The organism is Mixta tenebrionis (assembly GCF_006517625.1).
GTDB classification, from domain to species: domain Bacteria; phylum Pseudomonadota; class Gammaproteobacteria; order Enterobacterales; family Enterobacteriaceae; genus Mixta; species Mixta tenebrionis.
Genome location: NZ_VHQI01000006.1, coordinates 114,726 through 230,068 on the forward strand (window position 1 = coordinate 114,726; position 115,343 = coordinate 230,068).

Below are 115,343 nucleotides of genomic sequence, written 5' to 3' on the forward strand. Positions count from 1 at the left end.
TGGCGGCGGTGGCGCTGGTGCTGCGCCCGCTGTTTATCGGCCTGCACGATCTGCTGGTTCACCAGAGTATTGGACCGAGCCTCGGCAGCCTGATCCTCTGGCAGAACCACAGCTACGTACTGCGCCAGAGCCTGAAGTTTTTCCAGAACGATTTTTCCGGGCGTATCGCGCAGCGCATTATGCAAACCGGCAACGCGCTGCGTGATTCGGCGGTGCAGATTGTTGACGCCATCTGGCACGTGTCGATTTATGCCATCACTTCGCTGGTGCTGTTCGCCGGCGCGGACTGGCGGCTGATGCTGCCGCTGATTATCTGGATTATCGCCTATGCCGGCGCGCTGCGCTATTTTGTGCCGCGCATCAAGGCGCGTTCGGTCGTCTCCTCGGAAGCGCGCTCAAAGCTGATGGGCTGTATCGTTGACGGCTATAGCAATATCACCACGCTGAAGCTGTTCGCCCATACCGATCTGGAGCAGCGCTATGCGCAGCAGGCGATTGGCGAGCAGACCGAGAAAACCCAGCACGCCAGCCGGATGCTGACCAGTATGGACTTCGCGCTCTCCACCCTTAACGGCCTGCTGATCGGCGGCACCTGCGGGCTGGCGCTCTGGCTGTGGAGCGAATCGCTGATTACCGTCGGAGCGATCGCGCTGGTCACCGGCCTGGTGATCCGCATTGTGAATATGTCCGGCTGGATTATGTGGGTGGTAAACGGCATCTTCGACAATATCGGTACGGTGCAGGATGGGCTGAGCACCATCTCTCAGCCGCTGAGCGTGACCGATGCGCCGGAAGCCAGGCCGCTGCGCGTTCAGCAGGGCGCGATCCATTTCGATAATCTGCGTTTTGACTATGGCGGCGGGCGTCATGTAATTAACCGCCTTAACCTTACTATTCAGCCGGGAGAGAAAATCGGTCTGATCGGCCCTTCGGGCGCCGGGAAATCGACGCTGGTGAACCTGCTGCTGCGGCTGTATGACCTTAATGACGGACGCATCGCTATCGACGGCCAGGATATTACCCAGGTTACCCAAACCAGCCTGCGCGCGCAGATCGGCATGATTACTCAGGATACCTCGCTGCTGCATCGTTCGATTCGCGATAATTTACTTTACGGGCGGCCTGATGCCAGCGAAGGGCAGCTGTGGACGGCGATCCGCCGGGCGCGGGCGGATGAGTTTATTCCGCAGCTCTGCGATAATCAGGGGCGCAGCGGGCTGGATGCGCACCTCGGCGAGCGCGGCGTGCAGCTTTCCGGCGGTCAGCGCCAGCGTATCGCTATTGCCCGCGTGCTGCTGAAGGATGCGCCGATTCTGATTATGGACGAGGCGACTTCGGCGCTCGATTCCGAGGTGGAAGCGGCGATTCAGGAGAGCCTGGATACGCTGATGGCGGGAAAAACGGTGATCGCCATCGCTCACCGCCTCTCAACTATCGCCCGCCTGGATCGGCTGGTGGTGCTGCAGCACGGCAGGATTGTCGAAATGGGCAATCATCACCAGCTGCTGGCGCAGAACGGCCTTTATGCCCGGCTGTGGCGTCATCAAACCGGCAACTTCGTCGGCGATGATTAAGAGGCGTCGCGGCGGTAAGGCAGCGCCTGCCGCGCCTCTGCTGCCCAGGCGCGCACCGCTTCGCGCTCCTGCGGTAAAAAGTCGGCCACCGCCTGCTGCAATCCCTCATGGCGCAGCAGATGCCATGAGCGGGTCAACGCCGGCGCAAAGCCGCGCGTCAGCTTATGTTCGCCCTGTGCGCCTGCGTCGAAACGCCGCAGTCCGTGGGCGATGGCGTACTCAATGCCCTGCCAGAAGCAGGTTTCGAAGTGCAGCCGGTCAAACTCCGCCAGACAGCCCCAGTAGCGGCCATAGAAGGTGTTATCGTCGAGCAGGCTGAAGGCCATCGCCGCCGGCTGCGCGTCGCGCAGAGCGAACACTACGCGAATCGTCTGCGGCATCCGTTCAGCCAGCAGACTAAAAAAATCACGCGTCAGATAGGGCTGTTGGCCGCGCAGCGCATAGGTATTGGCGTAGCAGTCATAGACGAAATCCCACTGCGCTTCGCTCAGTTCGCCGCCGCTCTGCCAGCGAAAGGTGATGCCGCTGGCGGCGACCTGCTCGCGCTCTTTGCGGATCTGCTTGCGTTTGCGCGACATCAGCGTATCCAGAAAATCCTGAAAATCGCGGTAGCCGGGGTTATGCCAGTGATACTGGCAGCCGAGGCGCTCCAGCCAGCCGGGCTGTGCGGCCAGCAGCGCATCGCCGCGCGCGTCGGTAAAATTAATATGCGCGCCGGAGAAGCCGTGGCGGGCCAGCATCTCAGGCAGTTCCGCCAGCAGCGTTGTCAGGGCGGAGGTTGCTCCCAGCAGGCGCGGCCCGCTTACCGGGCTGAAGGGCACGGCGCCGAGCCACTTGGGATAGTAGCGGATACCGGCGCGCTGGCAGGCATCGGCCCAGCTGTGATCGAAAACATACTCTCCCCAGGAATGGCTTTTGCCGTAGCCGGACAGGGCGGCGCGCAGGCGTCCCTGTTCCGTCCAGACCAGATGCGCCGGCCGCCAGCCGCTGCGCGCGTTTACGCTGCCGCTCTCTTCCAGCGTGCTGAGAAAGGCGTGGCGTAAAAACGGGTTGTTATCCGGCAGCAGCGCATCCCACTCGGCGGGAGAGACGGCGGTAAGGGAAGCAAGGAAGGAGAGCGACATCAACAGACTCCGGCAAAGAGCGGGCGTCGGCCCGCCCGAAAGGACGTTTCACCTTAGCATAGTTGCCTATTGGCTATCTTCGCGCATATTCAGCGCCAGCGCGCTGGCGGGATCGAACAGCGACAGGCTTTCAATCTGATCCAGCAGAATGACCTTGCGGAACGCCAGCGCCGACTGCGGCTCTGAAGTCAGAGTGATGTCATGGCTGGCGTACCAGGCGCTGTAGTTATGCTCGACGATTAGATCGAGCGTTTTGCTGTCGCGGTAGCCGCTCAGCATCGGGATCAGCACCACGTTATTGGCATCGGCGCTGTCAAAGGAAGAGGTATGGATCATGCCGATATAGATGCGGTGCGAGGTCAGGGTAATCCACGCCAGCTCGCCCTGTTCCATGCACTGATAAAGCAGGTGTTCCACGCCGTTGGAGCGCGACAGCACATTATAAAGTTCGCGCCGCCCGCGCCCGTCAAGGCGCGCGCTGCCCGCCCAGTTGGAGCGATAGAGGCAAAACAGCACGGCGAAGGTGAGCATAATCACCACCGGCGCCTGGATGCCGAGAAAGCTCCAGTTCATAAACTCGATATGATAGTAGTGATATTCGCTGCCAAAATATTGCGGCAGCGCGTTCATGGTGGCGGAGGTGACCAGCAGCAGCAGCCAGATTATCGCGGTGGCGATAACGCCCTGAATAACGAAAATGCAGCCGTAGAGCGCCACCAGGAAGTAGACGTCCCAGCCGAAGGTGCGCTTAAATTTGAAGCGGGTAGAGAGATCGCGGCTGCTGTACCAGTAACCGCAGACCATCAGTACCATAAATATCGCCGTTCCCATGCTATGCCCTCTTTAACGCTGCAACGTGGCGGGCAAAATCGTTCTGCACCTCCTTGCTGTGAATATTGACCATCGCACTGCCGTTTTCGTCGATGATGATGCGATCGCCATCTTCAATCGAGTCCTGTACATCATCCTGGGACATTACCTGAAGCAGTTTTTCCGGGCTGGTAAATAATGAACGAATCAGCTTAAGCATCACTTTTCCTCCTTTAACATCAAGTGTAGGAAGGGATAGCGGCTTTGGTGTCTGAAACTGCAGCGAAGCGGTAAAAAACAAGTCAGCGGGATGATAAGTCGGTCAACGTTCTCTGAAAAAGGCGATCAGGCCCAGCGCTCAGACGTAATTGATGCAAAAAAATATAATGGGTACTGGCATCGCCAGGATGGATAATAGGTATATTTCCCTTCGGAAGAGCGATATTAATAAATTTAAAAATACCGGGAAATAATTAAGTATATAGACACGACTGAACAACTAAATGGAACCTGTTTTTATGGTGGATTGCACAATATCACGGCAGGAGAACTATTTTTCTGGCTTTTCATTGATGTTGTTAAGGAACATTTTAACGGTATACAGGATGTTGCTGCCGTTGCCTGTATATTGCCTGGGCAGCCGGTGATTGACACGAGGCGTAAACCGGGAAGAACGACACCGGGAACGTCGCTTGCCTCATTATATTCTCGCCGTTGGCTTGACGTTTAATTACCGTTCAGGCTGCCTGGATGGACTAATGCAAGCGCCAGCACCTTAAAGCCGATGATGGTTAATAATCCTGGTGCTTTCGTTGGGCGCACGGTGCCGGTTGTAGAATGGTTGCATCTCGCCAGTGATGTTTCCAGTATCGCTTATAAAGCGATGACCAGCTACAGCTACATTGTCAGAAAAGAGGATAAAATATGGTGACGGATAGCGATGTAGTAGAGTTTTTTCGCGATAATTTACCCGCTGTTGGTAGCTGGACATTAAAGGTTATTCCTTTTGAACTGGACGATATATTACAGGCGGTGATAGAACCGGATGATATGATTATGGCGATTGATAAGTTCGGGGAGTTCTTTAAAACAGATACTTCCAGATTGAAAATTCATCATTACTATCCATGAAAAAGATCCTGCTTTTTTAGAAAATGGTTAACTAAACAGCCGGTCAGGCAAGCGAAAAAAACACTTACTATCAGAATGTTTGTCGAGTCCGCCAGAGCAGGGAAATGGTGGTATGACTAAAGCGTAGCGCGCTGATAACGGAAGCTGCTGCCTTTAACGCAGAACGCCCGCGCCTTCAATTTTTATACTTTTTTTACGCTTCGCCGCCCTAATTTAACGCCAATTTTATACGCCAGTTTTTATCCTCTGCGCTAACTGTAATGCGCCCTGGAGGTGACTGTGAGTATCGGAATCGCGGCGGGCATCGTGCTGCTGTTTTTACTGCTGGGCTATCTGGTTTACGCCCTGATTAACGCGGAGGCCTTTTAATGGTCGCCTCTGCGTTTTTACTGCTGGCCAGCTATCTGGGGATCTTGTTGGCGCTGGCGCATCCGCTGGGACGGGCGTTGGCGGGTATCGTGCGCGACAGGCCGCTGCTGCCCCGGCTGGAAAATATGCTGTGGCGGCTGTGCGGCGCGCAGCAACAGAGCATGAGCTGGCGACACTACCTGCTGGCGCTGCTGCTGTTTAACGGCCTCGGCCTGCTGCTGCTGTTCGCGATGCTGATGACGCAGCAGGCGCTGCCGCTTAACCCATTACGGCTGCCGAATCTGAGCTGGCACCTTGCGCTGAACACCGCCGTCAGCTTTGTTACTAATACCAACTGGCAATCCTATGCCGGTGAGAGCACTCTCAGCCCGCTAAGCCAGATGGCAGGTCTGGCGGTGCAAAACTTTCTGTCGGCAGCAACCGGCATCGCCGTCGCCTTTGCCCTGATACGCGGCTTCGCCAATAAATCGCTGGCAACGCTCGGCAACGCCTGGCGCGATATAACGCGTATTACCCTCTACGTTCTGCTGCCCATCAGCCTGATAATCGCGCTGCTGCTGGTCAGCCAGGGCGTGGTGCAGACGCTGAGCGCCAGCATTGATGTGCAGACGCTGGAGGGGGCGAAGCAGACGCTGTCGCTGGGGCCGGTAGCCTCGCAGGAAGCGATTAAAATGCTGGGCACCAACGGCGGCGGTTTCTTCAACGCCAACTCGGCCCATCCGTTTGAGAATCCTACCGCGCTCAGCAACTTTATTGAAATGCTGGCGGTTTTTCTGATCCCAGCCGCGCTCTGCTTCACCTTCGGCGAAGCGGTCAGCGATCGTCGCCAGGGCCATGCGCTGCTCTGGGCGATGAGCATTCTGTTTATTGCGGCGGTAGCGGTGGTGATGTGGGCCGAGCTGCGCGGTAATCCGCACTTCCTGACGCTCGGCGCCGATAGCGCGATCAATATGGAAGGAAAAGAGACGCGCTTCGGCATCCTTAACTCCAGCCTGCTCGCGGTGATCACCACCGCAGCCTCCTGCGGGGCGGTAAACGCCATGCACGACTCCTTTACCGCGCTGGGCGGCATGATCCCGATGTGGCTGATGCAGCTGGGCGAAGTGGTGTTCGGCGGCGTCGGCGCGGGCCTGTACGGCATGCTGCTGTTCGTGGTGCTGGCGGTGTTTATCGCCGGGCTGATGATCGGACGGACGCCGGAATATCTCGGTAAAAAAATCGACGTAGGCGAAATGAAGCTGACGGCGCTGGCGATTCTGGTAACGCCGACGCTGGTGCTGCTCGGCAGCGCGCTGGCGATGATGACCGACGCGGGGCGCGCCGGGATGGCGAACCCTGGCGCTCACGGCTTCAGCGAAGTGCTGTACGCCGTCTCGTCGGCGGCCAACAACAACGGCAGCGCCTTTGCCGGGCTGAGCGCCAATACGCCGTTCTGGAACCTGCTGCTGGCGTTCTGCATGCTGGTTGGGCGCTTCGGCATCATCGTTCCGGTGCTGGCGATTGCCGGTTCGCTGGCGGTGAAAAAGGCGCAGCCGGTGAGTAGCGGCACGCTGCCTGGCCACGGCGCGCTGTTTGTTTGCCTGCTGATCGGCACCGTGCTGCTGGTTGGCGCGCTGACCTTTATTCCTGCGCTGGCGCTGGGGCCGGTGGCAGAACATCTCCAACTGATTTCGCGTTAACGGACGGGCAAGCTCATGAGTCGTCAACAACAGGCGCTGTTTGATGGAGCGCTGGTGCGTACCGCCATTATCGAGGCGTTTAAAAAGCTGGATGCGCGCGTGCAGTTCCGCAATCCGGTGATGTTCCTGGTTTATCTCGGCAGCGTGTTGACCACGCTGCTGGCGCTGGCGATGGCGGCCGGTCAGGCGGCGGGGGAGGCGAGTTTTACCGGCGCGATTGCGCTGTGGCTCTGGTTTACCGTGCTGTTCGCCAACTTTGCCGAAGCGCTGGCGGAAGGGCGCAGCAAGGCGCAGGCCAGCACTCTGAAGGGCGTGAAGAAAACCAGCTTCGCGAAAAAACTCAGCGCGCCGCGTTACGATGCCGGCTGGCGGCAGACGGCGGCAGAGACGCTGCGCAAAGGGGACTGGGTGCTGGTCGAGGCGGGCGATATTATTCCCTGCGACGGCGAAGTGATAGAGGGCGGCGCGTCGGTGGATGAGAGCGCCATTACCGGCGAATCCGCGCCGGTGATCCGTGAATCGGGCGGCGATTTCGCCTCGGTGACCGGCGGTACGCGCATTCTCTCCGACTGGCTGGTGATTCAGTGCGGCGTGAATCCGGGCGAAACCTTCCTTGACCGCATGATCGCGATGGTGGAAGGGGCGAAGCGGCGCAAAACGCCCAACGAGATCGCCCTGAGCATTCTGCTGATTGCGCTGACTATCGTCTTTCTGCTGGCGACCGCCACGCTCTGGCCTTTCTCCGCCTGGGGCGGCCACGCGGTAAGCGTTACCGTGCTGGTGGCGCTGCTGGTCTGCCTGATCCCGACCACCATTGGCGGTTTGCTCTCCGCGATTGGCGTGGCGGGCATGAGCCGCATGCTGGAAGCCAATGTGATCGCCACCAGCGGACGGGCGGTAGAGGCGGCGGGCGATGTGGACGTGCTGCTGCTGGATAAAACCGGCACCATTACCCTCGGCAACCGTCAGGCGACGCGCTTTATGCCCGCGCCGGGCGTCAGCGAGCAGCAGCTGGCCGATGCGGCGCAGCTTGCCTCGCTGGCGGATGAAACCCCGGAAGGACGCAGCATCGTGGTGCTGGCGAAGCAGAAATTCAATCTGCGCGAGCGCGATCTGCAAAGCATCGGCGCCACCTTCATCCCTTTTTCGGCGCAGACGCGCATGAGCGGGGTTAACGTGCAGCAGCGCAGTATCCGCAAGGGCGCGGTAGACGCGGTGCGTAAACATATCGCCGCCAACCACGGCGCTTTCCCCGCCGAGGTGGATGCGCTGGTGGAAGAGGTGGCGCGCGCTGGCGGTACGCCGCTGGTGGTGGCGGAAAACGAACGGGTGCTGGGCGTGGTGGCGCTGAAAGATATCGTGAAGGGCGGTATTCGCGAGCGCTTTGCCGAACTGCGCAAAATGGGCATCAAAACGGTAATGATCACCGGCGATAATCCGCTGACCGCCGCCGCGATTGCCGCCGAAGCGGGCGTCGACGATTTTCTCTCCGAGGCGACGCCGGAAGCCAAGCTGGCGCTGATCCGTCAGTATCAGGCGGAGGGACGGCTGGTGGCGATGACCGGCGACGGCACCAACGACGCTCCGGCGCTGGCGCAGGCCGACGTGGCGGTAGCGATGAACTCCGGCACCCAGGCGGCGAAAGAGGCGGGCAATATGGTCGATCTCGATTCCAATCCGACCAAGCTGCTGGAAGTGGTGCATATCGGCAAGCAGATGCTGATGACGCGCGGCTCGCTGACCACCTTCAGCATCGCTAACGACGTGGCGAAATATTTCGCCATCATCCCCGCCGCCTTTGCGGCGACTTATCCGCAGCTTAATTTGCTGAACGTGATGCAGCTGCATTCGCCCGGCTCGGCGATTTTATCGGCGGTGATCTTCAACGCGCTGATAATTGTGTTTCTTATTCCGCTGGCGCTGAAGGGCATCAGCTATCGCCCGCTTGCGGCGGCGGCCCTGCTGCGCCGTAACCTCTGTCTGTACGGTATTGGCGGCCTGCTGGCGCCTTTCGCCGGCATCAAGCTGATTGATATTGCGCTCACCCTGTTGGGCTGGGCCTGAGGAGAAGATGATGTACGCACTACGCCCCGCCCTGACGCTGTTGATTATTCTGACGCTGCTGACCGGCGGCCTCTATCCGCTGCTGACCACTCAGCTGGCGCAGCGGCTGTTTCCAACGCAGGCCAACGGCTCGCTGCTGCGGGTGAACGAGGCGACGCGCGGCTCGGCGCTGATCGGTCAGGCGTTCAGCCGCATGGATTATTTTTGGGGCCGCCCCTCCGCGACGGCGGAAACGCCCTATAACGGCGCCGCCTCATCGGGCAGCAACCTCGCCGCCAGCAACCCGGCGCTGGATCAGGCGGTGAGCGAACGCGTCGCGCGGCTGCGCGCCGCTAACCCGCAGGCCAGCCGCCAGGTGCCGGTCGATCTGGTTACCGCCTCCGGCAGCGGCCTCGATCCGCATATCTCTCCGGCGGCGGCGCAGTGGCAGGCGCCGCGGGTTGCGGCAGCGCGTCGGCTGCCGCTGGAAGCCGTGCAGCGGCTGATTGAAGAAAATAGCGATCGTCCGCTGCTGAAATTTCTTGGCGAGCCGGGGGTGAATGTGGTGAAACTGAATATGGCGCTGGATGCGCTGACGGCAGCGCGCTGACGGCCTGCCCCCGCCGGTTGGAAAAACCGCTTCACCTTCAGGAACCGCGATGAACGATGAGATAGCCCGCCCCGATCCTGACGCGCTGCTGCAGCACGACAGCCATCGCGGCAAGCTGAAAATCTACTTTGGCGCCTGTGCGGGCGTCGGGAAAACTTACGCCATGCTGCAGGAGGCGCGACGGCTGCGCGCGCAGGGGCTGGACGTGCTGGTTGGCGTGGTGGAAACCCACGGCCGCCAGGAGACGGCGAGCCTGCTGGAAGGGCTAAGCCTGCTGCCGCGGCGCGCCGGCAGGCGGGCGAGCTATGAGGAGTTCGATCTGGATGCGGCGCTGGCGCGGCGTCCGGCGGCGATCCTGATTGACGAGCTGGCGCACAGCAACGCGCCCGGCTCGCGCCATCCAAAGCGCTGGCAGGATATCGATGAGCTGCTGGAGGCGGGCATCGATGTGATGACCACCGTCAACGTGCAGCATCTGGAAAGCCTGAACGATGTGGTGGGCGGCATCACCGGCATCCGGGTGCGCGAGACGGTGCCCGATCCCTTTTTTGATCGCGCCGATGAGGTGGTGCTGGTGGATCTGCCGCCGGACGATCTGCGTCAGCGGCTGAAGGAGGGCAAGGTTTACGTGGGCGATCGCGCCGAGCGGGCGATTGAAAATTTCTTTCGCAAAGGCAACCTGTTTGCCCTGCGCGAGCTGGCGCTGCGGCGTACCGCCGATCGGGTGGACGATCAGATGCGCGCCTGGCGCGACGTGCAGGGCAGGGAGAAAGTCTGGCATACCCGCGATGCCATCCTGCTCTGCATCGGCGATAACACCGGCAGCGAAAAGCTGGTGCGTACCGCCGCCCGGCTGGCTTCGCGCCTCGGCAGCGTCTGGCATGCGGTATATGTAGAAACGCCCCGGCTCTACCGGCTGTCGGAGGCGCGGAGGCGCGCCGTGTTACGCACGCTGCGGCTGGCGCAGGAGCTGGGCGCGGAAACCGCCACCCTGGCGGAGGCGGATGAGGCGCAGGCGGTATTGCGCTACGCGCGCCAGCATAATCTGGGCAAAATCGTTATCGGCCGTCGTCCGACGCGGCGCTGGCGACGCGACAGCTTTGCCGCCCGTCTCGGCCAGCTGGGGCCGGATCTCGATCTGGTGGTGGTGGCGCTGGAGGAGGCGGCGCGGGAAACGCCCACGACGCTGCACGATACGCGCAGTTTCAGCGAAAAGTGGGCAACTCAGCTGCGCGGCATGGCGGCGGCGCTGCTGCTGTGCGCGCTGATTACCTTTGCCGGACAGTACTGGCTGCCCGGTTTCGATCCCGCCAACGGCGTGATGATTTATCTGCTCGGCGTGGTAGTTATCGCGCTGCGCTACGGGCGCTGGCCGTCGGTGGCGGCGACGGTAATGAATATCATCGCCTTCGATCTCTTTTTTATCGCGCCTACCGGCACGGTGGCGGTTTCCGATCTGCAATATCTGGTCACCTTCGGCGTTATGCTGGCGGTGGGGGTGATTGTCGGCAACCTGACGGCGGGCGTGCGCTATCAGGCGCGGGTAGCGCGCTATCGCGAGCAGCGGGCGCGCTACCTCTATGATATGGCCCGCTCGCTCAGCAGCGCGTTACGCTATGAGGATATCGCCGCCGCCAGCCAGCGCAGCCTTTTCGCCACCTTGCAGGCGCGCAGCGCGCTGCTGCTGCCCGATGAGCGCGGCGAACTGCGCGTAACCGGCGACAGCAGCCTGACGCTGCCGCCCGATGGCGCTATCGCCCGCTGGAGCTTCGGCAAAGGGCAGCCTGCCGGAGCCGGAACCGATACGCTGCCGGCAATGCCCTGGCAGATGCTGGCGCTGAAAACCCAGCAGCAGATCCGGGGCCTGCTGGTGGTGGAGCCGGAGAACCTGCGCCAGCTGATGATCCCGGAGCAGCAGCGGCTGCTGGAAACCTACTGCGTGCTGCTGGCGAACGCGCTGGAGCGTATCGCGCTGGCGCGCAGCGAGGCGGCATCGCGTCTGGCGGCGGAGCGCGAGCAGCTGCGCAATGCGCTGCTCTCGGCCCTGTCGCACGATCTGCGTACGCCGCTGACGGTGCTGTTCGGCCAGGCGGAGATGCTGATGCTCGATCTCGCCGGGGAAAATTCGGCGTTCGCGGCGCAGGCGGGGCAGATCCGCGAACAGACCCTCAGCACTATTCGGCTGGTAAGCAATATGCTGGATATGGCGCGCATCGAGTCTGGCGGACTGAACCTGCGCCAGGAGTGGCTGCTGCTGGAAGAGCTGATCGGCAGCGCGCTAACGCAGCTGGCGGCGATTTTGCCCGGTGAAAGCGTGCAGCTGGCGTTGCCCGATCGGCTGATCTGGCTGCACGGCGACAGCACGCTGCTGGAGCGCGTTTTTATCAACCTGCTGGAAAACAGCGTGAAATATGCCGGCGCGCAGACGCCGCGCGGCATCCGCGCCGCAGAGCATAACGGCAAGCTGCAAATTGAGGTATGGGATAGCGGGCCGGGCATTCCCGCCGGGCAGGAGGAGAAGATGTTCGATAAGTTTTCCCGCGGCGATAAGGAATCTACCGTGCCGGGCGTCGGGCTGGGGCTGGCGATCTGTAAGGCGATTATCGAAACCCACGGCGGCCAAATCGAGGCGCGTTCGCCTTCAGCGGGCGGCGTAAGCTTTATTATTACGCTGCCGCAGGCGGAGCCGCCCGCGCTGCCGGAAAGCGAGCAGATGTCATAAATTGTTAACGCATCGGTTATACTAACGCGCTTTATTGGTAAACAAACTGGATCTTATGGAACGTTTCACCGAAAACCTGATGTATGCGTCACGCTGGCTGCTGGCGCCGGTTTATATCGGGCTGTCGCTGGGATTGCTGGCGCTGGCCATTAAGTTTTTTCAGGAAATCCTGCATCTGTTGCCGCATATCCTGGAGATTGCCGAAAACGATCTGATCCTGATCCTGCTGTCGCTGGTGGATATGACGCTGGTCGGCGGCCTGCTGGTGATGGTGATGCTCTCCGGCTATGAGAATTTTGTCTCGCGGCTCGATATTGATGACCACAAAGAGAAGCTGAACTGGCTCGGCAAGATGGACTCCGGCTCGCTGAAAAACAAAGTAGCGGCCTCGATTGTAGCCATCTCCTCGATCCACCTGCTGCGGGTGTTTATGGATGCGCGCAGCATCGCCAACGATAAGCTGATGTGGTACGTCATTATTCACCTGACTTTCGTGCTGTCGGCGTTTGTTATGGGTTATCTGGACGCGATGTCGCGCCGGGATAAAAAAGTTAGCTAGCGGCGCAAAAGGCGCCGGTTATCTGCCGCCGCTCGCCTGAGGGCGGGCGCCGTGAACCACGCCCTGCGGCGTGGTTTTCTTTTCCCCGCTTGTAACTACTCATTTCTCCGCGCCAGCCAGGGATATATGCCAGGCTTAATTTATTCAGTTGGCGACTATCACGGGAGTAGTATGGATTTCCTTGGCTGGACCGCCGCCAGCGGCGGGCTATTGCTGGTTATGTCACTGGCGTCGAGCTGGATTCGTCGCGGCCCGGTGACCTCCTTTGGACTGTTTTTACTGATTGGCATCCTGTTCGGCCCCTGGGCGCTGGATCTGGTCAGGCTTAACGTACTGACCCACCCGGACATTACCGCACATATCACCGAAATCACTATGGCCGCCTCGCTGTTTATTACCGGGCTGAAGCTGCGTCTGCCGCTAAAGTTCAGCAACTGGCGTATCGGTACGCTGCTGGCCTTTCCCGCCATGCTGCTGACGGTGCTGGGAACGATGGCGGTAGTGCACTTTATTACCGGCTTTCCCTGGCCGCTGTCGCTGGCGTTTGCGGCGATCGTCGCGCCAACCGATCCGGTGCTGGCGAGCCTGATCTCGGTGAACCATGCGGGCGACGATGATGCGCTGCGCGTGGCGCTCTCCAGCGAGGCGGGGCTGAATGACGGCTCGGCGCTGCCGCTGTTAATGCTGGCGCTGCTGCTGGCGCAGGGAAACGAACCTGTCTCCGCCGGGATGTTCGGCCACTGGCTGATAAAAGATGTGCTGTGGGCATTCATCGTCGGCACGCTGATTGGCTACTTTCCGGGACGGCTGATCGGCATCCTGGCGACCCGACTGCGCAGCGCGCACAGCGATACGGCGCCGAACGATTTCCTGGCGCTGGCGCTGATCGCGCTCAGCTATGCGCTGGCGCAGTATGTGGAGGCCTCCGGCTTTCTCGCCGCCTTTGCCGCCGGTATTGGGCTGCGACGCGCCGAGGTTTACGTGGTGCGCAAACATCCGCCGCAACAGCTGCCGGAAGAGGCGCGCATGAAGCCCGCGGAGCTGCTGGTGAATCCCAATCAGCGGCATATGCAGGAAGATTACGGCCCGGCGCACTCGGTGGGGCTGGTGGTGGGCGACGCGCTGTCGTTTGGCGATACGGTAGAACGGCTGCTGGCGGCGCTGATGGTGGTGGCGCTTGGCGCTACCCTGGCGCTGCACTGGAATAGCACCGGCCTGCTGTTGGCGGCAATATTGTTTTTTGTGATTCGCCCGCTGGCGGTCTGGGTTGCGACTATTGGCACCGGCACGCCGGCGCGGCGGCGCTGGCTGCTTGGCTGGCTGGGCATTCGCGGCATCGGCAGTATTAACTATATCGCCTATGCCTGGATGCACGGCATGGACGGGCCGCAGGCTAACGCGATGGCAGATATGGCGCTGACGCTGGTCGCCGCCAGCGTGGTGATTCATGGCATGACCGTGACGCCGCTGCTGGCCCGACGCCAAAACCGACTGGCGGCGCGGCGTGAGGCGGAGCGACAGCGTAACGACGCGGCTACGCCGGCCGATGCCGGACGCGACGAGGAAAAGAGGTAGGAACAAGGGCGGCCCGTACGGGCCGCCCGCGCTTATGACTTCATGGCGAAATCGATCACCATGCGGCCACGGATTTTACCGTTTTCCATCTCGTGGAAAATATCGTTGATGTCGCCAATCGCGCGACGCGTAACGTGCGGCACCACCTTGCCTTCGGCGGCGAACTGGAACGCTTCCGCCAGATCTTCACGGGTGCCGACCAGCGAGCCGACCACTTCGATGCCGTCCAGCACCAGACGTGGAATATTCAGACTCATTGATTCCGGCGGCAGGCCGACCGCGACGATGCGGCCGCCGGCGCGCATGGCGTCAACCGCCGAATTAAAGGCCGCTTTTGCTACGGCGGTAACCACCGCGGCATGGACGCCGCCGACGCGCTCCTGAATGATTTTCGCCGCGTCCTCGTTGCGCGAGTTGATCACCATATCGGCGCCCATTTCGCTGGCGAAGGCGAGCTGATCGTCATTGATATCGATGGCGATCACCTTCGCGTTGAAAACGTTCTTCGCATACTGCAACGCCAGGTTGCCCAGCCCGCCGAGACCGTAGATGGCGATCCATTTACCGGGACGGATGCCGGAAACCTTAACCGCCTTGTAGGTGGTCACGCCCGCGCAGGTGACGCTGCTGGCCGCTGCCGGATCCAGGCCGTCCGGCACCTTAACCGCATAGTCGGCAACCACGATGCACTCCTCCGCCATGCCGCCGTCAACGCTGTAGCCGGCGTTTTTGACGTTACGGCAGAGCGTTTCGTTGCCGCTGTTGCAATATTCACAGTGGCCGCAGCCCTGATAAAACCAGGCGACGCTGGCGCGATCGCCTGGCTTGAGTGAGGTCACGCCGGGGCCGATCTCTTCGACAATTCCAATCCCCTCATGACCAAGAATAATCCCGGTGGTATCGCCAAAATCGCCGTTCTTTACGTGCAGGTCGGTATGGCATACGCCGCAACACTCCATTTTCAGGCGGGCTTCACCATACTCCAGCGCGCGCAGCGTTTTTTCCACAACCTCAACACGATGATCTTTGGTTACAACTGCTGCTTTCATGACATGTCTCTCCCTTGATGAGATAACAACGTATCCTGGGTTCAAACGAACAGGCGGAACGTGGCGCGCCGCTAGCGCGCCTCTCTGCATGCTACCTGGTTTGAGGTAGACGCAGCGCGTTGATTGTTCAGAGTGTGACAACGATCACCGGTGTACTACGCTTTAAATAACCCTGCCAGCGTAACGCGACGCAGCAACTTTGCCGCGCGCGCTGCGTCGCCGTTCAGCTAAAGGACCCCGTTAACTGTGAAAAATATGACCTACGAAGCGCCCGCGCGCGATCAAGGCTATGCCGGACTGGGCGACTACGCCGCCATTGGCGAAGGCCGTTCCGTGGCGCTGATCGCGCCTGATGGCGCTATCGACTGGTGGTGCGCGCCTAATCTCGATTCGCCGCCGCTGTTCGATCGCATTCTGGATGGTGACTACGGCGGCTATTTTCAGGTAGTGCCCGCTGCGCCGTGGCGCATGCAGCGCAGCTATCGTGAAAACAGCAACGTGCTGGAAACGCGCTATCAAACCGACGGCGGCGAGGTGCTGATAACGGAGTCGCTTAACAGTACGCTGGCGGGACGTCTGCCGTGGAACGAGCTGGCGCGTCGCGTTGAGGGAGTGCGCGGCGAGGTGGCGATGAAGGTAATTTTTCAGCCCGGCACGCGGGCGGAAACCTGCTCGCCCTGGCTGAACAGGGTTAACGGTCATCCGGTGTATCACGTCGGCGAGCTGATGGCGATGCTGCGCCTGAGCGATGATGTGCAGATCGAGACGTGCGATGATGTGCGTCTGACCGCCGCCTTTACCGCCACCTCCGGCTCGCGTAGCCTGGTAGCGCTGGTCACCACCGAGCGAGAGCCGCTGGCGATTCCGGCGCCGGAGAAGATCGATGAGCGTATCGAAACCAGCCATACCGCCTGGCGTGACTGGGCCGACGGGCTTTACTGGCACGGGCCTTACGATAGCCACGTCAGGCGCTCGGCGCTGGCGCTGAAGTTTCTCTGGTATTCGCCGACCGGCGCGCTGGCCGCGGCGGCTACTACCTCGCTGCCGGAAAAGTTGGGCAACGATAAAAATTACGATTACCGCTACGCCTGGATACGCGACGCCTGTCTGATAATTAAAGCCTTCGTCTATCTGGGTTCGCTGGAGGACTGTAAGGCGGCCTTCTCCTGGCTGTCGCATACTATCCGGCGCCACGACGGCGGCCTGCGCGCCTGCTATACGCTGGAAGGCGGCCAGGTGCCGGAAGAACGCAACCCGCCGCTGGCAGGCTATCGTAAAACGCAGCCGGTGCGGGTGGGCAACAACGCGCGCGATCAGATTCAGCTCAGCATGTATGGCGATATGCTGGCGACCGCGCGGCTGTTTATCGCTGCGGGTCACGTGCTGGATCTCTCCACCTCGCGCCTGCTCGGCAAGCTGGCGAATCACTGCGCCGACAGCTGGCGGCAGAAGGATTCCGGCATCTGGGAGCTGCCGGAGGAGCAGCACTACACCCATTCGAAAATGGCCTGCTGGCTGGCGCTCGATCAGGCGGTGGCGCTGGCGCGCGACAGCCATATCGAACCGACCTGGGTGCAGCGCTGGGAGCGCGAACGCGATCGCATTCGCGACTGGGTGGAAACCCACTGCTGGTCGGAACGTCGTCAGGCTTACACCTTTTACGCCGGGACGGAGCGGCTGGATGCGGCGGTGGCTCTGACGCACTATTACGGCAGCAAAGTAAATCCGCAGCGCATGCTGTCAACGCTGACGCAGATCCGCGAGGAGCTGGGAGAGGGCGGCGTGATGCTCTACCGCTATTCTGACGTAGAGAAAGAAGAAGCGACCTTTGTCGCCTGCGCCTTCTGGCTGGTAGAGGCGCTGGCGGAACTGGGCGAGCGCGACGAGGCGCGGCGCGCCATGGATGAAATTCTGCAGCAGCTCTGCCAGCACGGCAACGTTGAGATCTTTAACGAGATGTTTGATACCCGCACGCAGAGCTGGCTGGGCAATATGCCGCAGGGACTAAGCCACCTGTCGCTGGTCTGCGCGGCGAAGGCGCTGTCGGAGGATAATCCGGGCCATCAGGTGTAGCGCCACGCGACAAAGGCAGGCTGAACGCTCAGCCTGCCTGTCGGTTAGTCTACGGCGTAGATCTCCGGCATCAGCTCTTCCAGCAGCGCCGGGAAGTAGCGCGGCTGAGGCGCCTTTTTACTTTCGGAATCTTCATACTTCCAGAATTGAAATTTTCCTTCGCTGTAGTAAAGGTAGCGGACCTGCTCTTTGTCCAGCGTTAACTCAAGCCAGGGTTCGTCATCGCCATAAGTCCATCGGTGTTCTGCAGCCTTAATCGGGACGGGGAGATCGCCGTTTTCCAGCCGTTGCTGAAGACGCTCCGCCAGCACGTAGCCGTGCAGCTCAAAGAAATAAGCACGCCGCGTGGATTTGCTTAACAGATAGATCTTTTCATCCTCTTTATCCAGCAGCCGCTCTTTAGCGTAGCTGATTACCTGCGGATATTTCACAATCAGCTCGCGCCAGCCGCCGCAGTCGACCTGGTCGATCAGGTTTTGCAGCGTTTTAAGTACCTCTTTTTTGCCGATATGTGTCAGCAGCTCACCGAATATCGGCTTTTCCACTACCCTCATCCAGCCTCTACTACGCTCGCGCCAGCTGTGGTTAGCGGAGCGGCAGAAGGTGAAACGGTTATAGCCGACGGGCACCAGATAGTCGCCCAGCGTCAGCAGCGCGCGCTCCAGCAGATGCTCTTCATGTTCGATAATCGCTTTATCCAGTACGCGGAGGGTTTTATCCGTCAGCGCGATAAATTCTTTCAGGCTGTAGCGGCCATGCTTCGACGAACAGGCCAGATTCAGCAGGCCGCGAATACGCCCCTGCAGGCAGGGGTGGCGCTCTGCGCGGATAAGCGCCGCCTCCCAGGCCGGATCCTGCTGAATCAGTTCTACCTTGAGACGCTCTTCCTGCCACTGATCTTTAAAGATGGCAGGGACCGGCGCGTGCTCCAGCCAGACGTACAGCTCATGCGCATGGGGCGCCATCGCCTTTAATGCGGCCAGCGCGCGAATAAAGTTTTTCGCGTTCAGTTCCAGCGTATTCAGCAGATTACCGGTAAAGCGCAGCCAGCGCTGCTGGTGCAGAGCTGCATCGTCGCCCGGTTTCGCCTGCGCGAGAATAAACAAGACCAACGCACAAAAGCGCGCCTGTACCAGATAATCGCTGCTGGTCACAAAGTCGATCAGCAGCGCCCTGGCGGCGGAAGCGGCGCCTTCAGCATCGGGAGCGGTCTGCGCAACGTAAATATAATCAAGCACCCGCCTTATCTTCTCCAGATCTTCCACGGCGAAGGCATGGCGCTGTTCGAACTCCAGCGGAGAAAAGGCGCCCTGCGCGTCGCGCAGCAGGCTAAACCATGCGGTATCGCCTTCTTCCAGCGTACTGGCTGATTTATCGCCGCGTCCGCACTCCAGCAGAAAGGCCATACGCATAAAGAACCGCAGGTAAAGCGTATCGAAAGAAAGCTCTTTGACTTTGAGCTGCCAGAAAAGATCGGTCCACCGTCCATCAAGCTTTTGGCTAAAGGTTTCCGCTTCAGACCAGCCGCCGATGCGCCCGCAAAGCCAGGCTTTAAAGTTCTCAAACTCGGTGAGCGCTTTGCCGCGGGCGTTCATTTTAATGTAGAGATCGTCAGATAAACCGAAAGAGCGCAGGTTGAGATAGTGAAAAACGATGCGCTTATCATCCTCGCTGCACAGGCGTTGGAACAGGTTATCCGTCGCGGCAGTAAAGCGCTGCTGAATGGCGCGCAGCATGGTTAGGCAGGAGGCGACGGTAGGATCCTGACGCCAGGAGAGATAAAACCAGTGGCTGTCGATCAGCTGCTTATCGATGGGCGCGGCGTCCGGCGCAAACTGATAATGTTCCGGGCTGGCGCTGACCAGCGCATCGAAGAATTCCGTGGCGCTGGTGCGGGTTTTATAGCTGAAACGCGATTTCCCGTTAAGCGTAAAACGCTGGCAAAAGGCCTGATGTTCTCCTTCCTTCGCAGCAAGAAACCAGTGCAGCAGAAAAAGCGTGGTCAGGCGCTGCTGTCCATCCAGTACGGAAAGCCGGGCAGGGTTTTCCTCCACAATGCTGCCATAGATGAAGTCAAGCACCAGCGGTTCGCTGCGCGCATCCTGATGCAGCGCCTGCTCCAGCGTATGCAGAAACTGCTGGCGGATCTCTTGCGCTGACTGACGGCCCTGAGCGTAGTCCCGCTGGATCACCGGAATTTCAATAAAATCAACCAGTGAAAAGATTCCGGCGAAGGTGATGATTTCTTGCTGGCTCATGACAGGGCTCCACAAAAGAAGGTGGTAAGCGTTTCAATAATGGCGGTTTGATAGTGGCGATGGTCTTCCGGGTGCCAGAAGGTCATATCGTGAACCTGACGGCTGTAATATTTAAGAAAGACGTTGCGGGTAGCGACCGGCACAAAGGTGGCATTTTTATCGGCAGCGATAATCCGCTGGCGCTTGATGGGGAAAATGGCGTTTTTATAGCTGCGGTTGGTCTCAGCATCCAGCAGCGTCAGGTTGCCGATGCTGTTCTCCAGATCTTTGTTGCGGTTTTTATTGAAAGCTTTTTGTACATCGTTAAATAGCTTTTCAAACTCGTCATTGTTAAAAATTTCGTTATCCAGCAAGGTACTGGCGCGCTGGTAAAATTTCGTTTGCAGGCTGTTATCCCGCTCATCTTTAACCGCGAGCGTTTCATCGGGGCTGAAATGCTCAACAATATTTTTCGTCCAGCTTTTCTGCCCGGCAGTGCTTTCCGGCATCTGCGAACTAACGGAGCTGATATGCTCAATATCCCATGTATCCAGCTTGTAGTGCCGGAACTGAAAACGCATGCTGGAACAGTCGTTGCCTAAAATAGTAGCGATATTAAATAACAGCAGCAGCGCGCGTAAGTTTTTATCGCCGTAGCCGGCGCCAGCAATCGCCGCGGCAATATTCTTCCGCAGGTTTTGACCGGGGGCTTTCGCCGCTTCCGGCAGCGCAATCGCCAGAATCTCCTGGCGGAGCTGCGCCAGGAAGGCGCTTTTACTGCCGCTGCTTTGCTGCAGATTAAGCAGCTTTTGTATAGTGACTTTCTGGCCGATCAGATAGCCAACCAGATGATAAAGCTGCTGATTCTCAAACCATTCGTTAAGCGTCATAAACAGCCGTTTAACGCGCGCCCAGAGATGCTCCGTCGCCTGCGCATCGCTTTTGTTGCTCTGCAGATAGTGCGAAAACTTAAGGAAAACGTAGTAAGGATCGTGCACGGAAACCGATAGCGGTAGCGTATCGGCAATCACCTTAAGCAGCAGTTCAATACGGTTATCTGGCTGGTCGGCATCGTTGGCATTGCTGATGAAATACCAGAAATCCGGCTGCCGTAACCGTCGTTCAATATCGTCCCATTCATGCGCCATCCTCAGCTGCTGGAAAGAGAGTTCGGTGCCGGTTCCGGTAAAATTATTCGCGTGCAGAAACAACGCCTTCACCAGCTCGGCGTTGGTTAACGGAATTTTACCGCGGTTAAGCCGGGAGAATACGCTGGTGGCTTCCGCAGATTCATGCAGCTGATACCAGATAAACTTAACGTTTCTGCCGGCCTTTGCGTCATTAAGCAGAGTGGTTAGAAAAGTAAACTTATAGACTCCCTGTTTCTCTTCAAACCAGGCTTTTACCGTCTCCCAGGCCTGGGAAATATAGTAAAAATCGATATTCTCATCTGCTCTGGCGGGATCGATATTCGTCAGAAACTTTTCGCTGTCAGGGCGGGTTGCAAAACGCAGGCTGTAACGCGGTTGCCCCATCATCGCGGCGATATCCGCCAGGTAGAGCAGAATAATATACAGGGTGGTCAGCCGCTGCTGCCCGTCAACCAGCTCCCACTCGTCGCCGTGCCTCTTAACCACTATCGGCTGTAAACAGTAGAACTGCTCTTTCGGATTCTCTTCGGCGCTTTGCTGAAACTCGGCGATATCTTCTAACAGCTCCCGTACCTGGCGCGGAGTCCAGCGGTAGCCACGCTGATAGGCGGGAATAAAAAATTTCTCCGTAAGCAGATCGCAGACGGGCTTAAGCATCAGTTGATTGGTGTTTTGCATATGTGTCCCTGAGAGGCGGGAAGGCGCCGACGGTTGGCAAACCGTACAGTTCCCCTGTTTTGCGCATTACAGCAGCTGCTGCGGCTATAATGTTGATGTTGAATAACATTTCTTATCGGCGCGAATAGGCAAAACTAAAATTAACGTGCGAAATATGTGAGCGATGCCGCGCCAATAAAAAAGGCCGGGGAAAGCTCCCGGCCTTAACTTAACCATCAGATATTTGGGCCGGCCCGTTAGCCAGCATGCCGGGCGCTTTAGCGCATAGTTACGAACTCTTCCGCCGCCGTGGGGTGAATCGCCACGGTATTGTCGAAGTCCTGCTTGGTGGCGCCCATTTTCAGCGCGACCGCGAAGCCCTGCAGCATTTCGTCCATACCGAAACCGATGCCGTGAATGCCGACGATTTTTTCCTCTTTCCCGACGCAGACCAGCTTCATGCGGCACGGCTGACGATGCTGGGTTACCGCGGTATACATCGCGGTAAAGGACGATTTATACACCTTCACCGCCTCGTCGCCGTAGCGCGCGCGCGCTTCCGGCTCGGTCAGGCCAACGGTGCCGATCGGCGGGTGGCTGAAAACCACGGTTGGAATATTGCTGTAATCCAGATGCTCATCCGGCTTGTTGTTGAACAGGCGCTCGGAAAGGCGACGGCCCGCCGCCACCGCGACCGGCGTCAGCTCTACCGCGCCGGTGTTGTCGCCAACGGCATAAATCCCGGCGACGCTGGTATTCTGGAACTTATCAACCTGAATATAGCCTTTCTCATTCAGCTCCACGCCGGTTACGGCGAGGTTCAGGTTGTCGGTTGCCGGTTCGCGCCCGATCGCCCAAATCAGGCAGTCGACGGTTTGCGTCTGGCCATTTTCCAGCTGCAGCGTCAGGCTGCCGTCAGCATTTTTCACTACCGCTTTCGGCACCGAATGGGTATGCAGCGTCGGGCCTTCGCTGTTCATCACTTCTACCAGCGTTTCGCTGAGCAGCGGATCGAACTGGCGCAGCGGCGCCTCTTTGCGTACAAACAGATGGGTTTCTGAGCCCAGCGCGTTCAGCACGCCGGCAAGCTCTACCGCGATATAGCCCGCGCCCACGACGGCGGTACGCTTCGGCATCGCCTGTAGCTCAAAGAAGCCATCAGAATCGATGCCATATTCCGCGCCGGGAATCGACGGTTGTACCGGACGTCCGCCGGTAGCGATCAGAATATGATCGGCAGTGATCTTCTCGCCGTTAACCTCAACGGTATGCGCATCGACAAAGCGGGCGAAGCCTTTAATCACCTCCACGTTGTTTTTACCCAGCACGGTTTCATAGGAAGTGTGGATGCGATCGATATAGGCGCTGCGGTTTTTCAACAGCGTCTGCCAGCTAAACTGGTTCACCGTGGTATCGAAACCATAGTCCGGGCCGTAGTTATGAATGGCTTCAGCCACCTGCGCCGCGTGCCACATGACTTTTTTCGGAACGCAGCCGACGTTAACGCAGGTACCGCCCAGCTCTTTCGCTTCAATCAGGGCACATTTCTGGCCATACATCGCCGCACGATTGATGGAGGCGATACCGCCGCTGCCGCCGCCGATGGCGAGATAATCATAATGTCGGGTCATTGCGCGAGCTCCAAAAATAAGAAAAGAAAACTGGCGTAAGTGTACCGTCACTCTGCGATTTATCGCAAAGTCTGCACCTATAATTGCAACAGGTGACAACTTTTGCTGCACCTGTGCCGCAAAATTGATCTCTTCGATCGTCAACTACGGGCCGCACTATTGACGATCGGCCGGCGATCCGCCAGCCTGTCGGGTGCGGCGAATGGAGGCTTTGCCGTATCGTGCCAGCAGCAGAGAGGCGAACGCCGAATAACGCCGGGCGAGGACGCCATTGTTGCCCGCTTCGTAGCGCGCTGGGAGGCCATCAAACCTCAAACAGAGGAAATCTATGCATCTTACTTTTCTGGGGACCAGCGCCGGTACTCCCAGCCTGCAACGTAACGTTACCGCTATCGGCCTGACGCTTTCCCACCGTGGCGATTGCTGGCTGTTCGACTGCGGCGAAGCGACTCAGCATCAGTTTATGCGCAGCATGTTAAAACCGGGCAGGCTGCAACGCATTTTTATTACCCACCTGCACGGCGATCATATTTTTGGGCTGCCGGGGCTGTTGACCAGTCGTTCAATGGGCAGCATTAGCGAGCCGCTGACGCTTTACGGACCGCCCGGCCTGCGCGCATTCGTTGAAACCACGCTTAGCCTGAGCGGCTCTTTCGTTACCTATCCGCTGGAGGTGATTGAAATTGAGGCGGGAGTGATTTTCGACGACGGCGTGATGAAGGTAACCGCATATCCGCTTAATCATGTAATGCCCTGCTTTGGCTTTCGTATTGAGCAGTACGACCGGCTGGGCTATCTGAACTCTGAAAAGCTGAAAGCGGATAATGTGCCGCGCGGCCCCTGGCTTCAGCAGCTAAAGCAGGGAAAAAGCGTCACGCTGGAAGATGGACGCACCATTCACGGGCGTGACTATCTTGGCCCTTCGACGCCGGGAAAAAAACTGGCGATTTTCGGCGATACCGCACCGGCGGAATGCGGGCTGGCGCTGGCGGCGGAGGTGGATGTTATGGTGCATGAAGCCACGCTGGAATCGGCGCTGGAGGAAAAGGCCAACATGCGCGGCCACTCCACCACCGTACAGACGGCCACGCTTGCCAGAGACGCGCGCGCCAGGCGTCTGATCGCCACGCACTTTAGCTCACGCTACCGTTTCGAGGATATGCCGCGCCTGCTGGCGGAGTGCCAGGCCATTTTCCCCGCCACCGAACTGGCGCGCGATCTGGCGGTATTTGAAATATAAGGGAAGGATAGCGCCGGACTTAAAGCATAAGCTGGTTTGTCGTTATAAATGCTGAACTGATGAATTCACAACTTAAGTAAGCTTTCGTTATAAACGCTGTGCAGATGAAGTTAAAACATAAACGGTTTTGTTGTCATAAATGCTGTGCTGATGAAGTTAAAGCATAAGCGGTTTTTTGTCACAAACGCTGTGCTGGCGAAATTAAAGCATAAGCCAGTTTTTTGTCACAAACGCTGTGCTGACGAAGTTAAAACATAAGCGGTTTTTTGTCACAAACGCTGTGCTGACGAAGTTAAAGCATAAGCCAGTTTTTTGTCACAAACGCTGTGCTGACGAAATTAAAGCATAAGCCAGTTTTTTGTCACAAAGGCTGTGCTGACGGAGTTAAAACATAAGCGGTTTTTTGTCACAAACGCTGTGCTGACGAAGTTAAAGCATAAGCCAGTTTTTTGTCACAAACGCTGTGCTGACGAAATTAAAGCATAAGCCAGTTTTTTGTCACAAAGGCTGTGCTGACGGAGTTAAAACATAAGCGGTTTTTTGTCACAAACGCTGTGCTGACGCGGTGAAGGCGCGGGAAGCCCTGGCAGAGGAGTAAAGCGTCCCGCGCCATGGAGGGCGCGGGCCGAGCCGTCATGGATGACGAACTGGCGTCTTTACGATCGGCCAGGGCTTCCTGCGCAGAAGCCGAATCAGACCGAAGCCGAATCAGACCGAAGCCGAATCAGACAGAAGCCGAACCAGACAGAAGCCGAATCAGACAGAAGCCGAACCAGACAGAAGTCGAATCAGACAGAAGCCGAACCAGACAGAAGCCGAACCAGACAGAAGCCGAACCAGACAGAAGCCGAATCAGACCGAATCAGACCGAAGCCGAATCAGACCGAAGCCGAATCAGACCGAAGCCGAACCAGACCGAAGCTGAACCAGACAGACCCGAACTAAACAGCCACCAAACGAAGCCGCCACGGTACATGAGCGCGATTCATATACGTTAGTACAAACATCGCGCCCGATATCTTCCTTACTCTGGAACAATCCAGCTAACGCTGGTATGCCCGGTTCCCGCTGGCACCAGCACGCGATGCAGCCACGGCAACACATTATTCATCTGCTGCTCCAGCTTCCACGGCGGATTAATCACAATCATACCGGAAGCCGTCATACCAAAACGATCGCTATCCGGACGCACCGCCAGCTCAATTTGCAGAATACGACGAATGCCGGTCGCTTCCAAATCGTGCACCATCCGCTTAATCTGCTGACGCAACACCACCGGATACCACAGCGCGAACACCCCGGTACTAAAACGACGATAGCCTTCCTGAATCCCCTTCACCACCGCCTGATAATCACTCTTCATCTCATAAGGCGGATCGATCAAAATCAGACCGCGCCGTGACGGCGGCGGCAGCTTAGCCTTCAGCTGTTGAAAACCATCGGCACGCGCTAAACGGGCGCGGCTATCCTTCTGAAACTCGCTGCGCAACAGTGGAAAATCGCTGGGATGCAGCTCCGTCAACTCCAGCTTATCTTCCTCGCGCAACAGCTGACGGGCAATCAGCGGCGAACCAGGATAATAACGCAGCGTCGGGCCATGATTCAGCGCCTTCACGCAGCTAATATAGGGCGCCAGCTCCTCCGGCAAATCGCTCTGCTGCCAGACGCGAGCGATGCCTTCCAGATACTCACCGGTGCGCTCCGCATGCTCGCCGCTCAGCTGATAACGCCCCGCGCCGGCGTGCGTATCCAGATACAGGAAAGGCTTCTCCTTCTCTTTCAGCGCGGTAATGATCAGGCTCTGCACGGTGTGCTTCAGCACATCGGCATGGTTGCCAGCGTGAAAACTGTGACGGTAACTAAGCATATCTACAATATATCCGGTGATGCCTGATGAAAGGAGACCGAAGCGAAATCGCTCCGGCGTAAACGGCGGCCAGTATAACCGGACGCCGGTTAAAATACCTCGATCCTTGCGCTAGCGTTGCAGAACCGGCCAGGTAAACAACAGCAGATGGGTCAAATTAAAGGCGAAATGCACCAGCGTCGCCACCCACAGCCTGCCGCTCCACAGCCAGGCCAGACCATACAGCAGCCCCGCCAGCGTGGCGAAAAAAATCAGCATAGGGCCGCCGGCAAAGTGCGCCAGGCCAAACAGCGCTGCGGCAATCAACAACGCCGGAATCGGACCGAGCCACTGGCTCAAACGCTGCTGCAGCCAGGCGCGAAACAGCGCCTCTTCCGCCAGCGAAACAAAAAACAGATTAGCCAGTATAAAGGCGCCCAGCCAGGCGGGAAAATGCGGCTCAAACCGCAATCCGCCAGCCAACGTCGCCAACAGCAACAGCCCCGGAATGGCGGCCAGCAGCGCGGGCCAGGCGAAACGCCAGCGCGGCGGCGAAGCGGGTACGGCAGCCAGCCCCGGCAAACAGGCCAACAACACGAAAGGCACCAGCGCCTTATCCAGATTATAATAGAAGGTCGCCGGCGCGCTGAGCGGCCCTGCCTGCGTATTGACCACTACCGGCGGGTTGTGAAAGCCCGGCGCGACGTGAAGCGTTAGCGCCGCCGCGCCCGCTACCAGTACCGCCTCCAGCAGCGGCATCCATCGCTGATGATGCGCGTAATGTTTACGCATCTGCGCAACCAGCGCCAGCCCCGCCAGCAGCAGTAAACCCGGCCACGACAGCACCTGTTGCCAAAGCGCCAGCGCCAGCGTCGCCAGCAGCAGCGGTTTCATTGCCGGACGGAAAAAAAACAGCGCCAGTAACGCCGCCGCCAGTAAATACCACATGATATAACCTACCTTAAATCCCTGGAAATCAGCAGGGTAAGGACTATAACAAACCGCCAGGGCTAAATCAGTACGAGGAAAGCGATGCATGCCGCAGTTCCCCCATTGATTTTCGCTCGTCTTAACCGCATGTTAGAAGGATTGCGCCTCTGCGCGCCCACATCAAACTTAAAGGACTGCGCGATGACCAATCCATTATTGACCTCGTTTACCCTTCCCCCCTTCTCCGCCATTCAGCCGGAACACGTAGTGCCCGCCGTCGAGCAGGCGCTGGAGGCGTGCCGCGCCGCGGTAGAAAAAGTGGTGGCTCAGGGCGCGCCCTACACCTGGGACAACCTCTGCCAGCCGCTGGCGGAAGCTGACGATCGTCTGGGCCGAATCTTTTCACCGGTCAGCCATCTTAACTCGGTGAAAAACAGCCCGGAGCTGCGCCAGGCCTATGAGCAAACGCTGCCGCTGCTGTCGGAGTACAGCACCTGGGTGGGCCAGCATGAGGGGCTGTATCAGGCTTACCGCAGCCTGAAAGAGAGTGAACACTACGCCCAGCTGAGCCAGGCGCAGAAAAAAGCGGTGGATAACTCACTGCGCGATTTCGAACTGTCGGGTATCGGCCTGCCGAAAGAGAAACAGCAGCGCTATGGCGAAATCGCCGCGCGCCTCTCTGAACTTGGTTCGACCTACAGCAACAACGTGCTCGACGCCACCATGGGCTGGAGCAAACTGATTACCGACGAAAGCGAGCTGGCGGGCATGCCGGAAAGCGCGCTGGCGGCGGCGAAAGCCCAGGCGGAAGCGAAAGGGCAACAGGGCTGGCTGCTGACGCTGGACATCCCCAGCTACCTGCCGGTCATGACCTACTGCGATAATCAGGCGCTGCGTGAAGAACTCTACCGCGCCTACTCAACCCGCGCCTCCGATCAGGGGCCGAACGCCGGTAAGTGGGACAATGGTCCGATTATGGCGGAAGAGCTGGCGCTGCGTCATGAACTGGCGCAGCTGCTGGGCTTCGATTCCTATGCTCATAAATCGCTGGCGACCAAAATGGCGCAAAGCCCGACGCAGGTGCTCGACTTCCTGACCGATCTGGCGCAGCGCGCCCGTCCGCAGGCGGAGAAAGAGCTGGAGCGCCTGCGCGCCTTTGCGAAAAAAGAGCACGGCGTTGAAGAGCTACAGCCGTGGGATCTTACTTACTACGGTGAAAAACAGAAACAGCATCTCTATTCCATCAGCGATGAGCAGCTGCGCCCGTACTTCCCGGAAGAGCGAGCGGTTAACGGCCTGTTTGAAGTGGTAAAACGCATTTACGGCATCAGCGCTCAGGAGCGTAAAGACGTTGACGTCTGGCATCCCGACGTGCGTTTCTTCGATCTGTTTGACGAAAGCGGCGAGCTGCGCGGCAGCTTCTATCTGGACCTCTACGCGCGTGAAAATAAACGCGGCGGGGCCTGGATGGATGACTGCGTCGGCATGATGCGTAAAGCGGACGGCAGCCTGCAAAAACCGGTCGCCTACCTGACCTGCAACTTTAATCGCCCGGTGAACGGCAAACCGGCGCTGTTTACCCATGATGAAGTCACCACGCTGTTCCACGAATTCGGACACGGCCTGCACCATATGCTGACGCGCGTGGATGTTCCCGGCGTATCCGGCATCAGCGGGGTGCCGTGGGATGCGGTCGAGCTGCCGAGCCAGTTTATGGAAAACTGGTGCTGGGAGCCGGAAGCGCTGGCGTTTATCTCCGGTCATTACGAAACCGGCGAACCGCTGCCGCAGGAGCTGCTGGATAAAATGCTGGCGGCGAAAAACTATCAGGCGGCGCTGTTTATCCTGCGTCAGCTGGAGTTCGGTCTGTTCGATTTCCGCCTGCATACCGAGTTCGATCCGGCTAAGGGCGCCCGGATTCTGGAAACGCTGGCCGAAGTTAAAAAGCTGGTGGCGGTAGTGCCGAGCCCGTCATGGGGCCGTTTCCCGCACGCGTTCAGCCATATTTTCGCTGGCGGCTACGCGGCAGGCTACTACAGCTATCTGTGGGCGGACGTGTTGGCGGCGGATGCCTATTCGCGCTTTGAAGAGGAAGGTATCTTCAACCGCGAAACCGGGCAGTCTTTCCTCGATAACATTCTGACCCGCGGCGGTTCAGAAGAGCCGATGGAACTGTTCAAACGCTTCCGCGGGCGCGAGCCGCAGCTGGATGCAATGCTGGAACATTACGGCATTAAAGGATAACGCCTGGCGTGAAAATTGGCTTAGTTGATGAATCAGGCACCGGCGACGGTGCCTTATCTGTTTTGGCCGCCCGCTGGGGGCTGGAGCAGGACGAGCAGGCGGTAATGGCGCTGGTGATGACGCCGGACCATCTGGAATTGCGCAAGCGTGATGAAGCGAAACTTGGCGGTATCTGGGTAGATTTCGTCGGCGGGGCGATGGCGCATCGGCGGCGGTTTGGCGGCGGGCGCGGCGAAGCAGTGGCGAAAGCGGTCGGCATCAAAGGCGACTATCTGCCGGAGGTGGTGGATGCTACCGCCGGGCTGGGGCGAGACGCCTTCGTGCTGGCGGCGATCGGCTGTCGCGTACGAATGCTGGAGCGTCATCCGGTGGTCGCGGCGCTGCTGGAGGATGGCCTACAGCGCGGCTATCAGGATGCGGAAATTGGCGGCTGGCTGCGCGATCGCCTGACGCTGCTGCATGCCTCCAGCCTGACGGCGCTGGAGGATATCGCACCGGCGCCTGATGTGGTTTATCTCGATCCGATGTATCCGCACCGGCAAAAAAGCGCATTGGTGAAAAAGGAAATGCGGGTATTTCAGTCGCTGGTCGGCGCCGATATGGACGCCGATGGCCTGCTGCTGCCGGCGCGCCGGCTGGCTAAGAAGCGGGTGGTGGTAAAGCGCCCCGATTATGCGCCGCCGCTGGCGGGTATTACGACGCAATCGGCGGTAACCACTAAAAGCCATCGCTTTGATATCTATCCGCCGCTGGTATCTGATTAGCAACAGGCGTAACTTTTTGGATGGCGGTAATCGCTTATCAAGCTGCGTTGTTTACGTTTTTCCCCCATCAACGACGCAGCAGCCAGCAGCACTAACAGCCCGGACGGAAGAGTAAAGCGTCCCGCGCCAGGGAGGGCGCGGGCCGAGCCGTCATGGATGACGCAGTGGCGTTTTTACGACCTGACCGGGCTGTTGGTGCAGTCGCCGGAGCAGTTTTAACCTGGCCCGCCATCGGCGTGGGTGCTGCCGCCACAGCGGCTTTAACGTAACCACACCAACGCGGCTGCCTGCGATCGCAAAAGGGGCGATCTACGCCCCTCTTCATCTAAACCTCACCGGGTCAGAAATTACTCTTCATCCTCATCGCGCAACGGCACAATCATCATATCGATATGCACCGTATTAATCAGCTGGCGCGCTGACGACATCAGCTTGCTCCAGAAATCCTGATGGTGCCCGCAGACCACTAAATCTACATCGTACTTCTTAATTGCTTCCACCAGCACCTGCGCCAGATCGCCGCTGCCGCTCAGCGTCTCGCTAACCGGATAACCGGCGCCTTCAGACAGCTCGGTCAGCGCATGGTGCGTCTCCTCGGAAATACGCTTCTGCATATCGCCGAGATTGACATCAATCAGGCCGGTATAAAGATCGGAATAGTTAACATCGACATGAATCAGGGAAATTTTGGCATTGTAAGGACGCGCCAGGGAAACCGCTTTTTCCACCAGCACTTTACTTTCCGGTGAGAGATCAACAGCAATCAAAATGTGTTTATAAGCCATGACGGTTCTCCTTCCATGTGTCACATAGCGTCAGTATAGCGCCGGCAGTTAACAAATGTAGCTTCGGCCCATCCGCTTTGCGACTCGGATCATGATGTCTTTTATCTGCTTTTCAGGCGCAATGGCAAAGGCGGCTGGAAAAATTTTCATTACATCTCCTAAACTGAATAATAACCACCATACTCCGGTATGGTGCCGCGCTTCGCTTTATGAGTTTATAAACCGTACAGGCCGGTTCAATGGTACCAGGCAAATTACTGTGGGACGTATTCAGCGTTTACCCGCTCTATCCGTTTCTGCGTTCTTAAGCCGGGAGGGGAACATGATTAGCACCGTCGCACTTTTCTGGGCTTTATGCGTCGTCTGTTTGGTTAACATGGCGCGCTATTTTTCTTCGCTGCGTGCGCTGCTGGTAGTGCTGCGCGGATGCGATCCACTGCTCTATCAGTATGTCGATGGCGGAGGATTCTTCACCGCGCGCGGTCAGCCAGGCAAACAGGTACGGCTGGTCAGGTACATCTGGAAACGCTATTACCTTGACCATCATGATGAAGAGTTTATTCGACGTTGCGAACGGGTTCGCGGGCAGTTCGTATTAACCAGCGCTCTGTGCGGCATGGTCGTCATCAGCCTGATCGGGCTGGCGATTTGGCACTAGGGTGGGGGAAGCAAAAAACAGAACGGGCCGGTAAACCGGCCCGCTGAATAACTAGATAAGCTGTAGCGCTACCCAGTAAAGGCAGCCGGAAAGCAGAATGGAAATCGGCAGCGTAAAGACCCACGCCAGCGCGATACTCTTAATCGTGCGGCTCTGCACGCCTCCGCCGTCTACCAGCATCGTACCGGCTACGGATGAAGAAAGGATATGGGTGGTGGAAACCGGCATCCCGGTATAGCTGGCAACGCCAATCGAAACCGCCGCCGTAACCTGAGCCGCCATACCCTGACCATAAGTCATGCCTTTCTTACCAATTTTCTCGCCGATTGTAGTCGCCACGCGACGCCAGCCAACCATGGTGCCGAGCGATAACGCCAGCGCTACCGCAACGATAATCCAGATCGGCGCATACTCAACGGTATTCAGCAGATCGCCTTTCAGCTTGCCGAGGAAGCGTTTATCTTCCGCGCTGGTATTCGGCATCTTCGCCGCTTTTTCCGCCGTATCGGAAATACACAACAGCAGACGACGCAGATGACCGCGCTCTTCCACGCTCAGCGCATCGTAACCGGAAAGATTATTCAGGATGCGCTGTGAACGGTTAATCGCTGTCAGCGCGCGTGAACTATCGCAGTGGAACTCATGCGGCTCGCCTGGCACCTCTTCCGGCGTCGGCAGCGCCGGCGGCGCCAGCTGGATAATATGCTGCAGCGTATCGCCATGCTGCTGGTAATACTGCTCCAGATGGTTCACCGCATCGCGGGTACGGGTAATATCGTAGCCGGAGGCGTTCATATTAATCACGAAGCCCGCCGGCGCCACGCCGATCAGCACCAGCATAATCAGGCCGATGCCTTTCTGTCCGTCATTGGCGCCGTGCGAATAGCTAACGCCAATCGCGGAAACGATCAGCGCGATACGCGTCCAGAACGGCGGCTTCTTCTTACCATCTTCTTTTTCACGATCGGCCGGCGTCATATGAATACGACGACGTTTTCTGGTGCCGCTCCAGTAGCGACGCAGCAGAAAAATCAATCCGCCCGCCACCACCAAACCGATAATCGGCGACAGAATCAGCGAAGCGAAAATATCGATCATTTTCGGGATATTGAGCGCGTCGACCACCGATGTACCGCTAACCAGAGCATTGGTCAGGCCGATACCGATAATAGCGCCGATCAGCGTATGGGAGCTGGAGGCAGGCAGGCCAAAATACCAGGTGCCCAGATTCCAGATAATGGCGGCAAGCAGCATGGAGAAAACCATAGCCAGCCCGTGCGCCGAACCGACATTAAGCAACAGATCGGTCGGAAGCAGATGAACAATGGCATAAGCGACGCTCAGGCCGCCTAACAGCACGCCAAAAAAGTTAAAAACACCGGCCATGACTACGGCCAGCTGCGCACGCATCGCACGCGTATAGATTACCGTAGCTACTGCGTTTGCCGTATCGTGAAACCCATTAATGGCTTCATAAAACAGTACAAACAACAGAGCAAGAACTAATAACAGGCCGGTATGAAAATCGAGACCAGCAAATAGATGTAGCATAAGCGTTACGCCATTTTCGGGGACATGAACGCGGCGCATTATCCGCGACAAACCGCGCCTGGGGAAAGCAAAATATAGACTTTTTTTGCCATAAAAGTGTAAAACGCCCGGCATCACGCAGGAAAAAGTCCAATAAATCCATTAGTTACATTATGTTTCTTACAGAAAAATCTTGTTACGCTGGTTTGCGCTTCGGCAAGCGATTACAATCGCGCTTTTGCCGTGCGGCGGGAGTGAGCAGTGGAAAAGTATGACGTTATCATTATCGGCGCGGGCGCCGCAGGGCTGTTTTGCGCAGCGCAGGCCGGGCAGCGCGGCCGTCGCGTGCTGCTGATTGATAACGGTAAAAAGCCGGGCCGTAAAATTCTGATGTCCGGCGGCGGGCGCTGCAACTTCACCAACCTCTATACCGAGCCGGGCGCCTACCTGTCGCATAATCCCCATTTCTGTAAATCGGCGCTGGCGCGCTATACGCAGTGGGATTTTATCGCCCTGGTCAATCAGTACGGCATTGCGTATCACGAAAAAACGCTGGGGCAGCTGTTTTGCGATGATTCGGCGCAACAGATTGTCGATCTGCTGCTGGCGGAGTGCGAAAAAGGCCGCGTGACGCTGCGGCTGCGCAGCGAAGTGACGGCGGTAAGCCGCGACGAAAACGGCTATAGGGTTGAGCTTAACGGCGCGCAGGCGCAGGCTGAAAAACTGGTGATCGCCAGCGGCGGCCTGTCGATGCCGGGGCTGGGCGCTTCCCCTTTCGGCTACCGCCTGGCGGAACAGTTTGGCCTGCGAGTCTACCCAACGCGCGCGGCGCTGGTGCCCTTTACGCTGCATAAGCCGCTGCTGGAACAGCTGCAAACCCTGTCGGGCGTTTCGCTGCCGACGGTGATTGAAGCCGCTGACGGCACGCGCTTTAAAGAGTCGATGCTGTTTACCCATCGCGGCCTGTCGGGGCCGTCGGTGCTGCAAATCTCCAGCTACTGGCAGCCAGGCGAGTTTATCACCGTCAATTTGTCGCCTGAGCAGGATCTGAACGCCTTTATAGATGAAGAGCGTCAGGCGCGCCCGAACCAGAGCCTGAAAAATACTCTGGCGAAACCGCTGCCGAAACGCCTGGTGGAGGTATTGCAGATGCTGGGCATCGTGCCTGAGCTAACGCTGAAGCAGCTGAACAGCAAACAGCAGCGCGCGCTGACGGACAGCCTGCACCGCTGGCGTATCCAGCCGAACGGCACCGAAGGTTACCGTACCGCCGAAGTTACGCTGGGCGGCGTCGATACCACGCAGCTCTCATCAAAAACGATGGAGGCGCGCGAGACGCCGGGACTTTACTTTATCGGCGAGGTGGTAGATGTCACCGGCTGGCTGGGCGGCTATAACTTCCAGTGGGCCTGGAGTTCCGCCTGGGCCTGCGCGCAGGCGCTGTAAAGCGCAGGCGCTATCCGCTGGTTGCCAGCGTTGCTGGCGCAGCCTGCGCCGCAGCGTAAAAAACAGGCCCCGCCGGGCGCAATAGCGGCGGAGCCTGAAAAAGGAGCCGTTGCCGCCCGCTAATATGGCGCCCAGGCGCGCATTGCTAAATGCGTGGAAAACGGCGTTGGTTCAGTTACTGGCGCATAAAAGGTAGGGCGCGTTATCGTTCATAAAAATATACCCTCCTTTGCCGTTGTAATGAATTTGGTAAACTGCGGGCCGCCTTTCTTGCGTATAGAAATTATCCAGCAGGCGGGGAATAGTATGTTCATCAATTTCATCAAACACGGAGGGGATAATCATTCGCGAATTTAACAGGTAATTTTTCTTATCGATAGTAAAGTCAAAAATTATTTTCCTGCTAATTATTTTGTGGTGTCCCTGCTCGTTAATAAACTCACCGTCTAAAGAAACCATCCCGGTATCGCCATTAAAGATAAAACGCATCAGCATGTTCGAGCGGACATTATTGTTGTGTACATGATGCTGCGCCAGACAGGAAAAATAGCGTTCGTTTCGGTAAGAGGAAAAAACGTAAAATATTGAGTAAGCGGCTATCAGTAGCGCAATCAGCGCGCAGATTTTGTATTTCACTGACTCTCTCTTAGCGACCATGATGCACAGGCAAATTCATTATTGGCCAGTGGCTTGCGACAGGAAAGTAGCGATAGCTTGTTGATCAACACGTTATGAATAATATAAACGTACGGATAGTGATCACAGTTAACCCGCTGATTAATCAGATTGATAATGTGTTTTTCCGGCATTCGGCTATTTTTGTGCAGGTAGAGCTGGCACTGCCCGCTGTTCTGAATGCGGTAATAGTTCGCAGCCAGCGTATGGAAATCGTTGTTTACCGGAAGAATTAGCGCAACCAGGGTAAAAATCAGGCAGATAACAATAATAATTAATACCGCTTTCAGCGATATCGGCCTGAGCTGGCGCAAACGCGCGTGCGCTCCTGTGCCAATAACTGAGGAAATTTTATTAACTTCTTCCGCCATGGCGCTGAGCGGCGAGAGGCTGCCAGCCCTTACCAGGGTAACAGGAACGCTGTGTTCGAATCGAAAACCCTGCCGGGGGACGGTGATAAGCCAAAGCTGGGCGTCCGGGTGCAGCCGCTTTAGCGCCCTGCGGATGATAGAGATATTCTGATACAGCGTATTAGGCGCAACGTTCTGGCTATTTTCTCCCCATGCGTAATCATAAAGCTCTTTCTGTGAAACCAGTCCATCTGTTTTTAGCAGTAATTCAAGGCATTTTGTCGCAGGCTGAGTAAGAATTATTTCCTTTTCTTCCTCGGCGACGCTGATCAGTTTGTTAACCTCAGGATAAAAGTAAATGACGTTGTTAATCAAATAGAGCGGTTGCATGGCTACATCCCATTAGCTTAATCACCTTCATATCTCTTAATTATTAAAACATTATCACGCTTTAGGCAGGGATTGCATGTCATTTAGCCTATATATGCCGTCAGCAATGCGGCTATAAGCGGTCATTTTTTATATTATTTCAGGCAACGACTGTTAACCTGTTTTTTAAGGTCAGAAAAGAGTGCGCAAAAGTCGTTATATCGGGTTCAATAAAAATAAAATTGTGTTTCCGCCTTCGTACAGAGCGAATTTGTTTATTAGCACGCAGCGCGCTTTATCTGTTTAGCGATGAGTAAGATAGCATGCCCTGGGTGTAAACAATAACCTTGAAAGGTTAAATTTTTTGTCGTTGTCATGGCGATTAAAAAAATCTTCGTTACATCTAAGCTGAAGTAAAATTTAATAGTTATTGCGCGAAAAATGATCATATAAGAACTTTTTCTATAGATATCAATGCGCTGTATTATCTGAAACTTCAGAATAAGTAAATCTTAAACTAAATTAAGAATCTTATATAAGTTGATTTCCATTGTCGGCGTTTCCGATTTGTTTAATATCGATGGTGTTACGAAGAGCAAACACAACTATTTAGCTAATGCGGTGGTGAGAGGAGTAGGCAAGGCAGCGTAACGGCTGAGGCTGATATTAAGATTTATAAGAGGCTTCCAGGGTGTGTGGTAATGTTTCTTATGAATTTTATTTTGCTGGCAGGAAAGACATATTTCGTACAGCACAAATAGTCAGCAGTTAGCAACGACAGGGAAAACTTTCGCTTTCTGTTTTATTACAAATAACGTAACAACACAAACAAGTATCACGATCATATAAATCTTTCAGAAAAGGACGTTGAAATAACATGAAAATCATCGTGTGTTCTGATAACTTCTTTTTCGCGCAGGGAATAACTTCATTACTGACAGCGGAAGGACACGACACCTGGGATTTCTTTTATCAACCTGAAAAGTCTTTACCTGATAATCAGCAGGAAGAACTGGTTATTATTGTTGATACCTGTGAAAGAAAACGGCTGCGGCAACTTTTTTCGAAACTTCATGGCAGAGCGCTGCGCATCTTTTTCATCAGCGATGAGCTTTTTGACGGTAACGAAATTCATCGCCCCTTCCAGGGAATTATCCCGCGCAAAATTAGCCTTAACGCGCTGCTGGAAAGCCTGGAGCAGTGCGAGGATGGCGCAAGGCCGCTGGAGTTTCTGCTGACGCTGCAGCAGCGCAAAGTATTGCAGTACCTGATTCGCGGCGTAACGCCAGGAGTTATCGCCCGCATCATGAATATTTCGGTCAAAACCGTCTCCGCGCACAAGCGTAAGGTAATGATGAACTTTGGTCTGAAAAAAATGAACGCGCGGGCGCTGAACTACCTTGCCGACTTTATCTATAAATCGCTGCTGATTTCCGATCACATTCGTCAGAAAAAAAGCCAGCATTTTATTAACCATGCAGTTTACTGATGCGCTGAAACGCAACGCCGGTATACAGGATAACAATATTTAGCCGCGTCTGCCGCCGCTACGACGGCAGGCAACGTTAGCCCTCTTCACCTTAACATTAATGTTTCTAACGAGGGCGGTGCATAGCCCCTTTTTTGGCACCGCCTTTTTTTTTACCTCTTCTTTATGCCTTAACCGCGCAGAAAGCCGATGATACCGGGCGTTATTGCCTGCGACATCCTGCCGCATCCAACTTGCCTGTAGCCTGTTCAGACGGTGTTTTGCCCCTGCTGGCTTGCGTAATCCTCAAGAGATACTAACTTTTAATAAACAGATTCCCTGGTGTTGGCGCAGATGCGCACCCCGCTTGACGCGGGTTTTTTTTAAACCTCCCTTAGCAGGAGATGGTCATCTCATTTATCCCCAACATGGAGAAAGGCAATGAAAGCACTGACTTATCATGGCCCCCATCGTGTCAAAGTCGATAACGTGTCCGATCCGGGGCTTGAAGCGCCGGATGATATTATCCTGCGCGTTACCGCGACGGCGATTTGCGGTTCGGATCTGCACCTGTATCGCGGCAAGATTCCCGGCACTTCTCACGGGGATATTTTCGGCCATGAATTTATGGGGGAGGTAGTGGAAGCCGGCGCTGCCGTAACGGCGGTGCAGAAAGGCGATCGGGTGGTAATTCCCTTCGTGATTGCCTGCGGCGACTGTTTCTTCTGTCGCCTGCAGCAGTATGCCGCCTGTGAAACCACTAACTCCGGCCGCGGCGCCATCCTGAATAAAAAGCAGATCACTTCGCCGGCGGCTCTGTTCGGCTTCAGCAGCCTCTACGGCGGCGTGCCGGGCGGGCAGGCGGAATATGTGCGCGTGCCGAAAGCGAATACCGGCCCCTTTAAGGTGCCGCCGGTGCTGGCGGACGATCAGGTGCTGTTCCTGTCCGATATCTTGCCTACCGCCTGGCAGGCGGTTAAAAATGCGCAGGTCACTAAGGGCAGCAGCCTGGCGATTTTCGGCGCCGGTCCGGTCGGTCTGTTGACTGCCGCCTGCGCGCGTATGCTGGGAGCGGAAAAGATCTTCATGGTAGATCACCACCCCTATCGTCTTGCCTTTGCGCAACAGCGCTACGACGTTATCCCCATCAACTTTGATGAAAATGACGATCCCGCCGCCTTTATCCTGGAAAATACCGCTAACCATCGCGGCGTCGATGCAGTAATTGATGCGGTAGGCTTTGAGGCGAAAGGCAGCCTGACGGAAACCGTAATGACTAACCTGAAGCTGGAAGGCAGCAGCGGCAAGGCGCTTCGTCAGTGTATCGCCGCCGTGCGGCGCGGCGGTATTGTCAGCGTGCCTGGCGTTTACGCCGGCTTTATTCACGGCTTCCTGTTCGGCGACGCCTTTGATAAAGGGCTAACCTTCAGAATGGGCCAGACCCACGTGCAGGCCTATCTGCCGGAGCTGCTGAATCTTATCGAACAGGGGCTGATCCGCCCGGAAGAGATCGTAACGCACCATATGCCGCTGGAGCAGGCGGAAGAAGCGTATAAGATTTTTGAGAAGCGCGAAGAGGAGTGCCGCAAGATAATTCTGGTGCCCGGCCTGAACGAGACGCAGCGCCACGCTTAGCGGAACAGACTGTTGGCGGGGTTCAGCCTGTCACTGAAACCCGCCGCCGTCTTAACGCTCTTCTTACGACAGCAGAGAGAGCAGACGCGTGAGCGCAAACAGCGCCGCCTGATTGATCACCGATTCGCTGTCGCCGCTAAAATGTTTGCGTTCTGCTTTTATCGTGCCGTCTGGCAGGCCCCAGCCAAACCAGATGGTGCCCGCCGGCGTACCGTCCGGGCCGTCATCCGGGCCGGCATAGCCGGTAACCGACAGGCTGACCGCCTCCCCCGATTGCGCTTTCGCCCCCGCCGCCATTTCCCGCGCCGTTTGCTGACTGACGGCGGTAAATTTTTCCAGCGTACGCAAATCAACCTTTAACAGACGCATCTTCGCCTCGTTGGTGTAGGTCACGAAGCCGCTGCTGAAGTAATCCGCGCTGCTGCTGGCTGAGCACATCGCCATACTGACCAGACCGCCGGTGCAGGATTCCGCCGTTGCCAGCTTCACGCCGACGGCGGTAAGCCGTTCTCCCAACTGGTTTGCCGCCTGTCTTAATTTTTCATTCATTATCGTTCTCCTTACTCTGTTGAGTCAGTTAAGTGTAGAAGAAGCGCTATAAAGCGCCGGGGATAAATAATTCAGACTTTTATCAGGCGCAATTAGCGCGCCAGACGTAACGGTTATCTATTGATAACAGAGATAACTTTTTCTGAAGTTCTTATTTCAGGAGAGCTAAATCTCTTATGTCATCAAAGTTAATTAAATCCTAATGCTCATTTAAAATATCTTTTTTCCTGCATGCTATTTTTCTTACTGAAGTTGTTAACGGTTGCGGCCTGCTTACCAGACAGAAACCGAATAAGTTTTATGTCCTGTTAAGTAATAGCGGCGGGGATTTTTTTCTGCTGTTTATACAGGCAAGGAATGAGTGCATTAAGGAGAAAAGCATGTCATGCAGCATATCTCTGTTCAAAATTAACCCGCTAAGTCTTTTTATTCGACAGCGTATGGCGCTGGTCAGCATGCTGTCGCTACCCCTGCTTATCGCGCCCGGCGCCGTTCAGGCTGATGATCCCGGCGCTGTCACAGTCGACAATGAGGCCATAGTTGTTGTGAATGAGGGGGAACGTATTACGGTGGCCGGCGATGAAAGACATCTTTGCGCCATCTGTAATCCTGTTACCGCCAATAATAGTATGCTGACGCTGGGGAATAACGTAAGCATCGATATAAAGGGGCCGCTTGCCAGCGGGATGATGCTCAGCGGAAATAATTTTTCCTTAGAGGCAAATCAATTACTGGTGGAAGTGGAAGGGCGCTACGGCATTAAATCAGAAGGTTTAAATAACAGGCTGAATCTGGGCAGCGGCAGTCAGGTCAATTTAAACGGAACCGTGCTGGCTTCCAACGGTATTTATCTGACGCGCGGCGCTTCACTGCAGGCAGATGCGCTGACGATTAATACCCAGGGCACGGCCAGCGGTTTATATATTACCGATGCCGGCACTTCTGCCAACATCGGCAATAACTCCGTTATTCGTACCCAGGATAACCAGGCGACGGGGATTTATATTTTCGGTCGTTCAACAAATGATGCCGATCCGGCTGCCAGGCTGCAGGCGAATCAGCTGACCATCGAGACCGCCGGCTCGGCGGCGTATGGCATAAATATTCAGGCCAACTCTGAAGTGGATCTGGGCAGCCAGAGCAGTATTACCACGCAGGGAGAGAGCTCGATCGGCATCTGGAATCTGGGCAACCTGACCGCGCAGGAGCTGCATATCAGAACCGAAGGCGGCATGCTCGCTAACGCGCTTAAGGTGCAGGGCGAGGGTAAAGCGGATATCGGCGCCGGCAGTACGCTCTACAGCGCCAACAGCGGCGCGCTGGTCGCCAGCGGTGACGCGGCCAGGATTAATTTCAACGGCAGCGAAACGCAGCGTAACACTATTTTCTCCGGCGGCACCTATGGTATCTCGGCGCAGACCAGCGGATCGCAGATCAATATTTCCTGGACCGATATTGACGTAACCAGCAATACCGAACAGGTTATCGGCATCTGGGCGTTAAACGGCGGGGAGATAAACGGCAGCAATCTGTCGGTTATGGGCAACAGCAATACTATCGGCGCCTATGCCATGACGGACAGTTCGATCGATTTAACCGGCGATACCCGTATCCATATGGCTTCGCCGTCAGAAAGAGCGATTGCCACGCAGCATGATGACGGCAGCCAGGCCAGCCGCATCAACCTTGACGGCAAGCTGGACATCATCGGCGGCGTGCAGGCCACAGGCGGTAAGATCACCATGAATATGGCCGCCGGTTCGCGGCTGGTGGGCGCTACCGCCAGCGATGGCGTCAACGGCGGCTATCTCCATATGACCATGAATCAGAGCCAGTGGGATATGCCCGCCAGCTCGGTGGTGGATCGCCTGACGTTAAACAACAGTACGATTAACTTCGCATCGGGTGAGATGGGCACGCTGCTGACGGTAGGCGATCTGGCAGGAAGCGGCACCTTCGCGCTGAAAACGGATATTGTCGCAGAGCGTAACGATAAGCTGGTGGTGACCGGCACCAGCGAGGGCGATCACTATCTGCGGGTACAAAACCGCGGCGATATGCAGACTACCGGGCGCGAAGTGCTGACGCTGGTAGAAACGCAGGATGGACAGGCGCATTTCTCGCTCTCGCCGGACACTACCAGAGTTGAACTGGGCGGCTATCTCTACGATCTGCGTCAGGCCGGCGGCGACTGGCAGCTCTACGCCAGCGGCAGCGCTCCGGTTGATCCGGAAGAGGAAGAGCCGGAACCGACTCCGGAGCCGCTGCCGATCCCCGATCCGGATCCAACGCCAGACCCAACGCCCGATCCGGCGCCTAATCCTGACCCGGCGCCCAATCCCGATCCCGCGCCAAACCCCGATCCGGGGCCGGATGCGGATATTTCCAGTCCGGCCGACGCCGGGGCTAACTTCCTCAATATCAGCTATCTGATCAACTATGCGGAAATGCAAACCATGCTGCAGCGCTTTGGTGATTTGCGGCAGACGGATCACGTAGGCGACGGCTGGATCAGAGGGATCGGCGGGCGCTTTGATGATTTCGCCAGCGGCAAGCTGAGCGATTTCAGCATGAGTTACTCCGGGCTACAGTTTGGCGTTGATAAGCAAATCAGCCCCGATCTGCCGATCGCGCTGGGCGTCTTTATGGGGGTAACCAACGGCAACGCTCACTACGCCACCGGCAGCGGCGATCAAAAATCGAGCCACGCCGGTTTCTACGCCAGCGGCATGGCGAATAACGGCATATGGCTGGATGGCGTGTTTAAGTATTCGCGCATGAAGAGCAGCTTCAACGTCAAAGATTCGCAGAGCAGGCAGGTAAGCGGCGAAGGCGCGGCGGATAACTACAGCGTCTCGCTGGAGGGCGGCAAACGCTTTGACTGGTCCCAGTCCGGTCAGGGCTTCTACCTTGAGCCGCAGCTGCAGGTGGCCTGGAGCCATCAGCAGTCGGATACCTTCCGCGCCTCTAACGGCCTGCGTATCGATCTGGAAAGCTATAACTCGCTGCTGGGCCGCGCCAGCGGGCTGGTAGGCTATCGCGTGCAGCAGTCGGATATGGATGTTAACGTCTATCTGAAAACCGGCATCGTACGTGAATTTAAAGGCGATACCGGCTATCGGTTGAATGGATCGCAGGAGCGGCACAGCTTCAAAGGCAACTGGTGGAACAACGGGCTTGGCGTCAGCGCGCAGATTGCTGACAAGCACGTAGTCTATCTGGAAGGCGATCTCTCTACCGGTAATAAGTTTGACCAGCGCCAGTTCAGCGGCGGTTATCGCTTTACCTTCTAACCGGCAGGCTTCTTTACCTGCTTTTACCATAACGGCTCCGCCGGGCCGTCTGACAGCGCCTATAGTTGTTTCTTTTATGGGCGCGCGTCAGGCGGCTCATTTCACAGGAGCATGACCATGAACAGGCTGACCTCCCTTGCCGGCGCGGCGGCGCTGATGCTGGCGGCGGGAAATACGGCTGCCGCCTCTTTCGGCGAGCAGCTGGAAGGCTTTCCCATGCCTTATCCGCTACAACACTTCACCTTTTCCTCGCAGCAGCAAAGGCTCAGCATGGGCTATATGGACGTCAGGCCGGCCGGAAAGGCTAACGGTCACGTGGTGGTATTGCTGCACGGCAAGAATTTCTGCGGCGCTACCTGGGAAAGCACGCTGCGCGCGCTGAGTCAGCAGGGCTATCGGGTTATCGCGCCCGATCAGATTGGCTTCTGTACTTCTACTAAACCCGCTTACTATCACTACAGTTTCCAGCAGCTTGCCGATAATACCCGCCGGCTGCTGCAAAGTCTGAACGTGGAAAAGGCAACGATCGTCGGCCACTCTACCGGCGGCATGTTAGCCACGCGCTATGCGCTGATGTATCCGCAGCAGACGGAAAAGCTGGTGATGGTTAACCCCATCGGTCTGGAGGACTGGAAAGCGAAGGGCGCGCCCTGGCGTTCGGTAGATGACTGGTATCAGCGTGAGCTGAAGCTAACGGCGGAGGGGATTAAAAAATATGAGCGGCAAGCCTACTACGCAGGCCGCTGGAAGCCGGAATATGACAGGTGGGTGGAGATGCTGGCCGGGCTGAACAGCGGGCCGGGCCAGCAGAAAGTAGCGTGGAACTCGGCGCTGATCTACGACATGATCTACAGTCAGCCGGTCTGGTATGAGCTGCCGGATCTGCGGGTTCCCACCACGCTGTTTATCGGCACCGCCGATACTACCGCCATCGGCAGCGATATCGCGCCGCCGCAGGTAAAAGCGCGCCTCGGCGATTATAAGGTACTGGGCAAAGCGGCGGCGAAGCGTATCCCCGACGCGCGTTTGGTAGAATTCGACGGTATGGGGCACGCGCCGCAAATGGAGGCGCCCGACAGGTTTAATCAGGCGCTGATTAAGGATTTAACCACGCTGAAATGATCGCAACACGCACTTTTTTTGATGGCCACAACGATCTGCTGCTGCGCCTGTGGGTCAGCCATGCCGACAATCCGGCGCAGCCCTTTTTTACCGGGCGCGAACAGGGCCACCTCGATTTCCCCCGCATGCGGCGCGGCGGTTTCGCGGGCGGACTGTTTGCGGTTTTCGTTCCGCCGGTCGCCTGGCTGGCGGGCGAACGACAACAGGAGCTTGCCAGTCTCGAAGCGCAGCATGACGCGCTGGCGATCGCCGAGGCGCAGATCGCCATCCTGCAACAGCTGGCCGATGCGTCTGAGGGGCGAGCGCGGCTGTGCCGCACGGCGGCGGAAATTGAACAGTGTTTGCAACAGGATGTGCTGGCGCTGGTGCTGCATATTGAAGGCGCTGAGATGCTCGACCCGGAACTGACGCTGCTGGATCGCTTTTATCAGCTGGGCTTGCGCAGCATCGGGCCGTTCTGGAACCTGCCCAACCGCTTCGGCGTCGGGGTTAACGGCGGCTTTCCCGGCTCGCCCGATACCGGCGCGGGGATGACGGCGGCAGGTAAAACGCTGATCCGCGCCTGCAACCAGAAGCGGCTGCTGATCGATCTTTCGCATATGAATGAGAAAACCTTCTGGCAAACGGCGGAGCTGAGCGATGCGCCGCTGGTGGCGACGCACTCTAACGCGCATGCGCTCTGCGCCCAGCCGCGCAATCTGACCGATGCGCAATTAGCGGCGATTGCCGCCAGCGACGGCCTGGTCGGCGTGAACTTCGGCAACGCCTTTTTACGCGCCGACGGGCAGCGTAACGGCGATACCGCGCTGGAAGAAATTGTTAAACATTTGTGCCGGCTGATCGATAAGCTGGGAGAGGATCGCGTCGGCTTCGGCTCTGATTTCGACGGCGTCAGCATCCCGGACGCGCTGGGCGACGTAAGCGGAATGCCAAAACTATTTAAGGCGTTAGAAACGGCGGGTTTTGATGCGCCATTGCTGGAAAAACTGGCGTGGCGCAACTGGCTGCGCGTGCTAAAGCGCACGTGGGGTCAATAGAAAAGTTGCGCACTCTGTCACATTGGAGCAACATCTGCGCTGCCAAATTTTCATATTTGACAAGTTGCGGGTTGCCTGCCGCAATTAATGGCGACAGTCCGTCATTTTTACCACCGCGAGGAGAAGCTTATGTCCGTATGGATCAAACCTGCATTTGAAGATTTACGTCTGGGTCTGGAAGTAACGCTGTACATTTCCAACCGTTAATCTCAGCGCCCGCGCCCGTCGCGGGCCTGTTCCATTCCTTTCCCGGTAAACACATGCAGATCAAAGTGCTTGGCTCCGCGGCTGGCGGAGGGTTCCCGCAATGGAACTGTAACTGTAAAAACTGCCAGGGCGTGCGTAACGGTACGATGAAAACCTCAAGGCGCACGCAATCCTCTATCGCCATCAGCGACAACGGCAAAGATTGGGTGCTTTGCAACGTCTCTCCCGATATTTGCCAACAGCTGCTTGCTTCGCCTGAATTGAATAACCCCGACGTGCTGCGCGGTACCGGTATCGGCGCGATTATCCTGACCGACAGCCAGATCGATCACAGCGCGGGCTTACTCAATTTGCGTGAAGGCTGTCCGCATCAGGTTTGGTGTACCGCAGAGGTGCATCAGGATCTCACCACCGGCTTTCCGCTCTTTACCATGCTTTCCCACTGGAACGGCGGCCTGATTCACCATGCCGTCGTGCCGGAGCAGCCGTTTAACGTCAGCGTCTGCCAAAGCCTGCGCTTTACCGCTATTCCCCTGCTGAGCAACGCGCCGCCTTACTCGCCGTATCGCGATCGTCCGCTGCCGGGCCACAACGTAGCGCTGTTTGTGGAGGATACCCGCAGCGGCAAAGGGCTGCTTTACGCGCCGGGCCTGGGCGAGCCGGACGAGGCGCTGATGCCCTGGCTGCAAAAGGCGCACTGCCTGCTGATCGACGGCACGCTGTGGCGTGACAACGAGCTGGCGGCGACCGGCGTGGGCAAGAGCAGCGGCAAAGATATGGGCCACCTGGCGCTGGCGGAAGAGCAGGGACTGGCCGCGCTGCTGGCGACCTTGCCGGCGCAGCGCAAAATTCTGATTCATATTAACAACACTAATCCCATCCTCGATGAAGAGTCCGCCGAGCGTCGTAGCCTGACGCAGCAGGGCATTGAAGTCAGCCGGGATGGCATGTTGATCGAGGTATAACCATGACGCAGGCACAGCCGCTTTCGCCGCAGGCTTTTGAGCAGGCGCTGCGCGCCAAAGGCGCTTACTACCATATTCATCATCCGTACCATATCGCGATGCACAACGGCAACGCGACGCGCGAGCAGATCCAGGGCTGGGTGGCGAACCGCTTCTACTATCAGACCAATATTCCACTGAAGGATGCGGCGATTATGGCGAACTGCCCGCACCCGGAGGTGCGCCGCAAATGGGTACAGCGCATTCTCGACCATGATGGCTACGGCGGCAGCGAAGGTGGGATTGAAGCCTGGCTGCGGCTGGGCGAGGCGGTCGGCCTGAAGCGCGAGGTAGTGGAATCTGAAGCGCTGGTGCTGCCCGGCGTACGCTTCGCCGTTGACGCCTATGTTAATTTCGCCCGCCGCGCCAACTGGCAGGAAGCGGCCTGTAGCTCGCTGACCGAGCTGTTCGCGCCGCAAATCCATCAGGCGCGTCTCGACAGCTGGCCGCAGCACTATCCCTGGATCGAGGCGGAAGGCTACGACTATTTCCGCAGCCGTCTCAGCCAGGCGAACCGCGACGTCGAGCATGGCTTACAGCTGGCGCTGGAGTATTGCGACACGGTGGAAAAACAGCAGCGCATGCTGGAAATCCTGCAATTCAAGCTGGATATCCTGTGGAGCATGCTGGATGCCATGACTATGGCCTACGATTTGAAACGTCCGCCGTATCACACGGTAACCGCGCAGCTCGCCTGGCATAAAACGAGGCTGGTGTAATGGATATTAACCCTTCACAGACGCCGCAGTTTCGCCGCGGCTTTCGCTTACAGTGGGAAGAGGCGCAGGACTGCCACGTGATTCTCTACCCGGAAGGCATGGCGCGGCTGAACGGCAGCGCCGCCGAAATTTTGCTGCTGGTGGACGGCAAGCGCACGCTGGGCGAGATTATCGCCGCGCTGAACGCCCGCTTCCCCGGCGTGCCCGATCTGGACGCTGACGTTATCGATTTTTTTGGCAAAGCCTATGAACAGAAGTGGATCATCTTCCGTGACTGAACGGAAACCGGCGGTTAAGCCGCCGCTGTGGCTGCTGGCGGAGCTGACCTATCGCTGTCCGCTACAGTGCCCCTATTGCTCTAACCCGCTCGATTTCGCTCAGCAGGAGAAAGAGCTGACCACGGAGCAGTGGATTGAGGTCTTTCGCCAGGCGCGGGCGCTGGGCAGCGTGCAGATCGGTTTTTCCGGCGGCGAGCCGCTGCTGCGCAAAGATCTGCCTGAGCTGATTGGCGCCGCGCGCGGCCTCGGTTTTTACACCAACCTGATTACTTCCGGCATCGGGCTGAACGAGAAAAAGCTGCAAACCTTTGCCGATGCCGGGCTGGATCATATTCAGATCAGCTTCCAGGCGAGCGATGAAACCCTGAACGCCGCGCTGGCGGGATCGGAAAAAGCGTTCCGGCAGAAGCTGGCGATGGCGCGGGCGGTGAAGGCGCACGGCTATCCGATGGTGCTTAACTTCGTGCTGCATCGCCACAATATCGATCAGATCGACCGCATTATCGAGCTCTGTATCGAGCTGGAGGCGGACGATGTCGAGCTGGCGACCTGTCAGTTTTACGGCTGGGCGCAGCTTAATCGCGAAGGGCTGCTGCCGACGCGTGAGCAGATCGCGCGCGCCGAGGCGGTCGTAAAGCAGTATCGCGAACGTATCGCCGCCAGCGGCAGCCTGACCAATCTGCTGTTCGTCACGCCCGACTATTACGAAGAGCGTCCGAAAGGCTGTATGGGCGGCTGGGGGGCGATTTTCCTCAGCGTGACGCCGGAGGGCACCGCGCTGCCGTGCCACAGCGCCCGTCAGCTGCCGGTGCAGTTTCCCTCGGTGCTGGAGCACAGCCTGCAGCATATCTGGTATGACTCTTTCGGCTTCAACCGCTATCGCGGCTTTGACTGGATGCCGGAACCCTGTCGCTCCTGCGATGAAAAACAGCAGGATTTCGGCGGCTGCCGCTGTCAGGCCTTTATGCTGACCGGCAACGCCGATAATGCCGATCCGGTCTGCGCCAAATCGCCGCACCATGACAAAATTCTTGCGGCGCGTGAGCAGGCCAACTGCACGCAGATGCAAATCAGCCAGCTGCAGTTCCGTAATCGCGTTAACTCACAGCTGATCTTCAAGGCCAACGCCTGATGTCGCAGGCGGCCTCGCTACGGCTGGAAAATGGCCTGCGGATAGAGCTGCGCTGTGATGTGCAGGCGAGCGAGGCCGCCGCGCTGATTCAGGTCGCCAGCGGCAGCGATGACGAACCGGCGCGCTGGCCCGGCCTGGCGCACCTGCTGGAACATATGCTGTTTACCGGCAGCCGCGGCTTTCGCGGCGCGCAGCGGCTGATGAGCTGGGTGCCGGCGCAGGGCGGGCGCCTTAACGCCACCACCCACGCCGATCGCACCGCCTTCTTTTTCACTCTGGCGCCCGCCGCGTCAGGCGCCGGTCTGGCGCGGCTGGTGGATATGCTGGCGTTTCCGCTGCTGACCGTCGGGGCGCTGGCGCAGGAGGCGGCGGTGATTGACGCAGAGTATCAGCTGCTGCGCACGGACGCGCTGACCCTTAGCGGCGCGGCGCAGCGCCATCTTTTCAGCGGCCCGCCCGCGCTGCATCGTTTTCACGTGGGCGATCGCGCCAGCTTCGGCGAGGATTTGCCCGCGCTACTGCGGGCGCTGCGCCAGTTCCATCAGCAACGCTATCACGCAGGCAACATGACGCTCTGGCTGCTGGGGCCGCAGCCGTTGAACGAACTGGAAACGCTGGCGCGACGCTATGGCGCGGCGCTGCCGATGGCGCAGCCGCAGCCGGATAATGAACCCGCCATGCTACAGCCGCGAGGCGACGCGGCGGTTAATATCAGCGGCGCGCCGCAGCTACGGCTGACCTTTGCATTAAACCGCTGGCAGGAGAACGCTACCGGTCACTGCGCGCTGCTGCGCACGCTGTTGCGCGATGAGGCGGAGGGCGGACTGCTGGCGCATCTGCGCGCGCATGCCGGCTGTGACGGCGCGCAGCTGGAGCTGTGCTGGCGCGGCGGCGGCGCGGCGCTGCTGAGCGTCAGCTTTGATATGTCGCAGGCAAACCCGCCGCCGACGGCGCTGGCGGAGACGGCGCTGCGCCAGTGGCTGCAACAGCTGCAGGCGCTCAGCGCGGCTCAACTGACGCACTATCTGCAGCTGGCGCGGCAGCATGTTGAGGCGCTCAGCCCGCTCGATCGGCTGCGTGAGGCGGCCTTCGGTTTCGCGCCGCCGCAGCGGGTTGATATCCACCGCTGGCAGGCGTTTCTGACGCAGCTGTGCCGCGCCGCCGTCAGCCGCCTGTGGCTGGCGGATAATGTAACCGGCGAACCGCAGACGTCGGCGGGCTTTTCCTTTATCTGCGCCCCTTTTCCATCTTCGCTACCCACCGCTCAGCCGCCGCTGGCGCTGCGCTTCTGGCCGTTTCCGGCGGCGTCGACGCCTGTCCCGCTGCCCGATACGGCGGCGCCGCTCAGCTATTTCGCTGACGCCGCGCCTGCGGTATTAACCCTGCGTCCGCGCCCGGAAACGCCTGTCAGCGATGCGCTGGGCGGGGCGATTCAGGCGGCGCTGCGCGCGCTGGCGGCAAGCCTGGCGCATCAGGGCGGCCAGCTGAGCGCTGAGCAACGGCAGGGCGTCTGGCAGCTACAGCTGAGCGGCGAGCCGGCGCTGATGCAGACGGCGCTGGCGGCGGTCTCTTCACGCCTGGCGGCGCTGCCGCAGCAAAAGATCGTGCCGCCGGAGCGGGGAGAGATTGCGATACGTCGCCTGTTGCGGCAGCTGCCGCGCTGGCTGACGGCAACGCAGCCGCTCTGCAACGACCTGCAACAAAGCGTCTGGCAGGCGGCGCTGACGGGCGGCGACCGGGCGCAGCAGCAAGCGCTGGCGCGTCTGCTGAGCCAGATGCCGATGCGCATCGCGCAGGGTGAAAGCTGGCTGCGCTTTGACGCGCTGGCCGGGTGCGAGTACCGGCTGACGTCGGTGCAGGGCGACAGCGCGCTGCTGCTGTTTTGCCCGCTCGCCCAACCGGATCTGGAGGCGCAGCTGGCCTGGCGCCTGCTGGCGCAGATCCTTCAGCCGCTGTTTTTCCAGCGTTTGCGCATGGAGCAACAGGTCGGCTATGTAGCGAGCTGTAGCTTTCATCAAACCGCCGACCGTACCGGCGTGCTGTTCGCGCTCCAGTCGCCGCAGCTGAAGGCGGCGGCGCTGCGTCAGCATATTGAACGCTTTCTGACGCAGAGTGAGAGGGATATCGCCGGGCTGAGCGCGCAAGAGCTGGCGCAGAGCCGTGAACGGCTCTGGCAGCAGCTTCAGCCGCAGGGCGATGTGCTGGCGCGTGCGCGTCAGCGGCTGGCTTTTTCACCGTTAACCACGCCGCTGGCGCAGCAGGCGCTGCGGCGGCTCGACAATGACGCGCTGCTCGCCTGGCATCGCAGGCTGAGCGATGCGACAGGCTGGCAGCTCTGCATTGCAGAAGCCGATTAACGACGCGCTTTTTTATGCTGGTACATAACGCCGTCGCTGTGGTTAAGCAGCGCGGCGAGCGGCTGCGGCTGCGTCGGATCGAACCCCACCGTGCCCACTGAAAAATCGAGGCGATAGCGGCGATCGAGCGGCTGCATATAGCGCTCCAGCTCGCTGCGAAACGCCGCCAGCCGCGCCTCCGCCAGCTGCTGATTCATATCAATAAACAGCACCACAAACTCATCGCCGCCGAGGCGAGCGAACAGCGCCGACTGGCGGAAGCTGATTTTCAGCGCGTCGGCAAAGTCCATCAGCGCCCGGTCGCCTTCGCGATGGCCGAAATCGTCGTTAATCTGCTTAAATCGATCGAGATCGAAAAAGGCCAGGCTGGCAAAGCAGTGGCGCAGGGCGCACTCCTGGAGCAGCATCTGGCCCAGCGTCATAAAGCCGCGCCGGTTAGAGATCTGCGTCAGTTCGTCAGAGGTGGCGGCCTGAAAGCTGACCAGCTCCGATTCCGCCATTGAGGCGAGATCGCGCAGGGCATGAATATCTTCTGCGCTAAAAGTGCGCGTTACGCTGTCGAGAATGCACAGCGTACCTACCTTGGCGCCGTTGGGCGCCCGCAGCGGGCAGCCGGCATAAAAGCGAATTTGCGGCTCGCCGGTCACCAGCGGGTTATCGTAAAACCGCTCATCCTGGCGCGCATCTTCAACGATCATGACGTCATCCTGCAAAATCGCATGGCCGCAAAAAGAGATATCGCGTGCGGTTTGCGTCGCGCTGACGCCGTCGCCCGACTTAAACCATTGGTGCCCGGCATCCAGTAGACTAACTACCGATGCCGGGACGTTAAACAGCCGCTTCGCCAGGCGCGTCAGTCGATCGAAGCGCTCTTCGGCAGGCGTATTGAGCAGCTTCAGCGCGTGAAGTTCGTTCAGGCGCTGCGGCTCGTTGGCGGGGATTTCTGGTGTTTTCATAAAAAGGCCTGTCAAACTTATAATTAGTATCGTGCCGTGACAGTATCGGTCAGAAAAGCCGCAACTTAAGGACAAAATATCGCGGCTTAGCGTCGATATCAGTTTTGATCCCCGGCGCGTAGCGGCAGGAAGCGTCGCACCTGCAGAGAAAACCGGGAAGGCAGCCCGCGGTTCGGGCATAGCGGAGAAAGCGGGGCGTCGCGCCTGCATCGCGCGACGCCCGCTATTAGCGCGGCCCGCAGGCCGCTGAAAAGATTACAGCAGGTTGCGTTCCGCCAGATCGAGCGCGAAGTAGCTGAAGATAACATCCGCGCCGGCGCGTTTAATCGCGCCGAGGCTTTCCAGAATCACCGCGTCTTCGTTGATCGCTCCCGCCTGGGCGGCAAATTTGATCATTGCGTATTCGCCGCTCACCTGATAGGCGGCCAGCGGCAGCTCGGTGCGCTCGCGAATATCACGCAGCACGTCCAGATAGGCGCCCGCCGGCTTCACCATCAGCGAATCGGCGCCTTCGGCGGCGTCGAGCAGCGATTCGCGGATCGCTTCGCGGCGGTTCATCGGGTTCATCTGATAGGTTTTACGATCGCCCTTCAGCGCGGTGCCGGCGGCTTCGCGGAACGGGCCGTAGAATGAGGAGGCGAACTTGGTGGAGTAGGACATGATGGCGGTATCGGTAAAGCCCGCTTCATCCAGCGCGCGGCGGATAGCGGCTACCTGGCCATCCATCGCGGCGGAAGGAGCGATAAAATCGGCGCCCGCCTGCGCGGCTACCACGGCCTGCCTGCCAAGGTTAATCAGCGTCGCATCGTTATCCACGCCGTGCTCGCACAGCACGCCGCAGTGGCCGTGCGAGGTATATTCGCAAAAGCAGGTATCGGACATGACGATCATTTCCGGCACCGCATCCTTACAGATGCGCGACATGCGCGCTACCAGGCCGTTTTCCTGCCAGGCGTCGCTGCCGGTGGCGTCAGTATGATGGGAAATACCGAAGGTCATCACCGAGCGAATGCCCGCCCTGGCGATACGTTCGATCTCCCAGGCCAGACGTTTTTCCGGAATGCGCATCACGCCCGGCATCGCGTCGATAGCTTTGTAATCATCCACGCCCTCTTCCACAAAGATCGGCAGGGCCAGGTCGCTGCGGCGCAGGGTGGTTTCCTGGAACATATCGCGCAGCGCGGCGCTTTTACGTAGCCTTCTGGGGCGATGAATTAAGGAGAATTCAGACATAATCTTTTGCTGTACAGGTGAAATAATTAGCCTAGTGTACGCGCTTTTCTCCTTACGGGTAAAACTTCCCGTGCTGGCCCCGCCGCCTGTTTCCGGCATGCTGGCCGTCCGGTTGCCTGATTTTAACATGAAGATAACATCTTCCGCGGTTAATATGCCAAAGCGTTAGCCAGGCCTGCTGTGCATATAAAAAATCATTATTTTTAACTTCGCTTGAAAACGCTAAACCGGAACATAAATAAGGTAACGGGAAGGCTGCTTCCCCTGCAAAATTAAACTTTTGATTGCTCAACGTTATCGAGATTTCAGGAGGTTAATTATGGCGTTCAAATCCCTCTCTTTGTTCCCTGACGTTGCCGACAGCCTGTTTTCCGATCGCTTCAACCGGATCGATCGGCTGTTTAGCCAGCTGACCGGGGATGCGCCCCTGACCACCGCGCCCGCTTACGATATCAAACGCCTTGATGAGAGCCGCTACGCGATTACGCTTAGCGTGCCGGGCTGGAAAGAAGAGGAGCTGGAAATCAGCGCTACCGGCGGCCAGCTGACCGTCAGCGGGAAACGAACTGAAGAGCAAAGCCAGCCGGAAGAAAAAAGCGGCTGGCTGCACCGCGGTATCAGCCGGCATAACTTCAGCGTCAGTTACGGGCTGCCGCAGCATGTGAAAGTGGAACGCGCCCGACTGGAGAACGGCCTGCTGGAAATCGCGCTGTACCAGGAGATCCCGGAGAGCGAGAAACCGCGCAAAATCGCCATTGAAAGCCAGCAGCGCGTAATTGAGCACAACGCCTGATAATAACGCCCCGGCCCGCGCCGGGGTTTTTTATGGCCTCAGCGCCTGCATTCTTGCCAGCTCTTTGGCATCGTGGCTGCAAAACAGCGTAATCTTCCCCTGCTGGCTGAGCGACAGCGCGCGCAGCCGCTGCTGGTTTTCCCGCCGGGCCGCGTTATCGGCCGCCATCATCCACTGATAAAAACGCAGCCCCGGCGTGCAGTGGCGCGTTTGCTGATACATTTCTCCGCGATAAAACCAGGCGTCGCCGCCGTGCAATAGCCAGCCGTCGCGCTGCTGGATCGCCACGCCCGCGTGGCCCGGCGTATGTCCCGGCAGCGGGATCAGTAAAATCTCCGGCGGCAGCCCTTTCAGGGCGCTGACGGCGGCGAAGCCCTGCCAGCTTTCTCCCTGCGGCTGGTAAGCCTGCCAGTTCGTTCGGGCGGGCCACTGCGCGGGGCGATAGCGCCGCTGCTGCAGCCAGCCGTCGCGGTGACGAACGGCGTCCAGCTCCTGCTGCATCAGATGCACCTGAGCATGGGGGAAGTCGGTTAGCCCGCCGGCGTGATCGAAATCGAGATGGGTCAGGATGATATGGCGCACGTCCTGCGGCTGAAAGCCGAGGCGCTTAACCTGCGCCAGCGCGCTAAGTTCGGGGCGGCGCTGAATATTATTGAAGCGGCGAAAGAAGGCGGCGATGCGCGAATGATGTCCCATATCTTCTTCACCAAAACCGGTATCCACCAGCACCAGCCCGTCAGCATCGGTTTCAATCAGCAGACAGTGGCATACCAGGTGGGCGTGCAGCCCTTTGCTGAAACCGTCATAGAGCGCGCCGCCAAAAGGACACATCGAACCACAGCTCAGGTGGTGTATCCGCATAGCTTTCCTCCTCAAAGTTAAAGAGTAAGTGTGGGCGCTAATGGGCCAGCAAGCCAGGCGGCAGAGGAGGCGATGGCGGCGGCGCGGCGGGGAAAAGGGACAAAAAAGCCCCTCGCTGAGGGGCCGGGATAGCGATGCCGGCGGCGCGGCGGGAGAGGCCCGCTTTACCGCCCGTTCAGCCGGCGCGCGGCTATTCGTTAATGCGCGGGTGCTGCTGGATCAAATGGTTGCGCTTCTCTTCGAGGCGGGCAATCTCTTCGGCAATATCGTCAATTTTTTGTTCAATATTGTCGTGATGCTCCTGCAGGATTTCACGCGCCTCTTCAATATCGGAAGCGGCGGGCGTTGCGCCTTTCAGCGGCTTGTTGGCCGTTTCCTTCATGGTAATGCCGGTAATCAGACCAACCACCGCGATAACCATCAGGTAGTAGGCGGGCATATAGAGATCGTTAGTGGTTTCGACCAGCCAGGCGGCGAGCGTCGGCGTCAGGCCGGCGATCAGCACGGAGATGTTAAAGGCGCTGGCCAGCGCGCTGTAGCGAATATGGGTGGGGAACATCGCCGGCAGCGATGAGGCCATCACGCCGGTAAAGGAGTTAAGGATCACTGCCAGGATTAACAGCCCGGCGAAAATCAGCCCCAGCACGTTGCTGTTGATCAGCATAAAGGCCGGAATCGCCAGCAGCAGCAGCGCGGTGCTGCCGATAATCACAAACGGGCGGCGGCCAATGCGGTCGCTCAGCAGGCCGATAATCGGCTGGACGAACAGCATACCGATCATAATGGCGATAATAATCAGCACGCCGTGATCTTCGGAGTAGTGCAGGTTATGCGACAGGTAGCTCGGCATATAGGTAAGCAGCATGTAGTAGGTTACGTTGGTGGCGATAACCAGACCCACGCAGGCCAGCAGGCTTTTCCAGTGCTTAGTGGCGATTTCACGGAAGGAGACTTTCGGCCCTTCGCGCAGCCCATCGCGGTCGCCCTGTTCCAGCTTCTCTACGTGCTGTTGAAACGCCGGCGTCTCTTCCAGCGCATGACGCAGGTAGAGGCCGACGATCCCCAGCGGCAGCGCGAGGAAGAACGGCAGACGCCAGCCCCAGGAGAGGAAGTTCTGCTCGCCGACGATAGTCGAGATCAGTACCACCACGCCCGCGCCCAGCACGAAACCGGCAATGGAACCGAAATCGAGCCAGCTGCCCATAAAGCCGCGCTTACGATCGGGCGAATACTCCGCGACGAAGATGGAAGCGCCGGTATATTCGCCGCCGACGGAGAAGCCCTGCGCCATTTTCGCCAGCAGCAGCAGGATCGGCGCCCAGATGCCGATAGAGGCGTAAGAGGGGATCAGGCCGATACAGAAGGTGCTGATCGACATGATAATAATGGTGATCGACAGGATTTTCTGGCGCCCGTACTTATCGCCCAGCATACCGAAGAAGAGACCGCCCAGCGGACGGATAAGAAAGGGAACGGAGAAGGTTGCCAGCGCGGCGACCATCTGGACGCTGGGATCGGCGCCGGGAAAGAAAATTTTACCTAAGGCGTAGGCGACAAAGCCATACACGCCGAAATCGAACCACTCCATCGCATTGCCTAACGAGGCCGCGGTGATCGCCTTGCGTAAACGAGCATCATCGATGATGGTCACGTCATCGAGCGCAATTGGTTTAACACGCTTCCTACGTAGTTTCATATCATTCGCCCTGTGTTTTCTGATTTATATAATCTTAATATTCTCAACGGCGCGAACCGAAAGCTGACGCGGGTCAGATCGTGGCGTTGAGAAAATTTTATTAACGGCATCTTGCCTGTTCAGTTAGTAAACTTTTGCAATAGTATCATAACGCAACAGTTACTTTCTGATTCCACAGTATATCGTCTGAACGAGGAAAATGTCATATCTGCGCTATTTCTGTCCGGGGAAGGCCAATAAACGCCAAAAGGAAACCGCGTGGACAGCATACTCTGCTGGGACGATCGACGGTCGACGTTTGTTAAAATTTAGCAGTAAAGATAACGCTTTTCCGCCGCGTCGCGGCTTTAAAAAGCGAAAATGTGGATAACTCAACAATAGTAAGATTTATCTCACTGTTGATAGATAGCCGGGCATTTATTTAGCATAATTTATTGATGCTGAAAGCGCGCAAAAACGCCGCCGGGGCGGCGGCGTTTGTCAGATGCGCGTCAGGCTTAGCTGTTGAAAAAACAGCGTTTCAGCGCCAGTTCGACGCCGCGCAGCTCCGCCAGCCCTTTCAGGCGACCGATAGCGGAATAGCCAGGATTGGTTTTTTTGTGCAGATCGTCCAGCATCTGATGACCGTGATCCGGGCGCATCGGGATGGCGCGCGCGTTGCCGGCGCGGCGGCGGCGTTGCTCCTCTGTCAGAATCGCTTTGATCACGCCGACCATGTCGACATCGCCCGCCAGGTGCTCCGCCTCGTGGAAGCTGGCAGGATTCTCTTCGCGCTGGGTGGCGCGCAGGTGAACAAAATGAATGCGGCTGGCGTAGGTTTCCGCCATCTGCACCAGATTATTGTCGGCGCGCACGCCATACGAGCCGGTGCAGAAGGTAAAGCCGTTATGGATGCTGTCTACCGTTTCGGTCAGCCACTGCATATCCTGCTGGGTAGAGATAATGCGCGGCAGGCCGAGAATCGGACGCGGCGGATCGTCAGGATGCACCGCCAGCATAATGCCCACTTCTTCCGCCACCGGCACGATGGCGCGTAAGAAGGTAGCCATATGTTCGCGCAGGCGCGCCTCATCGATGCCGTCATACTGCGACAGCTGCGCCTGGAACTGCTCCAGCGTGTAGCCCTCCTCCGCGCCCGGCAGGCCGGCGATAATATTGCGCGTCAGGGTTTCTATCGCTTCCGGCGTCATGGCGGCATAGTAGTCGGCGGCCTGGCGCTGCTCTTCCTCGCTGTAGGTGGCCTGAGCGCCGGGGCGTTGCAGAATATGCAGTTCAAACGCGGCGAAGGCGACGGCGTCAAAGCGCAGCGCGCGCGCGCCGTTCGGCAGCCGCCAGCCGAGATCGGTGCGCGTCCAGTCCAGCACCGGCATAAAGTTGTAGCAGACGGTATCGATGCCGCAGGCGGCCAGATTGCGCAGCGACTGCTGATAGTTGGCGATATAGCGCTGCCATTCGCCGCGCTGGGTTTTGATCGCCTCATGCACCGGCACGCTCTCCACTACCGACCAGTACAGCCCCTTTTCCGCCAGCAGCGCCTGACGCGCCTGAATTTCTGCAATGGGCCAGATTTCGCCGTTCGGGATGTGATGCAAAGCCGTCACGATGCCGGTTGCGCCTGCCTGTCTGGCGTCATCCAGCGTGACGGGATCGTTCGGGCCATACCAGCGCCAGGTGTGTTCCATAGCTGCTCCTCTAGTGAGTTCGCTGCGGGCTGGCGAAAAAAGGTAAGGCCAGCCCGCCGATCGGTTCGGCCATTGGTCAGGCCGCTGGGCCAGAATAGGGCAGTTTTAGCCTTAAAAAGGTGACTGTTATCACAATATTTTCAGGTGCTGCCAAATCCGCTGCGCTGCTGCGGCAAAATAGGGCAACTTCGCGCCAGACGGCGCCACGCAAGACAGGTGAAGGTATATGACGCTACCGGCAGTAAAAACCGAACGGCTCTATCGGCAAATCTCCGCTCTGCTGAGCGCGGCGATAGCGCGCGGCGATTTTGCCCCCGGCACGCCGCTGCCGCCGGAAAGAGAGCTGGCGCGCCAGCTGAACGTCAGTCGTTCATCGGTAAGAGAGGCGCTGATCGCGCTGGAGGTGACCGGCTGGGTCGTCATTCGTAGCGGCAACGGCGTGCTGGTGGCCGATCCGCTGCCGATTCAGCAGCAGGAGCAGACGGAAACCTTTAGCCTGCGCGACCTGATTAAGGCGCGTCAGCATTTCGAAGCGCTGACGGCGGAGCTGGCGGCACGCTACGGCAGCGAGGAGCAGCGGCGGGAGTTACGCGCCGTCGCCGCGCGCCTGGCGCTGCATGAGATCAATGACGCTGCGTTCCTGGAGCAGGATCGGCGCTTTCATCTGCTTATCAGCGAGATGAGCGGCAATGAGGTGCTGCGGGATATGATGGCCTGGCTGTGGAACCTGCGTAAAAACCAGCGCTTCCTTCTGCTGGAGAGCCATTTTGCCGACCGTGATTTTCCGCGCGAGCTGAACCATGACCATCAGCTGATCGCCCAGGCGATTATTGACCAGAACCCGGCGCTGGCCAGGGACAGCATGGCGCTGCACTTACAGCATGTTTACGACCATCTGTTCCCGGAATCTGAGCTAACGCTTTAGCGGCGGGCGTCCGTTGCCGAGCAGAATCGCCAGCTTGCTGCCGCCGGGGGTGGTTTCCATCAGGATCTTACAGACGCTGGTTAACGGCACCGAAAGCAGCATTCCTACCGGGCCGAGCAGCCAGCCCCAGAATATCAACGACAGAAAAACCACCAGCGTCGAGAGACCAAGGCCGCGCCCCATTACGCGCGGCTCCAGCATGTTGCCAAACACCATATGAATGGCGCTGAACAGCGCCGCCACCAGCAGCGCATCGTAAAAATCGTTCAGCACCAGCGCCTGAATAAAGGGCGGCACGCCAGCAATAATCGGCCCGATATTGGGAATAAAGTTCAGCACAAAGGCGACCACGCCCCAGAACAGGGCGAACTTCACGTCCAGCAGCAGCAGCGACAGCCAGACGGCGATGCCGGTGATCAGGCTAATCAGCGTTTTTAGCGCCAGATAGTGCGTTACGCCTTTCAGCGCCTTATGCAGCCCGGCGATGCGGATCTGCGGATTGACCAGCGCGTTACGCAGCTTGTAGGGCAGATGGCGCACCTCAAACAGCATAAAGACCACCGTCATGATCAGCAGAATAAAATTGCTCATCGCGCCGGAGAACTGCGTCAGCACCAGGGTAGCGACGTTCATGATAGCGTTGGGATCGAGCTGTTCCGCCAGCGCGCGCGTGGAAACCGGGATATTCAGCCGTCCGGCATAGTGCTGGATCACCGTCAGCTTCTGTTCGAGGATGGTGCGTATCTGCGGGTAAACCAGGGAAAATTCGTTTACCGAGCTGGCGAGCATCGCCACCAGCATCGTGATTACCAGCAGCACCACCACCATCACCAGGGTAATCGCCCAGGTGCGCCGCAGCCCGCGCCGCATCAAAATATTCACCAGCGGATTGAGGACGATAGCGAGAAAAATCGCGAGCAAAAAGGGAACGATAATCGAAGAGGCGGCGCGGATGCCTGCCAGAATAACCACCAGCGTTGCCATTTTAAGCAACATATTCTGGCCCATCTTCTCCTGCTGTGGTGCAATCATAATGTCCTCAGACGCAAACTCGCCACAGCAAGTGTAGTCGCTAACGGCCGCTAACGCGCTGATATTTTTCATTAACCTGCGGTTAACAGGACGCCGCGCGTTAGCGGCCCGGCGGCTTAGTAGCTGTTCTTCAGCGACGGAGACGCCGCAGAGGATTTGAACAGGGCGAGTCGTCGATCCAGCGCTTCGCTGTAGAGCATGGTATCTACGCCGACGGCGACGAAGTTGGCGCCCCACTGCAAACATTTGCGCGCCATTTCCGGATCAACCGCCAGAAACCCGGCCGCCTTGCCCGCGGCGCGAATCCGTCGGATGCTCTGTTCGATAATGCGCTGTACCTCAGGATGCCCGGCATTATCGGGATAGCCCAGCGACGCGGAGAGATCCGCCGGGCCGATAAAGACGCCGTCGATGCCTTCCACCTCCAGGATGGCGTCGAGGTTGTCCAGCGCCGCCTTGCTCTCCATCTGAATCAGCAGGCACAGCTCGTCGTTGGCCTGCGCCATATAGTTTTCGATACGTCCCCAGCGGGCGGCGCGGGCGACGCTGGCGCCGACGCCGCGCACGCCTGCGGGGGGATAGCGCGTGGCGGCAACCATCTCCCGCGCCTGCTGCGCGCTGTCGATCATCGGGATCAGCAGCGTCTGCGCGCCGATATCCAGCACCTGCTTAATCAGGGCGCGGTTGCCCTCTACCGGACGGATCACCGGCTGGCCGGCATAGGGCGCCACCGCCTGCAGCTGATGATAAAGATCCTGGATGGTATTCGGCGCGTGTTCGCCATCGATCAGCAGCCAGTCATAGCCGGAGGTGGCGGCGATTTCCGCCATATAGGCGGTGGTGGAGCTTAACCACAGGCCGATTTGCGCCTCGCCGCGGCGCAGAGCGGCTTTAAACGGGTTCGCGGCGAGTTTTATCGTAGTCATTTATTTGTCCCTTTTATTGAGTGCGGACATCCGCTGATTGGGCTGCCGGACGGGTAACGCCCAGCGTAAAGATGATTAGCGCGCCGATAATCGCGACGGCGGCCAGCGTCAGCAGGCCGGCGGCATCGCTGTTAAACAGGCTTTCCGCCTTCACGCGCACGATGGGCGCCAGAAAGCCGCCGACAGCGCCGAACAGGTTGACGAAACCGATCCCGGCGGCCAGCGCGGTGCCGGAGAGCAGCTGCGTCGGCATAGTCCAGAATACCGGCTGAACGGCGATAAAGCCGACCGCGGCGACACAGAGCGCCGCCAGCGCCAGCAGAGGCGTCACCAGGCCGGAAAGCCCGATGCCGATGCCTGCCGCCAGCAGCGTCAGCGCCGCCACGTTGCGACGATCGCCGGTTTTATCGGAATAGCGCGGAATCAGCCAGGTGCCGAACAGCGCCGCAACCCAGGGAATGGCGGTAACCAGCGACGCGGTAAAACCGACTTTGCTGCCCAGCAGCGCCGCAACCTGGGTCGGCAGGAAGAAAATCAGCCCATAAACGGCCACCTGAATCGTCATATAGATGATGGCCAGCTGCCAGACGCGCCCGTTACGCAACGCATCCGCCAGCCGCGAGGCGACCTTGGTTTCTTCCTCGCTGGCCAGCTGGGCGGTAAGCGCCTGTTTTTCTTCTGCGCTCAGAAAGCGTGCCTGCTGCGGCGTATCGTCCAGCCAGAAGAAGGTAAACAGGCCGGCAGCCACCGCCAGCAGGCCTTCGATCATAAACATCCAGAACCAGCCGGGATGGCCCAGAAAGCCGTGCATTTCCAGCAGCGCGCCGGAAAGCGGCGATCCCAGCGTCAGCGCCAGCGGCGCGCCCATATAGAACAGTCCCATAATGCTGGCGCGATTGCGCTGGGGAAACCATTGCGAGGTCAAATAGATCATGCCGGGAAAAAAGCCCGCCTCCGCCGCGCCCAGTAGGGTACGGACCAGCAGGAACTTCGCCTCGCTATCGGCCCAGGCCATCGCCGCCGACAGGAAGCCCCACAGCAGCGTGGTGCCGCCAATCCAGCGGCGCGCGCCCAGCTTACGCATCAACAGGTTGGCCGGAACGCCGAGGATGGCGTAAACCACGAAAAAGATGCCGGCTCCCAGCGCGTAGGCTTCGTTGCTCAGGCCGGTATCGATCTGATAGGTTTCTTTGGCGAAGCCGATATTTGACCGATCGAGAAACGCCAGCACGTAGAGCGCCAGCATAAAGGGGATTAAGCGCGCGCGGTTTTTCTTCACCACGCCGGCAAGCAGGGTGTTATTCATAGCGAAATCCTCAGTGGAAGCGCCGCGCCGGTAGCGCAGCGCCCTGTCTCAGTGGCTGTAAGGGCGATGCAGGTTGCAGTCGCGATTGAGCTCTACGCCAAAGCCAGGTTTATCCAGCACCGATTTATGGATGCGGCCATTTACCGGCACCGGTTCGTCAAGCAGGATAGGATCGAACTGCGGACGCAGCGTGGCGCAGTCCGGGCTGGTCATTAAAAATTCGCTGAAGGGGGTGTTGGTAAAGGTGATTACCGCGTGATGCGAGTAGACCGAAGAGCCGTGCGGCACTACCAGCTGGCCGCGCGCTTTGGCGATGGCGGCGATCTCCACCAGCGTGGTCAGCCCGCCGCACCAGCCAACGTCAGGCTGCATAATATCGATGCCGGTTTCGGAAAGGGTGCGGAACGATTGCAGCGTGCCGTGGTGCTCGCCGCTGGTAACCATCATTCCCGGCGGCACGCTGCCTTTTAGCTGGCGGTAGCCTTCATACTGCTGCGGCGGCAGACACTCTTCAATCCATTTCAGGTTATAGGGCGCGCAGGCGTGCGCCAGACGGATGGCGTAGTTCACATCCTGGCTCATCCAGCAGTCGAGCATCAGCCAGAAATCAGGTCCGCACTTCTCACGGTACTCCGCCACCATCGCCGCATCTTTGCGAATACCCGCATCGCCGTCGTGCGGCCCCCAGTGGGTGGGCATTTTGCCGCCGATAAAGCCCATCTCTTTCGCCAGATCGGGACGGGCGCCGGTGGCGTAGAACTGGATTTCATCGCGTACCGCGCCGCCCAGCAGCTTATAGACCGGCAGCCCAACGACTTTCCCAAACAGATCCCACAGCGCCAGATCGACGCAGGAGATGGTATTCAACACCAGCCCGCCGGAGCCGGCGTAGAACATTGTCGCGCCAAGCATCTGATCGTGAATCAGTTTGATATCGCTGACGCACTTGCCTTCAATAAAGCGGTTGAGGTGTTTTTCGACGATAAAGCAGCCCATTTCGCCGGCGGTGGAAACGGCAAAGCCGGTTTGTCCATTCTCTGCTTCCACCTCAACGATCAGCGTGCCCAGCACGTTGATGCCGAAAGACTGGCGCGACTGCTCATACTGCGCATATTTGCTCATCGGCGTGGCGATATGATCGTCAATCCAGTGGTTGGCTCCCTGATCGTGATAATCGCCGCCGCCAGCGCCTTTCTCTGCGGAAGCGCCGCCGATAAACCAGGCGCGAACATGTTTAATTTTAGGTAGGGTCATGGGTCTTCTCCTTATTATGAGGCTTGTTGTTCAGCGGGGCTTTTCCACCCCAGAAGACGGGAGATATCTCTGGCGCAGGCGATCGCCTTACCCGCCAGGTAATCACGGTTTTCTTCATTGATTTGCAGGCGCGTGCCGACCACCGAGATAGCGGCGGTCAGCTGCTGGCTGGCGTTGAAGATCGGCGCGGCGACGCATCTGACGTCGCAGTAGTCCTCGCCGTTGTCGTAGCTCCAGCCCTGAAAGCGAATGCGGGTCAGCTCATCCTGAAAGCGTTGCGGATCGGTAATGGAGGTGGGCGTGGCCTGTTCCCATGCCAGCTGGCTGACGATCTCTTCGCGAATCGCGGCGGGCTGCCAGGCAAGCAGACATTTGCCGATACCGGAGCGGTTAAGCGACAGGCTTTTTCCTTCATGCGAGCGCACGCTGATGGTGGAGGGCGATTCAATTTTCAGAATGTAGTAGGCGTTGCCGCGATCGATAATGCCGAGATGGCACAGCAGGCCGGTTTCATCCATCAGCTTTGTCAGCCGCGGGCGCGCCAGCTCGCGCAGGTTAAGCTGGCTCAGCGCATGGCCCGCCAGCTCGACCAGCTTGGTCCACAGGCAGTAGTTCCCCTGATGATCGAGGGTAATAAAGCGCTGCCGTTTCAGCTCAGCAAGAAGCAGGTAGGCGGTGCTTTTCGGGATGCCGGTGGCGTCGATAAGCGTTGCCGCGCTGCACGGCCCGGTCGCCGCGATGAAATTAAGGATATCTATTGCCCGACTCAGCGCCGGTACTTTGCCTGATTCCAACATGCTGGACTCCTGTCTGAGATACTGGAATCAGTGTTGCGGGTCTGCGTAGGCGAATTTGTGACTCCGCTCCGGTCGCGGAGCGATTCCAGCAGAGTGGACGTGCGTTGTGAAAAAATTGTGAACAGCCGCACAGAAAATTCTTTCATTAGTACAACAGGTTGGACAAGATCGCAGGAGCGCCGTACGTAACGGGCGCCGCCACGCCGGCAAAACTATCTGCTACGGTGGAGCGCCAAACGCCGTGTTTAGCGCCGGCGGCGCGGCGCTTTTACCCGTGACGCGGACGTTTTTATCGTTAGCGGCGTGCGCGCCATGCTTTGCCTCTTGCTGCGCTAAAAAACCGCGTATAGTAAGCGCTTAGTCTGTTAATAAAGATCGATATGAGTGCGCTATGTCTGAACAGCCTGCCCCGGAGGCGCCGCAAAGCAGCTTTCGCCTGAATCAGAAAATACTTTCCGTTGTGGTTTTCAATTTCGCCAGCTATCTGACCATCGGTTTGCCGCTGGCGGTACTGCCTGGCTACGTGCATGACGTAATGGGCTACAGCGCCTTTTGGGCGGGACTGGTAATCAGCCTGCAGTACTGCTCTACGCTGTTGAGTCGCCCGCATGCCGGGCGCTACGCCGATCTGTGGGGGCCGAAAAAGGTGGTCGTGTTCGGCCTGGGCGGCTGCCTGCTAAGCGGCATTTGCTATGCGCTGGCCGCGGTCAGCGCAGGCTGGCCGCTGGTAAGCCTGGCGCTGCTCTGTGCCGGCCGGCTGGCGTTGGGCGTAGGGCAAAGCTTTGCCGGAACCGGCTCGACGCTGTGGGGCGTCGGGGTGGTGGGATCGCTACATATCGGCCGGGTTATCTCCTGGAACGGCATCTGCACCTACGGCGCGATGGCGTTGGGGGCGCCGCTTGGCGCGCTAATCTACCATTTTGGCGGCATCATGCTGCTGGCCTCGGTGATTATGCTGATTACGCTGGCGGCGATGCTGCTGGCTCTGCCGCGCCCGGCGGTAAAGGGGAGCAAGGGCAGCCCGCTGCCGTTCCGTGCCGTGCTGGGAAAAATCTGGCCTTTCGGCCTGCTGCTGGCGATGGGATCGGCAGGGTTTGGCGTGATCGCAACCTTTATTACCCTGTTCTACCAGGCGAAGGGCTGGTCGGGCGCGGCCTTTTCCCTGACGCTGTTCAGCCTGGCTTTTGTCGGGACGCGATTGCTGTTTCCCGGCAGCATTAACCGGCGCGGCGGCCTGCAGGTGGCGCTGTTCTGCTTTGCCGTGGAGGCGTTCGGCCTGTTTATCGTTTGGCTCTCGTTTTCGCCCTGGATGGCGAACCTGGGCGCTTTGCTCACCGGAGCCGGTTTTTCGCTGGTGTTCCCGGCGCTGGGCGTTGCGGCGGTGAAAGCGGTGCCGCCGCAGAATCAGGGCAGCGCGCTGGCTACCTTCACCGCCTTTATGGATCTCTCGCTGGGCATTACCGGGCCGGTGGCCGGATTTATTATGAGCTATGCGGGCGTGTCGGTCATTTATTTGCTGAGCGGCCTGCTGGTGTGTCTGGCGCTGCTGCTAACCTGGCGCAGGCGGCAATATATCAGCGCATAAAAAAGGCCCCCGCAACGAGAGCCAGAAAAAGCAATGACATAAAACACAGATAACACCTGAGGCTGCTGTTGGCTACGCCTGCAGCAGTTGAATACTGCGCTGGATTTCGCGTTCGATATCCGCTTCGCTCCAGTTCGCCAGCGTTGATGAGAAAGGCTCAAAGGCGTAAATGCCGCGATAGCCCATCTTTTCAAGGCGATGCACCTGCGCCACGCTTCCCAGCACGTCCTTCTCGCTGAGCATGATGCGCTCTTCATCGGTCAGCTGGGCTTTCGGACGCGTATCCTCCACGCCGGAGAGGTGCACCAGGCCGATCGCGCTGACATCAATAATGCCGCTGGGGAACTCCTGCTCGGCTTTCTCATACAGATGATGATGGAAGGTATCGATCAGTACCTTAAAAGGCACCTGCGCATCGCGCAACAGCGCCTGCGTCTGTACGGCGGATCGCAGTGAACTTTGCGGGAAGCCCAGCGGCTCCACCAGGCCTTCAATGCCGTAGCGTTTGAATAGCGGGGCCAGTTTTTGCAGCGCGGCGATGGTTTTATCAACGGAAATCGGCTGGCCGTCGTTGAGCGGGCAGAGCACCAGAGCGTGCGCGCCGATCGCCTGCGCCTCTTTCATCAATCCCTCGGCGCGGTTCAGCAGATCGTCGTCCATATGGTTAAAAGGGTAAACCGCATTGATGGTAATAATCTCCATGCCGTACCGTTTCGCCAGCGTCCTGACCTGTTCATGGCTCAGATCGTCGGTGACTTTGCCGCTGGGCATGTCGTTACGTAACTCCACCTTATTCAGACCCAGGCGCTGTACCAGCCTGAAAAAGGTTTCGATGTCGAGATTCGGGGCGATTTTACGGTTGATACAGAAACGGCTGGAATCAATGGCCATGATGTGCTCCTGCAAAGATATCAATTGAACCGATCGCATCGTTGCGCTCGGCGGCTGGCATAAAGAGAACATTTATTTCATATTTAAGGAAGATTGAAACTTAGGTTTTTCGATCTGCCTCGCAAAAATTTCATTTTAAAGCGGAGCGCCAGGCCTGAAACCGTTAACGGCTGCGGGTGAGTGATGTTGTCAGGTCGTGACGCCACGCCGCCTGGAGCGGAGCGTGACGCTGAAACAGCGCTCCGTATTACGCAGAAAAATGCGAGCTGTTCCGCTAAAAAAACTTTTTTCAAAACTATCTGTTTGAAAAATTTATTCCGTTGTAATAGGGTGGAAATAACATCCCGGACGCGGACGTCTGAATGCGGCAAAGCCTGACAGGGCCGGGAAAACCGCACAGGCAACCCTGCGCCGGGCGGCTATTTCATCAAAGGAGGAGCGGATGTCTTTGCTTGCTAAACGTCGGCAGCCTGACGCGAACGGGCGGATTCAGCATATTACGCCGCAAAGCGCCGGCTGGCGTTTTGTTGGTTTTGAAGTCTACCTGTTGCAAAAAGGCCAGACCCTGACGCTGGATAGCGCGGATAAAGAACTCTGTCTGGTGCTGGTGAGCGGTCTGGCTTCGGTGAAAACCCGCCATGCGGCGTTTCCCGGCATCGGCAAGCGCCAGTCGCCTTTTGAACGCACGCCGCCGTTCTCCGTTTATGTTCCACACCACGATCGCGTTGAGGTTGTGGCTGATTCCGCCCTGGAGCTGGCCGTATGCAGCGCGCCCGGAAATGGCGAGCTGCCGGCGCGGCTGATCGCGCCGCAGGACGTTGGCGTCGAGCGGCGTGGAAAAGGGCGCAACAGGCGCCTGGTGCATAACATCCTGCCGGATGATAAGCCGGCCGACAGCCTGCTGGTGGTTGAAGTGTATACGGATGAGGGCGACACCAGTTCTTATCCCAGCCATAAGCACGATCGCGAAGATTCGCCGGATGAAACCTGTCTGGAAGAGACTTACTATCACCGTTTCCAGCCGGAACAGGGTTTTGCGCTACAGCGGGTCTATACGGACGATCGGGAGCTGGATGAGTGTATGGCGCCCTATAATCACGACGTGGTGATGGTGCCGCGCGGCTACCATCCGGTTGCGACTATTGCAGGCTACAACAATTACTATCTCAACGTGATGGCGGGGCCGGTACGTAAGTGGAAGTTTACCTGGGAGCAGGATCACGCCTGGATAAACAGCGACGCCTATCCCATCGCAGAGAAAAAATAGCGGCGACGCCCGGCGTCCAGAGAAAAGGCAGCGCAGGCTGCCTTTTAGCTTTATTAGCGCTGGTGTTGCTGTAAATACGTTGCTTTTGCCGCGGTTAGCGCTGTTTTCCTGGGGATTACGTTGTTTTTGCCGCGGTTAGCGCTGTTTTCCGGGGGATTACGTTGCTTTTGCCGCGGTTAGCGCTGTTTTCCTGGGATTACATTACTTTTTCCGCGGTTAGCGCTGTTTTCCTGGGATTACATTACTTTTGCCATAGTTAGCGTTATTTTCCTGGGATTACGTTGCTTTTGTTATGGAGCTGTAGTGAAAATAGCCACCAGCCACCAGCCACCAGCCACCAGCCACCAGCCACCAGCCACCAGCCACCAGCCACCAGCCACCAGCCACCAGCTTACTGTTTAGCGTTATTCAGCGCCAGCGAGACCGCCAGCGTTTGCGCCAGGCACAGCGAAGCAACCTGGGAGCGGAAGCCATCAACCTGAGCCTCGCGCACTACAAAGCATACGTCGCTGAAGGCGGCCAGCGGGCTAACCTGGCTGTCCGTAATCGCAATTTGCCGCGCGCCGCGGCGTGCGCCCATTTCCACCAGTTCTACCCCTTCGCGCGCATAGGGTGAATAGCTGATGGCGATAACCACATCCCTGGGGTTCACCATGCTGAGCTGCTCGGTAAACATGCCGCCCAGGCCGTCGATCAAAAACGCGCGTCGTTCCAGATGGCGCAGGGCGTAGGTAAGGTAGGAGGCGACGCTGAAAGAGCGGCGCAGGCCGATAACGTAGATATTTTCCGCCTTGCTGAGCAGCTCTACCGCTTTATTAAGCTGCTCTGGATTGGTTTGCATCGCCAGCTGCTGTAAAGCCTGGGAGTTCACCATAGTAAATACATTCAGGATTTCGGCTGGGTTTTCAGGCGAGGCCGCCGCCTCATCGGTTGCGGTTTGGCGGAACAGGCGCGCGCGCTCGGTATAGTTCACCGTTTCTTCCATCAGATGTTGACGAAAGACCTGTTTCATTTCATTGAAGCCGCTGAAGCCGAAGGCGTTCGAGAAGCGGATCAGCGTGGAAGGCGGCACGTCGGCCTGCTGGGCTATTGAGGCGACGGTATCAAAGGCGATGCTGTTGCTGTTATCAAGGATATAGCGCGCAACCTGCTTCAGACGTTTACTGAGCGTATCGTAGCGACGACGAATGTCGTCCTGGAGTAAAGAAAGCTGTGTCGGGTTATTAGTTGTCATTACTTCGACCTGCTAAAAAATGATGGGTATTTTGCTAAGCGATATTCTATCAGACGGATGGAAAATTTCATTTGAAACCCCTGTTAGCAGAGTTTATTTCATAGCAACATGAATTACCTCACAAAACGTGATGTTTAATCCGTTTCTCTACGGCGAAAATCAGCGAAATCCTGAGGACAAGCGGGCGTTAACGGTAGTGAAAAAATGGCAACGCCGCCGATATGCAGGCATCGGCGGCGTGTCGGGCAAGCTCAGCGCGCTAGCTGGCCTGCTGTAGCGGACGAGCCTCGCGCCAGTAGTTAATCAGCGTCAGGTAATTGTTCTTAACCTGCCGGATCAGCGCCTCATCGCTTAATTCTCCCTGCAGCCACTGGCGTGACGGCTGGCCGAAGATGGTGCGGCCAACGGCAAATCCTTTTACCCACGGCGCCTGTGCCGCAGCGCGGAAGCCTGCCTTCAGCTTATCTTCCGGCGCATCCAGGCCTAGCAGCAGAATACCGCGGCACCAGGGATCGTACTGCTCAATCAACGCGCCGATAGTTTGCCAGCTGGTCAGCGACAGCGGCGGCAGTTTCCACCAGTCCGGCCGCACGCCGAGGCGGTAAAAGTGCGTGATGATATCGATATAGTAAGACTCCTGACGATCGGGATTCTCCTCCGGCAGAATGATTTCCAGCAGCAGTTCATGACCTGATTTATTACAGCCGCGCCAGACGTCGAGAATCAGCTCGTCCTGCTGCCGGCGCAGTTCCGTGCTGTCGTGCGGATGATAAAACACCAGACATTTCACCACGTGTTCCTGCGGCCAGTCGATCAGCTGCGAGCCGATATTGCCATGTTCAAGGCGCAGTGGACGCGAGCCCGGCAGCTCAATGGGGCGGCCGATCCACCAGCCTTTGCCGGTAATAGCGTTCAGCGCCTGCTGCCCGTAGGTGGTATCGGCCAGAATACCGCTGTTGTTCACCAGCCCGGCTTCGTCCGCCGCCGCTTCCGCCGCCTGCAACAGCAGCGTTTTCAGCCGGGGAATACGGGCAACGTCGGCGCCTGCCTCCTGCGCCATATCCACCAGCTGTTTGCGATGGTCGAAAGCGAAAACGCACAGCTCCTGCCAGCTTTTTTTGCGCGTGGTGACGCGGTGCAGATGGTTAAGGCGCTCGTCGCGATCGGGACGCGGTACTTCACGATCGCGGCTCAGGTAATCATCCAGCTCCGCTTTGGTCGGCATCGCCGGCGCGCAGCCATGACGCGATACCACCAGCGCGCCGCAGGCGTTGGCGTAACGGCAGGCCTGCCGCCAGCCTTCATCATTGAGCCAGCCGCGCAGCAGGCCGGACATAAAGGCGTCGCCCGCGCCCAGCACGTTAAGCACGTCGACGCGCACGCCGCTTTGCAGCTCGGTTTTATCCCAGCTGTCCGGGATTTCGCCTTCAAACACCACGCAGCCTAACGGGCCGCGTTTGCATACCAGCGTCGCTTTGGTGGAGCGGCGTACGGTTTTTAAGGCGCTGAGCGTATCGGTGCTGCCGCCGGCAATATGAAACTCCTCTTCCGTGCCGACAATCAGATCGAAATAGTGCAACACTTCCTGTAGTTGCTGCGTCACCCGATCGGATTCGATAAAACGGGTTTCGCCGTCGCCCAGCGAGGTCAGCCCCCAGAGTACCGGACGATAGTCGATATCCAGCGCGGTGCGCAGGCCGTGACGGCGTGCGATCTCCAGCGCCTTCAGCACCGCCGCGCGCGTATCGGGATGGGAAAGATGGGTGCCGGTGACCGCTACCGCGCGGGCGGAGGCGATATAATCTTCATCGATATCCTGCGGCGTCAGGCCCATATCCGCGCAGTTATCGCGGTAAAAGATCAGCGGGAAGGTATCTTCATCTTTAATACCGAGGATCACCAGGCCCGTTAAACGTTTTTTATCGGTTATCAGGCACTGCGTATCGACGCCGACGCGCTGCAGCTCTTCACGCAGGAAGCGGCCATTATGCTCATCCCCAACGCGCGCCAGCATGGCGGACTTTAATCCCTGAATGGCGGTGCCGTAAGCGACATTGCCGGAAGAGCCGCCGAGGTATTTGGCAAAGGTGCTGGTATCTTCCAGACGCGCACCGATTTGCTGTCCATAGAGATCAACGGCAATACGGCCGATACAAATCACATCAAGCCGCTTCTGTTGTGTACTCATACCTGTTGTTTCCTTCTGTGATAAGCAGACACTGACGAGCGTCTCCAGAGAACTTTCGGGAAGCACCCGATAATCCGATCGCACCGGATCAACTGTGTTGGCAGTATGAGGAATAAATATTCCAAAAACAATACACAATGAAATTAATAAGCCGGAATTGTGAGGAGGGTAAAACTCTCATTTCTTTTTAACCGCGTCTGGCTCAGGCGGATTGCGCCGACGCTCTCCACAGAAGGCGCTTTTTACCGTGCTTTTTACAGAAGTTAGCGCGGTAATAAAAATGAAATAGAATATTTGTTTTTATCGCCGTCCCGCGCCGTTGTTCCACCCGTTCTGGCGGCCAGGCCGCTTCCCACGCCGCTAAAATCGATTATTTGATCTCTCTCGCAAAATGAAATGTTTCTTCTGTAACCGTATTTTATGAAAAAATTATTTGTTTATAATCGCCTCACGTTTCACTTACTGAACGTCGGCAGATATGCATTTCGGGCCGCCGACACTGGCGAATTGCGGCGCCTCTGCTGTAGCGGAACGCCGCGGGTAAAGGATAAGCAAATGGGCACGATCAGATTAACCACGGCGCAGGCGCTGGTGAAGTTTCTCGATAATCAGTACCTGTCTGTCGATGGGGTGGAAACGAAATTCGTTAAAGGCATCTTCGCTATTTTCGGGCACGGCAACGTGCTGGGGCTCGGCCAGGCGCTGGAGCAGGATAGCGGCGATCTGGTGGTGCATCAGGGGCGCAATGAGCAGGGGATGGCGCACGCCGCCACCGGCTACGCTAAGCAGAAACTGCGCCGTGAAATCATCGCCTGTACTTCCTCCGTCGGCCCCGGCGCGGCGAATATGATTACCGCCGCCGCTACCGCCACGGCTAACCGCATTCCTTTACTGCTGCTGCCGGGCGACGTATTCGCCACGCGCCAGCCCGATCCTGTACTGCAGCAGATCGAACAGAGTCACGATCTCAGCCTGAGCACGAACGATGCGTTTCGCGCCGTCAGCAAATACTGGGATCGCATCAATCGTCCTGAACAGCTGATGACCGCCTGCATCAGCGCGATGCGCGTGCTGACCGATCCGGCGGAAACCGGCGCGGTCACGCTGTCGCTGCCGCAGGATGTGCAGGGCGAAGCCTGGGATTTCCCGGACTACTTCTTCCAGAAACGCGTGCATCGTCTGGATCGCCGTCTGCCTACCGGGACGCAGCTGCAGGATGCGCTGGCGCTGCTGGCGCGTAAACGTAAGCCGCTTATCGTCTGCGGCGGCGGAGTGAAATATTCCGGGGCGGCGGAGGCGCTGCGCCAGTTCGCCGAGCGCTACCAGCTTCCTTTTGCCGAAACCCAGGCGGGCAAAGGCGCACTGGTTTCCGATCATCCGCTGAACGTCGGCGGCGTGGGGGAAACCGGCTGCCTGGCGGCAAATCTGCTGGCGAAAGAGGCCGATCTGGTGATCGGCGTCGGTACGCGCTATACCGATTTTACCACCGCGTCGAAATGGATATTTCAGCATCCGGACGTGAGCTACCTCAATATCAACGTCAGCAATTTCGATGCCTACAAGCTGGATGGCGTTCAGCTGGTAGCCGATGCGCGTGAAGCGCTGAACGCCCTGAGCGCCGGCCTGGCGAGTCAGGGATTCCGCAGCGAGTGGGGCGATCAAATTGCGCAGGCGCAGAGCAGGCTGTTGAAGGAAACGCAGCGCGTCTATCAGGCGGCCTGGAGCGAAGAAAATTTTGTACCGGAAATTGACGACAGCATCGATCGCGACGCGCTGTTTGCCGAATTTAATCGCCTGACCGGTTCCTTTCTGACGCAGAGCAGCGTGCTGGGCAGGCTGAACGAGCAGCTGCCGCAGGATGCGATTATTGTCGCCGCCGCCGGCAGCCTGCCGGGTGATTTACAGCGCGTCTGGCGCACCAAAGCCGCCGGCGGCTATCACGTAGAGTATGGCTACTCCTGCATGGGCTACGAAATTAACGCCGCGCTCGGCGTTAAGCTGGCCGAACCGCAGCGGGAAGTCTACGCGCTGCTCGGCGATGGCTCTTTTATGATGCTGCACTCCGAACTCATCACCTCCATCCAGGAAGGCGTCAAAATCAATGTCGTGCTGTTCGACAACATGACCAATGGCTGTATCAATAACCTGCAGCTGGAGCACGGCATGGATAGCTTTACCACCGAATTCCGTTTCCGCGACCGCGAAAGCGGCAGGCTGGACGGCGGCTTGATTCCGGTTGATTTTGCCGCGATCGCCGCCGGCTACGGCTGCAAAACCTGGCGCGTTACCACGCTGGAAGAGTTAAGTCAGGCGCTGGAAGCGGCGCGCAAAGAGAGCGTATCTACCCTGATCGATATAAAAGTGCTGCCGAAAACCATGGTGCACAAATATTTCAGCTGGTGGCACGTCGGCGGCGCTCAGGTTTCGACCTCTGAACGCATTGATGCCGTCGCCAGAATGCTGAAAGAACATGTCGACCAGGCAAGAAAGTACTGATTATTAACTTTTTTATCTGAACATCTACCCTGACAGCGGGCATCGTCGGCAGTGCTGGCGGGTTCGCGCTTACCCTGAATTCTGGAGACATATCATGACTCTGAAACTTGGCGTTATCGGCACCGGCGCAATCGGCCAGGAACATATTCGTCGCTGCACTAAAGTATTACAGGGCGCCACCGTCGTGGCGGTATCCGATATCAACGTTGAAGGCGCCAGAGCCGCGCTGTCGCGCCTGGGCTTACAGGCGGAAGTGTATGCCGATGGGCATCAGGTGATTAAATCTTCCGACGTTGATGCGCTGCTAATCACCTCCTGGGATCCCACGCATGAAGAGTACACCCTGGCGGCGATCGCCGCAGGCAAGCCGGTATTCTGTGAAAAACCGCTGGCGATGACGGCGGCGGGCTGCCGCCGCGTGGTGGATGCGGAAATAAAATTCGGCAAGCGTCTGGTTCAGGTCGGTTTTATGCGTCCTTACGATAGCGGCTATCGCGCGCTGAAAAAGGTGATCGCCGACGGCGCCATCGGCGAACCGCTGATGCTGCACTGCGCGCACCGCAACCCGGCGGTGCCGGAAAGCTACACCACCGATATGGCGATTACCAGCACTCTGATTCATGAGCTGGACGTGCTGCGCTGGCTGACCAACGACGATTATAAAACCGTGCAGGTGGTGTTCCCGCGCGTCACGTCGAAAAGCCATGCCCGCCTGAAAGATCCGCAGATCGTGCTGTTTGAAACGCAAAAGGGCATCCGTATTGATGTGGAAATCTTTGTTAACTGCGCCTACGGCTATGACATCCAGTGCGAAGTGGTAGGCGAAGAGGGCATCGCCAGGCTGCCGGAACCTTCAGCGGTGCAGATGCGCCGGAGCGCCCAGCTCTCTACCGCTATTCTCACCGACTGGAAAGATCGCTTTATCGACGCCTATGACGTCGAACTGCAGGCCTTTATTAATGATGTCAGCAAGGGCACGCTGACCGGCCCGTCAGCCTGGGATGGCTATGCCGCTTCGGTTGCCGCCGACGCCTGTCTGAAAGCGCAGAACAGCGGCGCGATTGAGCAGGTTGAGCTGCCGCCGCGTCCGGCTTTTTACGATAAAGCTTAATTCCCGTCCTCCTCCCGCCCAGGCGGGAGGAGCGCGCACCTTGCACTGAGCAATCAGGGAGAACGTTATGAAGATCGCTTTCGATGTGGATGTCATCAGAGACTTAGGCATCACGAAGATGGTTCATCAGGTCGCTGACTGGGGCTACAAATATATTGAGCAGTCGCCGCACCCGCAGATTAACCCCTTCTATAAGCACCCGAAAGCGGGCCGGGAGATCATGACGGAGTATAAAAACGCGCTGAAAGCGACCGGCGTGGAAATTTCCTCCTTTATCGTGGTTTACCGCTGGTCCGGCCCGGATGAGCTGCGCCGTCAGGCGGCGGTGAAAAACTGGAAACGCATGATTGAAATTGCGGTGGAAATGGGCGTGCAGGTCATTAACACCGAGCTTTCCGGCAATCCGAACGAGCCGGAGATCTGCGAGGAGATGTTCTACCGTTCAATGGAGGAGCTGCTGCCGATCGTCGAACGTGAAGGGATCCGCATCGAAATTCAGTCGCATCCCTGGGATTTCTGCGAGCTGAACAATGAAACTGCCGATATCGTGAAGTCTTTCCGCAGCGAAAATGTGAAATATGTCTATAGCGTGCCGCACACCTTCTTTTACGACAAAGGCAAAGGCGATGTGAAAAGCATGCTGGAGTATGTAGGCGAGGATCTGTCGCACGTGCTGATCGCCGATACCATGAACCATACCAAACACTGTCGCTATATCGTCAATCCGCCGGGCGTTGATGCCGCCGTTCATCAGCACGTCGGCGTGGGAGAAGGGGAAGTGGATTTCACTACCCTGTTCAAAACCCTGCGTGAAATGGATTTCGCTAACCGCACTTATAAAGTAGGCGGCGATGCGATTATCGCCTCGGCGCTGTTCGGCTACCCGGAAAAAATGAAATATCAGGCGGTGGAAACGCGCGAAATGATCGAGCGCGAGCTGTTGGGCAAATAAAAGGGCTGGCTCCGCTGGCCGGAGCCGTTGCGCATGGCGGCGCGCAGCCGCCGTACTGAACAGAGAGTTCACCATGAATAAAGATTACGTGAAGCTGGCGATCGCGCCGATAGGCTGGACCAATGACGATATGCCTGAGCTGGGCAAGGAGAACACCTTTCAGCAGACCGTAAGCGAAATGGCGCTGGCGGGATTCAGCGGTAGTGAAGTCGGCAGCAAATATCCGCGCGATCCGGCGGTGCTGAAGCCGATGCTGGAAATTCGCGGCATCCAAATCTGCAACGCCTGGTTTAGCACTTTCTTCGCTAACGGCGAGAAGGCGAAAACCATCGATGAATTCGTTAACCATATGAACTTTCTGCATGCCATGGGCGCGAAAGTGATCGGCTGCTCCGAGCAGAGCAAAAGCATTCAGGGCACCTCGCTGCCAGTTTTCGATCGGAAGCCGATCTTTAGCGACGAAGAGTGGCGCTTAACGGCGGAAGGCTATAACGAGCTGGCGCAAATCGCGGCGCAGAAAGGTATGCAGGTTTGCCTGCATCACCATATGGGCACCGGCATTCAGACGCCTGCGGAAATTGACCGCTTTATGGCGCTGACCAACGATGATGTGTATCTGCTGTACGATACCGGCCATATCTACTATTCAGAGAACAGTCAGCAGGCGATGCTGGCGGTGCTGGAGAAATATCTGCCGCGCATCAATCATGTGCATCTGAAAGATGTTCGTGATGAGGTGGTAGCCACGGTGCGTCAGCAAAAGCTCTCTTTCCTCGACGGCGTAAAACGCGGCACCTTTACCGTGCCCGGCGACGGCGTAATCGATTTCAAACCGGTATTTAAGCTGCTGGATGAGGCGGGCTATCGCGGCTGGATGGTGGTTGAGGCAGAACAGGATCCGGCGCTGGCCAATCCCTTTGAGTATGCGGTGAAGGCGCGCAAATATATTCGTGAAACGGCGGGAATCTAAGAGGCCGGCCTGATGAAAAACGGGGCGGCGGAGATGGCGGCCTTAGCATCCGCTGGCGGCCCGTGTTCGATAACGCCTTATTGCCGGACTAACGCCGCCATTACCGGCGGCGTTGTTAATGCGCAATACGTCCGGCTTATTTCAGCGTAATAGTATTAATTACGTTCTCAGCCGCAGTTTGCGCCTGCTGCTGGTTATCCGCCGGCAGCGTAATCTGCAGCGTCACCAGTTTGTTTTCTGCTTTAGCCAGCACCACGGAAGACCAGGAAGACTGGTTATTAGCGGAAATGACCGTATCCAGCTGCTGCGCCGGCTGGCCCTTCAGCGTAATCGCCTTATTGGTTACTACCTGCAGCTGCGGATCGCGGTTGCGCTGCTGCTGTTCCAGGCGTCTGGAGAGTACCTCCAGCCCTTCATTAGTGCTGTCGCCTTCAATCACGATAATGGCGCGCTGCCCGCTCTCATCGGCGTAAACGTGCATATTGTTCGCCTGGGTGCCAACCTTGCCGCTCTTATCCGACATCCCCGCCGGCAGGTTGAAGCTGAGCTTGCCATCCATCAGGGTTACCGTCTGCACCGAGGTACTGGCGCTGGCGCCGTTATCGTCCGCTGCGGCCCGATCGGATTGTTGATCGCAGGCGGCAAGGCCGACCACCAGTAAACCTATTCCAAGATATTTCGTAAGTTGACGCATCAGGTTCCCTTTTCTCTATTTGCCCGATCATACAGAACACAATACAAACTGAATCAGCGCGTAAAAGCAACCAATCATAAGCCACGATCTTAGACGCGCTGAGCGGTTGCCGCTATTGCCGTTTAGCCGAAATGATAATGGGGTTGTCGTGAGCGCTCGGCCAGGCGCTTCAGCGCCGCATTCAGCAGTACGCCGTAGGCAGGCAAAAAGAAAACCATGCAGATCAACACTTTGAAACTATAGTCAACCAGCGCGATCTCGACCCAGTGCTGGGCCATAAACGCATCGGGACTCTTATAAAAAGCGATAAAGAAAAAGGCCAGCGTATCGCTGATATTGCCTAAAAACATGGCGCAGCCGGGGGCGATCCACCACTGCGGCAGCTGACGCAGGCGGTTGAAAACGTGTACGTCCAGAATCTGGCCCAGCGCGTAGGCCATAAAGCTGGCGCAGGCGATACGCGCGACAAACAGGTTCAGCTGCTGTAACGCCTCGCTTCCCTGCCAGGCGCCGTTATAGAACAGCGCGGAGATGACGTAGGAGATCACCAGCGCGGGCGCCATCACCGCCAGAATAATACGGCGGGCCAGCGGAGCGCTGAAAATACGCACGGTCAGATCGGTGGCGAGGAAGATAAACGGAAAGCTGAAGGCGCCCCAGGTGGTATGGAAACCAAACAGAGTAATGGGCAGCTGAACCAGATAGTTGCTGGAGGTAATCACCAGTACGTGGAACAAGGAGAGCCAGATAAGCGCATGCTTCCGCTGGCGCGGCGTTAAAGCGATCATAATGTACCTTTTTTACGTTGGGGTGAGGGAACCCAGTCTTCATTCAGCGCCTTGCGCAGCGCTAACGCTTAGCGGCTGGCAAGGCTATAGCGATAAAGGGCGTAACCGTCCTGTCGCGGGCGCATCTTACCGCGTTATCTGCTGTTTGCAACGCTTAGTTTTCACGCAAACGTTAACCTGCGCGGTCAGCTTGCGTCACCGGACGTCAGGGGTAAAATAGCGCTTACCAACCGCTACGTTGAGACAATTATGAACGATCTATTCGCCAATCCCGATCAAACCCTGGATGCGCTGGGCCTGCGCTGTCCTGAGCCGGTGATGATGGTGCGCAAAGCGGTGCGCCATATGCAGGAAGGGGAAACGCTGTTGATTATTGCCGACGATCCGGCCACCACGCGCGATATTCCCGGCTTCTGCCGTTTTATGGAACACACGCTGGTGGCGCAGGCGATTGATGAGAAGCCCTACCGCTATCTGCTGCGCAAGGGGCTTGCCTGAGCTTTAATAGAGCCAGAGCGAGCGGGCGATCATAAAGTGCCCGGCAAAATAGCAGGCGGCGACAATAGCGTTATCCGCCGTAAAACGTTTGCGGAAGTGGCTGATAAACCAGACCAGGTTCGCCAGCGTCAGTAACGTAGCGCCCGCTACCAGAGAAAAGCTGTAGTCGGTTGGACGGAACCAGTACAGCTCGGCGGCCAGCCAGTTCATTACCAGCGTCATGCCGATAAAGGTGCAGACCGGCCAGCGCAGCTCCTCCAGTCGCGACCAGATAATTGCGATCCAGACGGCGCCAACGATCAACATGATTAACGGGATGGGCCAGAAAAAGCTCATCGTCATATGACTGGCGAAATTAATGGTGTAGAGCAGATGCGCCAGAAAGAAGGCGCCGAGGGCATACATCATGCGCTGGCGCGGCAGCAGGGTCAGCGCATCGCCCGCCATGGTAGCCAGCAGGCCCAGCAGGATTAAATAGTCGCTGGGATTGAGCGTCGGCGCCTGCCATGCCCACGCCAGCAGCAGCAGCAGGGTAACGGGCTTGAACAGCCAGCGCTGCCACTGCGGGCCGCGGTAAGTGGCATCGACATACAGCCAGCCGGAAAAAAGTACTGCAAGAAACGACCAAATCATGGAGTTTTCCTTTTTGACAAAGGGGCGTTGTCAGCATGCGCATCATCGTCACGGCGCTAACTAACATCGCTATTTTATTAACAATCCTGCACAGAGTTTAGGTTAGCGGGGCGCAATGTGACAACGGCGGCGCGCTGGCGGTATCCCTGAGGTGTGGAAAAAGAGCGGAAACGGAGCCTGACAGCGAAGATGAGCAAGCCCCCACTAATTTTCTTAATCGTATTAGCGATAATTGCGGTACTGGCCTCGCGTCAGTTCATTAAGCAGCGCCGTGAAGCGGCGCAAAACGAGGCGGCGCCGCTGCGATCGCTGCTGGTGGAGGTTAAAGAGAAGCGCACAGCGCCGGTAACGGACCGCCGTTCACGCCAGCGTGAGGCGATCGCCGGGGAGGAGATGCGCTACGAGGCGTGGTTTCAGCCGCTCAACGGCGCCGCAGAGATCAAACTGAAAGTAACGGCTGCCGCCTGGCAGCAGCTGGATAAGGGCGTAGAGGGCGAACTGCAGGTGCAGGGCACCCGCTTTATCTCTTTTACGCCGCGCAGGCCCTGAAGCGTTACTGCTTTGGATAATGCTTTTTTTGCCAGGCGAGCAGCTCAAAAACGCCGAAAAAGAAGATCTTAATCTGCGTCAGGCGGCTCAGCTTCGCGCTATCCTTCGGCTGGGTCGCCCGCAGCAGCACCAGCTGCAGACCATGCATAATCACCATAAAGATCAGCGCAATATCGACAAAATATTTCAGCGGCTTCGGAAACGGCTGCAGCAGATTCAGTAACAGAAAGGCCCACACAAACACCATCATCAAACGCCCCAGATTAAGCCACATCTTCCTGCTCCTGTACTGTGCCGGTACGGCGGTATAAGCGGTAAGCTACCTGGCCCGCGACTTTTTCCCGGTGCAGCTGCCAGTTAACCGGCACCGGCGGCGCGCCGTTTTCCACTTCGCTTTCAACATAGATCAGCGCATCGTCAGCCAGCCAGCCGTTGCTCTCCAGCAGGCGCAGCGTTTCATCCAGCAGGCCTTTACGAAACGGCGGATCGATAAACACTATCTGATAAGCATCGCCCTGCTGCGCCAGCCAGCTCAGGGTATTGGTCTGAACTACCTGCGCATTGCCGGCCTTCAGGGTTTGCAGATTGCGCGTTAACTGCTGCGCAACCGCTTTTTCCAGCTCCAGCAGCGTCGCCGATGCGGCGTAGCGCGAGAGTGCCTCAAGGCCGAGCGCGCCGCTGCCGGCGAAGCAGTCGAGACAGCGCGCCTGCTGAATTTCAGGCGCCAGCCAGTTAAACAGCGTTTCACGTACGCGATCGGTCGTTGGACGCAGGCCGGCGCTGTCCGGCACCGGCAGTTTTCGTCCACGCCACTGGCCGCCGATAATGCGAATTTGGCCGGCGGCGCTGCGGTTTTTTTTATTCATGCTGCTCACAACTCGTCATAATTTGTTGCGTAGTTTAACGGGCGAAAGCGGTTGAGGAAACGTTAAAAAGGGTGCTGGTGTTGCGCTGGCTGGAAAGTGTTAGACTAATGAATTCTTTATCAGAGAATTTTTTCAGCCCGGCGCGACAGACGCCCGGATGAAAGCCATCGAGGAGTGTAGTCACACAATGGCAAAAGAGAAAAAGCGTGGCTTTTTTTCCTGGCTGGGATTTGGGCGTGAAGAGACGCCTGCGCAGCCGGAAGAACAAAAAGAGACGTTAACGCAGCAAACGGAAGCCGCCGCTGAAAGCGATGCGTCCACCGCGACGCCAGCGCCTGCTGAACAGCTTGCTGAGGAGATTGTCGCGACGACGGAAGAGGTTGCGCGCCAGGAAGAAGCGCGTTCCGCGCCGGTTGAAGAAGAGGTTCTGCCGGAGGCAACCGCGCCGGTTGAAGCCGTCGCGCCAGCTGAAGAAGAGGTTCTGCCGGAAGCAACCGCGCCGGTCGAAGCCGCCGCGCCGGCTGTAGAAGAGGTTCTGCCGGAAGCAATCGCGTCGGTTGAAGCCGTCGCGCCGGCTGAAGAAGAGGTTCTGCCGGAAGCAACCGCGTCGGTCGAAGCCGTCGCGCCGGCTGAAGAAGAGGTTTTGCCGGAAGCGACTAAGCCAGCAGAATTCACCGCGCCGCCTGAGGCCGATCGCCTTGCTGAAGCGCCAACAGCCGCCGAAGAGAAAGATGCGGTTATCGCTGCCGAGGTTGCCGTTGCCGTCGCGCTTTCCGATACGCATCAGCCGGATGCCGCGCTGGAAGAAGAAGTGCCGCTGGCGGATGATGAGCTGACGGCGCTGGCGTTAGCGCAAGAAGCGCCTGAAGAAGCTCCCTTAGTCGCCGCGCCCGTTGAACAGGAGCGCCCAACCAAAGAGGGCTTCTTTGCCCGCCTGAAGCGTAGCCTGGTGAAAACGCGGCAAAACCTTGGCTCCGGCTTTGTCAGCCTGTTCCGCGGCAAAAAGATCGACGATGAACTGTTTGAAGAGCTGGAAGAGCAGCTGCTGATCGCAGACGTAGGCGTTGAAACCACGCAGCGCATTATCAACAGCCTGACCCAGCAGGCGAACCGTAAACAGCTACGCGATGCTGAGGCGCTGTACGGCCTGCTGAAAGCGGAGATGGCCGGTATTCTGCACCAGGTGGACGCGCCGCTGGAGGTAAGCGGTAAAACGCCGTTTGTCATCCTGATGGTCGGCGTAAACGGCGTCGGGAAAACCACCACCATCGGCAAGCTGGCGCGTCAGTATCAGGCGCAGGGCAAATCAGTAATGCTGGCGGCCGGCGATACCTTCCGCGCCGCCGCGGTTGAGCAGCTGCAGGTATGGGGCGAGCGTAACCATATTCCGGTTGTCGCCCAGCATACCGGCGCTGATTCCGCCTCGGTAATTTTCGATGCGATTCAGGCGGCCAGGGCGCGCGGCGTGGACGTTTTAATCGCTGATACCGCCGGACGTCTGCAAAATAAAGCGCATCTGATGGAAGAGCTGAAGAAAATCGTTCGCGTAATGAAAAAGCTCGACGAGCAGGCGCCGCATGAAGTGATGCTAACTATCGACGCCAGCACCGGCCAGAACGCCGTCAGCCAGACTAAACTGTTCCACGAAGCGGTGGGTCTGACGGGGATCACCCTGACCAAGCTGGATGGTACGGCAAAAGGCGGCGTGATCTTCTCGGTGGCGGACCAGTTCAGTATCCCGATTCGCTTTATCGGTGTCGGAGAGGGCATCGATGATTTACGGCCATTTAAGGCCGAAGATTTTATTGAGGCATTGTTTGCCCGAGAGGATTAAACCAGGATGATTCGCTTTGAAGAGGTCAGTAAGGCTTATCTCGGCGGTCGGCAAGCGCTGCAGGGCGTAGATTTTCATCTGCAACCTGGCGAAATGGCGTTTCTGACCGGACATTCCGGCGCAGGGAAAAGCACCCTGTTGAAGCTGATTTGCGGCATTGAACGCCCCAGCGCGGGCCGGATCTGGTTCAGCGGACACGATATCAGTCGGCTGAAAAATAGCGAGGTGCCTTTTCTGCGTCGTCAGATAGGCATGATCTTTCAGGATCACCACCTGCTGATGGATCGCACGGTCTATGACAACGTGGCGATCCCGCTGATCATCGCTGGCGCCAGCGGTGAAGATATTCGTCGCCGCGTCTCCGCCGCGCTGGATAAAGTGGGCCTGCTCGACAAAGCGAAAAGTTTTCCTGTTCAGCTGTCAGGCGGTGAGCAGCAGCGCGTTGGCATCGCCCGCGCGGTGGTAAACAAACCGGCGGTGCTGCTGGCCGATGAGCCAACCGGCAACCTGGATGAGGCGCTGTCGGAAGATATTTTGCGCCTGTTTGAAGAATTTAACCGCGTCGGAGTCACCGTTCTGATGGCAACCCATGATATGGGGCTGATCGCCCGCCGTCGCTATCGCGTGATGCGGCTCAGCCAGGGAAGACTGCACGGAGGCGAACATGGCGAATAAACGCAACAGGCGCGCGCCGGCGGCGGCGAAAGCCAGGGCGCCGCAGCCGAAAAGCAAGGCGCTGAAGGGCGGCTGGCAGGAGCAGTGGCGCTACGCCTGGCGCGGCACGCTCTCCGATATGTGGCGTCAGCCGCTGGCTACGCTGCTGACGGTGATGGTTATCGCCATCTCGCTGACGCTGCCGAGCGTGTGCTACATGGTGTGGAAAAACGTCAGCCAGGCGGCGGAGCAGTGGTATCCCACGCCGCAGCTGACGCTCTATCTGTCGAAAACGCTGGATGATACGGCGGCAGAAAATGTGGCGGCGGCGCTGAAGAAAGAGCCGGGCGTAGCGAAGGTCAACTATCTGTCGCGCGAAGAGGCGCTGGGCGAATTTCGCAACTGGTCCGGTTTCGGCGGCGCGCTGGATATGCTGGAGCAAAACCCGCTGCCGGCGGTAGTGATCGTTACGCCTGAGCTGACTTTCCAGAATGAGAAGACGCTGCAAACGCTGCGCGAGCGCGTTCAGCATATCGATGGCGTTGACGATGTACGTATGGATGACAGCTGGTTTGCCCGCCTGGCGGCGCTGACCGGCCTGGTAGGACAGGTTGCCACGCTAATCGGCATTCTGATGGTGGTGGCGGTATTTCTGGTTATCGGCAACAGCGTGCGGCTCAGCATCTTCGCCCGTCGCGATACCATTAACGTGCAGAAACTGATCGGCGCTACCGATGGCTTTATCCTGCGTCCCTTCCTGTATGGCGGGGCGCTGCTGGGCCTGAGCGGCGCGGTGCTGTCGCTGATCCTGTCCCAGGCGCTGGTACTGCGGCTGGAATCGGTAGTGGCGCAGGTTGCCAGCGTGTTTGGCACCACCTTCCGCATCAGCGGCCTGTCGTGGGATGAGAGCCTGCTGCTGCTGCTGCTGTCGGCAATGATCGGCTGGATTGCCGCCTGGTTAGCCACCGTGCAACATTTACGTCGTTTTACGCCACAGTAACGTTTTTTTGGTATAATCTTCCTCTGCTGCATGACGTCCGTGCCGCAGAGGAAGCTCCCCGCATTTTCCTTTCCCGGCAGCGCCTGACGTCCTTATCTTGTGTATAAAATATTCACGGTATAAAGTTGAGCTTGTGGATAACTTCGCTATCTAACGAAGTAGCACAGATTGCTTTGAGATTTCATGGCGGGTTCCTGTATTTTGGGGAATCGCGCAGAAGGAAATCGTGCGGCAATAATGATAACTATGAGAGGGTTTGAATGACCAAAGAAATGCACACTTTAGCTATTGCTCCTCTTGGTAATCTGGAGTCCTACATCCGGGCTGCCAACGCCTGGCCGATGCTGACGGCGGAAGAGGAAAAAGCGCTGGCTGAACGGCTGCATTACCAGGGCGATCTGGATGCGGCTAAAACGCTGATCCTGTCTCACCTCCGCTTTGTTGTTCATATCGCTCGTAATTATGCGGGCTACGGCCTGCCGCAGGCGGATTTAATTCAGGAAGGGAACATCGGCCTGATGAAGGCGGTGCGCCGCTTTAACCCGGAAGTAGGGGTGCGTCTGGTTTCTTTCGCCGTGCACTGGATTAAAGCAGAAATCCACGAGTACGTGTTGCGCAACTGGCGCATCGTAAAAGTTGCTACTACTAAAGCGCAGCGCAAGCTGTTCTTTAACCTGCGTAAAACCAAGCAGCGTCTGGGCTGGTTTAACCAGGATGAAGTGGAAATGGTAGCGCGCGAGCTGGGCGTCAGCAGTAAAGACGTGCGTGAGATGGAATCGCGTATGGCCGCGCAGGATATGACCTTTGACCTGACCTCGGATGACGAAGCAGGCGAAGGCAAAAGCATGGCGCCGGTGCTTTATCTGCAGGATAAAACCTCTGACTTTGCCGACGGCATTGAAGAGGATAACTGGGAAAGCCATGCGGCTGATAAACTCAGCGATGCCTTGCAGGGGCTGGATGAGCGCAGCCAGCATATTATTCGCGCCCGCTGGCTGGACGACGAGAACAAAACCACGCTGCAGGAGCTGGCGGATAAATATGGCGTTTCCGCTGAGCGCGTGCGCCAGCTGGAAAAGAACGCTATGAAAAAATTACGCCTGGCGATAGAAGCATAACGCGCCAGCGTAAAAACGGGCGGCCAACGAGCCGCCCTTTTTGTTGCGCGCTGCGCCGCTCGCCAGCCGCCGTTGCCGGAAGGCGACTTTCCTGAGCGCCTTTCCCTATTCTCTGCTGTAAACCCAGCCGTCCGCCTGGGTGCGAAAGCCGCACGCCTGCATAAAGGCGGCGATAATTCGCTGATCGGCGCGACCGTCATCGGCGATCCACAGCTGCGTCAGCGACGGGTTTTGCGCGATCGTCTCTTGCAGCAGATAGCTTCCAACGCCGCGACGGCGCGTTACCTCCCGGACTTCCAGCCTCTCCAGCTTTCCCTGCGTACCGCGAATAGTCAGCTCGACGGCCGCCAGCAGGCGATCGTTAAAGCGTGCGGCGTAGAGCCGGTGGTTCTCGTTCAGCGTGCTTTCCAGAGCGCGGCCATCTACTCCCGGCCAGATTTTGCCAAGATCGATGCGGTCCTGTTCGCTGAGCTGTTGCAGCCTGATGATAGTCAGTTTCATGAGATAACCCGTAGCCGGTAAAAGAGATATTGTAGCGAAGCTGCGGCAAAAGGAACCTGTAAGCCGTTATGTACGAAAACAAAGCGATCTGTTTTTTGCCAGCCGCATATTCTGCGTAAACACTTATAACAGCGCCGCTTGCCAGCATAACGCGCTGGCACAGAGGGGGAAACGCCACCGTAATCACCAGAGGATTGTCCTGTCAGTACCGTTAGTTTTTGCCTTTCTCAGTTGATTTACAGAAGAAAACTCCTGTTTAATGGTCTGAAAAATAAAGCGTTATTGACAAAATAACGGGTGAATGAGCCTAACTCCTTCACTGCAAACGAATTTTGTTCAATAGCCAGCGAAAATAAACACAACAAACACAACAGATGGGGAAGTCGAATGAAGATCAGTCAAGGGCGCGTAATGCTGGCGGGATGTGTGGCTTTGGCAATGAGCCATGCGGCGCTGGCGCAGGATATTAAAGTGGCGATTGTCGGCGCGATGTCTGGCCCGGTCGCGCAGTATGGCGATATGCAGTTCACCGGCGCGACGCAGGCGATAGCCGATATCAACGCCAAAGGCGGCGTCAACGGCAATAAGCTGGTGGCGGTAAAATATGATGACGCCTGCGATCCTAAACAGGCAGTGGCGGTGGCTAACAAGGTGGTGAACGAGGGGATCCGCTACGTAATTGGCCACCTCTGCTCTTCTTCCACCCAGCCAGCATCTGATATTTACGAAGATGAAGGCATTCTGATGATCACGCCTGCCGCTACCGCGCCCGATCTGACTTCGCGCGGCTATCAGCTGATTATGCGTACCACCGGGCTTGATTCCGATCAGGGGCCAACCGCGGCCAAATATATTCTTGAGGTGATTAAACCGCAGCGCATCGCTATCGTGCATGATAAACAGCAGTATGGCGAAGGGCTGGCGCGTTCGGTGCAGGCGAGCCTGAAAAAAGCTGACGCGCCGGTCGCCCTGTTTGAAGGCGTTACCGCAGGCGATAAAGATTTCTCTACCCTGGTGGCGCGCCTGAAAAAGGAGAATATCGACTTTGTTTACTTCGGCGGCTACTACCCGGAAATGGGGCAGATTGTGCGTCAGGCCCGCGCGGCCGGCCTGAAGACCCAGTTTATGGGGCCGGAAGGCGTAGGCAATGCCTCGCTCTCGAATATTGCGGGCGCCGCTTCTGAAGGCATGCTGGTTACCCTGCCGAAACGCTATGACCAGGTTGCCGCCAACCAGCCGATTGTCGAGGCGATCAAAGCGAAAAAACTGGATGCTACCGGGCCGTTCGTCTGGACCACCTATGCGGCGCTGCAGTCGCTGGCTACCGGCATGGAACGCAGTAAGAGCGAAGAGCCGGCGGACATCGCGAAAAATCTCAGGGAAGGCCAGCCGGTGCCGACGGTAATGGGCAACCTGAGCTGGGATCAAAAGGGCGATCTGAAAGGCTTTGAGTTCGGCGTGTTTACCTGGCATGCCGACGGCACTTCAACCGCGGTGAAATAACTTACGCTACCGATCGTTCATTATGCGGCAGGTAGGGGTCAGATTGCGCTGGCCCCAGGCCGCTCTGCATTTGCTTAAAGACGGACGTTTTTTCGCTGTGGGCTATGCCGCTCAGCTTTGTTGGGGTGTATGTTATGTCCGAGCAGTTTCTCTATTTTCTACAGCAGTTGCTTAATGGCGTGACCTTAGGCAGCACCTATGCGCTGATCGCCATCGGCTACACCATGGTGTACGGCATTATCGGCATGATTAACTTCGCCCACGGCGAAGTGTATATGATCGGCAGCTATGTCTCTTTTATCGTTATCGCCGCGTTGATGATGGTCGGCGTCGATACCGGCTGGCTGCTGATCGGCGCAGGTTTTCTCGCCGCGATCGTTATCGCCAGCGCCTATGGCTGGAGCATCGAACGCGTCGCCTATAAGCCGGTGCGCTCATCCAAGCGCCTGATTGCACTAATCTCCGCCATCGGCATGTCGATCTTCCTGCAAAACTACGTCAGCCTGACGCAAGGCTCGCGCGATCTGGCGCTGCCGGGACTGGTCAGCGGGCGGCTAACGCTGGGAGAAAGCAACGGCTTCGCCGCCACCATCAGCACTATGCAGGTAGTGATCTGGCTGGTGACGTTCTGCGCCATGCTGGCGCTGACGCTGTTTATCCGCTACTCGCGTATGGGGCGCGCCTGCCGCGCCTGCGCCGAAGATCTGAAAATGGCCAGCCTGCTCGGCATCAATACCGATCGCGTTATCTCGCTGACCTTTGTGATCGGCGCGGTGATGGCGGCGGTAGCGGGCGTGCTGCTGGGGCAGTTTTACGGCGTGATCAACCCCTATATCGGCTTTATGGCCGGAATGAAAGCCTTTACCGCGGCGGTGCTGGGCGGCATCGGCAGCATTCCCGGCGCCATGCTGGGCGGCCTGGTGCTGGGCATCGCCGAAGCGCTGACCTCCGCCTATCTCAGTACCGAATATAAAGATGTGGTCTCTTTTGCATTGCTGATTGTGGTGCTGCTGGTAATGCCTACCGGCATTCTCGGACGCCCGGAGGTAGAAAAAGTATGAAGCCCGCCGACCTGTTGAATGCCCTTATTTCGGCGCTGATGCTGCTGATTCTGGCCGCCTTCTTTATGGGGCTGCGGCTTACCCTCGACGGCACGCGGCTGGTGGTAGAAAACGCGGGCAGCGTGCGCTGGAACTGGATCGCCGTCGGCTGCGCGGTGGTATTTATTTTCCAGCTGCTGCGCCCGCTGTTCGCGCGCAGCCTGAAGCGCAGCGGCGGCAGCGGCCTGGTACTGCCGAGTTTCGACGGCAGCACGCGCAGGCAGAAACTGCTGGCGCTGCTGTTTATCGTCGCGGCGGTCATCTGGCCGTTTATCGTTTCGCGCGGCACGGTGGATATCGCTACCCTGACGCTGATATATGTGATGCTTGGCCTCGGACTGAACGTGGTGGTGGGGCTGTCCGGCCTGCTGGTATTAGGCTATGGCGGTTTCTATGCCATCGGCGCCTATACTTTTGCGCTGCTGAATCACTACTACGGCCTCGGTTTCTGGCAGTGTTTGCCGCTGGCGGGGCTGGTCGCCGCGCTGTTTGGCCTGCTGCTGGGATTTCCGGTATTGCGCCTGCGCGGCGACTATCTGGCGATTGTGACGCTCGGCTTCGGCGAGATCGTGCGTATTCTGCTGCTGAACAATACCGCCTTTACCGGCGGCCCGAACGGTATCAGCCAGATCCCAAAACCGACCTTTTTCGGTCTGGAGTTTAACCGCAGCCCGCGCGACGGCGGCTGGGACACCTTTCACCACTTTTTCGATCTGAAATACGATCCCAGCGACCGCATTATTTTCCTCTATCTGGTGGCGCTGCTGCTGGTAGTGCTGACGCTGTTTGTCATTAACCGGCTGTTGCGTATGCCGCTGGGGCGCGCCTGGGAAGCGCTGCGCGAAGATGAGATCGCCTGTCGTTCGCTGGGGCTTAGCCCAACGCGCATCAAGCTGACCGCCTTTACCATCAGCGCCGCCTTTGCCGGTTTCGCCGGCAGCCTGTTTGCCGCGCGCCAGGGCTTTATCAGCCCGGAATCCTTTACCTTCGCCGAATCGGCGTTTGTGCTGGCGATAGTGGTGCTGGGCGGGATGGGATCGCAGCTGGCAGTGATCCTGGCGGCGATACTGCTGGTAGTCTCCCGCGAGCTGATGCGCGATTTAAATGAGTACAGCATGCTGGTGCTGGGCGCGCTAATGGTGCTGATGATGATCTGGCGTCCGCAGGGACTGTTGCCGATGCAGCGTCCGCACCTGGAGCTGAAGCGTAACCAACAGGGAGAGCGGGCATGAACCAGCCTTTGCTGGCCGTAAACGGCCTGATGATGCGCTTCGGCGGCCTGCTGGCGGTAAATAACGTGGCGCTTGAGCTGCGCCAGCAGGAGATCGTTTCACTTATTGGCCCGAACGGCGCCGGAAAAACCACGGTTTTTAACTGCCTGACCGGTTTTTATAAGCCGACCGGCGGCGTCATTATGCTGCGCGATCGCCAGCTGGCCGGGCTGCCGGGCCAGCAGATCGCCCGCATGGGGATCGTGCGCACCTTTCAGCATGTGCGCCTGTTCCGTGAAATGACGGTGATTGAAAATCTGCTGGTGGCGCAGCATCAGCATCTGAAAAGCGGTCTTTTTTCCGGTCTGCTGAAAACCCCGGCTTTTCGCCGCAGCGAAAGCGAAGCGCTCGATTTTGCCGCCAGCTGGCTACAGCGCGTCGGGCTGTTGGAAATGGCGAATCGCCAGGCGGGCAACCTGGCCTATGGGCAGCAGCGACGGCTGGAGATCGCCCGCTGCATGGTGACGCGCCCGGAAATTCTGATGTTGGATGAGCCGGCGGCGGGCCTTAACCCGAAAGAGACGCACGAGCTGGATGCGTTGATCGCCGAGCTGCGTAGCGAACATAAGGTATCGGTATTGTTGATTGAGCATGATATGAAGCTGGTGATGGGCATTTCCGATCGGATCTACGTAGTGAATCAGGGAACGCCGCTGGCAAACGGCACGCCGGAAGAGATACGCAACAACCCGGATGTGATCCGCGCCTATTTAGGGGAGGCATAATATGGCGACGCCGATTTTAACGCTCAGCAACGTCAGCGCCCACTACGGCAAGATTCAGGCGCTGCATCAGGTCAGCCTGCATATCCAGCAGGGAGAGATTGTTACGCTGATTGGCGCCAACGGCGCCGGAAAAACCACGCTGCTCGGCACGCTGTGCGGCGAACCGCGCGCCTCGGAAGGCGTCATCACCTTTGACGGTAAAGCGATTACCGACTGGCAAACGGCGCGCATTATGCGCGAGGCGATCGCCATCGTGCCGGAAGGGCGGCGAGTGTTTTCACGTATGACGGTAGAGGAGAATCTGGCGATGGGCGGCTTCTTCGCCAGCCGCCAGCAGTATCAGCAGCGTATCGAGCGCGTTTACCACCTCTTCCCGCGTCTGCTGGAGCGGCGAGTGCAGCGAGCCGGCACCATGTCCGGCGGCGAACAGCAGATGCTGGCTATCGGCCGCGCGCTGATGAGCCAGCCGCGCCTGCTGCTGCTGGACGAGCCGTCGCTCGGCCTGGCGCCGATTATCATTCAGCAAATTTTCGATACCATCGAGCAGCTGCGGCAGGAGGGGATGACCATCTTCCTGGTGGAGCAGAACGCCAATCAGGCGCTGAAGCTGGCCGATCGCGGCTACGTGCTGGAAAACGGGCGCGTGGTGCTGGAGGACAGCGGCGACGCGCTGTTGGCGAATGAGGCGGTGCGCAGCGCCTATCTGGGCGCATAACGTCGTCGGGCCGTCCGGCGCGCGCCGGGCGGCCGCTTTACCTTAGCCTGGCTGACAATCAGCGGCGGAGCGCCGCTTTAGCTTTCACGCGTCTGACAGCCGGCGGCGGAGCGTCAGCCGCGCTCCGTTGCGCGCCGCTTTACCCGCCTCTCCCTGCAACCTTGCTGTCATTTCGGCGTCATTGAACGGTTATCTTTCCGTCATTTTTCCGTGTCATGTTACTTCGCGAACGGCAAAAAACCGTGATTTCGTACAGACCTACAACGGCACAGGAAAATGCTATGTCCTCTCTTACGTTTCGTCATACCGCTCTCAGCGTGCTGCTGGGGCTGGCTCTGAGCAGCAACGCCCTGGCCGCGACGGACATTCCGTTCTGGCATTCAATGGAAGGCGAATTGGGTAAAGAAGTGGATTCGCTGGCAGAACGTTTTAACCAGGCTCATCCCGATTACAAGATCGTTCCGGTCTACAAAGGCAACTATGAGCAGAGCCTGGCGGCTGGCATCGCTGCGGTGCGTACCGGCAAGGCGCCGGCGATTTTACAGGTTTACGAAGTCGGCACCGCCACCATGATGGCCTCGCGCGCTATCAAGCCGGTCTATCAGGTGTTTAACGATGCGGGCATCAGCTTCGATGAAAGCCAGTTTGTGCCGACGGTAGCGGGTTACTACACCGAGGCAAAGAGCGGTCATCTGCTGTCGCAGCCGTTTAACAGCTCCACGCCGGTGCTTTACTACAACAAAGATGCGTTTAAAAAAGCGGGGCTCGATCCTGAACAGCCGCCAAAAACCTGGCAGCAGCTGGCGAAAGATACCGCAGCGCTGCGGCAGGCGGGCATTAAGTGCGGCTATGCCAGCGGCTGGCAGGGCTGGATTCAGATTGAAAACTTCAGCGCCTGGCACGGCCTGCCGGTAGCCACGGAAAACAACGGTTTCGGCGGCGCCAGCGCGCAGCTGATTTTTAATCAGCCGGCGCAGGTGCGTCATATCGCCATGCTGGAAGAGATGAACAAGAAAGGGGATTTCACCTATTTTGGCCGCAAGGATGAATCCACCGAAAAGTTCTATAACGGCGACTGCGCCATCACTACCGCCTCCTCCGGTTCGCTGGCGGATATTCGTCAACACGCCAAATTCAGCTACGGCGTAGGCATGATGCCTTACGACGAAAGCGTGCCTGGCGCACCGCAAAACGCCATTATCGGCGGCGCCAGCCTGTGGGTGATGCAGGGCAAAGACAGCAATAGCTATAAAGGCGTCGCGGAGTTCCTGCAATTTCTGACCCAGCCGGAAATCGCCGCCGAGTGGCATCAGAAAACCGGCTATCTGCCGGTGACGAAGGCCGCTTACGATTTAACCCGTCAGCAGGGCTACTATGAGCAGAACCCCGGCGCGGATATCGCCACCCGCCAGATGCTGAACAAGCCGCCGCTGCCGTTCACCAGGGGGCTGCGTCTTGGCAATATGCCGCAAATCCGCACCATCGTCGATGAAGAGCTGGAGAGCGTCTGGAGCGGCGCTAAAACGCCGCAGGCGGCGCTGGATAGCGCCGTACAGCGCGGCAACCTGCTGCTGCGTCGCTTTGAACAACAGGTGAAATAACCCTGAGCCGGGCGGCGCGAGCGGCCCGGCGTTTTGCCGTTTGCAAGCGCGTTTTACCTGTCGCCCTGCTATGGAAGGACCTCATGTCCAGCTCTCGTCCCGTTTTTCATTCGCGCTGGCTGCCCTGGGCGCTGGTGCTGCCTCAGCTGCTGATTACGCTGATCTTCTTTATCTGGCCCGCCGGAGAAGCGCTCTGGTATTCGCTGCAAAGCGTCGATCCCTTCGGCTTCTCCAGCACCTTTGTCGGCCTGGAAAATTTCCGCCGCCTGCTGGATGACAGCTATTATCTGGCCTCTTTCTGGACCACGCTGCTGTTCAGCGCGCTGGTTACCGGCTGCGGGCTGATTATTTCGCTGCTGTTCGCCGCGCTGACGGATTATGTGCTGCGCCTGCGCCGCTTCTACCAGACGCTGCTGCTGTTGCCCTATGCGGTAGCGCCGGCGATCGCGGCGGTGCTGTGGATGTTCCTGTTTAATCCCGGCATCGGATTGATTAGCCATTTTCTGCATGAGCAGGGCTATAACTGGAATCATGCGCAGAGCAGCGGCCAGGCGATGTTTCTGGTGGTTCTGGCCTCGGTCTGGCAGCAGATCAGCTATAACTTTCTGTTTTTCTTCGCCGCGCTGCAGTCGATTCCGCGTTCGCTGGTGGAGGCCGCCGCCATCGACGGCGCCGGGCCGGTACGGCGCTTCTTTCATCTGGCGCTGCCGCTGATCGCGCCGGTCAGTTTCTTTTTGCTGGTGGTCAATCTGGTCTACGCCTTTTTCGATACCTTTCCGGTGATTGACGCGGCGACCCAGGGCGGGCCGGTGCAGGCAACCACCACGCTGATTTATAAAATCTATCGCGAAGGCTTTGCCGGGCTGGATCTCTCCTCGTCCGCCGCGCAGTCGGTGGTGCTGATGTTTTTGGTGATCGTTTTAACGGTAATTCAGTTCCGCTACGTCGAGCGTAAGGTGCGTTATCAATGATTGAAAACCGACGCGGGCTGGATATTTTCAGCCATCTGATGCTGATTCTCGGCATTCTGACCATCCTGTTTCCGCTCTGGGTGGCGTTTGTCGCCGCCACGCTGGATAACCAGCAGATCTTCCAGGTGCCGATGACGCTGATCCCCGGCAATCAGCTGTGGCATAACCTGCGCGAAATCTGGCTGCATGGCGTCAGCAGCAACAGCGCGCCGATGAGCGTGCTGCTGTTCAACAGTACGCTGATGGCGCTGGGCATTACGTGCGGCAAAATCATCGTCTCGATCCTGTCTGCTTTTGCGCTGGTCTGGTTTCGCTTTCCGCTGCGTAACCTGGTGTTCTGGATGATCTTTATTACCCTGATGCTGCCGGTAGAGGTGCGTATCTTCCCAACGGTCGAGGTGGTGGCGAATCTCAGTCTGCTCGACAGCTACAGCGGCTTAACGCTGCCGCTGATGGCGTCGGCGACCGCCACCTTTCTTTTTCGTCAGTTTTTTCTTTCGCTGCCGGATGAGCTGATCGAGGCGGCGCGCATTGACGGCGCCGGACCGATGCGCTTCTTCCTCGATATCGTGCTGCCGCTGTCGCGCACCAACCTGGCGGCGCTGTTCGTGATCACCTTTATCTACGGCTGGAATCAGTATCTCTGGCCCATTTTGATCACCAGCGACGCGCAGATGGGCACGGCGGTGGCCGGGATTCGCAGCATGATCTCTTCCGGCGAAGGCACCACCCGGTGGAATCTGGTGATGGCGGCGATGCTGTTGACGCTGATCCCGCCGGTGGCGGTGGTAATGGTAATGCAGCGGGCATTTGTACGTGGTCTGGTTGAAAGCGAGAAATAGACAATGGCAGCAGTAACCCTTCAGGCCGTGACGAAATCCTGGGACGGCAAACAGCAAATTATTCAGCCGCTGGACGTGGCGATCCGCAACGGCGAATTTATGGTGATCGTTGGGCCGTCCGGCTGCGGCAAATCGACGCTGCTGCGGATGGTGGCCGGGCTGGAGCGCGTCACCAGCGGCGATATCTATATCGACAGGCAGCGCGTTACCGAACTGGAGCCGAAAGATCGCGGCATTGCGATGGTGTTTCAGAACTATGCGCTCTATCCGCACATGACGGTGGCGGAGAATATGGGCTACGGCCTGAAAATTCGCGGCATGGGGCGTGAGCAGGTCCGCCGGCGGGTGCTGGAGACGGCGCGCAGCCTGGAGCTGGAGGCGCTGCTGCAACGGCATCCGCGCGAGCTTTCCGGCGGCCAGCGGCAACGGGTGGCGATGGGGCGCGCTATCGTGCGCGAGCCGGCGCTGTTTCTGTTTGATGAGCCGTTATCCAACCTCGATGCGCGCCTGCGGGTGCAGATGCGCCTGGAACTGCAGCAGCTGCACCGACGCCTGCAAACCACCAGCCTTTATGTTACCCACGATCAGGTTGAGGCGATGACGCTGGCGCAGCGGGTGATGGTAATGAACAAAGGCGTCGTTGAGCAGATCGGCACGCCGGTTGAGGTTTACGAACGGCCCGCCACGCGCTTTGTCGCCAGCTTTATCGGCGCGCCTGCGATGAACCTGCTGGAGGGCGTTTTCAGCCATGACGGCACCTCCTTTACGCTGGAAAGCGGCCTGACGCTGCCGCTGGCGACGGCGAGAACGCGCTGGGCGAATCAGACGGCAACGCTGGGCATTCGCCCGGAACATATCAGCCTGAGCAGCCAGCAGGCGGGCGGCGTGCCGTTAACCGTTGAAACGCTGGAGCTGCTGGGCGCTGATAATCTGGCGCACGGGCGCTGGGGCGGAAGGTCAGTTGTGGTACGCTTGCCGCATATTGAGCGTCCCGCGCCGGGCAGCACGCTGTGGCTGCATCTGCCTGACGCGGCGCTGCACTTCTTCACCCATGATGGAGCTCGACTGGAATGAATACCCATCCCTGGCCCTATCCGCGTATTGTCGCGCATCGCGGCGGCGGCAAGCTGGCGCCGGAAAACACCCTCGCGGCCATTGATGTCGGCGCCCGCTATGGTCACGCCATGATTGAGTTCGACGTCAAGCTGTCGCGCGATGAGCAGCTGTTTCTGCTGCATGACGATACGCTCGATCGCACCAGCAACGGCTGGGGCATTGCGGGCGAACTGCCGTGGGAAAAGCTGGCGCAGCTGGATGCCGGCGGCTGGTTCAGCCGGGCGTTCACAGCGGAGCCGCTGCCATTGCTGACCCAGGTGGCGGCCCGCTGTCGTCAGCATCAGCTGATGGCTAATATTGAAATCAAACCGACCGACGGCTGTGAAGCCGCAACCGGAAGGGCGGCGGCGCTGGCGGCGCGGGAGCTGTGGCGCGGCGAAACGCCGCCGCTGCTCTCTTCATTTTCCTTTGTCGCGCTGGAAGCGGCGATGCAGGCGGCGCCGGAGCTGCCGCGCGGCCTGCTGCTGGATGAGTGGCACGATGACTGGCTGAGTATGGCGCAGCAGCTGGATTGCGTTTCGCTGCACCTTAATCATCGCCTGCTGGATGCGGCGCGCACCGCCGCTATCAAACAGGCGGGGCTGCGCATTCTGGTATATACCGTCAATCAGCCCGCCCGCGCCCGCTTGCTGCTGGAATGGGGCGTGGATGCGATCTGCACCGATCGCATCGATATTATCGGTCCCGACTTTTGACTCTCAGCGGCCGTTCTGCTGATTAACCGGCGGATAGCGCGTCGCGTCGCCGGGCTGTGACTGCAGTACGCGCTGCTGCGTACTGTTGCGCTGTTCCTGCAGACGGCGCTGGGTTTGCTGCGTCTGCCATTGCTGATCCTGACGCAGCCGGTTTTGCTGCTGGATCTGATTTGACTGCATCTGGTTTTGCAGCCGCTGCTGGCTGGGGTTATAGCCAGGCTGGTTTGGATTATTGTTGTTGTTGCTATTCAGCGTATCCGCCATGCCGCTCAGCGGCAGCAGCGCGATAAACACCCACAGTAATTTTTTCACTTTACTCCTCCTTCCGGGGCGGCGAAGCCAGAACGGCGGCGTTGCCCGTTAGCCTGTTTAAGTTTAACTCACCCTGCGCCATCGACCGGTTAATTCCGCTTAGCCTGCGCGATATCTCATTTTTTTGGCTTAGTTTGTGCATGTTTATGGTGGGCAAACATAATGTAAAAAACCATAACAGGGGTAAACACCATGCAAAAAAGAGTGAAGGGATGGGGGCTGGCCGCTGCGCTGTTGGCGTCAATATGGGGCGCGCCGGCGCTGGCGCTGGTGCAGAGCGCGCCGCCGGTTTCATATGGCGTCGAAGCGGATACCTTTCATCCGGTCAGAGCGCGCCAGGGAATGGTGGCGTCGGTAGATGCGCTGGCTACGCAGGTGGGGGTGGATATCCTGCGCCAGGGCGGCAACGCGGTGGATGCCGCCGTCGCCGTTGGTTTTGCGCTGGCGGTAACCCACCCGCAGGCAGGCAACCTGGGCGGCGGCGGTTTTATGCTGTTGCGTACCGCCGCCGGTCAGGTCAGCGCGATCGATTTTCGTGAAGTCGCACCGGCCCGCGCCAGCCGCGATATGTTTCTGGATAAACAGGGCAATGCCGACAGCAAGCTATCGCTGACCTCGCCGTTAGCTTCCGGCACGCCCGGCACGGTGGCGGGTTTTGCGCTGGCGGCGGATAAGTATGGCACCCTGCCGCTGAGCCGCCTGCTGCAGCCGGCGATAGCGCTGGCGCGTGAGGGGATTGTGGTGAACGATGCGCTGGCTGACGATCTGAATACCTACGGCAAAGAGGTGCTGCTGGGCCATGACAACAGCCGGGCGATATTCTTCAAAGCGGACGGAACGCCTTATCAAAAAGGCGAGCGTCTGGTGCAGGCGAACCTGGCGCGCAGCCTGACGCTGATTGCTCAGCAGGGGCCGGATGCCTTTTACAAAGGCGAGATCGCCGATGAGATCGCTGCGGAAATGGCGCAGCATGGCGGGCTGATCGACAAACAGGATTTAGCCCGCTACCGGGCGCTGGAGCGTAAACCGATCGGCGGCAGCTATCGCGGCTACCAGATCTTTTCGATGCCGCCGCCCTCATCGGGCGGGATCCATATTGTTCAGATCCTGAATATCCTCGAAAACTTCGATCTGGCGAAGATGGGCTTCGGCAGCGCCGATGCGATCCAGGTGATGGCGGAGGCGGAGAAATATGCCTACGCCGACCGTTCGGAATATCTGGGCGATCCCGATTTCGTCAAGGTGCCATGGCAGGCGCTGACCAGCAAGGACTATGCGAAATCGCTGGCGCAGCAGATCGATATCGCCAAAGCGCGTCCGTCGGAACAGATTAAACCCGGCAAGCTGGCGCCCTATGAGAGCAATCAGACCACGCATTTCTCGGTGGTGGATAAAGCGGGCAACGCGGTTGCCGTTACCTACACGCTGAATACCAATTTCGGCAGCGGCATCGTCGCCGGAAAAAGCGGCATCTTACTGAACAACCAGATGGATGACTTTTCCGCCCGCCCCGGCACGCCCAATGTCTATGGTTTGATTGGCGGCGAAGCCAACGCCATTCAGCCCGGCAAGCGCCCGCTCTCCTCAATGTCGCCGACGATTGTGGTGAAAGACGGCAAAACCTGGCTGGTTACCGGCAGCCCCGGCGGCAGCCGCATCATCACCACCGTGCTGCAGATGGTAGTTAACAGTATCGATTTCGCGATGAACGTGGCGGAAGCGACCAGCGCGCCGCGCTTCCATCACCAGTGGCTGCCGGACCAGCTGCGGGTTGAGAAGGGCTTCAGTCCCGATACGCTGAAGCTGCTGAGCGCGAAAGGGCAAAATGTCCAGCTGCTGCCGGCGATGGGCAGCACGCAAAGCATTATGATCGGGCCGGATGGCACGCTGTACGGCGCTTCCGATCCGCGCACCCCGGACGATCTGACGGCAGGCTATTAGCGACCGCTCAGAAAAACGGCTGGCATAAGGCCGCGTTTGCCGGGCTTATTCCCGGTGAACGCGCTTAGCGAACGGCAGCGGCAAGAAAATTATCATAAAAGGGTTTACAGACGAGAATGATAATGATTATTATTGTCATGCACTCCGGCGAGACCCGCTAAGGACTCTCTGCGAAGGCACGACATTGCTCACATTGCTTCCAGTATTATCTTAGCCAGCCGGGTGCTGGCTTTTTTTTTGCCCGCTGCCGGCCTGGGCATGTTCCCTGTTGCCGCTTCCTCCATGCTTCATCAATCCGCCTGCCCTCTCTTTGTCGGGCAGCGGGAAAACCATTCATTTTTTTTGAACAGAGAGGTGAAGTTTTTCAGCTATCATTCAACCTGCTCCGGGCCCAGACTATAAAAAAACGTTGAGGAGCATTGAACATGATTTACTTACGCAAAGCTGAAGAACGCGGTCACGCCAACCACGGCTGGCTGGATAGCTGGCATACCTTTTCCTTCGCCAACTATTACGATGCCAACTTTATGGGCTTCTCCGCGCTGCGGGTAATTAACGAAGATGTGATTGACGCCGGCCAGGGCTTCGGCACCCATCCGCATAAAGATATGGAAATTCTGACCTACGTGCTTTCCGGCACCGTTGAGCATCAGGACAGCATGGGCAACAAAGAGCAGATCCCGGCGGGCGAGTTCCAGATTATGAGCGCCGGCACCGGCGTGCGCCACTCAGAATATAACGCCAGCAGCAGCGAGCCGCTGCATCTGTATCAGATCTGGATTATCCCGGAAAAAACCGGCATCGAACCGCGTTACGCTCAGCGCCGCTTTGCCGTGGTGCAGGGCCGCCAGCTGATCCTTTCGCCCGATGCGCGCGAAGGTTCGCTGAAGGTCTACCAGGATATGACGCTGTCGCGCTGGGTGCTGAAGGCGGGCGAGAGCGACAGCGTGACGCTGGATGCCGCGCGCCGCATCTGGATTCAGGTGGTGAAGGGCAATGTGCAGGTGAATGACCAGCCGGTCGCCACCAGCGATGCGCTGGCAATCTGGGATGAGAGTACGCTGCAGCTGCAGGCGAGCAGCGATGCGGAAATCCTGCTGTTCGATCTGCCGCCGGTCTGACCGTAAAAGGTTAACGCGTACTGAGCCGCCGTTCATCCTGTCCGGCGGCTTTTTTATTGGCTGCGCTAATTCCCGGTTAAATCAGGCCGCCGGCGCTGGTCCTGGGCAGGCGCCGTTATCGTCGCGTTTTCCCCGCTCGTGACGGCTGGCTTTTTTTTGTAAACTCAGCCTCATCTCTCTCTGCCCGGCGAATCATCATGAAGAAAAAAAGACCTGTGCTGCAGGACGTTGCCGATCGCGTCGGCGTGACGAAAATGACCGTCAGCCGCTACCTGCGCAATCCGCAGCAGGTATCCGCCGCGCTGGGGGCGAAAATCGCCGTCGCGCTGGATGAGCTGGGCTACATTCCCAACCGCGCGCCCGACATGTTATCCAACGCCACCAGCCGCGCCATCGGCGTGCTGCTGCCCTCGCTGACCAACCAGGTCTTCGCCGACGTGCTGCGCGGTATTGAAGCCGTTACCGATGAGGCCGGCTATCAGACGCTGGTGGGCCATTTCGGCTATAACGCGGAGAAAGAGGAGCTGCAGCTGCGCTCTCTGCTGGGTTGGAATATCGACGGCCTGATCCTGACCGAGCGAACCCACACTCCCGCCAGCCTGCGCATGATCGCAACCGCCGGTATCCCGGTCATTGAGATGATGGACAGCGTCTCTCCCTGCCTGGATATGGCGGTGGGCTTCGATAACGTTGAGGCGGCGCGTCAGATGACGCGCGCGATTCTGGCGAAAGGGCATCGCCATACCGTTTATCTTGGCGCGCGGCTGGATGAGCGCACGCTGCAAAAAGAGCAGGGCTATGCGCTGGCGATGCGCGAGGCGGGGCTGGAGCCGCGCAGCGTAATGATGGAGGAAGCCTCCTCGTTTAGCGCGGGCGCCATGCTGTTGTGCGAGGCGCGGCGCCGCTATCCGCAGACCGATAGCCTGTTCTGTACCAATGACGATTTGGCAATCGGTGCTATGTTTGAATGTCAGCGCCAGGGATTACGCGTACCGGAGCAGATGGCGATTGCCGGGTTTCACGGACACGATATTGCCCACGTGGTGACGCCAAAACTGGCGACGGTATTCACCCCGCGTGAGCGCATGGGACGTGAGGCGGCGACGCTTCTGCTGGCACGCATCGGCGGCGATAACAGCGTGCATCAGCCCATCGACGTAGGCTTTGCGATTGAGGAAGGGGAAAGCATCTGAACCGGATGTTTTTTTGAACTTGCTCACAATTCCAGGCTTTTCCTGCCCGGCGGGTTGCGCTGAACAGCGCACGTACTGAGAATGGATGCGCCGATGTTATCGGTAACATTTGCATTTTCATCTGCCGGAGCCAACAACAATGCAAACTCAGTCGCCGTCACATCACGTCTTTATCCTGATGGGCGTTTCGGGCAGCGGTAAATCCGCCGTTGCTTATGAAGTCTCGCACCAGCTGAAAACCGCGTTTCTCGACGGCGATTTTCTCCATCCGCGTGCCAATATTGAAAAAATGGCCCACGGCCACCCGCTGAACGACAGCGATCGTCAGCCCTGGCTGCAGGCGGTGAACGATGCGGCTTTCGCCATGCAGCGTACCCAGGCCGTTTCAATTATCGTCTGCTCCGCGCTGAAAAAAAGCTACCGCGATATCCTGCGCCGGGGGAACGATAACCTCTCTTTTATCTATCTGAAAGGTGAGTTTGCCACCATTGAAAACCGGCTGAAGGCGCGTAAAGGCCACTTCTTTAAACCGCAGATGCTGGTCTCCCAGTTCGAAACGCTGGAAGAGCCCGCCGCTGATGAAAGCGATGTGCTGGCGGTTGATATCAATCATCCCCTGCCGGACGTCGTTGCCGCTACCATCGCTGCCATTCAGGATGCGATCAAAAAGGATTAGTTGTTGCTTATGAGTACCGCAACCCTGGTATTAACTGCGGCAGGCTCGGTTGTCCTGCTGCTGTTCCTGGTAATGAAAGCGCGCATGCACGCCTTTGTCGCCCTGATATTAGTCTCTTTCGGCGCCGGCCTGTTCTCCGGGATGCCGCTGGATAAAATCGCGGAAACCATGCAGAAAGGCATGGGCGGCACGCTCGGCTTTCTTGCCGTGGTGGTGGCGCTGGGCGCGATGTTCGGCAAAATCCTGCATGAAACCGGCGCGGTCGATCAAATCGCTATCCGGATGCTGAAATCGTTCGGCGAACGTCGCGCGCACTATGCGATGGGCATCGCCGGCTTAATTTGCGCGCTGCCGCTGTTTTTTGAGGTGGCGGTCGTACTGCTGATCAGCATCGCCTTCGCCGTGGCGCGCCGCACCGGCGATAATCTGGTGAAGCTGGTGATCCCGCTGTTCGCCGGCGTCGCGGCGGCGGCGGCCTTTCTGCTGCCGGGGCCGGCGCCGATGCTGCTGGCGTCGCAGATGCACGTTGATTTCGGCTGGATGATCCTGCTCGGCCTCTGCGCCGCGCTGCCGGGGATGCTGATCGCCGGGCCGCTGTTCGGCAATTTTATCAGCCGCCATGTCAGCTTTAACCTGCCGGAGGAGAGCTCGCAGCCGGACGTCGAGCAGCACAAGATGCCATCCTTCGCCTTCAGCCTGGCGCTGATTCTCTTTCCGCTGGTGCTGGTGGGGCTGAAAACCATCGGCGCGCGCTTCACCGCTGAAGGATCGCGGCTTTATGAGTGGCTGGAGTTTATCGGCCATCCCTTTACCGCCATTCTGCTGGCGCTGCTGCTGGCGATTTACGGTCTGGCCTGGCGTCAGGGGATGGATAAAGAGAAGGTGATGCAGGTGTGCGGCAGCGCGCTGCAGCCCGCGGGCATTATTCTGCTGGTGATCGGCGCAGGCGGCGTGTTTAAGCAGGTGCTGGTCGATTCCGGCGTGGGGCCGGCGCTGGGCAACGCGCTTACCGGCGCGGGGCTGCCGATTGCGCTGGCCTGCTTTATCCTCGCCGCCGCGGTGCGCATTATTCAGGGATCGGCGACGGTGGCCTGCTTAACGGCGGTCGGGCTGGTGATGCCGGTTATCGAGCCGCTGCACTACAGCGGCGCGCAGATGGCGGCACTGTCGATCTGCATCGCCGGCGGGTCGATTGTGGTCAGCCATGTGAATGATGCCGGCTTCTGGCTGTTTGGCCGCTTTACCGGCGCCACCGAAGCGCAGACGCTGAAAACCTGGACGCTGATGGAGACCATTCTTGGCACCGTCGGGGCGATTATCGGCATGATCGCTTTCCAGCTGCTCTCCTGATCGCCGCGGACGGAGGCGAAACGCCATCCGTCCGTCTTTCCCGGCGGTTAAATCTTCAGATAGGCGCGAATACCGTCAAGGAACATCTGCGTCGCCAGCATAATCAGAATCAACCCCATCAGCCGCTCCAGCGCATTAACTCCCTTATCGCCCAGCAGCCGCAGAAACAGGCCGGAGAGCAGCAGGATCACCACCGTAACGCCCCAGGCGCACAGCAGCGCTCCTACCAGATAGCCCATATGGTTAGGATACTGATGGGAAAGCAGCATCAGGGTGGCAAGCAGCGAAGGGCCGGCGACCAGCGGAATGGCGAGCGGCACGAGGAAAGGCTCCTCGCCTACCGGCAGGCCGCTGCTGTTGCTCTCGGCGGAAGGGAAAATCATTTTGATGGCAATCAGGAACAGAATGACGCCGCCGGAAATGGAGACGGTTTCGGTGCGCAGGTTAAGGAAGGCGAGAATTTTTTCTCCGGCGAATAAAAACAGCAGCATAATGCCCAGCGCGATCAACATTTCGCGTATCAGCACCAGGCGGCGGCGTTTAGGTTCCAGATGCTTTAAAACCGACATAAAAATCGGCAAATTGCCGAGCGGGTCCATTATCAACAACAATAATATGGTCGCAGAGATCATTTCAGTCATTTATTTTGCTCTTTAGCGTTAAAGCGGCGGCGCCGTTATTAGCAATGCTATTGAAAAGATTAATCCAATCGAATTAATTCACTTGCCAGCAGGGCTGCATTTTGTAGAGTTGATGGTCACAGGTAAACCAAATTTTCTCTGGCGGGCTTCGCTTTCCGGCGATCCGATGTTTCACTTTTCAGACTGTCGCTACCTTGTAACGCGGTCGCCGCCTGTGCGGCGCGCCGGCGCGGCGGGTAGCCCGTAGCAGGTGCTCAATGAAAAATGTAGGTCTTATTGGCTGGCGCGGCATGGTCGGCTCGGTGCTGATGCAGCGCATGAACGAAGAGCGTGATTTCGACGCGATTCGCCCGGTTTTTTTCTCCACTTCTCAGCATGGTCAGGCGGCGCCGACCGTCGGCGGTCAGAGCGGCACGCTGCAGGACGCTTATGATATCGATGCGCTAAAGGCGCTGGATATTATTATCACCTGTCAGGGCGGCGACTACACCAGCGAAATCTACCCGAAGCTGCGCGCCAGCGGCTGGCAGGGCTACTGGATCGATGCGGCCTCAACCCTGCGGATGAAAGATGAGGCGATTATCATCCTCGATCCGGTTAACCATCAGGTGATTCGTCAGGGGCTGGATAAAGGGATGAAAACCTTCGTCGGCGGCAACTGCACCGTCAGCCTGATGCTGATGTCGCTCGGCGGGCTGTTTGCGCACGATCTGGTGGAGTGGGCGTCGGTCGCGACCTATCAGGCGGCTTCCGGCGGCGGCGCGCGCCATATGCGCGAACTGCTGACGCAGATGGGCATGCTGCATAACCATGTGGCGCAAGAGCTGCAAAACCCGGCGTCGGCGATTCTGGATATCGAGCGTAAGGTGACGCAGCTGACCCGCTCCGGCACGCTGCCGACCGATAACTTCGGCGTCCCGCTGGCGGGCAGCCTGATTCCGTGGATCGATAAGCAGCTGGAGAACGGCCAGAGCCGCGAAGAGTGGAAGGGGCAGGCGGAGACCAACAAAATTCTCGGCACGCAGCAGACCATCCCGGTTGACGGCCTTTGCGTGCGCATTGGCGCGCTGCGCTGCCACAGCCAGGCTTTTACGCTGAAGCTGAAGCAAGATGTACCGCTGACGGAGATTGAGCAGCTGCTGGCGGCGCACAACCCGTGGGTGAAAGTGGTGCCGAACGATCGCGAGCTGACGATGCGCGAGCTGTCGCCCGCTGCGGTAACCGGCACGCTAAGCACGCCGGTAGGGCGCTTGCGCAAGCTGAATATGGGACCGGACTACCTTTCCGCCTTTACCGTCGGCGATCAGCTTCTGTGGGGCGCCGCCGAACCGCTGCGCCGTATGCTGCGGCTGCTGGTTGATTAATCTGTTTCAGCCCCGTTCCGCCTGTGGAATGGGGCGCTTTACCCCCGCTTTCGCGCATTCCCTGCTTTTTCAACTACCTGTCGTAAAGTCAGCCGCCGGGTGATCCGCCTCTTCTTTTTAGCATGACGAAAATTATTTTATGCAAAGTTCGCAGGCTTATTGTACGCCTTGTCTATGCTTAGCATGACTGTTTCGTTTTTCCGTTTCGAATATTAAAAGTTGATGCGCGCGGCAACGCTTTTTTCCATGGAAAGGTTGCGGCTCTGTCGGCGCGCGCACGGCTCATTGAAGAGTAGTCAGGCTAACGTGCTGGTTAACGTTATGGTTTCGGCTGCCATAAATCACAGGAAGAAAGTCATGTCAGAGCTCCCGGATCGCCATGCGATCAATGCGATTATTGAAGGTCATTACGCTGACCCCTTTTCACTGCTGGGAATGCACCAGACCAGTAACGGCCTTGAGGTCCGTGCCCTGCTGCCTGATGCGTCTGAAGTGTGGGTAATCGAAACCAGCACCGGGCGTAAATGCGCGCAGCTGAAATCTCTGGATTCCCGCGGTTTTTTTTACGGCGTTATCCCGCGTCGTAAGAATCCGTTTCGCTACCAGCTGGCCGTTACCTGGCACGGCGAGCAAAATCTGATCGATGACGCCTATCGCTTCGGCCCGCTGCTGCAGGAGCTGGATAGCTGGCTGCTGGCGGAAGGCACTCATCTGCGGCCTTATGAAACGCTGGGCGCGCATGCGGAGGTGATTGACGGCATCAGCGGAACGCGCTTTTCCGTCTGGGCGCCTAACGCGCGCCGCGTCTCGGTAGTCGGCGATTTTAACTACTGGGACGGCCGACGCCATCCGATGCGCTTTCGTCGTGAAATCGGCGTCTGGGAGCTGTTTGTTCCCGCGGCGCGCACCGGCCAGCTCTACAAATATGAAATTATCGATAATCAGGGGCAGCTGCGCCTGAAAGCCGATCCCTTCGCTTTTGAATCGCAGATGCGTCCGGACAGCGCCTCGGTGATTTGCGGGCTGCCGGAAAAGGTGGCGATGCGCCCGGAGCGTAAGGCGGCGAACGCCTTCGATGCGCCAGTCTCTATCTACGAGGTGCATCTCGGCTCCTGGCGGCGCCATAGCGAAAACAATTTCTGGCTGAGCTACAAAGAGCTGGAAGAACAGCTGATCCCCTACGTTAAAGAGATGGGCTTTACCCATATTGAACTGATGCCGATTAACGAGCATCCGTTTGACGGCAGCTGGGGCTATCAGCCGGTAGGAATGTATGCGCCGACGCGCCGCTTCGGCACGCGTGACGAATTCCGCCACTTTGTCGCCGCCGCCCACGCGGCGGGGCTGAACGTGCTGCTTGACTGGGTGCCGGGCCACTTTCCCTCTGACGATTTCGGCCTGGCGCAGTTTGACGGCACCGCGCTGTATGAGCATGAAGATCCGCGCGAAGGCTTTCATCAGGACTGGAATACGCTGATCTACAACTACGGACGCCGCGAAGTCAGCAACTATCTTGCCGGCAATGCGCTCTACTGGCTGGAGCGTTTTGGTATCGACGGGCTGCGCGTGGATGCGGTGGCGTCGATGATTTACCGCGACTACAGCCGCCCGCAGGGCGAATGGGTGCCGAACCACTTCGGCGGCCGCGAGAACCTCGAAGCGATTAGCTTTATTCGTTATACCAACCGGATGCTGGGGCACAACGCGCCGGGTACGGTAACCATTGCCGAAGAGTCGACCGATTTTTACGGCGTGTCGCGCCCGCCGGAATCGGGCGGGCTGGGCTTCTGGTACAAGTGGAATCTGGGCTGGATGCACGACACGCTGGACTATATGAAGCTCGATCCGGTCTATCGTAGCTACCATCACAACCTGATGACGTTCGGCATGGTCTACAACCACACCGAAAATTTCGTGCTGCCGCTCTCGCATGATGAGGTGGTGCACGGCAAGCGTTCCATTCTTGATCGGATGCCGGGCGACGCCTGGCAGAAGTTCGCCAACCTGCGCGCCTATTACGGCTGGATGTGGGCCTTCCCCGGCAAAAAGCTGCTGTTTATGGGCGGCGAGTTCGCCCAGGGCAGAGAGTGGAACCATGACAGCAGCCTCGACTGGCACCTGCTGGAAGGCGAAGACAACTGGCATCACGGCGTGCAGCGGCTGGTGCGCGATCTTAATCTCACCTATCGTCACCATACGCCGCTGCACCAGTGCGATTTTGACGCCAGCGGCTTTGAATGGCTGGTGGTGGATGATCAGGAGAACTCGGTGTTTGTATTCGCGCGCCGCGATCGGGAAGGCAATGAAATCATCGTTGCCAGCAACTTTACTCCGGTGCCGCGCCATCACTACCGCTTCGGCATCAATCAGCCGGGCGGCTGGCGCGAAATCATTAACACCGATTCCGCTCACTATAAGGGCAGCAATAGCGGCAACGGCGGCATCGTCTGGAGCGAGCCGGTTCCCAGCCATAACCGCGATCATTCGCTGACGCTGACCATACCGCCGCTGGCGACGATTTGGCTGGTCAGGGAGGCGGGATGAGTTACCTGAGTGCCGGAAAACCAGCTCCCCTGGGCGCAACCTGGGATGGGGATGGGGTCAACTTTACGCTTTTTTCACAGCATGCTCAGCGTGTGGAGCTCTGCCTGTTTAATGCAAAGGGCGAGGAGAGCCGCTATGACCTGCCGAAGCGTACCGGTGATATCTGGCACGGCTATTTCCCTGAACTCGCTCCCGGCCAGCGCTATGGCTATCGCGTTCACGGCCCCTGGGCGCCGGAGCAGGGGCACCGCTTTAATCCTGCGAAGCTGCTGATCGATCCCTGCGCGCGCGCCGTCGAGGGTGGAGTGCCGGACAGCGCGCTGCTTAACGGCGGCGAGTGGCAGCGCGATGAAAGCGACAGCGCGGCGGCGGCGCCGAAAAGCGTGGTGGCGACAGCGGATAACTTTAACTGGGGCGACGATACCGCGCCGCGCGTGCCCTGGGGCAACACGGTGATCTATGAAGCCCACGTGCGCGGGCTGACGCAGCGACATCCGGAAATTCCGGAAATGCAGCGCGGTACTTATGCGGCGCTGGGTCATCCTGCTATCGTCAACTATCTTCAGCAGCTGGGCATCACCACCCTGGAGCTGCAGCCCATCGCGCAGTTTGCCGATGAGCCGCGTCTGCAGCAGCTGGGGCTGCGCAATTACTGGGGCTATAACCCTTACGCGCTCTGGGCGGTGGAGCCGCGCTACGCCTGCGGCGAGGGCGGAGTCAGTCCGCTGCAGGAATTCCAGCAGGCGGTGAAAGCGCTGCATCGCGCCGGTATTGAAGTGGTGCTGGATATCGTGCTTAACCACACCGCCGAGCTGGAAGAGTTCGGGCCTACGCTTTCGCTGCGCGGCGTGGACAACGCCAGCTATTACTGGCTCAGCGCGGATGGCCGCTATCACAACTGGAGCGGCTGCGGCAATACGCTCAATCTCAGCCATCCGCAGGTGATGAACTGGGCGCTCGACTGCCTGCGCTACTGGGTCACTACCTGCCACGTTGACGGTTTTCGTTTCGATCTGGCGCCGGTGCTGGGCAGAACGCCGCAGTTCCGCGCCGATGCGCCATTTTTTGCGGCGATAAAAGCCTGTCCGATTCTTTCTCAGGTCAAGCTGATCGCCGAGCCGTGGGACATCGGGCCGGATGGCTACCAGACCGGACGTTTCCCGGCGCCTTTCGCCGACTGGAACGATCGCTTTCGCGACGATATGCGCCGTTACTGGCTGCACGGCGAGCTTTCCAACGGCGATTTTGCGCGTCGGTTTGCCGCCTCCAGCGATCGCTTTCGCCATGACCAGCGTCTGCCGTCATCAACGGTAAACCTGATTACCGCGCATGACGGCTTCACTCTGCGTGATGTGGTGAGCTTTGCGCGTAAGCATAACGAAGCGAACGGGGAGGATAATCGCGACGGGCATAACGATAACTACAGCCATAACCACGGCAGCGAGGGCTTAACGGTATCGCTTAACGTGCTGGAGCGTCGCCGTCGATCGATCCATGCGCTGCTCGCTTCGCTGCTGCTGGCGCAGGGCACGCCGATGCTGCTGGCCGGCGATGAGCATGGCCATAGCCAGCACGGCAATAATAATGCTTATTGTCAGGATAACGAACTCACCTGGTTTGACTGGAAAAACCGGGATGAAGGGCTGTACGCCTTTACCGCCGCGCTGGTGCGTCTGCGTCAGAAAATTCCTGCGCTGACGCAGGATCGCTGGTGGGAGGAGGGCGATGGAAACGTTCAGTGGCTCAATGGCGAAGGGCGAACGCTGAGCGCGCAGCAGTGGGAGCAGGGCGAGCATCGGCTGCAAATCCTGCTGTCCGGACGCTGGCTAATAACGATAAATGCCACGCAAGACGTGAGCGAACTATCTCTACCAGACGGAGAATGGCGCGCCATTCCTCCTTTTGCCGGGGAAGATAATCCAATCCTGACAGCTGTCTGGCATGGGCCCGCGCACGGCGTGTGTGTGTTCCAAAAGCAAGTATAAAGGAGTCAGACATGGTCAAGTTAGAACGTACCGAACATCTGATGCTGGCAAGACAGCTCCCTGGGCAAACGGTCGCCTTGATTCTTGCAGGCGGACGCGGCACGCGCCTGAAAGATCTGACCGCCACGCGCGCCAAGCCTGCCGTTCACTTCGGCGGCAAGTTCCGCATCATCGATTTCGCGCTGTCGAACTGCCTTAATTCCGGCATTCGCCGTATTGGGGTAATTACCCAGTATCAGTCGCATTCGCTGGTGCAGCACATTCAGCGCGGCTGGTCGTTTCTTAATGAAGAGATGAATGAGTTTGTCGATCTGCTGCCGGCGCAGCAGCGCTTTACCACCGAGCACTGGTATCGCGGCACCGCCGATGCGGTAACCCAGAACCTCGATATTATTCGCCGCTACGACGCGCAATATATCGTTATTCTCGCGGGCGATCACATCTACAAGATGGACTACTCGCGCATGCTGCTGGATCACGTTGATAACGATGCGCGCTGCACCATCGCCTGCCTGCCGGTGCCGATTCAGGAGGCGACGGCGTTCGGCGTGATGGCGGTTAATGAACATAATCGGGTAGTGGATTTCGTCGAAAAACCGGCGCAGCCGCCCGCCATGCCGGGCGACGAAAGCAAAGCGCTGGCCAGCATGGGCGTCTATGTATTTAACGCGGATTATCTCTATCAGCTGCTGGAGGAAGATTTAACGCTCTCCGGTTCCAGCCACGATTTCGGCAAGGATCTGCTGCCGAAAATTGTCGCCAGCGGCGATGCGCTGGCGCACTCCTTTACGCTTTCCTGCGTACAGAGCGATGACAGTACGCCGCCGTACTGGCGGGATGTCGGTACGCTGGAAGCCTACTGGCGCGCCAACCTCGATCTCGCTTCGGTGATGCCGGAGCTGGATATGTACGATCACGAATGGCCCATTCATACCCATATGGAGCCGCTGCCGCCGGCAAAATTTGTCCAGGATCGCTCCGGCAGCCACGGCATGACGATGAACTCGCTGGTTTCCGGCGGCTGCATCATCTCCGGCTCGGTGGTGGCGCACTCCGTTCTGTTTTCACGCGTGCGCGTGAATTCGTTTTGCAACATTGATTCTGCCGTGCTGCTGCCTGACGTGGTTGTTGGACGATCCTGTCGTCTGCGCCGCTGCGTTATCGATCGCGCCTGCATTATTCCGGAAGGAATGGTGATTGGCGAGAACCCTGACGAAGACAGTCGCCGTTTTTACCGCTCAGAAGAGGGCATCGTGCTGGTGACGCGCGACATGTTGGCCAGGCTGGCCGATGCCGCTGTGTGACCGACGAAACAGTAATACACGCAATCTGCGCGAGGATCGCGCCAGATTTCCGTTAAAGGAGCCGAGAATGCAGGTTTTACATGTCTGTTCAGAACTTTTCCCGCTGCTGAAAACCGGCGGGCTAGCTGATGTGGTGGGGGCATTACCGGCAGCACAGATTGCAGATGGAGTGGATACGCGCGTTTTGATCCCTGCGTTTCCGGATCTGCGCAAGGGCATTACCGACACGGAAGTCGTCGCTGAGCTGCAAACTTTCGCCGGCCCCGTGCGGCTGCATTTTGGCCATTTTAATGGGGTTGGTATTTATCTGATTGAAGCTGAGGGGCTGTACGATCGGCCCGGCAGCCCCTATCACGATGAAAACCAGTTCGCTTATCCGGACAACTATCTGCGCTTCGCGCTGCTCGGCTGGATAGGGTGTGAAATGGCCTGCGGGCTGGATACCGCCTGGCGTCCGGATATCGTTCACGCCCATGACTGGCATGCCGGTCTGACCTGCGCCTATCTGGCGGCGCGCGGTCGTCCGGCGAAGTCAGTATTTACCGTGCATAACCTGGCCTATCAGGGTTTGTTCTATGCGCATCATATGGATGAGATCCAGCTGCCGCCATCTTTCTTCGATATGCACGGGCTGGAGTTCTTCGGGCAGATCTCCTATCTCAAGGCGGGGCTGTTCTATGCCGATCATATTACCGCGGTCAGCCCCACCTATGCGCGGGAGATTACGCAGCCGGAATATGGCTACGGCATGGAATCGCTGCTGGCGGAGCGGATGCGCGAAGGACGGCTGAGCGGCATTCTTAACGGCGTCGATCCGCTGATTTGGGATCCGGCGCACGACCTGTTGCTCAACGCCCGCTATAACCGCGATACCCTTGACGCCAAGGCGGAAAACAAGCGTCAGCTGCAAATCGCCATGGGGCTGAAAGTGGATGACAGCGTGCCGGTGTTCGCCGTGGTCAGCCGCCTGACGAAACAGAAAGGGCTCGATCTGGTGTTGGAGGCGCTGCCCAGCCTGTTAGAGCAGGGCGGGCAGCTGGTTCTGCTGGGCGCCGGCGATGCGGTGCTGCAGCAGGGCTTCCTTGCGGCGGCGGCGGAGAATCCCGGCAGCGTGGGCGTGCAGATCGGCTATCACGAGGCGTTCTCCCATCGCATTATGGGCGGGGCGGATATCATCATGGTGCCGAGCCGCTTTGAGCCTTGCGGCCTGACGCAGCTATACGGCCTGAAATATGGCACGCTGCCGCTGGTACGGCGCACCGGCGGCCTGGCGGATACGGTTAATGACAGCTCGCTGGAAAACCTGGCGGACGGCATCGCCAGCGGTTTCAGCTTTGAAGACAGCAACGCCTGGTCGCTGCTGCGTGCGATTCGGCGCTCATTTGTACTGTGGTCTCGTCCTTCACTATGGCGCTATGTGCAGCGTCAGGCGATGGCGATGGACTTTAGCTGGCAGGTAGCTGCACAGGCCTACCGGGATCTTTATCAACGGTTGTTGTAACCTGATTTGGGATACTTGCTATGAACGCACCTTTTACCTATGCCTCACCCACGCTGACGGTTGAAGCGTTAAAGCACTCTATTGCCTATAAGCTGATGTTTACGCTGGGTAAAGATCCTTCCACCGCCAATAAACATGAGTGGCTGAACGCCTCGTTGCTGGCGGTGCGCGATCGCATGGTAGAGCGCTGGCTGCGCTCCAGCCGCGCCCAGCTCTCGCAGGATGTGCGTCAGGTCTATTACCTGTCGATGGAGTTTCTGATGGGGCGCACCCTCTCTAATGCGCTGCTGGCGATGGGGATCTATGAAGATCTGCACAGCGCGCTGGAGGAGATGGGGCTGGAGCTGGGCGAACTGATCGAAGAGGAGAACGATCCGGGGCTGGGCAACGGCGGACTGGGACGGCTGGCGGCCTGTTTCCTGGATTCGCTGGCGACGCTGGGGCTGCCGGGTCACGGCTACGGTATCCGCTACGATTACGGCATGTTCAAGCAGAATATTGTCGACGGGCGTCAGGCGGAATCGCCTGATTACTGGCTGGAATATGGCAACCCCTGGGAGTTTCAGCGTTTCAATACTCGCTATAAGGTGCGTTTTGGCGGGCGGTTGCAGCATGAGGGCGCCCGGGTGCGCTGGCTGGAAACCGAAGAGGTACTGGCGATGGCCTACGATCAAATCGTTCCCGGCTATGACACCGACGCCACCAATACGCTACGGCTGTGGAGCGCCCAGGCGAGTAATGAGATCAACCTCGGTAAGTTTAATCAGGGCGATTACTTTGCGGCGGTGGAGGATAAAAACCACTCGGAAAACGTATCGCGCGTGCTTTACCCGGATGATTCCACCTATTCAGGGCGCGAACTGCGTCTGCGGCAGGAGTATTTCCTGGTTTCCGCAACGGTGCAGGATATCCTTAATCGTCACTGGGAGATGCACAAAACCTTTAGCAACCTTGCCGATAAAATCGCTATCCATCTGAACGATACGCATCCGGTACTGGCGATCCCGGAGCTGATGCGTTTGCTGATCGATGAGCATAAGTTCAGCTGGGATGACGCCTTTGAGGTAGTTTGCCAGGTTTTCTCCTATACCAACCATACGCTGATGAGCGAGGCGCTGGAAACCTGGTCGGTGGATATGATCGGCAAGATTTTGCCGCGACATCTGCAGATCATTTTTGAAATTAATGACTACTTCCTGAAAACTATTCAGGATTACTATCCCAATGACTGGGAACTGCTGTCACGTATTTCAATTATTGATGAAAATAACGGACGTCAGGTGCGCATGGCCTGGCTGGCGGTGGTGGTCAGCCATAAAGTAAACGGCGTTTCCGAGCTGCACTCTAACCTGATGGTGCAGTCGCTGTTCGCCGATTTTGCCCGCCTTTTCCCCGGTCGCTTCTGCAATAAAACCAACGGCATTACGCCGCGTCGCTGGCTGGCGCTGGCGAATCCGCCGCTGTCGGCGGTGCTGGATGAAGTTATCGGCCGCAACTGGCGTACCGATCTTAGCCAGCTGGAAGATATCAAGCCGCAGATCGATTATCCCGCTTTTATTGAAAAAATTGCCGATGCCAAGCTGGCCAATAAGCAGCGTCTGGCGAGTTGGGTGGCGAAAAATATGGATATCGTGCTCGATCCGCACGCGCTGTTTGATGTGCAGATCAAGCGTATTCATGAATATAAGCGTCAGCTGCTGAATGTTCTGCATGTCATTACGCGCTATAACCGCATCAAAGCCGATCCGGATGCGGACTGGGTGCCGCGGGTAAATATCTTTGCCGGCAAGGCCGCTTCCGCCTACTACATGGCAAAACATATTATCCATTTGATTAATGATGTGGCGAACGTTATTAACAGCGATCCGCAGGTAAAGAACCGGCTAAAAGTGGTGTTTATCCCCAACTACAGCGTTAGCCTCGCGCAGATTATTATCCCGGCCGCCGATCTCTCGGAACAAATCTCGCTGGCAGGAACCGAGGCATCAGGCACCAGTAATATGAAGTTTGCGGTTAACGGCGCGCTTACTATCGGTACGCTGGATGGCGCCAATGTGGAAATGCGTGAGCACGTCGGTAAAGAGAATATCTTTATCTTCGGCAACACTGCGGCTCAGGTTGAGGCGCTGCGCCGCAACGGCTATAACTCGCGTGATTATTATGAAGGCGATGCAGAGCTGCAGCAGGCGTTAACGCAAATCGCTACCGGCGTATTTAGCCCGCAGGAACCGGGACGCTATCGCAATATCTACGATTCGCTGGTGGGACTGGGCGATCACTACCAGCTGCTGGCTGACTATCGCAGCTATGTCGATACGCAGGACCGGGTAGACGAGCTTTATCGCCAGCCGGAAGAGTGGCAGCGCCGCGCGGCATTAAACATTGCCAATATGGGCTATTTTTCTTCCGACCGTACCATCCAGGAGTATGCTGAGGAAATCTGGCATATCTCTCCTATTCGCCTGTAGCGGCGCGGGCAGGGCTGTTAAGGCTTTTATCCGCTGACAGCCCTGCTTCCCCTGTCGATGCGGCAGACGATTAGCGGAAAAGCTAATTCAGGCCGCCAGGCCTCTTTCCGTTTGCTTATTATATTTTTTCTATAGATTTATCCTGGACGATGGATGAGATTTTCTTTCCTGGAATATATCAAAACGATCTGATGAGAGAGACGGAAGGGTTTTTAAAACCCTCAGGTAATGATAAGAGGAATTGCAGGCTCCTATAGCTTGAATAATTTTTTATTTATTTGGTTGAAAATAAATATTTCCTTCAGGTAATTTATCAGATGTATTGGTTTTTCCCCTCAGGACAATAGAGATTTATCCTGGCTGAAGCGGATGAAGAATACAGGACGAGTCTGTTGTAACTTCCCCTACCTTCACGATATATTGGCGCCCTGTGCATTATCTCATTTTGATGCGCCCTGTGTTGCCTGAAAGCACATCAACTA

Annotated in this window: 96 protein-coding genes and 2 pseudogenes (1 of these 98 only partly in view); 63 read left to right on the forward strand and 35 right to left on the reverse strand. The window is 58.0% G+C overall.

Annotated elements, in window-relative coordinates; all coding sequences use genetic code 11:
- Positions 1–1,574: the 3' portion of an ABC transporter ATP-binding protein gene (locus tag FKM52_RS11405; protein ID WP_141176484.1), read on the forward strand. The gene continues 259 nt to the left of window position 1, outside the view; only the last 1,574 of its 1,833 coding nucleotides appear in the window; its start codon lies off the left edge, out of view; its stop codon occupies positions 1,572–1,574.
- Here the strand turns inward: FKM52_RS11405 and FKM52_RS11410 are convergent.
- From FKM52_RS11410 to FKM52_RS11420, 3 genes are all read right to left on the reverse strand, one after another.
- The gene (locus FKM52_RS11410; RefSeq protein ID WP_141176301.1) at positions 1,571–2,698 is read right to left on the reverse strand and encodes a GNAT family N-acetyltransferase; all 1,128 of its coding nucleotides are present in this window, start codon (positions 2,696–2,698) and stop codon (positions 1,571–1,573) included. The two genes, FKM52_RS11405 and FKM52_RS11410, sit on opposite strands and share 4 nt — an antisense overlap.
- 66 nt (positions 2,699–2,764) lie before the next feature.
- Positions 2,765–3,529, reverse strand: a complete 765-nt coding sequence (locus tag FKM52_RS11415; protein WP_141176302.1) for a hypothetical protein — start codon at positions 3,527–3,529, stop codon at positions 2,765–2,767.
- Between the two features lies 1 nt (position 3,530).
- Positions 3,531–3,728 carry a hypothetical protein gene (locus tag FKM52_RS11420; RefSeq protein WP_141176303.1) on the reverse strand — a complete coding sequence of 66 codons (198 nt, stop codon included), beginning with the start codon at positions 3,726–3,728 and terminating at the stop codon, positions 3,531–3,533.
- A gap of 261 nt (positions 3,729–3,989) precedes the next feature.
- Between FKM52_RS11420 and FKM52_RS22225 the strand changes: the two are divergent.
- The 10 genes and pseudogenes from FKM52_RS22225 (at position 3,990) to FKM52_RS11465 (ending at position 14,196) form a co-directional block, all read left to right on the forward strand.
- Positions 3,990–4,439, forward strand: a pseudogene (locus FKM52_RS22225) (STM2901 family protein).
- Positions 4,433–4,639 carry a hypothetical protein gene (locus FKM52_RS21985; protein ID WP_246085524.1) on the forward strand — a complete coding sequence of 69 codons (207 nt, stop codon included), beginning with the start codon at positions 4,433–4,435 and terminating at the stop codon, positions 4,637–4,639. The pseudogene FKM52_RS22225 and the gene FKM52_RS21985 overlap by 7 nt, the downstream one beginning before the upstream one ends.
- A gap of 27 nt (positions 4,640–4,666) precedes the next feature.
- Positions 4,667–4,759 (forward strand): annotated as a pseudogene (locus FKM52_RS21990) (DUF1493 family protein); the annotation flags it as partial.
- A gap of 159 nt (positions 4,760–4,918) precedes the next feature.
- Positions 4,919–5,008, forward strand: coding sequence for a K(+)-transporting ATPase subunit F (kdpF, locus tag FKM52_RS11435; protein ID WP_141176304.1), 90 nt, complete (start codon positions 4,919–4,921; stop codon positions 5,006–5,008).
- On the forward strand, positions 5,008–6,687 hold the full coding sequence (gene kdpA, locus FKM52_RS11440; protein WP_141176305.1) for a potassium-transporting ATPase subunit KdpA: 1,680 nt from the start codon (positions 5,008–5,010) through the stop codon (positions 6,685–6,687). The genes kdpF and kdpA overlap by 1 nt, the downstream gene beginning before the upstream one ends.
- A 15-nt stretch (positions 6,688–6,702) precedes the next feature.
- Complete coding sequence (gene kdpB, locus FKM52_RS11445; protein ID WP_141176306.1) at positions 6,703–8,751, forward strand: potassium-transporting ATPase subunit KdpB; 2,049 nt, start codon at positions 6,703–6,705, stop codon at positions 8,749–8,751.
- 10 nt (positions 8,752–8,761) lie between these two features.
- The gene (kdpC, locus tag FKM52_RS11450) at positions 8,762–9,340 is read left to right on the forward strand and encodes a potassium-transporting ATPase subunit KdpC (RefSeq protein WP_141176307.1); all 579 of its coding nucleotides are present in this window, start codon (positions 8,762–8,764) and stop codon (positions 9,338–9,340) included.
- 49 nt (positions 9,341–9,389) lie between these two features.
- Positions 9,390–12,062, forward strand: a complete 2,673-nt coding sequence (gene kdpD / locus FKM52_RS11455) for a two-component system sensor histidine kinase KdpD (protein ID WP_141176308.1) — start codon at positions 9,390–9,392, stop codon at positions 12,060–12,062.
- A 55-nt stretch (positions 12,063–12,117) separates the two neighbouring features.
- Entirely contained in the window at positions 12,118–12,621 is a 504-nt protein-coding gene (locus FKM52_RS11460) for a TIGR00645 family protein (RefSeq protein ID WP_141176309.1), read from the forward strand.
- 171 nt (positions 12,622–12,792) lie between these two features.
- Positions 12,793–14,196 carry a cation:proton antiporter gene (locus tag FKM52_RS11465; protein WP_141176310.1) on the forward strand — a complete coding sequence of 468 codons (1,404 nt, stop codon included), beginning with the start codon at positions 12,793–12,795 and terminating at the stop codon, positions 14,194–14,196.
- A 32-nt stretch (positions 14,197–14,228) separates the two neighbouring features.
- On the opposite strand, the gene adhP is transcribed toward FKM52_RS11465, so the two are convergent.
- The gene (adhP, locus tag FKM52_RS11470) at positions 14,229–15,245 is read right to left on the reverse strand and encodes an alcohol dehydrogenase AdhP (RefSeq protein WP_141176311.1); all 1,017 of its coding nucleotides are present in this window, start codon (positions 15,243–15,245) and stop codon (positions 14,229–14,231) included.
- Positions 15,246–15,491: 246 nt separating this feature from the next.
- Between adhP and FKM52_RS11475 the strand changes: the two genes are divergently transcribed.
- Entirely contained in the window at positions 15,492–17,318 is a 1,827-nt protein-coding gene (locus tag FKM52_RS11475) for a glycoside hydrolase family 15 protein (protein ID WP_141176312.1), read from the forward strand.
- A 44-nt stretch (positions 17,319–17,362) separates the two neighbouring features.
- Here the strand turns inward: FKM52_RS11475 and FKM52_RS11480 are convergent, their stop codons facing one another.
- The 3 genes from FKM52_RS11480 to gorA form a co-directional block, all read right to left on the reverse strand.
- Entirely contained in the window at positions 17,363–19,576 is a 2,214-nt protein-coding gene (locus FKM52_RS11480; protein WP_141176313.1) for a DUF262 domain-containing protein, read from the reverse strand.
- Positions 19,573–21,384, reverse strand: a complete 1,812-nt coding sequence (locus FKM52_RS11485) for a DUF262 domain-containing protein (protein ID WP_141176314.1) — start codon at positions 21,382–21,384, stop codon at positions 19,573–19,575. Before FKM52_RS11485 ends, FKM52_RS11480 begins: the two co-directional genes overlap by 4 nt.
- A 257-nt stretch (positions 21,385–21,641) precedes the next feature.
- Positions 21,642–22,994 carry a glutathione-disulfide reductase gene (gene gorA / locus FKM52_RS11490; protein ID WP_141176315.1) on the reverse strand — a complete coding sequence of 451 codons (1,353 nt, stop codon included), beginning with the start codon at positions 22,992–22,994 and terminating at the stop codon, positions 21,642–21,644.
- Positions 22,995–23,322: 328 nt separating this feature from the next.
- On the opposite strand from gorA, the gene rnz reads away from it, so the two are divergent.
- Positions 23,323–24,234: a ribonuclease Z gene (rnz, locus tag FKM52_RS11495; protein ID WP_141176316.1), complete on the forward strand. Its 912-nt coding sequence runs from the start codon at positions 23,323–23,325 to the stop codon at positions 24,232–24,234.
- A 1,024-nt stretch (positions 24,235–25,258) separates the two neighbouring features.
- On the opposite strand, the gene FKM52_RS11500 is transcribed toward rnz, so the two are convergent.
- Complete coding sequence (locus FKM52_RS11500; RefSeq protein ID WP_141176317.1) at positions 25,259–26,101, reverse strand: 23S rRNA (adenine(2030)-N(6))-methyltransferase RlmJ; 843 nt, start codon at positions 26,099–26,101, stop codon at positions 25,259–25,261.
- A gap of 111 nt (positions 26,102–26,212) precedes the next feature.
- Positions 26,213–27,028: a CPBP family intramembrane glutamic endopeptidase gene (locus FKM52_RS11505; RefSeq protein WP_141176318.1), complete on the reverse strand. Its 816-nt coding sequence runs from the start codon at positions 27,026–27,028 to the stop codon at positions 26,213–26,215.
- A gap of 183 nt (positions 27,029–27,211) precedes the next feature.
- Between FKM52_RS11505 and prlC the strand changes: the two genes are divergently transcribed.
- Together prlC and rsmJ are read left to right on the forward strand one after the other, a co-directional pair.
- Positions 27,212–29,254, forward strand: a complete 2,043-nt coding sequence (prlC, locus tag FKM52_RS11510) for an oligopeptidase A (RefSeq protein WP_141176319.1) — start codon at positions 27,212–27,214, stop codon at positions 29,252–29,254.
- An 8-nt stretch (positions 29,255–29,262) separates the two neighbouring features.
- A complete protein-coding gene (rsmJ, locus tag FKM52_RS11515) occupies positions 29,263–30,018 on the forward strand; it encodes a 16S rRNA (guanine(1516)-N(2))-methyltransferase RsmJ (protein WP_141176320.1) in 756 nt (251 codons plus the stop codon).
- Positions 30,019–30,365: 347 nt separating this feature from the next.
- On the opposite strand, the gene uspA is transcribed toward rsmJ, so the two are convergent.
- Positions 30,366–30,803 (reverse strand): universal stress protein UspA, encoded by a 438-nt coding sequence (gene uspA, locus FKM52_RS11520; RefSeq protein ID WP_141176321.1) that lies wholly within the window; start codon positions 30,801–30,803, stop codon positions 30,366–30,368.
- Between the two features lie 322 nt (positions 30,804–31,125).
- Here uspA and uspB point away from each other — a divergent pair, with 322 nt between their 5' ends.
- Complete coding sequence (gene uspB, locus FKM52_RS11525) at positions 31,126–31,461, forward strand: universal stress protein UspB (protein ID WP_141176322.1); 336 nt, start codon at positions 31,126–31,128, stop codon at positions 31,459–31,461.
- Positions 31,462–31,512: 51 nt separating this feature from the next.
- Here the strand turns inward: uspB and pitA are convergent, their stop codons facing one another.
- Positions 31,513–33,012, reverse strand: a complete 1,500-nt coding sequence (gene pitA / locus FKM52_RS11530; RefSeq protein ID WP_141176323.1) for an inorganic phosphate transporter PitA — start codon at positions 33,010–33,012, stop codon at positions 31,513–31,515.
- A 240-nt stretch (positions 33,013–33,252) separates the two neighbouring features.
- Between pitA and FKM52_RS11535 the strand changes: the two genes are divergently transcribed.
- The gene (locus tag FKM52_RS11535; RefSeq protein ID WP_141176324.1) at positions 33,253–34,437 is read left to right on the forward strand and encodes a BaiN/RdsA family NAD(P)/FAD-dependent oxidoreductase; all 1,185 of its coding nucleotides are present in this window, start codon (positions 33,253–33,255) and stop codon (positions 34,435–34,437) included.
- A 171-nt stretch (positions 34,438–34,608) separates the two neighbouring features.
- On the opposite strand, the gene FKM52_RS11540 is transcribed toward FKM52_RS11535, so the two are convergent.
- A complete protein-coding gene (locus FKM52_RS11540) occupies positions 34,609–35,073 on the reverse strand; it encodes a hypothetical protein (RefSeq protein ID WP_160250962.1) in 465 nt (154 codons plus the stop codon).
- Positions 35,070–35,852, reverse strand: a complete 783-nt coding sequence (locus tag FKM52_RS11545; RefSeq protein WP_141176326.1) for a winged helix-turn-helix domain-containing protein — start codon at positions 35,850–35,852, stop codon at positions 35,070–35,072. Before FKM52_RS11545 ends, FKM52_RS11540 begins: the two co-directional genes overlap by 4 nt.
- 856 nt (positions 35,853–36,708) lie before the next feature.
- On the opposite strand from FKM52_RS11545, the gene FKM52_RS11550 reads away from it, so the two are divergent.
- Together FKM52_RS11550 and FKM52_RS11555 are read left to right on the forward strand one after the other, a co-directional pair.
- Positions 36,709–37,320 carry a helix-turn-helix transcriptional regulator gene (locus FKM52_RS11550; protein ID WP_141176327.1) on the forward strand — a complete coding sequence of 204 codons (612 nt, stop codon included), beginning with the start codon at positions 36,709–36,711 and terminating at the stop codon, positions 37,318–37,320.
- A 420-nt stretch (positions 37,321–37,740) separates the two neighbouring features.
- Positions 37,741–38,934: a zinc-dependent alcohol dehydrogenase gene (locus tag FKM52_RS11555; RefSeq protein ID WP_141176328.1), complete on the forward strand. Its 1,194-nt coding sequence runs from the start codon at positions 37,741–37,743 to the stop codon at positions 38,932–38,934.
- A gap of 63 nt (positions 38,935–38,997) precedes the next feature.
- Here the strand turns inward: FKM52_RS11555 and FKM52_RS11560 are convergent, their stop codons facing one another.
- A complete protein-coding gene (locus tag FKM52_RS11560) occupies positions 38,998–39,483 on the reverse strand; it encodes a CinA family protein (RefSeq protein WP_141176329.1) in 486 nt (161 codons plus the stop codon).
- Between the two features lie 380 nt (positions 39,484–39,863).
- Between FKM52_RS11560 and FKM52_RS11565 the strand changes: the two genes are divergently transcribed.
- The 9 genes from FKM52_RS11565 to pqqF all read left to right on the forward strand — a co-directional run bounded on the left by FKM52_RS11565 (position 39,864) and on the right by pqqF (position 50,632).
- Positions 39,864–42,776, forward strand: coding sequence for an autotransporter outer membrane beta-barrel domain-containing protein (locus FKM52_RS11565; RefSeq protein WP_141176330.1), 2,913 nt, complete (start codon positions 39,864–39,866; stop codon positions 42,774–42,776).
- A gap of 117 nt (positions 42,777–42,893) precedes the next feature.
- Positions 42,894–43,898, forward strand: coding sequence for an alpha/beta fold hydrolase (locus FKM52_RS11570; protein WP_246085525.1), 1,005 nt, complete (start codon positions 42,894–42,896; stop codon positions 43,896–43,898).
- Positions 43,895–44,935 (forward strand): dipeptidase, encoded by a 1,041-nt coding sequence (locus FKM52_RS11575; protein ID WP_141176332.1) that lies wholly within the window; start codon positions 43,895–43,897, stop codon positions 44,933–44,935. Before FKM52_RS11570 ends, FKM52_RS11575 begins: the two co-directional genes overlap by 4 nt.
- Before the next feature lie 129 nt (positions 44,936–45,064).
- Complete coding sequence (gene pqqA, locus FKM52_RS11580; protein ID WP_141176485.1) at positions 45,065–45,142, forward strand: pyrroloquinoline quinone precursor peptide PqqA; 78 nt, start codon at positions 45,065–45,067, stop codon at positions 45,140–45,142.
- 53 nt (positions 45,143–45,195) lie between these two features.
- On the forward strand, positions 45,196–46,107 hold the full coding sequence (gene pqqB / locus FKM52_RS11585; RefSeq protein ID WP_141176333.1) for a pyrroloquinoline quinone biosynthesis protein PqqB: 912 nt from the start codon (positions 45,196–45,198) through the stop codon (positions 46,105–46,107).
- A gap of 2 nt (positions 46,108–46,109) precedes the next feature.
- Positions 46,110–46,865: a pyrroloquinoline-quinone synthase PqqC gene (pqqC, locus tag FKM52_RS11590; protein ID WP_141176334.1), complete on the forward strand. Its 756-nt coding sequence runs from the start codon at positions 46,110–46,112 to the stop codon at positions 46,863–46,865.
- Positions 46,865–47,143, forward strand: coding sequence for a pyrroloquinoline quinone biosynthesis peptide chaperone PqqD (pqqD, locus tag FKM52_RS11595; protein WP_141176335.1), 279 nt, complete (start codon positions 46,865–46,867; stop codon positions 47,141–47,143). Before pqqC ends, pqqD begins: the two co-directional genes overlap by 1 nt.
- Positions 47,112–48,275, forward strand: a complete 1,164-nt coding sequence (pqqE, locus tag FKM52_RS11600; RefSeq protein WP_141176336.1) for a pyrroloquinoline quinone biosynthesis protein PqqE — start codon at positions 47,112–47,114, stop codon at positions 48,273–48,275. The genes pqqD and pqqE overlap by 32 nt, the downstream gene beginning before the upstream one ends.
- Complete coding sequence (gene pqqF / locus FKM52_RS11605; protein ID WP_141176337.1) at positions 48,275–50,632, forward strand: pyrroloquinoline quinone biosynthesis protein PqqF; 2,358 nt, start codon at positions 48,275–48,277, stop codon at positions 50,630–50,632. Before pqqE ends, pqqF begins: the two co-directional genes overlap by 1 nt.
- On the opposite strand, the gene FKM52_RS11610 is transcribed toward pqqF, so the two are convergent.
- The gene (locus FKM52_RS11610) at positions 50,629–51,588 is read right to left on the reverse strand and encodes a GGDEF domain-containing protein (RefSeq protein WP_141176338.1); all 960 of its coding nucleotides are present in this window, start codon (positions 51,586–51,588) and stop codon (positions 50,629–50,631) included. The genes pqqF and FKM52_RS11610 overlap by 4 nt on opposite strands.
- Positions 51,589–51,843: 255 nt before the next feature.
- Positions 51,844–52,821: a porphobilinogen synthase gene (gene hemB / locus FKM52_RS11615; protein WP_141176339.1), complete on the reverse strand. Its 978-nt coding sequence runs from the start codon at positions 52,819–52,821 to the stop codon at positions 51,844–51,846.
- Between the two features lie 319 nt (positions 52,822–53,140).
- On the opposite strand from hemB, the gene FKM52_RS11620 reads away from it, so the two are divergent.
- On the forward strand, positions 53,141–53,614 hold the full coding sequence (locus FKM52_RS11620) for an Hsp20 family protein (RefSeq protein WP_141176340.1): 474 nt from the start codon (positions 53,141–53,143) through the stop codon (positions 53,612–53,614).
- A 30-nt stretch (positions 53,615–53,644) separates the two neighbouring features.
- On the opposite strand, the gene FKM52_RS11625 is transcribed toward FKM52_RS11620, so the two are convergent.
- The 3 genes from FKM52_RS11625 to uxuA form a co-directional block, all read right to left on the reverse strand.
- The gene (locus tag FKM52_RS11625) at positions 53,645–54,475 is read right to left on the reverse strand and encodes an MBL fold metallo-hydrolase (protein ID WP_141176341.1); all 831 of its coding nucleotides are present in this window, start codon (positions 54,473–54,475) and stop codon (positions 53,645–53,647) included.
- A gap of 190 nt (positions 54,476–54,665) precedes the next feature.
- Entirely contained in the window at positions 54,666–56,171 is a 1,506-nt protein-coding gene (gene proP, locus FKM52_RS11630; protein WP_141176342.1) for a glycine betaine/L-proline transporter ProP, read from the reverse strand.
- A 497-nt stretch (positions 56,172–56,668) separates the two neighbouring features.
- Complete coding sequence (gene uxuA / locus FKM52_RS11635; protein WP_141176343.1) at positions 56,669–57,853, reverse strand: mannonate dehydratase; 1,185 nt, start codon at positions 57,851–57,853, stop codon at positions 56,669–56,671.
- Positions 57,854–58,079: 226 nt separating this feature from the next.
- Between uxuA and FKM52_RS11640 the strand changes: the two genes are divergently transcribed.
- Positions 58,080–58,778 (forward strand): FadR/GntR family transcriptional regulator, encoded by a 699-nt coding sequence (locus tag FKM52_RS11640; RefSeq protein WP_141176344.1) that lies wholly within the window; start codon positions 58,080–58,082, stop codon positions 58,776–58,778.
- On the opposite strand, the gene FKM52_RS11645 is transcribed toward FKM52_RS11640, so the two are convergent.
- The 5 genes from FKM52_RS11645 to FKM52_RS11665 all read right to left on the reverse strand — a co-directional run bounded on the left by FKM52_RS11645 (position 58,767) and on the right by FKM52_RS11665 (position 64,093).
- Positions 58,767–59,810: an AI-2E family transporter gene (locus tag FKM52_RS11645; RefSeq protein WP_141176345.1), complete on the reverse strand. Its 1,044-nt coding sequence runs from the start codon at positions 59,808–59,810 to the stop codon at positions 58,767–58,769. The two genes, FKM52_RS11640 and FKM52_RS11645, sit on opposite strands and share 12 nt — an antisense overlap.
- Positions 59,811–59,926: 116 nt before the next feature.
- Entirely contained in the window at positions 59,927–60,736 is an 810-nt protein-coding gene (gene yfaU, locus FKM52_RS11650) for a 2-keto-3-deoxy-L-rhamnonate aldolase (RefSeq protein WP_141176346.1), read from the reverse strand.
- A gap of 13 nt (positions 60,737–60,749) precedes the next feature.
- Positions 60,750–62,042, reverse strand: a complete 1,293-nt coding sequence (locus tag FKM52_RS11655) for an MFS transporter (protein WP_141176347.1) — start codon at positions 62,040–62,042, stop codon at positions 60,750–60,752.
- 48 nt (positions 62,043–62,090) lie between these two features.
- Positions 62,091–63,296 (reverse strand): L-rhamnonate dehydratase, encoded by a 1,206-nt coding sequence (gene rhmD, locus FKM52_RS11660; protein WP_141176348.1) that lies wholly within the window; start codon positions 63,294–63,296, stop codon positions 62,091–62,093.
- Positions 63,297–63,310: 14 nt separating this feature from the next.
- Positions 63,311–64,093 carry an IclR family transcriptional regulator gene (locus tag FKM52_RS11665; protein ID WP_141176349.1) on the reverse strand — a complete coding sequence of 261 codons (783 nt, stop codon included), beginning with the start codon at positions 64,091–64,093 and terminating at the stop codon, positions 63,311–63,313.
- A gap of 391 nt (positions 64,094–64,484) precedes the next feature.
- Between FKM52_RS11665 and FKM52_RS11670 the strand changes: the two genes are divergently transcribed.
- Positions 64,485–65,678 (forward strand): MFS transporter, encoded by a 1,194-nt coding sequence (locus tag FKM52_RS11670; protein ID WP_141176350.1) that lies wholly within the window; start codon positions 64,485–64,487, stop codon positions 65,676–65,678.
- Positions 65,679–65,750: 72 nt separating this feature from the next.
- Here FKM52_RS11670 and FKM52_RS11675 read toward each other — a convergent pair whose 3' ends face one another.
- Positions 65,751–66,569 (reverse strand): TIM barrel protein, encoded by an 819-nt coding sequence (locus tag FKM52_RS11675; protein ID WP_141176351.1) that lies wholly within the window; start codon positions 66,567–66,569, stop codon positions 65,751–65,753.
- A gap of 442 nt (positions 66,570–67,011) precedes the next feature.
- Between FKM52_RS11675 and iolB the strand changes: the two genes are divergently transcribed.
- Positions 67,012–67,836 (forward strand): 5-deoxy-glucuronate isomerase, encoded by an 825-nt coding sequence (iolB, locus tag FKM52_RS11680; RefSeq protein ID WP_141176352.1) that lies wholly within the window; start codon positions 67,012–67,014, stop codon positions 67,834–67,836.
- Positions 67,837–68,227: 391 nt separating this feature from the next.
- Here the strand turns inward: iolB and FKM52_RS11685 are convergent, their stop codons facing one another.
- Entirely contained in the window at positions 68,228–69,070 is an 843-nt protein-coding gene (locus FKM52_RS11685) for a MurR/RpiR family transcriptional regulator (RefSeq protein ID WP_141176353.1), read from the reverse strand.
- A gap of 259 nt (positions 69,071–69,329) precedes the next feature.
- Positions 69,330–71,258, reverse strand: a complete 1,929-nt coding sequence (locus tag FKM52_RS11690; RefSeq protein ID WP_141176354.1) for a bifunctional 5-dehydro-2-deoxygluconokinase/5-dehydro-2-deoxyphosphogluconate aldolase — start codon at positions 71,256–71,258, stop codon at positions 69,330–69,332.
- Between the two features lie 555 nt (positions 71,259–71,813).
- Here FKM52_RS11690 and iolD point away from each other — a divergent pair.
- The 4 genes from iolD to iolE all read left to right on the forward strand — a co-directional run bounded on the left by iolD (position 71,814) and on the right by iolE (position 76,787).
- Positions 71,814–73,754 (forward strand): 3D-(3,5/4)-trihydroxycyclohexane-1,2-dione acylhydrolase (decyclizing), encoded by a 1,941-nt coding sequence (gene iolD, locus FKM52_RS11695; protein ID WP_141176355.1) that lies wholly within the window; start codon positions 71,814–71,816, stop codon positions 73,752–73,754.
- Positions 73,755–73,848: 94 nt separating this feature from the next.
- A complete protein-coding gene (gene iolG / locus FKM52_RS11700) occupies positions 73,849–74,865 on the forward strand; it encodes a bifunctional inositol 2-dehydrogenase/D-chiro-inositol 1-dehydrogenase (protein WP_141176356.1) in 1,017 nt (338 codons plus the stop codon).
- Positions 74,866–74,932: 67 nt separating this feature from the next.
- Positions 74,933–75,817, forward strand: a complete 885-nt coding sequence (locus FKM52_RS11705; RefSeq protein WP_141176357.1) for a sugar phosphate isomerase/epimerase family protein — start codon at positions 74,933–74,935, stop codon at positions 75,815–75,817.
- A 73-nt stretch (positions 75,818–75,890) separates the two neighbouring features.
- A complete protein-coding gene (gene iolE / locus FKM52_RS11710) occupies positions 75,891–76,787 on the forward strand; it encodes a myo-inosose-2 dehydratase (protein ID WP_141176358.1) in 897 nt (298 codons plus the stop codon).
- Between the two features lie 136 nt (positions 76,788–76,923).
- Here iolE and FKM52_RS11715 read toward each other — a convergent pair whose 3' ends face one another.
- On the reverse strand, positions 76,924–77,481 hold the full coding sequence (locus FKM52_RS11715) for a DcrB family lipoprotein (protein WP_141176359.1): 558 nt from the start codon (positions 77,479–77,481) through the stop codon (positions 76,924–76,926).
- Between the two features lie 122 nt (positions 77,482–77,603).
- Positions 77,604–78,269: a 7-cyano-7-deazaguanine/7-aminomethyl-7-deazaguanine transporter gene (locus FKM52_RS11720; RefSeq protein ID WP_141176360.1), complete on the reverse strand. Its 666-nt coding sequence runs from the start codon at positions 78,267–78,269 to the stop codon at positions 77,604–77,606.
- A gap of 249 nt (positions 78,270–78,518) precedes the next feature.
- On the opposite strand from FKM52_RS11720, the gene tusA reads away from it, so the two are divergent.
- Positions 78,519–78,767: a sulfurtransferase TusA gene (gene tusA, locus FKM52_RS11725; protein WP_141176361.1), complete on the forward strand. Its 249-nt coding sequence runs from the start codon at positions 78,519–78,521 to the stop codon at positions 78,765–78,767.
- Positions 78,768–78,770: 3 nt separating this feature from the next.
- Here tusA and FKM52_RS11730 read toward each other — a convergent pair whose 3' ends face one another.
- Positions 78,771–79,400, reverse strand: a complete 630-nt coding sequence (locus tag FKM52_RS11730; RefSeq protein WP_141176362.1) for a lysoplasmalogenase — start codon at positions 79,398–79,400, stop codon at positions 78,771–78,773.
- Between the two features lie 189 nt (positions 79,401–79,589).
- On the opposite strand from FKM52_RS11730, the gene FKM52_RS11735 reads away from it, so the two are divergent.
- Positions 79,590–79,949, forward strand: coding sequence for a DUF2500 domain-containing protein (locus FKM52_RS11735; RefSeq protein WP_141176363.1), 360 nt, complete (start codon positions 79,590–79,592; stop codon positions 79,947–79,949).
- Positions 79,950–79,953: 4 nt separating this feature from the next.
- Here FKM52_RS11735 and FKM52_RS11740 read toward each other — a convergent pair whose 3' ends face one another.
- Together FKM52_RS11740 and rsmD are read right to left on the reverse strand one after the other, a co-directional pair.
- A complete protein-coding gene (locus FKM52_RS11740; protein WP_141176364.1) occupies positions 79,954–80,223 on the reverse strand; it encodes a DUF1145 family protein in 270 nt (89 codons plus the stop codon).
- Positions 80,213–80,815, reverse strand: a complete 603-nt coding sequence (gene rsmD / locus FKM52_RS11745) for a 16S rRNA (guanine(966)-N(2))-methyltransferase (RefSeq protein ID WP_141176365.1) — start codon at positions 80,813–80,815, stop codon at positions 80,213–80,215. The genes FKM52_RS11740 and rsmD overlap by 11 nt, the downstream gene beginning before the upstream one ends.
- A 187-nt stretch (positions 80,816–81,002) precedes the next feature.
- Between rsmD and ftsY the strand changes: the two genes are divergently transcribed.
- The 4 genes from ftsY to rpoH all read left to right on the forward strand — a co-directional run bounded on the left by ftsY (position 81,003) and on the right by rpoH (position 85,421).
- Positions 81,003–82,649: a signal recognition particle-docking protein FtsY gene (gene ftsY, locus FKM52_RS11750; protein ID WP_141176366.1), complete on the forward strand. Its 1,647-nt coding sequence runs from the start codon at positions 81,003–81,005 to the stop codon at positions 82,647–82,649.
- Positions 82,650–82,655: 6 nt separating this feature from the next.
- The gene (gene ftsE, locus FKM52_RS11755; RefSeq protein ID WP_141176367.1) at positions 82,656–83,324 is read left to right on the forward strand and encodes a cell division ATP-binding protein FtsE; all 669 of its coding nucleotides are present in this window, start codon (positions 82,656–82,658) and stop codon (positions 83,322–83,324) included.
- On the forward strand, positions 83,314–84,303 hold the full coding sequence (ftsX, locus tag FKM52_RS11760; protein WP_141176368.1) for a permease-like cell division protein FtsX: 990 nt from the start codon (positions 83,314–83,316) through the stop codon (positions 84,301–84,303). The genes ftsE and ftsX overlap by 11 nt, the downstream gene beginning before the upstream one ends.
- Before the next feature lie 260 nt (positions 84,304–84,563).
- Positions 84,564–85,421, forward strand: coding sequence for an RNA polymerase sigma factor RpoH (gene rpoH / locus FKM52_RS11765; protein WP_141176369.1), 858 nt, complete (start codon positions 84,564–84,566; stop codon positions 85,419–85,421).
- 105 nt (positions 85,422–85,526) lie between these two features.
- Here the strand turns inward: rpoH and panM are convergent, their stop codons facing one another.
- Entirely contained in the window at positions 85,527–85,922 is a 396-nt protein-coding gene (gene panM / locus FKM52_RS11770) for an aspartate 1-decarboxylase autocleavage activator PanM (protein WP_141176370.1), read from the reverse strand.
- 387 nt (positions 85,923–86,309) lie between these two features.
- On the opposite strand from panM, the gene FKM52_RS11775 reads away from it, so the two are divergent.
- From FKM52_RS11775 to ugpQ, 10 genes are all read left to right on the forward strand, one after another.
- Positions 86,310–87,425, forward strand: a complete 1,116-nt coding sequence (locus FKM52_RS11775; protein ID WP_141176371.1) for a branched-chain amino acid ABC transporter substrate-binding protein — start codon at positions 86,310–86,312, stop codon at positions 87,423–87,425.
- A gap of 134 nt (positions 87,426–87,559) precedes the next feature.
- A complete protein-coding gene (gene livH, locus FKM52_RS11780; RefSeq protein WP_141176372.1) occupies positions 87,560–88,486 on the forward strand; it encodes a high-affinity branched-chain amino acid ABC transporter permease LivH in 927 nt (308 codons plus the stop codon).
- Positions 88,483–89,757, forward strand: coding sequence for a high-affinity branched-chain amino acid ABC transporter permease LivM (locus FKM52_RS11785; protein ID WP_141176373.1), 1,275 nt, complete (start codon positions 88,483–88,485; stop codon positions 89,755–89,757). The genes livH and FKM52_RS11785 overlap by 4 nt, the downstream gene beginning before the upstream one ends.
- On the forward strand, positions 89,754–90,521 hold the full coding sequence (gene livG, locus FKM52_RS11790; protein ID WP_141176374.1) for a high-affinity branched-chain amino acid ABC transporter ATP-binding protein LivG: 768 nt from the start codon (positions 89,754–89,756) through the stop codon (positions 90,519–90,521). Before FKM52_RS11785 ends, livG begins: the two co-directional genes overlap by 4 nt.
- Before the next feature lies 1 nt (position 90,522).
- A complete protein-coding gene (livF, locus tag FKM52_RS11795; RefSeq protein WP_141176375.1) occupies positions 90,523–91,236 on the forward strand; it encodes a high-affinity branched-chain amino acid ABC transporter ATP-binding protein LivF in 714 nt (237 codons plus the stop codon).
- Between the two features lie 281 nt (positions 91,237–91,517).
- Positions 91,518–92,837: a sn-glycerol-3-phosphate ABC transporter substrate-binding protein UgpB gene (gene ugpB, locus FKM52_RS11800; protein ID WP_141176376.1), complete on the forward strand. Its 1,320-nt coding sequence runs from the start codon at positions 91,518–91,520 to the stop codon at positions 92,835–92,837.
- Between the two features lie 83 nt (positions 92,838–92,920).
- Positions 92,921–93,808, forward strand: a complete 888-nt coding sequence (gene ugpA / locus FKM52_RS11805) for a sn-glycerol-3-phosphate ABC transporter permease UgpA (protein WP_141176377.1) — start codon at positions 92,921–92,923, stop codon at positions 93,806–93,808.
- Positions 93,805–94,650, forward strand: coding sequence for a sn-glycerol-3-phosphate ABC transporter permease UgpE (gene ugpE, locus FKM52_RS11810; RefSeq protein ID WP_141176378.1), 846 nt, complete (start codon positions 93,805–93,807; stop codon positions 94,648–94,650). The genes ugpA and ugpE overlap by 4 nt, the downstream gene beginning before the upstream one ends.
- 3 nt (positions 94,651–94,653) lie before the next feature.
- Complete coding sequence (locus tag FKM52_RS11815) at positions 94,654–95,724, forward strand: sn-glycerol-3-phosphate import ATP-binding protein UgpC (RefSeq protein WP_141176379.1); 1,071 nt, start codon at positions 94,654–94,656, stop codon at positions 95,722–95,724.
- The gene (gene ugpQ / locus FKM52_RS11820; protein WP_141176380.1) at positions 95,721–96,461 is read left to right on the forward strand and encodes a glycerophosphodiester phosphodiesterase; all 741 of its coding nucleotides are present in this window, start codon (positions 95,721–95,723) and stop codon (positions 96,459–96,461) included. Before FKM52_RS11815 ends, ugpQ begins: the two co-directional genes overlap by 4 nt.
- A gap of 3 nt (positions 96,462–96,464) precedes the next feature.
- On the opposite strand, the gene FKM52_RS11825 is transcribed toward ugpQ, so the two are convergent.
- Positions 96,465–96,773, reverse strand: coding sequence for a DUF2756 domain-containing protein (locus FKM52_RS11825; RefSeq protein WP_141176381.1), 309 nt, complete (start codon positions 96,771–96,773; stop codon positions 96,465–96,467).
- A gap of 192 nt (positions 96,774–96,965) precedes the next feature.
- On the opposite strand from FKM52_RS11825, the gene ggt reads away from it, so the two are divergent.
- The 5 genes from ggt to gntU all read left to right on the forward strand — a co-directional run bounded on the left by ggt (position 96,966) and on the right by gntU (position 103,054).
- Complete coding sequence (ggt, locus tag FKM52_RS11830) at positions 96,966–98,714, forward strand: gamma-glutamyltransferase (protein ID WP_141176382.1); 1,749 nt, start codon at positions 96,966–96,968, stop codon at positions 98,712–98,714.
- Positions 98,715–99,139: 425 nt separating this feature from the next.
- Positions 99,140–99,835, forward strand: coding sequence for a pirin family protein (locus FKM52_RS11835; RefSeq protein ID WP_141176383.1), 696 nt, complete (start codon positions 99,140–99,142; stop codon positions 99,833–99,835).
- A 197-nt stretch (positions 99,836–100,032) separates the two neighbouring features.
- Positions 100,033–101,028 carry a gluconate operon transcriptional repressor GntR gene (gene gntR, locus FKM52_RS11840; RefSeq protein ID WP_141176384.1) on the forward strand — a complete coding sequence of 332 codons (996 nt, stop codon included), beginning with the start codon at positions 100,033–100,035 and terminating at the stop codon, positions 101,026–101,028.
- Between the two features lie 139 nt (positions 101,029–101,167).
- Positions 101,168–101,704, forward strand: coding sequence for a gluconokinase (gene gntK, locus FKM52_RS11845; RefSeq protein ID WP_141176385.1), 537 nt, complete (start codon positions 101,168–101,170; stop codon positions 101,702–101,704).
- 9 nt (positions 101,705–101,713) lie between these two features.
- Positions 101,714–103,054 (forward strand): gluconate transporter, encoded by a 1,341-nt coding sequence (gene gntU / locus FKM52_RS11850; RefSeq protein WP_141176386.1) that lies wholly within the window; start codon positions 101,714–101,716, stop codon positions 103,052–103,054.
- A gap of 47 nt (positions 103,055–103,101) precedes the next feature.
- Here gntU and FKM52_RS11855 read toward each other — a convergent pair whose 3' ends face one another.
- Complete coding sequence (locus FKM52_RS11855) at positions 103,102–103,695, reverse strand: YhgN family NAAT transporter (protein ID WP_141176387.1); 594 nt, start codon at positions 103,693–103,695, stop codon at positions 103,102–103,104.
- A gap of 257 nt (positions 103,696–103,952) precedes the next feature.
- Here FKM52_RS11855 and asd point away from each other — a divergent pair, with 257 nt between their 5' ends.
- From asd to glgP, 6 genes are all read left to right on the forward strand, one after another.
- Positions 103,953–105,059: an aspartate-semialdehyde dehydrogenase gene (gene asd, locus FKM52_RS11860; RefSeq protein ID WP_141176388.1), complete on the forward strand. Its 1,107-nt coding sequence runs from the start codon at positions 103,953–103,955 to the stop codon at positions 105,057–105,059.
- Between the two features lie 357 nt (positions 105,060–105,416).
- The gene (gene glgB, locus FKM52_RS11865) at positions 105,417–107,603 is read left to right on the forward strand and encodes a 1,4-alpha-glucan branching enzyme (RefSeq protein WP_141176389.1); all 2,187 of its coding nucleotides are present in this window, start codon (positions 105,417–105,419) and stop codon (positions 107,601–107,603) included.
- Positions 107,600–109,588: a glycogen debranching protein GlgX gene (glgX, locus tag FKM52_RS11870; RefSeq protein ID WP_141176390.1), complete on the forward strand. Its 1,989-nt coding sequence runs from the start codon at positions 107,600–107,602 to the stop codon at positions 109,586–109,588. Before glgB ends, glgX begins: the two co-directional genes overlap by 4 nt.
- Before the next feature lie 11 nt (positions 109,589–109,599).
- A complete protein-coding gene (glgC, locus tag FKM52_RS11875; RefSeq protein ID WP_141176391.1) occupies positions 109,600–110,892 on the forward strand; it encodes a glucose-1-phosphate adenylyltransferase in 1,293 nt (430 codons plus the stop codon).
- A 67-nt stretch (positions 110,893–110,959) separates the two neighbouring features.
- On the forward strand, positions 110,960–112,393 hold the full coding sequence (glgA, locus tag FKM52_RS11880; protein WP_141176392.1) for a glycogen synthase GlgA: 1,434 nt from the start codon (positions 110,960–110,962) through the stop codon (positions 112,391–112,393).
- A gap of 20 nt (positions 112,394–112,413) precedes the next feature.
- Positions 112,414–114,861 (forward strand): glycogen phosphorylase, encoded by a 2,448-nt coding sequence (glgP, locus tag FKM52_RS11885; RefSeq protein ID WP_141176393.1) that lies wholly within the window; start codon positions 112,414–112,416, stop codon positions 114,859–114,861.
- Positions 114,862–115,343: the final 482 nt, after the last annotated feature.

What these genes read in the sequence shown, in the direction of transcription:
- uxuA (WP_141176343.1), bottom strand. Translation starts at nt 57,853, where the DNA reads ATGGAACACACCTGGCGCTGGTATGGCCCGAACGATCCCGTCACGCTG.
- pqqB (WP_141176333.1), top strand. Translation starts at nt 45,196, where the DNA reads ATGCAGATCAAAGTGCTTGGCTCCGCGGCTGGCGGAGGGTTCCCGCAA.
- gorA (WP_141176315.1), bottom strand. Translation starts at nt 22,994, where the DNA reads ATGACCCGACATTATGATTATCTCGCCATCGGCGGCGGCAGCGGCGGT.
- FKM52_RS11775 (WP_141176371.1), top strand. Translation starts at nt 86,310, where the DNA reads ATGAAGATCAGTCAAGGGCGCGTAATGCTGGCGGGATGTGTGGCTTTG.
- prlC (WP_141176319.1), top strand. Translation starts at nt 27,212, where the DNA reads ATGACCAATCCATTATTGACCTCGTTTACCCTTCCCCCCTTCTCCGCC.
- FKM52_RS11675 (WP_141176351.1), bottom strand. Translation starts at nt 66,569, where the DNA reads ATGGCCATTGATTCCAGCCGTTTCTGTATCAACCGTAAAATCGCCCCG.
- FKM52_RS11485 (WP_141176314.1), bottom strand. Translation starts at nt 21,384, where the DNA reads ATGCAAAACACCAATCAACTGATGCTTAAGCCCGTCTGCGATCTGCTT.
- FKM52_RS11500 (WP_141176317.1), bottom strand. Translation starts at nt 26,101, where the DNA reads ATGCTTAGTTACCGTCACAGTTTTCACGCTGGCAACCATGCCGATGTG.
- FKM52_RS11415 (WP_141176302.1), bottom strand. Translation starts at nt 3,529, where the DNA reads ATGGGAACGGCGATATTTATGGTACTGATGGTCTGCGGTTACTGGTAC.
- FKM52_RS21985 (WP_246085524.1), top strand. Translation starts at nt 4,433, where the DNA reads ATGGTGACGGATAGCGATGTAGTAGAGTTTTTTCGCGATAATTTACCC.
- FKM52_RS11815 (WP_141176379.1), top strand. Translation starts at nt 94,654, where the DNA reads ATGGCAGCAGTAACCCTTCAGGCCGTGACGAAATCCTGGGACGGCAAA.
- FKM52_RS11570 (WP_246085525.1), top strand. Translation starts at nt 42,894, where the DNA reads ATGAACAGGCTGACCTCCCTTGCCGGCGCGGCGGCGCTGATGCTGGCG.
- FKM52_RS11645 (WP_141176345.1), bottom strand. Translation starts at nt 59,810, where the DNA reads ATGATTGCACCACAGCAGGAGAAGATGGGCCAGAATATGTTGCTTAAA.
- FKM52_RS11545 (WP_141176326.1), bottom strand. Translation starts at nt 35,852, where the DNA reads ATGCAACCGCTCTATTTGATTAACAACGTCATTTACTTTTATCCTGAG.
- asd (WP_141176388.1), top strand. Translation starts at nt 103,953, where the DNA reads ATGAAAAATGTAGGTCTTATTGGCTGGCGCGGCATGGTCGGCTCGGTG.
- yfaU (WP_141176346.1), bottom strand. Translation starts at nt 60,736, where the DNA reads ATGACTACGATAAAACTCGCCGCGAACCCGTTTAAAGCCGCTCTGCGC.
- FKM52_RS11640 (WP_141176344.1), top strand. Translation starts at nt 58,080, where the DNA reads ATGACGCTACCGGCAGTAAAAACCGAACGGCTCTATCGGCAAATCTCC.
- hemB (WP_141176339.1), bottom strand. Translation starts at nt 52,821, where the DNA reads ATGTCTGAATTCTCCTTAATTCATCGCCCCAGAAGGCTACGTAAAAGC.
- FKM52_RS11730 (WP_141176362.1), bottom strand. Translation starts at nt 79,400, where the DNA reads ATGATTTGGTCGTTTCTTGCAGTACTTTTTTCCGGCTGGCTGTATGTC.
- FKM52_RS11410 (WP_141176301.1), bottom strand. Translation starts at nt 2,698, where the DNA reads ATGTCGCTCTCCTTCCTTGCTTCCCTTACCGCCGTCTCTCCCGCCGAG.
- pqqD (WP_141176335.1), top strand. Translation starts at nt 46,865, where the DNA reads ATGGATATTAACCCTTCACAGACGCCGCAGTTTCGCCGCGGCTTTCGC.
- rsmD (WP_141176365.1), bottom strand. Translation starts at nt 80,815, where the DNA reads ATGAATAAAAAAAACCGCAGCGCCGCCGGCCAAATTCGCATTATCGGC.
- FKM52_RS11560 (WP_141176329.1), bottom strand. Translation starts at nt 39,483, where the DNA reads ATGAATGAAAAATTAAGACAGGCGGCAAACCAGTTGGGAGAACGGCTT.
- FKM52_RS11565 (WP_141176330.1), top strand. Translation starts at nt 39,864, where the DNA reads ATGTCATGCAGCATATCTCTGTTCAAAATTAACCCGCTAAGTCTTTTT.
- FKM52_RS11460 (WP_141176309.1), top strand. Translation starts at nt 12,118, where the DNA reads ATGGAACGTTTCACCGAAAACCTGATGTATGCGTCACGCTGGCTGCTG.
- rnz (WP_141176316.1), top strand. Translation starts at nt 23,323, where the DNA reads ATGCATCTTACTTTTCTGGGGACCAGCGCCGGTACTCCCAGCCTGCAA.
- iolB (WP_141176352.1), top strand. Translation starts at nt 67,012, where the DNA reads ATGTCTTTGCTTGCTAAACGTCGGCAGCCTGACGCGAACGGGCGGATT.
- pqqA (WP_141176485.1), top strand. Translation starts at nt 45,065, where the DNA reads ATGTCCGTATGGATCAAACCTGCATTTGAAGATTTACGTCTGGGTCTG.
- ftsE (WP_141176367.1), top strand. Translation starts at nt 82,656, where the DNA reads ATGATTCGCTTTGAAGAGGTCAGTAAGGCTTATCTCGGCGGTCGGCAA.
- pqqC (WP_141176334.1), top strand. Translation starts at nt 46,110, where the DNA reads ATGACGCAGGCACAGCCGCTTTCGCCGCAGGCTTTTGAGCAGGCGCTG.
- FKM52_RS11465 (WP_141176310.1), top strand. Translation starts at nt 12,793, where the DNA reads ATGGATTTCCTTGGCTGGACCGCCGCCAGCGGCGGGCTATTGCTGGTT.
- FKM52_RS11610 (WP_141176338.1), bottom strand. Translation starts at nt 51,588, where the DNA reads ATGAAAACACCAGAAATCCCCGCCAACGAGCCGCAGCGCCTGAACGAA.
- glgX (WP_141176390.1), top strand. Translation starts at nt 107,600, where the DNA reads ATGAGTTACCTGAGTGCCGGAAAACCAGCTCCCCTGGGCGCAACCTGG.
- pqqE (WP_141176336.1), top strand. Translation starts at nt 47,112, where the DNA reads ATGAACAGAAGTGGATCATCTTCCGTGACTGAACGGAAACCGGCGGTT.
- FKM52_RS11550 (WP_141176327.1), top strand. Translation starts at nt 36,709, where the DNA reads ATGAAAATCATCGTGTGTTCTGATAACTTCTTTTTCGCGCAGGGAATA.
- FKM52_RS11670 (WP_141176350.1), top strand. Translation starts at nt 64,485, where the DNA reads ATGTCTGAACAGCCTGCCCCGGAGGCGCCGCAAAGCAGCTTTCGCCTG.
- gntK (WP_141176385.1), top strand. Translation starts at nt 101,168, where the DNA reads ATGCAAACTCAGTCGCCGTCACATCACGTCTTTATCCTGATGGGCGTT.
- FKM52_RS11505 (WP_141176318.1), bottom strand. Translation starts at nt 27,028, where the DNA reads ATGTGGTATTTACTGGCGGCGGCGTTACTGGCGCTGTTTTTTTTCCGT.
- adhP (WP_141176311.1), bottom strand. Translation starts at nt 15,245, where the DNA reads ATGAAAGCAGCAGTTGTAACCAAAGATCATCGTGTTGAGGTTGTGGAA.
- ugpB (WP_141176376.1), top strand. Translation starts at nt 91,518, where the DNA reads ATGTCCTCTCTTACGTTTCGTCATACCGCTCTCAGCGTGCTGCTGGGG.
- pqqF (WP_141176337.1), top strand. Translation starts at nt 48,275, where the DNA reads ATGTCGCAGGCGGCCTCGCTACGGCTGGAAAATGGCCTGCGGATAGAG.
- pitA (WP_141176323.1), bottom strand. Translation starts at nt 33,012, where the DNA reads ATGCTACATCTATTTGCTGGTCTCGATTTTCATACCGGCCTGTTATTA.
- FKM52_RS11420 (WP_141176303.1), bottom strand. Translation starts at nt 3,728, where the DNA reads ATGCTTAAGCTGATTCGTTCATTATTTACCAGCCCGGAAAAACTGCTT.
- livH (WP_141176372.1), top strand. Translation starts at nt 87,560, where the DNA reads ATGTCCGAGCAGTTTCTCTATTTTCTACAGCAGTTGCTTAATGGCGTG.
- ggt (WP_141176382.1), top strand. Translation starts at nt 96,966, where the DNA reads ATGCAAAAAAGAGTGAAGGGATGGGGGCTGGCCGCTGCGCTGTTGGCG.
- kdpC (WP_141176307.1), top strand. Translation starts at nt 8,762, where the DNA reads ATGTACGCACTACGCCCCGCCCTGACGCTGTTGATTATTCTGACGCTG.
- ugpA (WP_141176377.1), top strand. Translation starts at nt 92,921, where the DNA reads ATGTCCAGCTCTCGTCCCGTTTTTCATTCGCGCTGGCTGCCCTGGGCG.
- gntU (WP_141176386.1), top strand. Translation starts at nt 101,714, where the DNA reads ATGAGTACCGCAACCCTGGTATTAACTGCGGCAGGCTCGGTTGTCCTG.
- iolD (WP_141176355.1), top strand. Translation starts at nt 71,814, where the DNA reads ATGGGCACGATCAGATTAACCACGGCGCAGGCGCTGGTGAAGTTTCTC.
- rpoH (WP_141176369.1), top strand. Translation starts at nt 84,564, where the DNA reads ATGACCAAAGAAATGCACACTTTAGCTATTGCTCCTCTTGGTAATCTG.
- FKM52_RS11735 (WP_141176363.1), top strand. Translation starts at nt 79,590, where the DNA reads ATGAGCAAGCCCCCACTAATTTTCTTAATCGTATTAGCGATAATTGCG.
- kdpA (WP_141176305.1), top strand. Translation starts at nt 5,008, where the DNA reads ATGGTCGCCTCTGCGTTTTTACTGCTGGCCAGCTATCTGGGGATCTTG.
- rhmD (WP_141176348.1), bottom strand. Translation starts at nt 63,296, where the DNA reads ATGACCCTACCTAAAATTAAACATGTTCGCGCCTGGTTTATCGGCGGC.
- ftsX (WP_141176368.1), top strand. Translation starts at nt 83,314, where the DNA reads ATGGCGAATAAACGCAACAGGCGCGCGCCGGCGGCGGCGAAAGCCAGG.
- livG (WP_141176374.1), top strand. Translation starts at nt 89,754, where the DNA reads ATGAACCAGCCTTTGCTGGCCGTAAACGGCCTGATGATGCGCTTCGGC.
- FKM52_RS11705 (WP_141176357.1), top strand. Translation starts at nt 74,933, where the DNA reads ATGAAGATCGCTTTCGATGTGGATGTCATCAGAGACTTAGGCATCACG.
- FKM52_RS11665 (WP_141176349.1), bottom strand. Translation starts at nt 64,093, where the DNA reads ATGTTGGAATCAGGCAAAGTACCGGCGCTGAGTCGGGCAATAGATATC.
- iolG (WP_141176356.1), top strand. Translation starts at nt 73,849, where the DNA reads ATGACTCTGAAACTTGGCGTTATCGGCACCGGCGCAATCGGCCAGGAA.
- glgP (WP_141176393.1), top strand. Translation starts at nt 112,414, where the DNA reads ATGAACGCACCTTTTACCTATGCCTCACCCACGCTGACGGTTGAAGCG.
- FKM52_RS11720 (WP_141176360.1), bottom strand. Translation starts at nt 78,269, where the DNA reads ATGATCGCTTTAACGCCGCGCCAGCGGAAGCATGCGCTTATCTGGCTC.
- uspB (WP_141176322.1), top strand. Translation starts at nt 31,126, where the DNA reads ATGATTAGCACCGTCGCACTTTTCTGGGCTTTATGCGTCGTCTGTTTG.
- ugpE (WP_141176378.1), top strand. Translation starts at nt 93,805, where the DNA reads ATGATTGAAAACCGACGCGGGCTGGATATTTTCAGCCATCTGATGCTG.
- ugpQ (WP_141176380.1), top strand. Translation starts at nt 95,721, where the DNA reads ATGAATACCCATCCCTGGCCCTATCCGCGTATTGTCGCGCATCGCGGC.
- glgB (WP_141176389.1), top strand. Translation starts at nt 105,417, where the DNA reads ATGTCAGAGCTCCCGGATCGCCATGCGATCAATGCGATTATTGAAGGT.
- FKM52_RS11480 (WP_141176313.1), bottom strand. Translation starts at nt 19,576, where the DNA reads ATGAGCCAGCAAGAAATCATCACCTTCGCCGGAATCTTTTCACTGGTT.
- FKM52_RS11835 (WP_141176383.1), top strand. Translation starts at nt 99,140, where the DNA reads ATGATTTACTTACGCAAAGCTGAAGAACGCGGTCACGCCAACCACGGC.
- FKM52_RS11655 (WP_141176347.1), bottom strand. Translation starts at nt 62,042, where the DNA reads ATGAATAACACCCTGCTTGCCGGCGTGGTGAAGAAAAACCGCGCGCGC.
- livF (WP_141176375.1), top strand. Translation starts at nt 90,523, where the DNA reads ATGGCGACGCCGATTTTAACGCTCAGCAACGTCAGCGCCCACTACGGC.
- FKM52_RS11855 (WP_141176387.1), bottom strand. Translation starts at nt 103,695, where the DNA reads ATGACTGAAATGATCTCTGCGACCATATTATTGTTGTTGATAATGGAC.
- gntR (WP_141176384.1), top strand. Translation starts at nt 100,033, where the DNA reads ATGAAGAAAAAAAGACCTGTGCTGCAGGACGTTGCCGATCGCGTCGGC.
- FKM52_RS11740 (WP_141176364.1), bottom strand. Translation starts at nt 80,223, where the DNA reads ATGTGGCTTAATCTGGGGCGTTTGATGATGGTGTTTGTGTGGGCCTTT.
- glgC (WP_141176391.1), top strand. Translation starts at nt 109,600, where the DNA reads ATGGTCAAGTTAGAACGTACCGAACATCTGATGCTGGCAAGACAGCTC.
- FKM52_RS11785 (WP_141176373.1), top strand. Translation starts at nt 88,483, where the DNA reads ATGAAGCCCGCCGACCTGTTGAATGCCCTTATTTCGGCGCTGATGCTG.
- proP (WP_141176342.1), bottom strand. Translation starts at nt 56,171, where the DNA reads ATGAAACTACGTAGGAAGCGTGTTAAACCAATTGCGCTCGATGACGTG.
- FKM52_RS11685 (WP_141176353.1), bottom strand. Translation starts at nt 69,070, where the DNA reads ATGACAACTAATAACCCGACACAGCTTTCTTTACTCCAGGACGACATT.
- tusA (WP_141176361.1), top strand. Translation starts at nt 78,519, where the DNA reads ATGAACGATCTATTCGCCAATCCCGATCAAACCCTGGATGCGCTGGGC.
- FKM52_RS11715 (WP_141176359.1), bottom strand. Translation starts at nt 77,481, where the DNA reads ATGCGTCAACTTACGAAATATCTTGGAATAGGTTTACTGGTGGTCGGC.
- ftsY (WP_141176366.1), top strand. Translation starts at nt 81,003, where the DNA reads ATGGCAAAAGAGAAAAAGCGTGGCTTTTTTTCCTGGCTGGGATTTGGG.
- panM (WP_141176370.1), bottom strand. Translation starts at nt 85,922, where the DNA reads ATGAAACTGACTATCATCAGGCTGCAACAGCTCAGCGAACAGGACCGC.
- iolE (WP_141176358.1), top strand. Translation starts at nt 75,891, where the DNA reads ATGAATAAAGATTACGTGAAGCTGGCGATCGCGCCGATAGGCTGGACC.
- FKM52_RS11555 (WP_141176328.1), top strand. Translation starts at nt 37,741, where the DNA reads ATGAAAGCACTGACTTATCATGGCCCCCATCGTGTCAAAGTCGATAAC.
- kdpD (WP_141176308.1), top strand. Translation starts at nt 9,390, where the DNA reads ATGAACGATGAGATAGCCCGCCCCGATCCTGACGCGCTGCTGCAGCAC.
- FKM52_RS11620 (WP_141176340.1), top strand. Translation starts at nt 53,141, where the DNA reads ATGGCGTTCAAATCCCTCTCTTTGTTCCCTGACGTTGCCGACAGCCTG.
- FKM52_RS11690 (WP_141176354.1), bottom strand. Translation starts at nt 71,258, where the DNA reads ATGAGTACACAACAGAAGCGGCTTGATGTGATTTGTATCGGCCGTATT.
- kdpB (WP_141176306.1), top strand. Translation starts at nt 6,703, where the DNA reads ATGAGTCGTCAACAACAGGCGCTGTTTGATGGAGCGCTGGTGCGTACC.
- uspA (WP_141176321.1), bottom strand. Translation starts at nt 30,803, where the DNA reads ATGGCTTATAAACACATTTTGATTGCTGTTGATCTCTCACCGGAAAGT.
- FKM52_RS11575 (WP_141176332.1), top strand. Translation starts at nt 43,895, where the DNA reads ATGATCGCAACACGCACTTTTTTTGATGGCCACAACGATCTGCTGCTG.
- FKM52_RS11625 (WP_141176341.1), bottom strand. Translation starts at nt 54,475, where the DNA reads ATGCGGATACACCACCTGAGCTGTGGTTCGATGTGTCCTTTTGGCGGC.
- glgA (WP_141176392.1), top strand. Translation starts at nt 110,960, where the DNA reads ATGCAGGTTTTACATGTCTGTTCAGAACTTTTCCCGCTGCTGAAAACC.